The 115,343-nt window shown below is 66.9% G+C and carries 102 protein-coding genes, 4 tRNA genes and 1 pseudogene (2 of these 107 running past the window's edge); 53 read left to right on the top strand and 54 right to left on the bottom strand.

The features are described 5' to 3' along the window. Nucleotides 1-129: the 3' portion of a M18 family aminopeptidase gene (locus ACFC4D_RS06135; protein WP_376061989.1), read on the top strand. It extends 1,179 nt beyond the left edge of the window; the window shows 129 of its 1,308 coding nt (coding positions 1,180-1,308); its start codon lies beyond the left edge, outside the window; the stop codon is at nucleotides 127-129. 10 nt (nucleotides 130-139) lie between these two features. On the opposite strand, the gene ACFC4D_RS06140 is transcribed toward ACFC4D_RS06135, so the two are convergent. Next, nucleotides 140-1,357 carry a glycosyltransferase 87 family protein gene (locus ACFC4D_RS06140; RefSeq protein ID WP_376061990.1) on the bottom strand — a complete coding sequence of 406 codons (1,218 nt, stop codon included), beginning with the start codon at nucleotides 1,355-1,357 and terminating at the stop codon, nucleotides 140-142. 247 nt (nucleotides 1,358-1,604) lie between these two features. Here ACFC4D_RS06140 and purL point away from each other — a divergent pair, with 247 nt between their 5' ends. Then, entirely contained in the window at nucleotides 1,605-3,899 is a 2,295-nt protein-coding gene (gene purL, locus ACFC4D_RS06145) for a phosphoribosylformylglycinamidine synthase subunit PurL (RefSeq protein WP_376061991.1), read from the top strand. A 100-nt stretch (nucleotides 3,900-3,999) separates the two neighbouring features. On the opposite strand, the gene ACFC4D_RS06150 is transcribed toward purL, so the two are convergent. After that, on the bottom strand, nucleotides 4,000-4,290 hold the full coding sequence (locus ACFC4D_RS06150; RefSeq protein ID WP_364641668.1) for a YiaA/YiaB family inner membrane protein: 291 nt from the start codon (nucleotides 4,288-4,290) through the stop codon (nucleotides 4,000-4,002). Nucleotides 4,291-4,434: 144 nt separating this feature from the next. On the opposite strand from ACFC4D_RS06150, the gene ACFC4D_RS06155 reads away from it, so the two are divergent. From ACFC4D_RS06155 to ACFC4D_RS06165, 3 genes are read left to right on the top strand one after another with little or no spacing between them, the layout of a single operon-like run. Next, nucleotides 4,435-6,204 (top strand): alpha/beta hydrolase, encoded by a 1,770-nt coding sequence (locus ACFC4D_RS06155; protein ID WP_376061992.1) that lies wholly within the window; start codon nucleotides 4,435-4,437, stop codon nucleotides 6,202-6,204. Further along, nucleotides 6,201-6,923, top strand: coding sequence for a lysostaphin resistance A-like protein (locus ACFC4D_RS06160; protein ID WP_376061993.1), 723 nt, complete (start codon nucleotides 6,201-6,203; stop codon nucleotides 6,921-6,923). The genes ACFC4D_RS06155 and ACFC4D_RS06160 overlap by 4 nt, the downstream gene beginning before the upstream one ends. 42 nt (nucleotides 6,924-6,965) lie before the next feature. Then, nucleotides 6,966-7,352, top strand: coding sequence for a sterol carrier family protein (locus tag ACFC4D_RS06165; protein WP_376061994.1), 387 nt, complete (start codon nucleotides 6,966-6,968; stop codon nucleotides 7,350-7,352). A 47-nt stretch (nucleotides 7,353-7,399) separates the two neighbouring features. Here the strand turns inward: ACFC4D_RS06165 and ACFC4D_RS06170 are convergent, their stop codons facing one another. Next, entirely contained in the window at nucleotides 7,400-8,728 is a 1,329-nt protein-coding gene (locus tag ACFC4D_RS06170; protein ID WP_376061995.1) for a YhgE/Pip domain-containing protein, read from the bottom strand. Between the two features lie 115 nt (nucleotides 8,729-8,843). On the opposite strand from ACFC4D_RS06170, the gene purF reads away from it, so the two are divergent. From purF to purM, 6 genes are all read left to right on the top strand, one after another. After that, complete coding sequence (purF, locus tag ACFC4D_RS06175; RefSeq protein ID WP_375962647.1) at nucleotides 8,844-10,409, top strand: amidophosphoribosyltransferase; 1,566 nt, start codon at nucleotides 8,844-8,846, stop codon at nucleotides 10,407-10,409. Nucleotides 10,410-10,767: 358 nt separating this feature from the next. Further along, nucleotides 10,768-12,309 (top strand): ABC transporter substrate-binding protein, encoded by a 1,542-nt coding sequence (locus ACFC4D_RS06180; RefSeq protein ID WP_376062251.1) that lies wholly within the window; start codon nucleotides 10,768-10,770, stop codon nucleotides 12,307-12,309. Then, a complete protein-coding gene (locus ACFC4D_RS06185; protein ID WP_364641812.1) occupies nucleotides 12,309-13,331 on the top strand; it encodes an ABC transporter permease in 1,023 nt (340 codons plus the stop codon). Before ACFC4D_RS06180 ends, ACFC4D_RS06185 begins: the two co-directional genes overlap by 1 nt. Continuing rightward, nucleotides 13,331-14,338: an ABC transporter permease gene (locus tag ACFC4D_RS06190; RefSeq protein ID WP_376061996.1), complete on the top strand. Its 1,008-nt coding sequence runs from the start codon at nucleotides 13,331-13,333 to the stop codon at nucleotides 14,336-14,338. The genes ACFC4D_RS06185 and ACFC4D_RS06190 overlap by 1 nt, the downstream gene beginning before the upstream one ends. Next, nucleotides 14,322-16,067: an ABC transporter ATP-binding protein gene (locus ACFC4D_RS06195; RefSeq protein ID WP_376061997.1), complete on the top strand. Its 1,746-nt coding sequence runs from the start codon at nucleotides 14,322-14,324 to the stop codon at nucleotides 16,065-16,067. Before ACFC4D_RS06190 ends, ACFC4D_RS06195 begins: the two co-directional genes overlap by 17 nt. A 126-nt stretch (nucleotides 16,068-16,193) precedes the next feature. Beyond that, a complete protein-coding gene (purM, locus tag ACFC4D_RS06200; protein WP_364641645.1) occupies nucleotides 16,194-17,273 on the top strand; it encodes a phosphoribosylformylglycinamidine cyclo-ligase in 1,080 nt (359 codons plus the stop codon). A gap of 309 nt (nucleotides 17,274-17,582) precedes the next feature. Here purM and ACFC4D_RS06205 read toward each other — a convergent pair whose 3' ends face one another. The 4 genes from ACFC4D_RS06205 to ACFC4D_RS06220 all read right to left on the bottom strand — a co-directional run bounded on the left by ACFC4D_RS06205 (nucleotide 17,583) and on the right by ACFC4D_RS06220 (nucleotide 20,862). Beyond that, a complete protein-coding gene (locus ACFC4D_RS06205) occupies nucleotides 17,583-17,792 on the bottom strand; it encodes a DUF3073 domain-containing protein (protein WP_364641642.1) in 210 nt (69 codons plus the stop codon). Between the two features lie 207 nt (nucleotides 17,793-17,999). Beyond that, nucleotides 18,000-18,962, bottom strand: a complete 963-nt coding sequence (locus tag ACFC4D_RS06210) for an asparaginase (RefSeq protein ID WP_376062252.1) — start codon at nucleotides 18,960-18,962, stop codon at nucleotides 18,000-18,002. A 20-nt stretch (nucleotides 18,963-18,982) separates the two neighbouring features. Further along, nucleotides 18,983-19,750, bottom strand: a complete 768-nt coding sequence (locus ACFC4D_RS06215) for an MOSC domain-containing protein (RefSeq protein WP_376061998.1) — start codon at nucleotides 19,748-19,750, stop codon at nucleotides 18,983-18,985. Next, nucleotides 19,747-20,862: a YgfZ/GcvT domain-containing protein gene (locus ACFC4D_RS06220; RefSeq protein WP_375962658.1), complete on the bottom strand. Its 1,116-nt coding sequence runs from the start codon at nucleotides 20,860-20,862 to the stop codon at nucleotides 19,747-19,749. The genes ACFC4D_RS06215 and ACFC4D_RS06220 overlap by 4 nt, the downstream gene beginning before the upstream one ends. A gap of 133 nt (nucleotides 20,863-20,995) precedes the next feature. Here ACFC4D_RS06220 and ACFC4D_RS06225 point away from each other — a divergent pair, with 133 nt between their 5' ends. From ACFC4D_RS06225 to ACFC4D_RS06245, 5 genes are all read left to right on the top strand, one after another. Next, nucleotides 20,996-21,925, top strand: coding sequence for an aminodeoxychorismate lyase (locus ACFC4D_RS06225; protein ID WP_376061999.1), 930 nt, complete (start codon nucleotides 20,996-20,998; stop codon nucleotides 21,923-21,925). A gap of 184 nt (nucleotides 21,926-22,109) precedes the next feature. Next, nucleotides 22,110-23,585, top strand: coding sequence for a cytochrome ubiquinol oxidase subunit I (locus ACFC4D_RS06230; RefSeq protein WP_376062000.1), 1,476 nt, complete (start codon nucleotides 22,110-22,112; stop codon nucleotides 23,583-23,585). A 9-nt stretch (nucleotides 23,586-23,594) separates the two neighbouring features. After that, nucleotides 23,595-24,647, top strand: coding sequence for a cytochrome d ubiquinol oxidase subunit II (gene cydB / locus ACFC4D_RS06235; protein ID WP_376062001.1), 1,053 nt, complete (start codon nucleotides 23,595-23,597; stop codon nucleotides 24,645-24,647). Nucleotides 24,648-24,678: 31 nt separating this feature from the next. Further along, nucleotides 24,679-26,559, top strand: coding sequence for a thiol reductant ABC exporter subunit CydD (cydD, locus tag ACFC4D_RS06240; protein ID WP_376062002.1), 1,881 nt, complete (start codon nucleotides 24,679-24,681; stop codon nucleotides 26,557-26,559). Next, the gene (locus tag ACFC4D_RS06245; protein WP_376062003.1) at nucleotides 26,556-28,202 is read left to right on the top strand and encodes an ATP-binding cassette domain-containing protein; all 1,647 of its coding nucleotides are present in this window, start codon (nucleotides 26,556-26,558) and stop codon (nucleotides 28,200-28,202) included. Before cydD ends, ACFC4D_RS06245 begins: the two co-directional genes overlap by 4 nt. Before the next feature lie 299 nt (nucleotides 28,203-28,501). Here ACFC4D_RS06245 and ACFC4D_RS06250 read toward each other — a convergent pair whose 3' ends face one another. From ACFC4D_RS06250 to ACFC4D_RS06275, 6 genes are all read right to left on the bottom strand, one after another. Then, nucleotides 28,502-29,185: an FABP family protein gene (locus ACFC4D_RS06250; RefSeq protein ID WP_375962673.1), complete on the bottom strand. Its 684-nt coding sequence runs from the start codon at nucleotides 29,183-29,185 to the stop codon at nucleotides 28,502-28,504. 216 nt (nucleotides 29,186-29,401) lie between these two features. Next, nucleotides 29,402-29,707 carry a DUF1416 domain-containing protein gene (locus ACFC4D_RS06255; protein WP_067568422.1) on the bottom strand — a complete coding sequence of 102 codons (306 nt, stop codon included), beginning with the start codon at nucleotides 29,705-29,707 and terminating at the stop codon, nucleotides 29,402-29,404. A gap of 6 nt (nucleotides 29,708-29,713) precedes the next feature. Then, nucleotides 29,714-30,547, bottom strand: coding sequence for a sulfurtransferase (locus ACFC4D_RS06260; protein ID WP_364641616.1), 834 nt, complete (start codon nucleotides 30,545-30,547; stop codon nucleotides 29,714-29,716). Between the two features lie 27 nt (nucleotides 30,548-30,574). Further along, complete coding sequence (locus ACFC4D_RS06265) at nucleotides 30,575-31,060, bottom strand: DUF4395 domain-containing protein (protein WP_376062004.1); 486 nt, start codon at nucleotides 31,058-31,060, stop codon at nucleotides 30,575-30,577. 257 nt (nucleotides 31,061-31,317) lie between these two features. Continuing rightward, on the bottom strand, nucleotides 31,318-31,764 hold the full coding sequence (locus tag ACFC4D_RS06270) for a thioredoxin family protein (protein WP_376062005.1): 447 nt from the start codon (nucleotides 31,762-31,764) through the stop codon (nucleotides 31,318-31,320). After that, entirely contained in the window at nucleotides 31,761-32,603 is an 843-nt protein-coding gene (locus tag ACFC4D_RS06275; RefSeq protein WP_364641607.1) for an LmeA family phospholipid-binding protein, read from the bottom strand. Before ACFC4D_RS06275 ends, ACFC4D_RS06270 begins: the two co-directional genes overlap by 4 nt. Before the next feature lie 261 nt (nucleotides 32,604-32,864). Here ACFC4D_RS06275 and ACFC4D_RS06280 point away from each other — a divergent pair, with 261 nt between their 5' ends. From ACFC4D_RS06280 to ACFC4D_RS06310, 7 genes are all read left to right on the top strand, one after another. Beyond that, entirely contained in the window at nucleotides 32,865-33,626 is a 762-nt protein-coding gene (locus tag ACFC4D_RS06280) for a response regulator transcription factor (RefSeq protein WP_364641604.1), read from the top strand. Then, nucleotides 33,626-34,522 carry a mycothiol synthase gene (mshD, locus tag ACFC4D_RS06285; protein ID WP_376062006.1) on the top strand — a complete coding sequence of 299 codons (897 nt, stop codon included), beginning with the start codon at nucleotides 33,626-33,628 and terminating at the stop codon, nucleotides 34,520-34,522. The genes ACFC4D_RS06280 and mshD overlap by 1 nt, the downstream gene beginning before the upstream one ends. A 252-nt stretch (nucleotides 34,523-34,774) precedes the next feature. After that, the gene (pstS, locus tag ACFC4D_RS06290; RefSeq protein ID WP_375962685.1) at nucleotides 34,775-35,902 is read left to right on the top strand and encodes a phosphate ABC transporter substrate-binding protein PstS; all 1,128 of its coding nucleotides are present in this window, start codon (nucleotides 34,775-34,777) and stop codon (nucleotides 35,900-35,902) included. Between the two features lie 128 nt (nucleotides 35,903-36,030). After that, nucleotides 36,031-36,999 carry a phosphate ABC transporter permease subunit PstC gene (pstC, locus tag ACFC4D_RS06295; protein WP_375963894.1) on the top strand — a complete coding sequence of 323 codons (969 nt, stop codon included), beginning with the start codon at nucleotides 36,031-36,033 and terminating at the stop codon, nucleotides 36,997-36,999. Further along, a complete protein-coding gene (pstA, locus tag ACFC4D_RS06300) occupies nucleotides 36,996-37,895 on the top strand; it encodes a phosphate ABC transporter permease PstA (protein WP_364641596.1) in 900 nt (299 codons plus the stop codon). Before pstC ends, pstA begins: the two co-directional genes overlap by 4 nt. A 17-nt stretch (nucleotides 37,896-37,912) precedes the next feature. Further along, nucleotides 37,913-38,689, top strand: coding sequence for a phosphate ABC transporter ATP-binding protein PstB (pstB, locus tag ACFC4D_RS06305; RefSeq protein WP_067568414.1), 777 nt, complete (start codon nucleotides 37,913-37,915; stop codon nucleotides 38,687-38,689). A 260-nt stretch (nucleotides 38,690-38,949) separates the two neighbouring features. Further along, the gene (locus ACFC4D_RS06310; protein ID WP_375962688.1) at nucleotides 38,950-40,575 is read left to right on the top strand and encodes an MFS transporter; all 1,626 of its coding nucleotides are present in this window, start codon (nucleotides 38,950-38,952) and stop codon (nucleotides 40,573-40,575) included. Between the two features lie 81 nt (nucleotides 40,576-40,656). Here the strand turns inward: ACFC4D_RS06310 and phoU are convergent, their stop codons facing one another. The 6 genes from phoU to ACFC4D_RS06340 all read right to left on the bottom strand — a co-directional run bounded on the left by phoU (nucleotide 40,657) and on the right by ACFC4D_RS06340 (nucleotide 47,488). Then, nucleotides 40,657-41,328, bottom strand: coding sequence for a phosphate signaling complex protein PhoU (gene phoU, locus ACFC4D_RS06315; protein WP_375962691.1), 672 nt, complete (start codon nucleotides 41,326-41,328; stop codon nucleotides 40,657-40,659). Between the two features lie 109 nt (nucleotides 41,329-41,437). Next, nucleotides 41,438-43,750 carry an LCP family protein gene (locus tag ACFC4D_RS06320; protein WP_376062007.1) on the bottom strand — a complete coding sequence of 771 codons (2,313 nt, stop codon included), beginning with the start codon at nucleotides 43,748-43,750 and terminating at the stop codon, nucleotides 41,438-41,440. Between the two features lie 352 nt (nucleotides 43,751-44,102). Then, the gene (gene dusB, locus ACFC4D_RS06325) at nucleotides 44,103-45,254 is read right to left on the bottom strand and encodes a tRNA dihydrouridine synthase DusB (RefSeq protein WP_376062008.1); all 1,152 of its coding nucleotides are present in this window, start codon (nucleotides 45,252-45,254) and stop codon (nucleotides 44,103-44,105) included. Nucleotides 45,255-45,481: 227 nt separating this feature from the next. Further along, a complete protein-coding gene (locus tag ACFC4D_RS06330) occupies nucleotides 45,482-46,453 on the bottom strand; it encodes an acyl-ACP desaturase (RefSeq protein WP_364641583.1) in 972 nt (323 codons plus the stop codon). Between the two features lie 208 nt (nucleotides 46,454-46,661). Beyond that, nucleotides 46,662-47,261: a DUF937 domain-containing protein gene (locus tag ACFC4D_RS06335; RefSeq protein WP_364641580.1), complete on the bottom strand. Its 600-nt coding sequence runs from the start codon at nucleotides 47,259-47,261 to the stop codon at nucleotides 46,662-46,664. Between the two features lie 154 nt (nucleotides 47,262-47,415). Beyond that, a tRNA-Lys gene (locus ACFC4D_RS06340) sits at nucleotides 47,416-47,488 on the bottom strand. Between the two features lie 1,174 nt (nucleotides 47,489-48,662). Between ACFC4D_RS06340 and ACFC4D_RS06345 the strand changes: the two genes are divergently transcribed. The 7 genes from ACFC4D_RS06345 to ACFC4D_RS06375 all read left to right on the top strand — a co-directional run bounded on the left by ACFC4D_RS06345 (nucleotide 48,663) and on the right by ACFC4D_RS06375 (nucleotide 51,925). After that, complete coding sequence (locus tag ACFC4D_RS06345; RefSeq protein ID WP_375962700.1) at nucleotides 48,663-49,328, top strand: TetR family transcriptional regulator; 666 nt, start codon at nucleotides 48,663-48,665, stop codon at nucleotides 49,326-49,328. A 93-nt stretch (nucleotides 49,329-49,421) separates the two neighbouring features. Beyond that, nucleotides 49,422-49,494: transfer RNA gene (locus ACFC4D_RS06350), tRNA-Glu, on the top strand. A gap of 35 nt (nucleotides 49,495-49,529) precedes the next feature. Then, nucleotides 49,530-49,603 (top strand) — tRNA-Asp (locus ACFC4D_RS06355). A gap of 35 nt (nucleotides 49,604-49,638) precedes the next feature. Continuing rightward, nucleotides 49,639-49,712: transfer RNA gene (locus tag ACFC4D_RS06360), tRNA-Phe, on the top strand. Nucleotides 49,713-49,777: 65 nt separating this feature from the next. Further along, nucleotides 49,778-50,830, top strand: a complete 1,053-nt coding sequence (locus ACFC4D_RS06365) for a pentapeptide repeat-containing protein (protein ID WP_376062009.1) — start codon at nucleotides 49,778-49,780, stop codon at nucleotides 50,828-50,830. 57 nt (nucleotides 50,831-50,887) lie between these two features. After that, nucleotides 50,888-51,061 (top strand): hypothetical protein, encoded by a 174-nt coding sequence (locus ACFC4D_RS06370; protein WP_364641503.1) that lies wholly within the window; start codon nucleotides 50,888-50,890, stop codon nucleotides 51,059-51,061. A gap of 162 nt (nucleotides 51,062-51,223) precedes the next feature. After that, nucleotides 51,224-51,925, top strand: a complete 702-nt coding sequence (locus ACFC4D_RS06375; RefSeq protein ID WP_364641800.1) for a polyprenol monophosphomannose synthase — start codon at nucleotides 51,224-51,226, stop codon at nucleotides 51,923-51,925. 51 nt (nucleotides 51,926-51,976) lie between these two features. Here the strand turns inward: ACFC4D_RS06375 and ACFC4D_RS06380 are convergent, their stop codons facing one another. Continuing rightward, the gene (locus tag ACFC4D_RS06380; RefSeq protein WP_376062010.1) at nucleotides 51,977-53,476 is read right to left on the bottom strand and encodes an HAD-IB family hydrolase; all 1,500 of its coding nucleotides are present in this window, start codon (nucleotides 53,474-53,476) and stop codon (nucleotides 51,977-51,979) included. Continuing rightward, the gene (locus tag ACFC4D_RS06385) at nucleotides 53,473-55,836 is read right to left on the bottom strand and encodes a glycerol-3-phosphate 1-O-acyltransferase (protein ID WP_376062011.1); all 2,364 of its coding nucleotides are present in this window, start codon (nucleotides 55,834-55,836) and stop codon (nucleotides 53,473-53,475) included. The genes ACFC4D_RS06380 and ACFC4D_RS06385 overlap by 4 nt, the downstream gene beginning before the upstream one ends. Before the next feature lie 200 nt (nucleotides 55,837-56,036). Here ACFC4D_RS06385 and ACFC4D_RS06390 point away from each other — a divergent pair, with 200 nt between their 5' ends. Further along, nucleotides 56,037-57,371, top strand: a complete 1,335-nt coding sequence (locus ACFC4D_RS06390) for a salicylate synthase (RefSeq protein WP_375962708.1) — start codon at nucleotides 56,037-56,039, stop codon at nucleotides 57,369-57,371. Between the two features lie 270 nt (nucleotides 57,372-57,641). On the opposite strand, the gene ACFC4D_RS06395 is transcribed toward ACFC4D_RS06390, so the two are convergent. From ACFC4D_RS06395 to ACFC4D_RS06410, 4 genes are all read right to left on the bottom strand, one after another. Further along, on the bottom strand, nucleotides 57,642-58,523 hold the full coding sequence (locus tag ACFC4D_RS06395) for an oxidoreductase (protein WP_376062012.1): 882 nt from the start codon (nucleotides 58,521-58,523) through the stop codon (nucleotides 57,642-57,644). A 126-nt stretch (nucleotides 58,524-58,649) separates the two neighbouring features. Beyond that, entirely contained in the window at nucleotides 58,650-60,278 is a 1,629-nt protein-coding gene (locus tag ACFC4D_RS06400) for a (2,3-dihydroxybenzoyl)adenylate synthase (protein WP_376062013.1), read from the bottom strand. Nucleotides 60,279-60,336: 58 nt separating this feature from the next. Then, entirely contained in the window at nucleotides 60,337-60,999 is a 663-nt protein-coding gene (locus tag ACFC4D_RS06405; protein ID WP_376062014.1) for a disulfide bond formation protein B, read from the bottom strand. Next, on the bottom strand, nucleotides 60,993-61,157 hold the full coding sequence (locus tag ACFC4D_RS06410) for a DUF5993 family protein (RefSeq protein WP_375962719.1): 165 nt from the start codon (nucleotides 61,155-61,157) through the stop codon (nucleotides 60,993-60,995). Before ACFC4D_RS06410 ends, ACFC4D_RS06405 begins: the two co-directional genes overlap by 7 nt. 159 nt (nucleotides 61,158-61,316) lie before the next feature. Here ACFC4D_RS06410 and ACFC4D_RS06415 point away from each other — a divergent pair, with 159 nt between their 5' ends. The 3 genes from ACFC4D_RS06415 (at nucleotide 61,317) to ACFC4D_RS06425 (ending at nucleotide 63,953) form a co-directional block, all read left to right on the top strand. Beyond that, nucleotides 61,317-62,201 carry an oxidoreductase gene (locus tag ACFC4D_RS06415; protein WP_376062015.1) on the top strand — a complete coding sequence of 295 codons (885 nt, stop codon included), beginning with the start codon at nucleotides 61,317-61,319 and terminating at the stop codon, nucleotides 62,199-62,201. Nucleotides 62,202-62,203: 2 nt separating this feature from the next. Beyond that, on the top strand, nucleotides 62,204-62,566 hold the full coding sequence (locus ACFC4D_RS06420) for a PH domain-containing protein (protein ID WP_364641476.1): 363 nt from the start codon (nucleotides 62,204-62,206) through the stop codon (nucleotides 62,564-62,566). A gap of 289 nt (nucleotides 62,567-62,855) precedes the next feature. After that, nucleotides 62,856-63,953: a 3-deoxy-7-phosphoheptulonate synthase gene (locus tag ACFC4D_RS06425; protein ID WP_375962724.1), complete on the top strand. Its 1,098-nt coding sequence runs from the start codon at nucleotides 62,856-62,858 to the stop codon at nucleotides 63,951-63,953. 323 nt (nucleotides 63,954-64,276) lie between these two features. Here ACFC4D_RS06425 and ACFC4D_RS06430 read toward each other — a convergent pair whose 3' ends face one another. Continuing rightward, a complete protein-coding gene (locus ACFC4D_RS06430) occupies nucleotides 64,277-64,858 on the bottom strand; it encodes a GNAT family N-acetyltransferase (RefSeq protein WP_376062016.1) in 582 nt (193 codons plus the stop codon). Nucleotides 64,859-64,980: 122 nt separating this feature from the next. On the opposite strand from ACFC4D_RS06430, the gene sigJ reads away from it, so the two are divergent. Then, nucleotides 64,981-65,907 (top strand): RNA polymerase sigma factor SigJ, encoded by a 927-nt coding sequence (gene sigJ, locus ACFC4D_RS06435; protein ID WP_375962728.1) that lies wholly within the window; start codon nucleotides 64,981-64,983, stop codon nucleotides 65,905-65,907. Nucleotides 65,908-65,970: 63 nt separating this feature from the next. On the opposite strand, the gene ACFC4D_RS06440 is transcribed toward sigJ, so the two are convergent. Continuing rightward, the gene (locus tag ACFC4D_RS06440) at nucleotides 65,971-66,228 is read right to left on the bottom strand and encodes a hypothetical protein (protein WP_375962731.1); all 258 of its coding nucleotides are present in this window, start codon (nucleotides 66,226-66,228) and stop codon (nucleotides 65,971-65,973) included. Nucleotides 66,229-66,401: 173 nt separating this feature from the next. Here ACFC4D_RS06440 and ACFC4D_RS06445 point away from each other — a divergent pair, with 173 nt between their 5' ends. The 3 genes from ACFC4D_RS06445 to ACFC4D_RS06455 all read left to right on the top strand — a co-directional run bounded on the left by ACFC4D_RS06445 (nucleotide 66,402) and on the right by ACFC4D_RS06455 (nucleotide 68,866). Then, complete coding sequence (locus ACFC4D_RS06445; RefSeq protein WP_376062017.1) at nucleotides 66,402-67,583, top strand: pyridoxal phosphate-dependent aminotransferase; 1,182 nt, start codon at nucleotides 66,402-66,404, stop codon at nucleotides 67,581-67,583. 80 nt (nucleotides 67,584-67,663) lie between these two features. Then, the gene (locus ACFC4D_RS06450) at nucleotides 67,664-68,308 is read left to right on the top strand and encodes a LysE family translocator (protein WP_364641458.1); all 645 of its coding nucleotides are present in this window, start codon (nucleotides 67,664-67,666) and stop codon (nucleotides 68,306-68,308) included. Between the two features lie 108 nt (nucleotides 68,309-68,416). Then, complete coding sequence (locus tag ACFC4D_RS06455) at nucleotides 68,417-68,866, top strand: hypothetical protein (protein ID WP_376062018.1); 450 nt, start codon at nucleotides 68,417-68,419, stop codon at nucleotides 68,864-68,866. A 9-nt stretch (nucleotides 68,867-68,875) separates the two neighbouring features. Here the strand turns inward: ACFC4D_RS06455 and ACFC4D_RS06460 are convergent, their stop codons facing one another. The 4 genes from ACFC4D_RS06460 to ACFC4D_RS06475 all read right to left on the bottom strand — a co-directional run bounded on the left by ACFC4D_RS06460 (nucleotide 68,876) and on the right by ACFC4D_RS06475 (nucleotide 73,418). Further along, complete coding sequence (locus ACFC4D_RS06460) at nucleotides 68,876-70,285, bottom strand: M1 family metallopeptidase (RefSeq protein ID WP_376062019.1); 1,410 nt, start codon at nucleotides 70,283-70,285, stop codon at nucleotides 68,876-68,878. Nucleotides 70,286-70,352: 67 nt separating this feature from the next. Continuing rightward, entirely contained in the window at nucleotides 70,353-70,991 is a 639-nt protein-coding gene (locus tag ACFC4D_RS06465) for a LysE family translocator (RefSeq protein WP_375962739.1), read from the bottom strand. A gap of 52 nt (nucleotides 70,992-71,043) precedes the next feature. Beyond that, nucleotides 71,044-71,721, bottom strand: a complete 678-nt coding sequence (locus tag ACFC4D_RS06470) for a DUF3239 domain-containing protein (protein WP_375962741.1) — start codon at nucleotides 71,719-71,721, stop codon at nucleotides 71,044-71,046. 38 nt (nucleotides 71,722-71,759) lie between these two features. Continuing rightward, nucleotides 71,760-73,418 carry a DNA repair helicase XPB gene (locus ACFC4D_RS06475; RefSeq protein WP_364641446.1) on the bottom strand — a complete coding sequence of 553 codons (1,659 nt, stop codon included), beginning with the start codon at nucleotides 73,416-73,418 and terminating at the stop codon, nucleotides 71,760-71,762. Between the two features lie 196 nt (nucleotides 73,419-73,614). Between ACFC4D_RS06475 and ACFC4D_RS06480 the strand changes: the two genes are divergently transcribed. Together ACFC4D_RS06480 and ACFC4D_RS06485 are read left to right on the top strand one after the other, a co-directional pair. After that, the gene (locus ACFC4D_RS06480; RefSeq protein WP_376062020.1) at nucleotides 73,615-75,147 is read left to right on the top strand and encodes a cellulase family glycosylhydrolase; all 1,533 of its coding nucleotides are present in this window, start codon (nucleotides 73,615-73,617) and stop codon (nucleotides 75,145-75,147) included. A gap of 96 nt (nucleotides 75,148-75,243) precedes the next feature. Then, a complete protein-coding gene (locus tag ACFC4D_RS06485) occupies nucleotides 75,244-75,771 on the top strand; it encodes a hypothetical protein (protein ID WP_364641443.1) in 528 nt (175 codons plus the stop codon). A 3-nt stretch (nucleotides 75,772-75,774) separates the two neighbouring features. Here ACFC4D_RS06485 and ACFC4D_RS06490 read toward each other — a convergent pair whose 3' ends face one another. The 4 genes from ACFC4D_RS06490 to ACFC4D_RS06505 form a co-directional block, all read right to left on the bottom strand. Then, on the bottom strand, nucleotides 75,775-78,039 hold the full coding sequence (locus ACFC4D_RS06490; protein WP_376062253.1) for a helicase-associated domain-containing protein: 2,265 nt from the start codon (nucleotides 78,037-78,039) through the stop codon (nucleotides 75,775-75,777). A 343-nt stretch (nucleotides 78,040-78,382) separates the two neighbouring features. Next, entirely contained in the window at nucleotides 78,383-78,571 is a 189-nt protein-coding gene (locus ACFC4D_RS06495; protein WP_067568388.1) for a hypothetical protein, read from the bottom strand. 156 nt (nucleotides 78,572-78,727) lie between these two features. Continuing rightward, nucleotides 78,728-79,354, bottom strand: coding sequence for a resuscitation-promoting factor Rpf1 domain-containing protein (locus tag ACFC4D_RS06500; protein ID WP_364641439.1), 627 nt, complete (start codon nucleotides 79,352-79,354; stop codon nucleotides 78,728-78,730). Between the two features lie 427 nt (nucleotides 79,355-79,781). Next, on the bottom strand, nucleotides 79,782-80,012 hold the full coding sequence (locus ACFC4D_RS06505; protein WP_364641436.1) for a hypothetical protein: 231 nt from the start codon (nucleotides 80,010-80,012) through the stop codon (nucleotides 79,782-79,784). 181 nt (nucleotides 80,013-80,193) lie between these two features. Here ACFC4D_RS06505 and ACFC4D_RS06510 point away from each other — a divergent pair, with 181 nt between their 5' ends. After that, nucleotides 80,194-80,622: a cold-shock protein gene (locus ACFC4D_RS06510; protein ID WP_364641791.1), complete on the top strand. Its 429-nt coding sequence runs from the start codon at nucleotides 80,194-80,196 to the stop codon at nucleotides 80,620-80,622. A gap of 81 nt (nucleotides 80,623-80,703) precedes the next feature. Here ACFC4D_RS06510 and ACFC4D_RS06515 read toward each other — a convergent pair whose 3' ends face one another. The 3 genes from ACFC4D_RS06515 to ACFC4D_RS06525 form a co-directional block, all read right to left on the bottom strand. Further along, nucleotides 80,704-81,288, bottom strand: coding sequence for a DUF2771 domain-containing protein (locus ACFC4D_RS06515; protein ID WP_375962746.1), 585 nt, complete (start codon nucleotides 81,286-81,288; stop codon nucleotides 80,704-80,706). 15 nt (nucleotides 81,289-81,303) lie between these two features. Continuing rightward, nucleotides 81,304-82,914 (bottom strand): MFS transporter, encoded by a 1,611-nt coding sequence (locus ACFC4D_RS06520; RefSeq protein WP_376062254.1) that lies wholly within the window; start codon nucleotides 82,912-82,914, stop codon nucleotides 81,304-81,306. 701 nt (nucleotides 82,915-83,615) lie between these two features. Next, complete coding sequence (locus tag ACFC4D_RS06525) at nucleotides 83,616-84,410, bottom strand: glutaminyl-peptide cyclotransferase (RefSeq protein ID WP_376062021.1); 795 nt, start codon at nucleotides 84,408-84,410, stop codon at nucleotides 83,616-83,618. A gap of 17 nt (nucleotides 84,411-84,427) precedes the next feature. Here ACFC4D_RS06525 and ACFC4D_RS06530 point away from each other — a divergent pair, with 17 nt between their 5' ends. After that, the gene (locus ACFC4D_RS06530; protein ID WP_376062022.1) at nucleotides 84,428-85,870 is read left to right on the top strand and encodes a DUF3027 domain-containing protein; all 1,443 of its coding nucleotides are present in this window, start codon (nucleotides 84,428-84,430) and stop codon (nucleotides 85,868-85,870) included. Nucleotides 85,871-86,556: 686 nt separating this feature from the next. Beyond that, on the top strand, nucleotides 86,557-89,622 hold the full coding sequence (locus ACFC4D_RS06535) for a sacsin N-terminal ATP-binding-like domain-containing protein (RefSeq protein ID WP_376062023.1): 3,066 nt from the start codon (nucleotides 86,557-86,559) through the stop codon (nucleotides 89,620-89,622). Between the two features lie 63 nt (nucleotides 89,623-89,685). Here the strand turns inward: ACFC4D_RS06535 and ACFC4D_RS06540 are convergent, their stop codons facing one another. Further along, nucleotides 89,686-90,300 (bottom strand): TetR/AcrR family transcriptional regulator, encoded by a 615-nt coding sequence (locus ACFC4D_RS06540; RefSeq protein WP_375962755.1) that lies wholly within the window; start codon nucleotides 90,298-90,300, stop codon nucleotides 89,686-89,688. A 127-nt stretch (nucleotides 90,301-90,427) separates the two neighbouring features. Between ACFC4D_RS06540 and ACFC4D_RS06545 the strand changes: the two genes are divergently transcribed. After that, nucleotides 90,428-92,503: a neutral/alkaline ceramidase gene (locus tag ACFC4D_RS06545; protein ID WP_376062024.1), complete on the top strand. Its 2,076-nt coding sequence runs from the start codon at nucleotides 90,428-90,430 to the stop codon at nucleotides 92,501-92,503. Nucleotides 92,504-92,524: 21 nt separating this feature from the next. On the opposite strand, the gene ACFC4D_RS06550 is transcribed toward ACFC4D_RS06545, so the two are convergent. Next, entirely contained in the window at nucleotides 92,525-92,764 is a 240-nt protein-coding gene (locus tag ACFC4D_RS06550; protein ID WP_364641419.1) for a DUF2530 domain-containing protein, read from the bottom strand. A 279-nt stretch (nucleotides 92,765-93,043) separates the two neighbouring features. On the opposite strand from ACFC4D_RS06550, the gene ACFC4D_RS06555 reads away from it, so the two are divergent. After that, nucleotides 93,044-93,481 carry a MarR family winged helix-turn-helix transcriptional regulator gene (locus ACFC4D_RS06555; RefSeq protein ID WP_375962761.1) on the top strand — a complete coding sequence of 146 codons (438 nt, stop codon included), beginning with the start codon at nucleotides 93,044-93,046 and terminating at the stop codon, nucleotides 93,479-93,481. A 55-nt stretch (nucleotides 93,482-93,536) separates the two neighbouring features. Here ACFC4D_RS06555 and ACFC4D_RS06560 read toward each other — a convergent pair whose 3' ends face one another. After that, nucleotides 93,537-95,315, bottom strand: coding sequence for an AMP-binding protein (locus tag ACFC4D_RS06560; protein ID WP_376062025.1), 1,779 nt, complete (start codon nucleotides 95,313-95,315; stop codon nucleotides 93,537-93,539). A gap of 29 nt (nucleotides 95,316-95,344) precedes the next feature. Further along, nucleotides 95,345-95,755, bottom strand: coding sequence for a YccF domain-containing protein (locus tag ACFC4D_RS06565; protein ID WP_375962766.1), 411 nt, complete (start codon nucleotides 95,753-95,755; stop codon nucleotides 95,345-95,347). A gap of 192 nt (nucleotides 95,756-95,947) precedes the next feature. Between ACFC4D_RS06565 and ACFC4D_RS06570 the strand changes: the two genes are divergently transcribed. Continuing rightward, nucleotides 95,948-97,621, top strand: coding sequence for a hypothetical protein (locus ACFC4D_RS06570; RefSeq protein ID WP_376062026.1), 1,674 nt, complete (start codon nucleotides 95,948-95,950; stop codon nucleotides 97,619-97,621). Nucleotides 97,622-97,689: 68 nt separating this feature from the next. Here the strand turns inward: ACFC4D_RS06570 and ACFC4D_RS06575 are convergent, their stop codons facing one another. From ACFC4D_RS06575 to pdxH, 5 genes are all read right to left on the bottom strand, one after another. Continuing rightward, nucleotides 97,690-98,895 (bottom strand): GNAT family N-acetyltransferase, encoded by a 1,206-nt coding sequence (locus ACFC4D_RS06575; protein WP_376062027.1) that lies wholly within the window; start codon nucleotides 98,893-98,895, stop codon nucleotides 97,690-97,692. A 505-nt stretch (nucleotides 98,896-99,400) separates the two neighbouring features. Further along, the gene (locus tag ACFC4D_RS06580; protein WP_364641403.1) at nucleotides 99,401-100,714 is read right to left on the bottom strand and encodes a citrate synthase; all 1,314 of its coding nucleotides are present in this window, start codon (nucleotides 100,712-100,714) and stop codon (nucleotides 99,401-99,403) included. Nucleotides 100,715-100,915: 201 nt separating this feature from the next. Then, nucleotides 100,916-101,290 (bottom strand): DUF4189 domain-containing protein, encoded by a 375-nt coding sequence (locus ACFC4D_RS06585; RefSeq protein WP_364641400.1) that lies wholly within the window; start codon nucleotides 101,288-101,290, stop codon nucleotides 100,916-100,918. A gap of 116 nt (nucleotides 101,291-101,406) precedes the next feature. Then, nucleotides 101,407-102,687, bottom strand: coding sequence for an MFS transporter (locus ACFC4D_RS06590; protein WP_364641397.1), 1,281 nt, complete (start codon nucleotides 102,685-102,687; stop codon nucleotides 101,407-101,409). Between the two features lie 109 nt (nucleotides 102,688-102,796). After that, a complete protein-coding gene (gene pdxH, locus ACFC4D_RS06595; RefSeq protein ID WP_376062028.1) occupies nucleotides 102,797-103,522 on the bottom strand; it encodes a pyridoxamine 5'-phosphate oxidase in 726 nt (241 codons plus the stop codon). Between the two features lie 100 nt (nucleotides 103,523-103,622). Here pdxH and ACFC4D_RS06600 point away from each other — a divergent pair, with 100 nt between their 5' ends. Next, a complete protein-coding gene (locus tag ACFC4D_RS06600) occupies nucleotides 103,623-104,762 on the top strand; it encodes a citrate synthase 2 (RefSeq protein ID WP_364641391.1) in 1,140 nt (379 codons plus the stop codon). Between the two features lie 105 nt (nucleotides 104,763-104,867). Here ACFC4D_RS06600 and ACFC4D_RS06605 read toward each other — a convergent pair whose 3' ends face one another. Next, nucleotides 104,868-105,665 carry an RDD family protein gene (locus tag ACFC4D_RS06605; RefSeq protein WP_375962775.1) on the bottom strand — a complete coding sequence of 266 codons (798 nt, stop codon included), beginning with the start codon at nucleotides 105,663-105,665 and terminating at the stop codon, nucleotides 104,868-104,870. Nucleotides 105,666-105,858: 193 nt separating this feature from the next. Here ACFC4D_RS06605 and ACFC4D_RS06610 point away from each other — a divergent pair. Then, nucleotides 105,859-105,936 (top strand): annotated as a pseudogene (locus ACFC4D_RS06610) (DUF1272 domain-containing protein); the annotation flags it as partial. A gap of 50 nt (nucleotides 105,937-105,986) precedes the next feature. Beyond that, nucleotides 105,987-106,859 carry a polysaccharide deacetylase family protein gene (locus tag ACFC4D_RS06615; protein WP_375962778.1) on the top strand — a complete coding sequence of 291 codons (873 nt, stop codon included), beginning with the start codon at nucleotides 105,987-105,989 and terminating at the stop codon, nucleotides 106,857-106,859. A 20-nt stretch (nucleotides 106,860-106,879) separates the two neighbouring features. Here the strand turns inward: ACFC4D_RS06615 and ACFC4D_RS06620 are convergent, their stop codons facing one another. Further along, complete coding sequence (locus tag ACFC4D_RS06620) at nucleotides 106,880-107,728, bottom strand: hypothetical protein (protein WP_376062029.1); 849 nt, start codon at nucleotides 107,726-107,728, stop codon at nucleotides 106,880-106,882. Between the two features lie 133 nt (nucleotides 107,729-107,861). Between ACFC4D_RS06620 and serC the strand changes: the two genes are divergently transcribed. The 3 genes from serC (at nucleotide 107,862) to ACFC4D_RS06635 (ending at nucleotide 111,494) form a co-directional block, all read left to right on the top strand. After that, nucleotides 107,862-108,986 carry a phosphoserine transaminase gene (gene serC / locus ACFC4D_RS06625; RefSeq protein ID WP_375962782.1) on the top strand — a complete coding sequence of 375 codons (1,125 nt, stop codon included), beginning with the start codon at nucleotides 107,862-107,864 and terminating at the stop codon, nucleotides 108,984-108,986. Nucleotides 108,987-109,161: 175 nt separating this feature from the next. Beyond that, the gene (sepH, locus tag ACFC4D_RS06630; protein WP_376062030.1) at nucleotides 109,162-110,379 is read left to right on the top strand and encodes a septation protein SepH; all 1,218 of its coding nucleotides are present in this window, start codon (nucleotides 109,162-109,164) and stop codon (nucleotides 110,377-110,379) included. A 371-nt stretch (nucleotides 110,380-110,750) separates the two neighbouring features. Then, nucleotides 110,751-111,494, top strand: coding sequence for a DUF6928 family protein (locus ACFC4D_RS06635; protein WP_375962786.1), 744 nt, complete (start codon nucleotides 110,751-110,753; stop codon nucleotides 111,492-111,494). 73 nt (nucleotides 111,495-111,567) lie between these two features. Here the strand turns inward: ACFC4D_RS06635 and ACFC4D_RS06640 are convergent, their stop codons facing one another. Continuing rightward, the gene (locus ACFC4D_RS06640; RefSeq protein ID WP_364641371.1) at nucleotides 111,568-111,861 is read right to left on the bottom strand and encodes a DUF2537 domain-containing protein; all 294 of its coding nucleotides are present in this window, start codon (nucleotides 111,859-111,861) and stop codon (nucleotides 111,568-111,570) included. A gap of 16 nt (nucleotides 111,862-111,877) precedes the next feature. Then, the gene (locus tag ACFC4D_RS06645) at nucleotides 111,878-112,681 is read right to left on the bottom strand and encodes a TrmH family RNA methyltransferase (protein WP_376062031.1); all 804 of its coding nucleotides are present in this window, start codon (nucleotides 112,679-112,681) and stop codon (nucleotides 111,878-111,880) included. A 114-nt stretch (nucleotides 112,682-112,795) separates the two neighbouring features. On the opposite strand from ACFC4D_RS06645, the gene ACFC4D_RS06650 reads away from it, so the two are divergent. Continuing rightward, on the top strand, nucleotides 112,796-113,158 hold the full coding sequence (locus ACFC4D_RS06650) for an FKBP-type peptidyl-prolyl cis-trans isomerase (RefSeq protein ID WP_364641364.1): 363 nt from the start codon (nucleotides 112,796-112,798) through the stop codon (nucleotides 113,156-113,158). A gap of 123 nt (nucleotides 113,159-113,281) precedes the next feature. On the opposite strand, the gene ACFC4D_RS06655 is transcribed toward ACFC4D_RS06650, so the two are convergent. The 3 genes from ACFC4D_RS06655 to ACFC4D_RS06665 all read right to left on the bottom strand — a co-directional run. Beyond that, nucleotides 113,282-113,566 (bottom strand): hypothetical protein, encoded by a 285-nt coding sequence (locus tag ACFC4D_RS06655; RefSeq protein ID WP_330185534.1) that lies wholly within the window; start codon nucleotides 113,564-113,566, stop codon nucleotides 113,282-113,284. Between the two features lie 165 nt (nucleotides 113,567-113,731). Beyond that, nucleotides 113,732-114,892, bottom strand: coding sequence for a hypothetical protein (locus ACFC4D_RS06660; protein WP_376062032.1), 1,161 nt, complete (start codon nucleotides 114,890-114,892; stop codon nucleotides 113,732-113,734). 29 nt (nucleotides 114,893-114,921) lie between these two features. After that, on the bottom strand, nucleotides 114,922-115,343 hold the 3' portion of the coding sequence (locus ACFC4D_RS06665) for a HAMP domain-containing sensor histidine kinase (RefSeq protein WP_364641358.1). The gene runs 955 nt beyond the window's last position; 422 of the gene's 1,377 nt are visible here — the last part of the coding sequence; its start codon lies off the right edge, out of view — the gene reads right to left on this strand; it ends in the stop codon at nucleotides 114,922-114,924.

The raw sequence follows: 115,343 nt of genomic DNA on the forward strand, positions 1-115,343 counted from the left end.
GCCCGCACCGGTATGCCCACCGTCGACGTCGGCGCACCCCAGCTCGCCATGCATTCGGCGCGCGAAATGATGGGCGCGGCAGACGTTCCCGCCTACGCGTCGGCGCTGGCGGCGTTCCTCACTCCCTAGGCGCGGGGGCCTATGCGGCGTCGACCTTCCGGGTGCTCGGCTGCGGGTGGTACATCAGCGCGGCGATGATGAACAGCGCCAGGGTGAACAGCACGTAGCTGCTGCCGATGATCTGCTGCCACCACGCCCAGGTGAGTTCGCGGTCATGATCGTGCGGCAGCAGCCACTGCGGGCCGATCGCGAACAGGATCACGGCGAATCCGGTCGCGCCCAGGAACCATTTATTGCGCTGACCACTCGCGATCGCATCGGCCACCACCAGCAGCACCGGTGCGATCCACACCCAGTGATGCGACCAGGACACCGGCGAAACCAGCAGTACCGCACCGGCGTTCACCATCAGCGCGGCGGCGTTCGCGCCCACCGAGATGAGCCGCTTCATCCAGATCGCCGCCAGCGCGATGGCCAGCACCGAGAGCACAATCCAGATCAGCGTTGCCGCCGAACTCGATACGCCCAACCGGTAGGCGAAGCCCTTCAACGACTGATTGCCCGCGTACCAGGGCGGTCCGATCCGCCCGGTATCGGCGAGCGTATGGAACCAGTACTCCACCGAATCGCTCGGGAACAGCGCGAAACCCACCGCCACCGCGCCGATGGTGGACAGCACCAGCGTGGCCGCGCCCTTCCAATCCTTGCGCAGCAGGAAGTACAGCAGATATCCGCCGGGCGTCAGCTTCACCGAGACCGCGATGCCGATCAGCATGCCGCGCGGCCAGAACGGTTTGCGCGCCAGGCAATCCAGCGTGATCGCGGCCATCAGCACCAGGTTGATCTGCCCGAACCCGTAGGTCTGCCGAATCGGCTCGGACAGCTGCAGGATCGACACCGCGCCGATCACGATGGTCAGCCGCGTAACCCACGCCAGGTTGGGCCGCAACCGATCCAGCACCACCCAGAGCGTGATGCCGAGCGAGAGAATCGAAACGATCAGCACCGCCCACTCGGACAGCAGCAGCGGCATCAACGCCAGCGGCGCGAAGAACAAAGCGGCCAGCGGCGGATAGGTGAACGGCAGCCCGAGCCCATAGACAGGGGGCATGGGTCCGTACAGATCCTTGTCGTCCAACCACGCCCGCGCACCGTTCCGATACACCTGCAAATCGATGTACCCGTGCCAGAAGTGCGCCAGCAGGCTCACCACCGCGGACACCGCGAACAACAAAACCGCGATGGCCAGCAGGCGAACCTGCTGCTGCGTCAATGCCGAATTCTTCGGTGCAGGCACAGGCGTCTCCGCGGGATCCGCAAGCCCGGATCGTTCGTTCACCGGGACAGAGTAGCTGGGAGGTTCGCTTCGACCGCCTCGCCACCCGAAGGCGCGAGCCCTGTGGAAAATGTGCTGCCGAGCACAACTCCAGGTGGTCGAAGGGGCTGATAACCGGGCAACTAGACTCTGACCAGTATCTCGCCGAAATCCAGCCATGCCGGTTCTCAGTTCTGACATGCCCGGCCGAAAGGACTCTGGTTTCCCCGTGACCAGCCACGTCGATACCGTCAGCGCCGCCGCGGCCAGCCCGGATACTGCGCAGCCCTATAAGGAACTCGGCCTCAAGGATGACGAGTACGCGCGTATCAAGGAGATTCTCGGCCGGCGGCCGACGGATGCCGAGCTCGCCATGTACTCGGTGATGTGGTCCGAGCACTGCTCGTACAAGTCCTCCAAGGTGCACCTGCGCTACTTCGGCGAGACCACCACCGAGGAGATGCGTTCCAGCATGCTCGCGGGCATCGGCGAGAACGCCGGTGTGGTGGATATCGGTGACGGCTGGGCGGTCACCTTCAAGGTGGAATCGCATAACCACCCCTCGTATGTGGAGCCCTATCAGGGTGCGGCCACCGGCGTCGGCGGCATCGTCCGCGACATCATGGCCATGGGCGCGCGCCCGATCGCGGTGATGGATCAGCTGCGCTTCGGTGCGGCCGACCACCCGGACACCCGGCGCGTGGTCGACGGTGTGGTGCGCGGCGTCGGCGGTTACGGCAATTCGCTCGGCCTGCCGAATGTCGGCGGCGAGACCGTATTCGATGCCTCCTACCAGGGCAATCCGCTCGTCAACGCGCTGTGCGCGGGCGTCATGCGGGTCGAGGACCTGAAGCTGGCCTTCGCCTCCGGTGAGGGCAACAAGATCATTCTGTTCGGTGCGCGCACCGGCCTCGACGGCATCGGCGGTGTGTCCGTGCTGGCCTCGGACACCTTCTCCGGGGACGAATCCGGTTCCGGCCGTAAGAAACTCCCGAGCGTGCAGGTCGGCGACCCGTTCACCGAGAAGGTGCTCATCGAGTGCTGTCTCGAGCTGTACCACTCCGGTGTCGTCGTCGGCATTCAGGACCTGGGCGGCGCGGGCCTGTCCTGCGCCACCTCCGAACTGGCCGCGGCCGGTTCCGGCGGTATGCACATCGAACTCGATCAGGTCCCGCTGCGCGCGGCGAATATGTCTCCCGCCGAGATCCTTTCGAGCGAATCGCAGGAGCGCATGTGCGCCGTGGTCGCGCCCGAGAATGTGGATCGCTTCATGGAGATCTGCAAGAAGTGGGACACCACCGCCACCGTCATCGGTGAGGTCACCGCTGGTGAGCGCCTCGAAATCACCTGGCACGGCGAGGTTGTCGTGGACGTGCCGCCGCGCACCGTCGCCCACCACGGCCCGGTGTACGAGCGCCCCGTGCAGCGCCCGGCCGATCAGGACGCGCTCATCGCCGATTCCACCAAGGCGCTGAACCGCCCGCAGACCGGTGACGAACTGCGCGCCACCCTGCTGAAGATGATCGCCAGCCCGCAGCTGTGCTCGCGCAAGTGGATCACCGAACAGTACGACCGCTATGTGCGCGGCAATACCGTGCTCGCCGAGCACGCCGACGCCGGTGTCATTCGCATCGACGAGGAGTCCGGCCGCGGTATCGCGCTGGCCACCGACGCCTCGGGCCGCTACACCAAGCTGGACCCGTACACCGGCGCTCAGCTCGCGCTCGCCGAGGCGTTCCGCAATGTGGCGACCACCGGCGCGACCCCCAAGGCCGTCACCAACTGCCTGAACTTCGGTTCCCCCGAGGATCCGGGCGTCATGTGGCAGTTCCAGCAGGCCGTGCGCGGTCTCGCGGACGGCTGTGTGGCCCTTGGCATTCCGGTCACCGGCGGTAACGTCTCGTTCTACAACCAGACCGGCCAGACCGCCATCCTGCCCACCCCCGTGGTCGGCGTGCTCGGCGTCATCGACGATGTGCACCGCCGCATCCCGACCGGCCTGGGCCTGGAGCCCGGCGAGACGCTCATCCTGCTCGGCGAAACCCGTGACGAGCTGGACGGTTCCATCTGGTCGCAGGTCGAGCACGATCACCTCGGCGGCGTGCCGCCCAAGGTCGATTTCGCCCGTGAGCAGCTGCTCGCCGAAATCCTCACCGCCGGTTCGCGCGACGGCATGATCAGCGCCGCGCACGACCTGTCCGAGGGCGGCCTGGCGCAGACCGTCATCGAGGCCGCGCTGGCCGGTGAAACCGGTTGCCGCATCCTGCTTCCCGAGGGCACCGACCCGTTCGTGCAGCTGTTCTCCGAATCCGCCGGGCGCGTGCTGGTCGCCGTCCCGCGCTCGGAGGAAACCCGCTTCACCAAGATGTGCACCGCGCGCGAACTGCCGTGGACCCGCATCGGCGTCGTCGATCAGGGTTCGGACGCGGTCGAGGTGCAGGGCCAGTTCACCATCACCCTGGCCGAACTGCGCACCGCCTTCGAGGGCACGCTGCCCGCACTGTTCGGCCACTTCGAACACTGACCCAGCGCGCGTAACGCGAACACCGAAGCACCCCGCCGGACCCGGACCCCTCGAACAACCGGGTCGGGCGGGGTGCTTTCGTATTCGCCCGGGTCGCGACTCACGACACGACCTTGAACGGATCATGTTCGGCCATCAGCTTTTCCATCCGAGCCTCATCGATGCGCTGATGCACCTTCGACGACTCATGCTGATCGCGAACCACTTTCGCGAGCGTGAAACTGCTGCTCACCAGGAACAGCATGGACATCAGCAGAAAACCGCGCTGCCAGAAGTCCAGGGGAAGATTGGCGATGCCGATACCCATTGCGGTGAAGCTGATTCCGAAGGCGATGACGGCCTGAGCCAGAAAAGCCATGGTGCTCTTGGTCTGTGCGCTGGGGTTGCTCATAGTCGTCGAGTCTGTCGAGACGGCGCCGCCGCGCCACGCGTACAACTACTCGAGTGGCGTGCGTAGTAGCAACACGCCGCCGGAATGGTGGCTCTCACAGCCGTGAATCCACGGATTCCGTACCGCGCCGTCCATAATTGACGGGTGTTCGACCCCGCCGAGACGCTGAGGCGGCTGCGCCTGCGCGCCGCCGTGCTGACTCGGCGTGGCTGGGGGCGGCGGATCGCGCGGGTTGCCAAGCGGGCCGAGGATGTCGTCGATCTGAATCACACCGGGCTGGTGGTGGCGACGCTGTTCTTCGCGTGGTCGCTGACGCCGTCGCTGGTACCGCGCGATTGGCTGTTCCAGGGGTTGATCTCCGGGCTCAACGCGGCCGCCGGGTACGGGCTCGGATGTGTGCTGCAGTGGTTGTTCCGCAAGTGGATTCGGCCGCGAATCAAGGTCGAGACGCCACCCGAGTGGGTGCGGTACGTGGTGAAGGTGGCCGTGGTGCTCACCTGCGTGCTTGTCGCCGCGTACATGCTGGTCATGTCCGCGGACTGGCAGCGGGAGATCACCGGGCTGATGAATATGGAGGGCACCACGCGTGCCGCCTATCTGCGCACCGGCGGCTTGAGCGTCGCGGTCGGCGCACTGGTGGTCGCGGTGTTCCGGACGCTGCGGGAAGCCGTGCGTTTCATCGGGCGGCAATTGAGCCGGTGGGTGCGGATCCCGCCCAGGCTCGCGCCCGCCACCGGGGCGCTGCTGCTGTTCGTACTGATCATCACGCTGTTCAACGGTGTCGCCACGCGGGCGTTCTTCGCAGTCGCCAACTCGGCGTTCAGCGTGCGCAATGACAAGATGACGCCGTATGCCCTGCAGCCGACCCGGCCCGAACGATCCGGCAGCCCACAGTCATTGGCGAAATGGGAGACGCTCGGTTCGGAGGGGCGGTGGTTCGTCTCGCACGGACCCGATCCCATGCTGATCAGCGCCGTCACCGGAAAGCCCGCGCGCCAGCCGATTCGGGCGTACGTGGGATTGCAGTCCGCGAGTTCGGACACCACCGAGGAGGACCTCGCGGTCGCGGAATTGCAGCGCACCGGGGCCTTCGACCGCAAGGTGCTGGTCATCGTCACCACCACCGGCACCGGGTGGGTGAACTCGATGAGCGCGGCCGCGATCGAATACATGTACGGCGGGGACACCGCGATTCTGGCGTCGCAGTACTCGTATCTGCCCAGCGTGCTGTCGTTCCTGGCGGACCGCGAGAAGGTGGCGGTGGCGGGGCGCAAGATGTTCGACGCCGTGTACGCGGCGTGGTCCGCGCGGCCGCCGGAAGCGCGACCCAAACTCCTCGTCTATGGCGAGAGCCTCGGGTCGCAGGGCTCCGAATCGGCCTTCGACGGCTTGGCCGATCTGCGCTCCAAAGTCGACGGTGCGCTCTGGGTCGGGCCGCCCAATTCGAATCGGCTGTGGGAGCAGTTCAATTCGCGCCGCGATCCGGGCACGCGGGAAGTCGACCCCATCTACGCCGACGGCCTCACCGTCCGATTCGCCGCCACCGCGGCCGATCTGGAGAAGCCCTCGCCGGACTGGCGGCACCCCCGTATCGCCTACCTCATGCACCCGTCGGACCCCATCGTCTGGTGGTCCTCGGATCTCATCTTCTCCCAACCGGATTGGCTCTCCGAACCCCGAGGCGCGGACGTCTCCTCCCAAATGCGCTGGTGGCCCTTCGTCACCTTCTGGCAGGTGGCGGCCGACCTCACCAACGCCCAGGGCGTCAGCGACGGCCACGGGCACCGCTACGGCTCCCTCGTCCTGGACGGCTGGGCCGCCATCGCCGCCCCACCCGGCTGGACCCCCGAACTCTCCGAAAAGATCCGCACCCAAATAGAACTCGCCGAGGATTACGAGCGAGCGGTGAAGTGACCGCACCCTCGGCGACCCCGAACCACCTGGCGGCTCCCGCGGCGGAGGTCCGCTCGCGAGTGCGCGTCGCAGCGAAAGCCGCTGCGGCAGTCGCTCTTCCGGTGCTGTGGAGTAATCGGGTGCTGCCCGCGCTGGAGCTGGATGTGCGCGGCCGTACCGCCGCCAATACCGGCTTCGCGCTGGCCTATGCGTTCGCGTTCCGGGGCAGGCCGGGTTGGATATCGGCGAGCGGATTACGCGCCGGTGCGGCAGCGGGCGGGGTGGTGCTCGCCGGTTACGGTGTGGGACTGGCGATTCCGCGCATTCGGCGGGAGCTGGCCGGAGCCGCCCATCGCGGGCCCGCCGTCTCCACCGCCGAATGGGCGGGGCTGCACATCCCCGGTGGCACGGTGTTCGCCGAGGAGCTGGTGTATCGCGCCACCCTGACCCCGCTACTGGAGCGGAGTTTCGGTGCGGGCGGAACATGGCTGGGCGCACTGACTTTCGGGCTGTCGCACATTCGCGCGGCACGCTCCGCCGCCGATCCGATCCTCGGCACGGTGGCCGCCACCGGACTGGCCGGTGCGCTGTTCGATCTCCTCTACCGTCGCACCGGTAGCGCCACGGCCCCGGCGCTGTTGCACCTGGCTATCAACGGCGGCGGTGCGCTCGCACCGTTCGCGGCCCGCCGAGTCATCGCGGCACTGGATTCCGGAGCGGCAACCACTCCGCCCGGATGACGGAGGCGATTCGTGTCGGCGGTCGGCGGTAGCCTTTTTCGCGTGGCTGGACGTGGAGCGGTGAATCCGGGGGAGGTCAGGGCGGCGGTGACCGCCGTGGGGGAGTGGTTGCGCGATGAATCGGTCGCGGCTCCGTCGCGGACCGAGCTGGCGGCCGCCGTCCGGGGGACGGCGCGGTCGCTGGCGGCGGACGCTCCGGGTGGCGCGGTGGAGGTGCGGGTGCCGCCGTTCGTGGCGGTGCAGTGCATCGAGGGGTTGCGACATACCCGGGGGACGCCGCCGAATGTGGTCGAAACCGATGCGCGCACTTGGCTATTGCTGGCTACCGGACTGTTGGGGTTCGAGGAGGCGGTGGAGTCGGGAGTGCTCACGGCGTCCGGATCGCGCGCCGCCGAAGTGGCGCGCTGGCTACCCGTCGTACCGCTCTGAGTCCAGTCGCCGCGTGCCGCTGACCGGATGCGCTGTGCCGCCGCGGATTACGCGGCGGCCGCGACGGCGGGTTTGCGTTCCAGGCCCTTGCGGTCGTAGAAGCGGGTGATGACGAGGCCGAAGACCAGGCCGATGAGCAGGCCCAGGGCGGCCATCCAGCAGCCTCGGGACAGGCCCGCTTCCGCGCTGCCGTCGAAGTAGAGGATGGAGCGGGTGCCCAGGAAGACCTGGTGCATGGGCTCGAAACTCGACAGCCAGCCGAAGTATTTGGGCGTCGCCTCGATCGGCACCGTGCCGCCGGAAGAGGGCAGGCCCAGGATGATGAAGACGATCAGGTTGACGATCAGGCCCGCGGTGCCAACCGCCGCGAGCACCGAGGTGCAGGTGACCCCGACCGCGGTGATGACGAACGCGCCGTAGAGGAACAGCAGGAACGGGCGGTCGATCGGCATGCCCAGCGCCTCGCCGATACCGAGCAGCGCGGCCGAGACCGTCACCGACATGACCACCACCGCAGACCATTTCAACAGCAGCGTGCGCACCCGGGAGATCGGTGTGCGCGGATAGTGCACGTACCACGGACCCCATTCGGTGGGCAGGAATCCGAGTGCCGAGTCCAGCAGCTGGTGGATGATCATCGCCCCGACCATGCCGACCAGCAGGAGCAGCAGGCTGTAGAAGAACGCGGTCAACCCCTCACCCGAGCCGCCGGGCAGCGGATGGAATTGCTGCACCACGATATCCAGCGGAGTGGTCAGCGCGACCAGGGTGGCCGCCGACAATTCCGGTGCGGGCGGACCACCGGGCGCGGGTGCCAAAGTCGTTTTGACCTGCTCGGTCAACTGCTTGCCGACCTGCGCGTTCACCTGGGTGAGTGCCTCCGCGCCGAACTTCTGCACGATGGCCGTGGTGAACGCGCCGGTGCGCGGATTGGTTTGCAGCGTGATCGTCGGCCGGGTGATCTCCCCGGGCACCACGCTGCCGACGCCGAGAATGCCGAGCCGCTTGGAGAAGTCGCTCGGAATGATGATGGTGCCGTATACCTTCGCCGACTGCATCTGCAGCTGTGCCTCGTTGATGCCGAGCACGCGCAGATCGATCTTGTCCCCGGGCACCGCCTGCTGCAGTCCTGCCGCGACCTGATCACCGAAGTTCACGTGTTTGGTCGCACCGCCGGTGTTCAGATCATCGCCGACATCCTGATTCACCAGTGCGATCGGGAAATCGTGCAGATTCTTCTCGGGATCGACGATGTAATCCAGGTACATCACACCGAGCAGCGAGGCCAGCAGCGTGACCACCACGATCGGAAACGCCCACCTGAAAGGGCTCAAACGACGGGTAGGACTCGACTCCGAAACCTCGGTGCTCGCCACGCCCGAACGCTAACAGCAAAGCCGCCGCGATGCGGGTTATCCCAGCGGTGGGTTGCGCGGTGGTTACCAGTACTATGGGTCCTGCCCCCCGCCCGCCGAACAGGGAGCAAACACGGTGACCCTGCCCCCCGCCGACACCACCCTCGATGAGCCCGAAAACGAACCCCGCGAAGAGTGCGGTGTGTTCGGTGTCTGGGCCCCTGGCGAGGATGTGGCCAAGCTCACGTACTACGGACTTTACGCGCTGCAACATCGCGGGCAGGAGGCAGCCGGCATCGCCGTCTCCGACGGTTCGCAGGTGCTGGTCTTCAAGGATCTGGGCTTGGTGAGCCAGGTTTTCGATGAGCAGACGCTCGCCGCCATGCCCGGCCACGTCGCCGTCGGCCACTGCCGCTACTCCACCACCGGGTCCACGACCTGGGAGAACGCACAGCCGATCTTCCGCACCACCGCGGTGGGTTCCGGAATCGCGCTGGGCCACAATGGAAATCTGGTCAATACCGCCGAATTGAGCTCTCGCGCACGGGAACTCGGCCTGATCAATGGCCGGGTCGCGGGCAATATGGCCGCCACCTCCGATTCGGATGTGATGACCGCGCTGCTCGCGCACGCCGCCGCCGACAAGAGCATCGAGCAGGCCGCGCTGGAGCTGCTGCCCACCCTGCGCGGGGCCTTCTGCCTCACCTTCATGGATGAGCACACGCTGTACGCCGCACGCGATCCGCACGGGGTGCGCCCGCTCTGCCTGGGTCGTCTCGATCGTGGCTGGGTGGTCGCCAGCGAGACCGCCGCCCTCGATATCGTCGGCGCGTCCTTCGTGCGCGAGATCGAGCCGGGCGAACTGCTGGCGATCGACGCCGACGGTGTCCGCTCACTCCGTTTCGCCAACCCGACCCCCAAGGGTTGCGTCTTCGAAATGGTGTACCTGGCCCGCCCGGACAGCACCATCTCCGGTCGTTCGGTGCACGCCACCCGCGTGGAGATCGGCCGCCGCCTGGCACTGGAACATCCCGTTGAAGCCGATCTGGTGATCCCGGTGCCGGAGTCCGGCACCCCGGCCGCCGTCGGCTACGCGCAGGGTTCGGGCGTGCCGTACGGGCAGGGCCTGATGAAGAACGCCTATGTGGGCCGCACCTTCATCCAGCCCAGCCAGACCATCCGCCAGCTCGGCATCCGGCTCAAGCTGAATCCGCTGCGCGAGGTCATTCGCGGTAAGCGACTAATCGTCGTGGACGACTCCATCGTGCGCGGCAACACTCAGCGCGCCCTGATTCGAATGCTGCGCGAGGCAGGCGCTTTGGAGATCCACGTGCGGATCGCCTCGCCGCCGGTCAAGTGGCCGTGCTTCTACGGCATCGACTTCGCCTCGCGCGCGGAGCTGATCGCCAATGGAGCCGGGCCCGACGGTATCGAGGGCACCAGCATGGATGACATGGTGGAGGGCGTGCGCCGCTCCATCGGCGCGGACAGCCTCGGGTACATCTCGCTCGACGCCATGGTCGCCGCCACCGAACAGCCGCGTTCGCGCCTGTGTTGCGCCTGCTTCGACGGCGACTACCCGATCGCACTGCCCACCGAGGCGGCCATCGGCAAGAACCTGTTGGAGAGTGTGCTCACCGGTGCCTCCGAGGCGGAGTTGCTGGCCGACAACGCGAATGCGAGCGCGCTCAGCCGCCCGTAGTCGGTACATCGGAAACCCCGTGCCCGTCCGCGATATTCGCGGGCGGGCACGAGTGTTTTTCGCGCCCGGAGCACGGCGATGACGCACCCGGCTCCCCGGCCGCCCCGCGCCCCTGCGCGACATTGCTCGCGAATTGCTCTGTCCCAGTTGAGACATCGGCCTGGTCGGGCATATGAGGCAAAAGTGATTAATTTGTTCGTATTCGCAACATTCCGGTTATAACCGGTCGATACTGTCCGCAGCCAAACGAAGTCCACCGCGGCGCGGCGGGGTCGCGACCCGGCCCACGCGCCGCGTGAGAAAGCAGGGCGGTATGCGCGCGAAAAATATTGCGGCGGTGGGGCTGGCGGGCCTCACCATGCTTGCGGCAGCGGGATGCGGATCCGGGCGAACCGGAGGGGACAGCGGGGATGCGGGACTGGTGGTGGGCACCACCGACAAGATCTTCTCGCTCGACCCGGCCGCGGCCTACGACAACGGATCACTGCTGGTGGAGACCCAGGTCTACCAGTTCCTGCTGAATACCCCACCGGGCGAGGCGGTTCCGAAACCGGACGCCGCGGAGAAGTGCGGATTCAGCACGCCCACGGTGTTCACCTGCACGCTGAAGAAGGATCTGAAGTTCGCCAACGGCAACCCGCTCACGGCGAACAGCGTGAAGTTCTCCTTCGACCGCATGCTCAAGATCAACGACCCCAACGGCCCGGCCTCATTGCTCGGCAATCTGGACCACACCGATGTCGTCGACGCGACCACGGTGAACTTCACCCTCAAGGTCGCCAACGATCAGACCTTCGCCGCCATCCTGCCGACCCAGGCCGGACCCATCGTCGACGAGAAGGTGTTCCCCGCGGACAAACTCCTCGACGACGACGCGGTGTGGAAGGCCAAGCCGTTCTCCGGCCCGTACACCATCACCAGCTACGACAAGAACAAACTCGTTTCCTACCAGGCGAATTCGGACTACAACGGCGTACTGGGCAAGCCGAAGACCGACCGCGTCTCCACCAAGTACTTCGCCGGTTCGGAGAACATGCGCCTGGACGTGCAGAACGGTGATATCGACGTGGCCTGGCGCTCGCTCGCGCCCACCGATATCGAATCACTGCGCAAGAACGACAAGGTGACCGTGAAGGAGGGTCCCGGCGGCGAACTGCGCTACATCATCTTCAATATGAACACCATGCCGGGCGCGACCCCCGCGGCGAAACTCGCGGTGCGCAAGGCACTCGCCTCCTCCATCGACCGTGAGGCGCTCTCCACCGGCGTCTACAAGGGCACCTACGCTCCGGCGTATTCCTCTGTGCCGCAGGGTGTTCCGGGCGCGACCGAACCGTTCAAGGAAATCTACGGCGAGAAGCCGAACAAGACCGCCGCGGCCAAATTCCTCGCCGACGCGGGCCTGCCGACCCCGGTCGACCTGAACATCCAGTACAACACCGACCACTACGGCAGCACCTCCTCCGAGGAGTACGCCGCGCTCAAGAGCCAACTCGAGGCCACCGGGCTGTTCAAGGTGAATCTGCAATCCACCGAATGGGTTTCGTATCAGAAGGAACGCGTCAAGGACACCTACGCGATCTTCCAGTTCGGCTGGTTCCCGGACTACCCGGACGCCGACGACTACCTGACCCCGTTCTTCGGCACCAATAACTTCCTGCAATCGCATTTCGAGGATCCGCGCATCAACGCCGAACTGCTGGCCGAGGTGACCGAACCCGACAATGCCAAGCGCATGGCGGCGCTGGCCACCGTACAGCGTTCGCTCGCAGCGGATTTCATTCCGATCCTGCCGCTGCTGTCCGGTAAGCAGATCGCCGTCTCGGGCAAGAACGTCTCGGGCGTGGAGAACACCCTCGACCCGTCGTTCAAGTTCCGGTTCGGAGTGCTCAGCAAGTGATCTCCGGTCAACTGCTGCGGTACCTCGGGGTACGGCTGCTGCTGATCATCCCCACCACCTGGATCCTGGTGACAGTCGTATTCTTCCTGATGCGGGTGGTGGGCGATCCGATCACGGCGGCGCTCGGCGGGCGCCTGCCCGCCGATCAACTGGCGGCGCGCAAACACGCCGCCGGGCTGGACCGGCCCATCCTCACCCAGTACTGGGAGTACATCAGCAGACTCCTGCACGGGGATTTCGGCCGCTCCCAGGACAATCGGGCCATCACCGAGATCGTCACCCACTACGGTGCGGCCACCCTCGAACTCGTCTTCTGGTCACTGCTGGTGGCATTCGCGGTCGGCGTCCCCCTGGGCCGCTTCGCCGCCACCCGCCGTGACACGGCCGCCGACGCCGGATTGCGACTGTTCGCGATCCTGGCCTACGCGGCCCCGGTGTTCTTCGTCGGCCTGCTGCTGAAACTGATCTTCTCGGTGAAACTGGGCTGGCTGCCCGCCTCCGGGCGCGCCAGCACCAATGTGGAACTGGCACTGCAGCATGTGTCGCCGAAGACGAACATCCTGTTCATCGACGCGATCCTGTACGGCGACACCGGGTATCTGCTCGATGTGCTCAAACACACCGTGCTGCCCGCGATCGCGCTCGGCCTGCTCACCGCGGGCGTATTCCTGCGCCTGGTGCGGATCAACCTGATCCAGACCCTGCGCAGCGATTACGTGGATGCCGCTCGGGCACGCGGACTTTCGTCGCGGGTGGTCACGCGACGGCACGCCTTCCGCAATGCGCTCATCCCCGTCGTGACGGTGATGGGCATGTACATCGCGTCCATGCTCGGCGGCGCGGTGCTCACCGAACGCACCTTCGACTGGAAGGGGCTCGGCTATCAACTCACCGAGTACCTGACCCAGCGCGATTTCGTCGCGGTGCAGGGGATCGTGACATTCCTGGCACTGGTGGTGGCGATCATGAGCTTTCTGGTCGATGTGATCGTCGCGCTGATCGACCCGAGAGTGAGGTTCTGATGACCGCTCCGGAAGTGGTGACCGACCCGGCCGTCGCCCCGCTCACTGTGAGGGGGAGCAGGCGCGGTCTGCCGGGACTGCGCCTGTTCAGCCTGACGCACGGATTCCAGCGCGCCACACTGATATTGGGTATCGCGCTGATCGCGGTATTCCTGTTCGCGGCGGTGTTCGCACCGCTCATCGCACCCTACGGATTGGCCCAGAACGCCTCGGACGGCGTCGATTTCGTACGCCAGCAGGCGCCGTCCGCCGACCATTGGCTCGGCACCTCGATACGCGGTGAGGACGTGTTCTCCCGGGTGCTCTACGGGGCGCGCACCGCGCTGTACGTCATCGGCGTATCGCTGGTGCTGTCGCTGTTCGTCGGCGTCCCACTGGGTTTGATCTCCGGCTATATCGGCCGCTGGGTGGACCGCGTGCTGGTGCTGTTCATGGACGCCATGTACGCGTTCCCCACCCTGCTGCTCGCCATCGTGGTCTCGATCATGGTGGCGGGCGGCAACTCCAGCAAGCTCGGCGGCGTCCTGTCCGCCGCCATCGCCATCACCGTTATCTTTGTGCCGCAATACTTTCGAGTGGTGCGCAATGCCACCGTCGCGGTGAAGACCGAACCGTATGTGGACGCCGCGCGGGTGAGCGGGGCCTCCACCGGGCGCATTCTCTACCGGCACATCTTCGCCAATGTCACCCAGTCGCTGCCGGTGATCATCACGCTCAACGGCGCGGAAGCCATTCTCGCCCTCGCCGGACTCGGCTTCCTCGGCTTCGGCATCGAACCCACCCAGGCCGCCGAATGGGGTTTCGACCTCAACAAGGCACTGCAGGACGTGCCCAACGGCATCTGGTGGACCGGCGTATTCCCCGGCGCCGCAATCGTTCTCGTGGTGCTGGGCATGACACTGGTCGGCGAGAGCCTCAATGAAGTCCTGAACCCACTGCTGCGCACCCGCCGCGGCGTGGACGCCGCCGCACCGGAACCGGAGGTCGACGATGCCCGATCAACCTGACCTCGGCGCAGCCGCGGAACCCGAAAAGCGCAGTCCCGCACTGTCCGTCGACGGACTGTCGGTCACCTTCGCCACCGATGCCGGGGCCGTGCACGCGGTCTCCAATGTGTCCTACCGGGTGTACCCCGGCGAAGTCCTGGCCGTCGTCGGCGAATCCGGCTCCGGGAAATCGGTCAGCTCGCGCACCGCCATCGGGCTGCTGCCGTCCACCGCACGGGTGAGCGGCACCGTCACCCTCGGCACCGCCGAGATCACCAAGATGAGCGAACGACAGCTCACCGCTGTGCGCGGCGGCGATATCGCCATGGTGTTCCAGGAACCCGGCTCCGCACTGGATCCGCTGTTCACCGCCGGGTACCAGATCATGGAAGCGCTGCGCGCACACAGCGATATGAGCCGCGTGGCCGCGCGCACCCGGGCCGTCGATCTACTGCGACTGGTCGGACTGCCGGAACCGGAACGCCGCGTCAACTACTACCCGCACCAGCTCTCCGGCGGGCAGAAACAACGCGTCATGATCGCCATCGCCATCGCCTGCGAACCCAAGGTGATCATCGCGGACGAACCCACCACCGCCCTCGACGTGACGGTGCAGGCCGAAATCCTGGAACTGCTGCGCGATCTCCGCGATCGCATCGGCAGCGCCATCGTATTGATCACGCACAATATGGGCGTCGTCGCCGATATGGCGGACCGCGTAGTCGTCATGCGCGCCGGGCGAGTCGTCGAACAGGCTTCCGTCGACGACCTTTTCGCCAACCCCACCCAGGAGTACACGCGCGCGCTGCTGGCGGCGGTGCCACACCTGGGGGCGTCCACGCGCACGGCTCCGGTCGTGACGGAGGTGAACGAAAACGATTCGGACACCGGGGCGTCCACGGGCGGCACGTCGGCGACCCCGGCGGCCACCGTGCCGGTGCTGGAGGTCGCCGACCTGACCGTCGAGTTCTCCAGCGGTCTGCGCCGGGCCACCTTCAAAGCCGTACAGGGCGTGAGCTTCAGCATCTCGCGCGGCGAAACCCTCGGCCTGGTGGGCGAATCCGGGTCCGGCAAATCGACCATCGGCCGCTGCGCCGCCGGATTGCAGCGCGCCACAGCCGGATCCGTGCGCGTGCTCGGCTCCGAACTGACCGGACTCTCCGAACGGCGGCTGCGACCCATGCGCCGCCGCCTCGGCTTCGTCTTCCAGGACCCGGCCACCTCGCTCAATCCGCGGCTGACCGTCGGCGACTGCGTGGCCGAACCATTGGTCGTGCACCGCACCGCCAAGGGCGCGGCCATGCGCGACCGGGTTCGCCAACTGCTCGATGACGTCCAACTCCCCGAGGGCACCGAAAAGCGCTATCCGCACGAACTTTCCGGTGGTCAGCGCCAGCGCGTGAGCCTGGCCCGCGCCCTCGTCCTCAATCCGGATCTCCTCATAGCGGACGAACCGACAAGTGCCCTGGACGTTTCCGTCCAAGCCAAGGTCCTCGAACTCTTCGCCGACCTGCAACGCGAATGCGGCTGGGCCTGCCTGTTCATCAGCCACGACCTCGCCGTGGTCGACCAGCTCGCCGACAATGTCGCGGTGCTCTGCAACGGCGAAGTGGTCGAACAGGGTCCGCGCGACGACATCCTGCGCAATCCGGCTCAGGACTACACCCGCCGCCTGGTAGCGGCGGTGCCCGTCCCCGATCCCGAAGAGCAGCGCCGTCGCAGAGCCGAAAGACAGCGACTGATTTCGTGAGGTGCGGTTAAGTCTGGAAGCTCGGCGGATTGTCTGCTATGAGGGGAGGTCGGACGTCCTGCGATCGACTCCGGTACCGTGAGCAGGCATCTATCCGTCCGATTCGGCTTGGAGCTTTCCCCGACAATGACTGAACAGACACCCAGTGGCGCCGGTGCTTCCTACGCGGCAGCCGGAGTGGATATCGAAGCCGGCGACCGCGCGGTAGAACTCTTCGCTCCGCTGGCCAAGAAGGCTTCCCGGCCCGAGGTACAGGGTGGAATCGGCGGATTCGCTGGTCTGTTCGCACTCAAGTCCGGGTACAAGGAGCCGCTGCTGGCTTCCTCCACCGACGGCGTCGGCACCAAGATCGCCATCGCGCAGGCCATGGACAAGCACGACACCGTCGGCCTCGACCTGGTCGCCATGGTCGTCGACGATCTGGTCGTCTGCGGTGCCGAACCGCTGTTCCTGCAGGACTACATCGCCGTCGGCAAGGTGGTGCCCGAGCGCGTCGCCCAGATCGTCGGCGGTATCGCCGAGGGCTGCATCCTGGCGGGCTGCGCCCTGCTCGGTGGCGAGACCGCCGAACACCCGGGCCTGATGGGCGCGGACGATTACGACATCTCCGGCACCGGTGTCGGTGTCGTCGAGGCCGACGCCGTGCTCGGCCCCGACCGCGTCCGCCCCGGCGACGTCATCATCGGCATGGGCGCTTCCGGCCTGCACTCCAACGGTTACTCGCTGGCCCGCAAGGTGCTGCTGGACATCGACCGCATGCAGCTGTCCGGGCACGTCGAGGAATTCGGCCGCACCCTCGGCGAGGAACTGCTCGAGCCCACCCGCATCTACGCCAAGGACTGCCTGGCCCTGATCGCCGAAACCGATGTGCGCACCTTCTCGCACGTCACCGGCGGCGGCCTGGCCAACAACCTGGCCCGCGTGCTCCCGGCCGGTCTGGTCGCCGAACTGGACCGCGGCACCTGGAGCCCGGCGCCGGTCTTCAAGCTGATCGCGCAGCGGGGCCGCGTCGAGCGCGCCGAGATGGAGAAGACCTTCAATATGGGCGTCGGCATGGTCGCCGTCGTGGCCCCCGAGGACGCCGACCGCGCCCTCGCGGTGCTCACCGCCCGCCACATCGACTGCTGGACCCTCGGCACGGTCAAGAAGGCCAAGGACGCCGACGCCCCGCGCGCGGTGCTGCTGGGCGACCACCCGCGCTTCTAGCCGCCAACGACACACGGCCCCGGTTACTCGCAGGAGTAACCGGGGCCGTGCTGTATGTCTGGAATGTCGTGCAGTATGTCTGAGAAGCCGGATATCGTTGCGGCCCGCCACCTTCGGAGCACCGAGTAGCCCGGAATACCGCACACTCGAAATCCGGTGTGCTGGTACAGAACACACATCGGCGTCCCGCCCGAACGGACGGGACGCTGCCGTGTCATCACATATTCAATGTCGTCGGTGCCTCGGTGCATATCAACGAGTCAATGGGGAGCCCTCACGGACTCCCCTTGGCTGCGTCGACAATCCGAGTCAGCGGCGCCAGTCGTCGTAGTCGTCTTCGTCCCAGCTCGACTGCGAATCCTTCGCGTCGTGCTCGTCGGAAAGCACACCACTCCGCGGCAAGTCGGAGGGACTCCCTCCCAGCTCCCTTTGCAGGCTCTGGAAGTCGGTCGGCGTCGAGCTGTACTTGAGCTCGCGCGCCACCTTGGTCTGCTTTGCCTTAGCCCGGCCACGGCCCATGGCTGACCCCCTCGCGTCACTGCGGGGCGGCCTGGGGTGGTTTGGCGGCCCCGTTCGAATTAATAATCTTCCTGACAGACACTTTAGCGTGTGTCCGGCGGTCTCGCTTCCAGGAGTGGGTGAGAAACCGTCGAAGTGCCCCCGGAGACCACCGCGGCAGGTCGTCCGGGACCGTCGGAATCGAGCGCGCGCGAGCGGCCGCGGGGGTTAGAGCACCCCCGGAACAGCTCGGATGACACCCACCCGGGCGCCGCCGCCGAACACCGCCGGGGCCGCCAATTCCGAATGCTCGTCGGTCCATTCGATACCCATACGCTGCAACAGCGCGAGCGTGAGCGGCAATCTGGCGCGATCCGCGCCGTCATCGATCTTGTACGCGAAGGCCGAACCGTCCGGCAGCGCGCCCGCGTGCACACCGTCCGCGCCGATCTTGCAGACCAGTCCCGGGGTCGCGGTCATGACGCGAAAATCTGGTCCGTCCGTGCCGGAAATCACTCGCGGATGCGAACGGATCGCATCCGCCACCCGGCGCTCCGGGCTATCTTCCGGCGCGGTCGCCAGCTTCGCGTAGGCGCGGGCCAGATTCACCAGCGACACCGGCACGATCGGCAGGCCGCAACCGTCGATGCCCAGATCCGTCTCCGGCTCACCGGTGACATCGATGATCGTGGCCAGCACCGCCTGCTGCAGCGGATGCGCGATATCGAGATAACCGGTGGTCGGCCAATCATTGATGCGGCAGGTCGCGAGCATGGCGGCATGCTTGCCGGAACAGTTCATGAAGATTCGGCGGGCCGCTTTACCGCGCTCGCTCCCGGCCAGCACCTGTGCGCGAGCCTGCTCCTCGAAGGGCAGATCGGGTGGGCACTCCAGATCGTCCTCGGTGAAACCGAAACGATCCAGCAGCCGCTGCACCAGCTCCACATGATCGGGCTCACCGAAATGCGAGGCCGTCGAAATGGCCAGCTCGGCGGTGTCGGCCGGTTCGAAACCATTGCGCAGCAAGGTGAGTGCCTGCATCGGCTTATTGGTCGACCGCGGGAAGATCGGGCCGTGCACCGCGCCCACCTGCACCAGCGGCTCACCATCGGGGCGCAGCACCACGGCGGAACCGCGATGCACGCACTCGCGGAATCCGGAGCGCACCACCTCGACCAGATCCGCGTTCACGCCCGGCACCCCTGGTGCGCTCATTCCCGAGACCCCTTCTCCGCGAAAGCCGATTCCCGCTGCGCCGATTCGGCCGAGCCGCTCTCCCGCTCCGCGCGCAATTGTGCGGCGCGCTCGGCGTTCTCGTGGCGGCGGCGATGCCGTTCGATCTGCATGCGCACATCGTCGGAGATGGTCGGCTCGGATTCCAGCAGCGACTCCAGGCGGGTCATATCCGCGCCGGTGAACAGATCGCGGACGGTGACGCCGTGCGCGGGGGTGTGCAGCACCCGCACCTCATCGCCCGCACCGATCGCGCCCTCGGTCAGGACGCGGAAGTACGCGCCCGTATTCGATTGCGCGGTGAACCTTTTCACCCACTGCTGCTCACCGGACCAGTGCTGGAAGGTCGCGCACGGAACGCGCGGCGCGGACACCTCCAGCACGGTGTCGCCGATCGCCCAGCGCGCGCCGATCACCGCATCGCTCACCGGCAGACCGGAAATGCGCAGATTTTCGCCGAACCAGCCCGCCGCGAGATCGCGTTCCAATTCGGTGGACCAGCCCCGCGCGTCCTCCTCGGCATAGGCGTACACGGCCTGATGCACGCCGCCGTGGTGATCGACATCGCAGACGTGATCGCCGTCCAGGCCCAGGGCGCGCACCGGAACCCGGTGCGGCACCGGACGTTTGTCGATCGCCGTGCGCCCGACCCGGCCCGGCACCTCGTGCTCCTCGTGCAGCACGCAGACCGCGAGCACACGCCCGGCCGCGGCGGCGTCCACCACGGCGTGCGAATCGACGCTCATCGCCCGCGGAGCTTTTCGACGGCGAGGCGGCCGGCCTGCGGTTCATCATGGGCCGGAACCGAATCCGGGTCGATGGCGGCCGCGGTCGGGCCCGCCGCGAGCGGGGTGTCCGCGGGGACATTGCGTTTCACCAGCGCCAGCGCGATCGGGCCGAGTTCGTAGTGGTCGACCACGGTGCCCAGCACGCCCACCGCGCGACCGGCGGCGGTCACCGCGTCACCGGGGACGGGGCGGTCGTCGGCGGAGCCGTCCAGGTGCAGCAGCAGCAGATTGCGCGGCGGCTTGCCGAGGTTGTGCACCCGGGCCACGGTCTCCTGACCGCGATAGCAGCCCTTGTTCAGGTGCACCGCGCCGTGCTCGGCGATACCGCCGACCCAGTTCGCCTCGTGCGGGATGGTGCGGTCATCGGTGTCGATGCCGATGCGCGGGCGCAGGGCCGCGACGCGCAGGGCCTCGAAGGTCCAGGAACCGGCGGCTTCCGCGCCCGCCTCGCGCAGCCGCGTCCACCAGGAGGCGAGGTCGGCGCGGGGGACGATCAGGTCGAACGAGTCATCGGTGGGCCAGGGCATCCGGCGCAGGAAACCGCCGCCGGGCAGGGCCACGGCCTGGTAGATCTCGGGAAGGCTTGCGATGCCCAGGGTTTCGGTGAGGTCGGCCACGCGCGGGCCGAGCAGGCTCAGCACCGCGTGCTCGGGGGCGGCCTCGGGCTTGGCGTCCGCCCAGAAGACCATCTTCTGCAGGAACGCGAGCAGGTCGGGGCCGCGCGCGGCTTCGGTGTCGATCCACACCGTGCCGTCGAGCTCGGTGAGCACGAAGTGGTGCAGGACGCGACCGTTCAGATCCAGATCCAGATCCTCGGCGGACTGGCCGTCGCGCAGATCCGCCACTGCCTGGCTGGAGATGGTGTTCAGCCAGCTCAACCGCTCTTTACCGGTGATGCTCAGCACGAATCGATGCGATCTATCCACTATCGCGGCGCGCTGCACGGCGGCGCGTTGCTCGCCCAGCGGATCCCCGTAATGCCACGCGACCGCCGCATCCGGTGATTCGGGCGGCCCCGCGACAGCCCCTGGAACCTGAAGAATCGGACTGGGTGCTACCTCGAAGGACACACCCCCACACTAGCGGTGTCGAATTTTCGGCGTCGCCCGCGCTTACGGGACTGTGATCTGTATTGCCGGGTTGGCGAGTTCTGCGGCGTCGTTATCACTCCGTGACGGGGGCCGCTGCCCTAGGCTCGGGCGCATGGTGGAACGGGTTCTGGTGACTCTTGACGGCGCGATCCGGGATCCGGACGCGCCGCTTCTGTATGCGGACGATATCGGCGCACTGCGCGGTGACGGGATATTCGAGACGGTGCTGGTGCGGGGTGGTGTCGCCTGTGCCCTGGAACTGCATCTGGCGCGACTGCGGCGTTCGGCCGAGGCCCTCGAATTGCCCGTCCCGGATCTGGACGCGTGGCGCTTCGCGGTGGAGCTGGCGGCCGAGGAGTGGGGGAGCGCGGAGGAGGGCATGCTGCGCATGGTTCTCACCCGCGGGCGTGACAGCGATCACGGAAGTGCGGCTGGCAAACAGACGGCTACCGCAACCGGGGTGCTTGCCGGATCCGAACCCGCCACCACCGGTTACGTTTTGGTCGTCCCCGTCCAGGAACGCGTGAAAACCGCGCGCGCCGAGGGTGTTTCGGTCATCACCCTGTCCCGGGGCATCTCCATCGATCTCGCCCAGGCCGCGCCCTGGCAGCTGCTCGGGGCCAAAACCCTGTCGTACGCAACGAATATGGCCGCGCTGCGCTTCGCCCGGCGGATGGAGGCCGACGACGTGATCTTCACCAGTACCGAGCATCGCGTGCTGGAGGGTCCGCGCTCGACAGTGGTTGTGGCGCGCGAGAATCAGCTGATCACGCCGCCCGCGCGTAATGGCGTACTGCCCGGCACCACGCAGCGGGCGCTGTTCACCCAGGCCGAGAAGGCCGGGTGGGACTGCCGCTACGAACCGCTGTTCACCGCGGATCTGATCACCGCGGACAGCGTGTGGATGCTGTCCAGCGTGACCCTGGCCGCGCGGGTGAAATCCCTGGACGGGCTGCGCATGTCGGCCCCGGACAATGCCCCGGAGATCGCGGCGCTGGTGGATCGGGGTGTGGCGCTGCCGGGCAGCGTCTCGGACTGGTAGTCCGGTAGGCGACCCCGTTTGCATGATCGGTGCCACGTTTGGGTGGCGCTGATCAGGGCTCCGGTCGGCCTGCGTATCACGTTCCAGCAAATTCCTGGCGACTGTGGCGCGGCGCATGTTGATTCGAACGCTGTAGCGCGTAACCTTCGGTACTACGTCATGTCGTAGATCGGCTGGAGGTCGGATGAGCGTCGTTGATTTAGCGCGCTGGCAGTTCGGAATCACCACCGTCTATCACTTCATCTTCGTGCCCCTGACCATCGGACTCGCGCCGCTGGTGGCGGGCATGCAGACCGCATGGGTGATTACGGGCAAAGAGCACTGGTACCGCCTCACCAAATTCTTCGGGAAGCTCTTCCTGATCAACTTCGCCCTCGGCGTCGCCACCGGCATCGTGCAGGAATTCCAATTCGGCATGGCCTGGAGCGAATACTCCCGCTTCGTCGGCGACGTCTTCGGCGCACCCCTGGCCATGGAGGCGCTGGTCGCCTTCTTCCTGGAATCCACCTTCCTCGGACTGTGGATCTTCGGCTGGACCCGGCTGCCGAAAAAGGTGCACCTGGCCACCATCTGGCTGGTCGCCATCGGCGTGAACGCCTCGGCGTACTTCATCGTCGCCGCCAACTCGTTCATGCAGCACCCGGTCGGCGCGGAATACAACCCGGAGACCAAACGCGCTGAGCTGACCAGCATTTGGGCGCTCATCACCAACAACACCACCCTGGCCGCCTTCCCGCACGTGGTCGCGGGCGCGTTCCTCACCTCCGGCACCTTCGTCGCCGGAATCGCGGGCTGGTGGATGGTGAAGCGGGTTCGGCAGGGCCAGATCGCCAGCGACACAACACCTGTCGAGGAGGCCCGCACCATGTGGCGGCCCGCCGCGCGCATGGGGCTGTACGTGGTGCTGGTCGCCGCGGTCGCGCTCGTGTTCACCGGTGACATCCAGGGCAAGCTCATGTTCAAACAGCAGCCCATGAAGATGGCCTCCGCGGAATCGTTGTGCCACACCGAGACCGATCCGGACTTCTCCGTCCTGACCGTCGGCACGCACAACAACTGCGACAGCGTGGACCACCTCATCGAGGTGCCCGGCGTGCTGCCGTACCTGGCCGAGGGCAAGTTCAGCGGCGTCACCCTCGAAGGCGTCAAGGACCTCCAGATCTCGTACAACGAGAAGTACGGGATCGGCGACTACCGGCCCAACCTGTTCGTCACCTACTGGACCTTCCGCGCCATGATCGGCTTCCTGGCAGGCTCACTGCTGTTGGCGCTGGCCGGATTCTGGGTCACCAGGCGCGGCCGGGTGCCGGACCAGAAGTGGTTCTCCTGGCTGTCGCTGATCGCCATCACCACCCCGTTCCTCGGCAATATCTCCGGCTGGATCTTCACCGAGATGGGCCGCCAGCCCTGGGTCGTCGCACCCAATCCGACCGGGGATCAACACATTCGAATGACGGTGCAGCAGGGCGTCTCCGGCGTCACCGCGGGCACCATCGTCACCTCGCTCGTCGTCTTCACCCTGCTCTACGGTCTGCTCGCGGTCGCCTGGTTCTACCTCATGCGCCGCTACGTGGTCGCGGGACCGGAGGAACCGGCCCCCACGGACACCGGGCCGCGCATGACCGGGGACACCGTCGACAAGCTTTCCTTCGCCTACTAGGAGCCGAGGATGAGTCTCCCTGAATTCTGGTTTCTACTGATCGCGGTGCTCTTCACCGGCTACTTCGTGCTGGAGGGCTTCGACTACGGGGTCGGCATGCTCATGCCGATCCTCGGTAAGGGCTCCGAAGTGCGAAAGCGCGTGGTGCTCAACACCATCGGACCCGTATGGGACGGCAACGAGGTGTGGCTGCTCACCGCCGGCGGTGCGATGTTCGCGGCCTTCCCGGAGTGGTACGCCAGCCTGTTCTCCGGGTTCTACCTGGCGCTGCTGCTCATTCTCGTCGGACTGATCGCGCGGGCCTGCGCCATCGAATGGCGCAGCAAGATCAACGACGACAAATGGCGGGTCTGGTGCGATATCGGCATCGGACTGGGCTCCTGGATTCCCGCTCTCGCATGGGGATTGGCGTTCGCCAATATCGTGCGCGGCGTGAAACTCAACGAGCACAGGCAGATCGGCGGCAACCTGCTCGACCTGCTGAACCCGTACGCACTGCTCGGCGGGCTCACCACGCTGCTGCTGTTCATGCTGCACGGTGCGCTGTTCATCGCGCTCAAGACCGGCAACGAGGTGCGGGACGACGCCCAGGCGCTGATCCGGAAGCTGTTCGTGCCCACCGCCGTCGTGGTCGCCGCCTTCGGCATCTGGACCCAGCTCGCCTACGGCAAGGGCTGGACCTGGATTCCCTTGGTACTGGCCGTGATCGGACTGCTGATCGCGGGCTTCGCCGCCACCCAGGGCCGGGACGGATGGGCCTTCACCGGCACCGCCCTGACCATCGTGGGAGCCACCGCACTGCTGTTCGGATCGCTGTTCCCGAATGTGCTGCCCTCCACCATCGATGCCGCGTTCAGCCTCACCGTGGACGGACGCGACGGGACCGTCTCGGCCTCCTCCACGCACTACACGCTCGTGGTGATGAGCTGGGTCGCGGTCGCCATGGTGCCGGTGGTGCTGATCTACCAGGGCTGGACCTACTGGGTGTTCCGCCAGCGGCTCACCGTGGAACAGATTCCGGCCCCCATCGGCCTGCCCCTGGAATCCGCGCCCAAGGTCTAGCCGAACCGCTCTCGAAAGACGGAATGAACCGATGGCACGACCGGTAGACCCGCGCCTGTGGCGATACGCCCGCTCGGCACGCACATATCTCGCGCTGAGCGTCGGGCTCTCGCTGACGACCACGATCTGCATCGTGATCGCGGCACTCGCCCTGGCGCGGGTCCTCGCCGGAGTCATCACCGAACCGGGACGGCGCGATATCGGTTCCTGGACAGCGGAACTGGTGATCTTCGCCGCCGCCGTGCTGTGCCGGGTCATCGCCACCTGGTGGCAGTCCCGGCTCGCACACCGCGCCGGGGCGCAGGTGGTCGCAGAACTCGAGACCGCCGTGCTCACCGCCGGGGCGCACCTGCCGCCCCGCGAATTGGAGCGCCGCCGAACCGAATTGGCGGTCGTGATCGGCAACGGGCTGAGCGGCCTGCGCGCCTACCTCGCGGGATACCTGCCCGCACTGCTGCTTTCACTGCTCGTCCCGCCGATCGTGCTGACCGTCATCGTCCTGCACGACTGGATCTCCGGCGCGATCATCCTGGTCACCCTGCCGCTGATCCCGATCTTCATGATCCTGATCGGCCTGCTCACCCAGGGCCGCGCCCGGGACACCCTGGTCGCCACCACCCGCCTGTCGGATCAACTCCTCGACCTCTTCGCCGGCATGCCCACCCTGCGCGCCCTGGGCCGCGAAACCGGCCGTACCGCAGCCACTTCCGAAGCGGCCACGGCATCGCCGGACGCCATCGCCGCGCAACCTGATCGCGCCACCATGCAGCACCGGGTTCGCGAACTCGGAGACGCCCTGCACAAGCGCACCATGTCCGCCCTGCGCATGGCCTTCCTGTCGTCCATGGTGCTGGAATCCCTCGCCACCCTCTGCGTGGCGCTGGTGGCCGTCTCCATCGGCCTGCGCCTGGTCTTCGGCGATATGGGCCTCTACGCCGGACTCCTCGCCCTGATCCTGGCCCCCGAGGTCTACCTCCCCATCCGCGCGGTCGGCGAACGCTTCCACGCCGCACAGGACGGAATGGCGGCCGCCGAAAAGGCTTTCGCCATCCTCGAACCCGATGACCGCGAGGCCAGCCCCGCCCCCTCGTCCGGAAGCGGGGACGCGAGCCCGGCCGCCGGAACCGTGACTCCGCGAGAGCTGCACGGCCGCATCGAGATTCGAGAGGTTTCCATTGCCGCCCGGCAGGGCTCGGCCCCGGACGCGCTGTCCGCGATCCTGCTTCCCGGCGAGGTGACGGTACTCACCGGGCCGAACGGCAGCGGCAAATCGACAGCCCTGCAAGCGATTCTGGGCCTCATCGCCCCCGACACCGGTGACGTCCTCATCGACGGCACCCCGATCGCCGCCCTGGACCTCGACCACTGGTGGTCCCACCTGGCCTGGCTGCCCCAGCGCCCCGTCCTGGTCCCCGGCACCCTGCGCGCCAACCTCGAACTCCTCGGCCCGCCCGCCGACCCGGCTCGCCTCGAAGCCGTCTGCCGGGCAACCGGATTCGATACGGTCCTCGCCGACCTCCCCGACGGCTGGAACACCCTGGTCGGCACCGGCGGCACCGGCCTGTCCCTCGGCCAGCGCCAACGCCTCGCCCTGACCCGCACCCTCGCCGCCGACCGCCAGATCCTCCTCCTCGACGAACCCACCGCCCACCTCGACCCGGAAGCCGAAGAGCGCGTACTCGCCGCGCTGACGGCCCGCGCCGAGGCCGGAGCCACCGTCGTGATCGTCGGCCACCGCCCGGCCATCGTCGCCCTCGCCGACCATGTGGTCCCCGTCCACGCCACTGTTCCGGCGGGTTCTGAAGCATCCGTGGTTGATTCGGCAGATAGAGCTCCGAGCTTCGAGTTCGCGTCGGAGGCGGCGTTGATCGTGGACGCGGATCTCGCCGATTCGGAAGTGGGTGTGCGATGAGGGCAGCGTTGGCCGACTTTCGGCGGATACGGGGATTGCTGGAGTTGTCCAAGGGGCGACTGGCGCTGTCCATCGTCTGGGGCGTGGCCGCGCTGGGGAGTGGGCTCGGGCTGGCCGCGCTGGCCGCGTGGTTGATTGCCCGTGCTTGGCAGATGCCGCCGGTGCTGGATTTGAGCATCGCGGTGGTGACGGTTCGGGCGCTGGGGATTTCGCGGGGGGTCGCGCGATACCTGGAGCGGCTGGCCACGCACGATGTGGCGCTGCGGTCCATGAGTCTGGCTCGCACGACCACGTATCGCACGCTCGCGGCCGCCGATATCTGGCGACCACGCCGGACGGGGACCACCGAAACGCAAGGGCGCGATGGGGATCCGACTCAATTGCGGCGGGGGGAGCTGCTGGGGCGGGTCGGGAGCGATATCGATGATCTGGGGGCGGTGGTGGTGCGGGCGTTCGTGCCGATCGCGGTCGCGGTGATTCTGTCCGCGCTCGCGGTGCTGCTGATCGGGTTCGTTTCGGTTCCGGCGGCGGTGATTCTGGCTGTGGCGCTGGGGATTTCCGGGGTTGTCGCGCCGTGGATGTCGGCGCGGGCCGCTCGGGAGGCCGAGGTGGCGGTGCGGGCGGATCGGACCGAGTTCACGGCCGAGGCGCTCACGGTGCTGGATCACGCACCCGAATTGCGGGTCGCGGGACGGCTTTCCGGGGCCGTCGAGAGTGCCGCACGGGCCGGGCAGCGGGCCGTAGCCGCCGAGGATCGGGCCGCGGCGCGCAGTGCCTGGTCGGCGGCGGTGCTGCCGCTGTCGATCGGGGCCAGCGTGCTCGGCGCGCTGCTGATCGGGATCGCGCTGTACGGGACCGGACCGGTGGTGGCCACCAAGGGTTTTCAAGCCATTCCCGGGGGCGGGATCACGCCCATGGCGTTCGCGGTGCTGGTGCTGGTGCCGCTGTCGGCGTTCGAGGCGGTCGCGGTACTGCCCGCGGCGGCGCAGGCGCTGACCAACGGCAGGGCCGCGCTGCATCGGCTGGCTCGCCTGGAGCGGGCCGAATCCAGGCCCGTGGCAATGGATTTGCCGCCGCTGCCGGAGGGGCGCAGGGTCGCCGTCGTCGGGCCGAGCGGGGCGGGTAAGACCACGCTGCTCATGTCGTGGGCCGGACTGTTCGACACCCCGCGCGCCGGGGTGACGTTCTTCGCCGAGGACGCGCACATCTTCGGGACGACGGTGCTGGAGAACCTGCGGGTCGCGCGCGGCGATATCACCGCCGCCGAAGCCGAGCAGGCCCTGCGGGCGGTCGGCGCGGGGGAGTGGCTGGACTCGCTGCCGGACGGTGTGGACACCGATCTCGTCGGCGGTGCGGCCGCCGTATCGGGTGGTCAGCGCCGCCGCATCCTGCTGGCTCGCGCACTGCTCTCCCCGGCCGAGGTACTGCTGCTCGATGAGCCGACCGAACATCTCGAGGCCGAGCCGGGCGCGGAGCTGCTGCGCCGCCTGCTCGACCGGGACAGCGGCCTGGTGGACCCGGATCGCACGGTAGTGGTTGTCACACATCAGCTTCCGGCGGACCAGCGCGCCGACACGATCGTGGAAGTCGGTGCGAATGCAACCGTATCGATCCATCGTTCTATTCCGGCAAACCAGCACTGACCTGCGATTTCGCAGTCCGAGAAAATACGTTGCCGCTTCCCGCTCAGCCGACTACTTTCGTCTGTACACAGGAAGGAGGTGGTTCGAATAATGAGTAATTCGAGGACGCGTGAGGTGGCTGCCAGCTAGGCGCCTCCGCTGCAACGGATTCTCGTAGCGCGAGCGCTGAGCGAATCCCAGGCAGTCACCCGGCCCCTGAGTCCCAGATCTTGTCCGATCTGGATCGCGTGAGTTGCATCCGCGATAAGACTCAGGGGTCGTTCCTGTTTCCAGGGAAGACAATCGAAAAGGGTTGGGAATCAGCCCACGTAGCGCTGTAAACGCGCGGACAGCCGCGGCTCCAGCGCCCCGTCCGGAGCGATGCGCTCCTCGACGTAGCCGAGATCGCCGCCCTCGACAATGCCGTAGAGCCGCTTGGCCCCGCCCACCACGACACCGGACTGGCTGCGGATCACCACATCGGTGGCGAGTTCCCAGGACGATTGGGTCAGCGCCTGGCCGTAGAACAGTTCGACGATGCCGGTGGAATGCGTCAGCAGCAGTTCCAGCACCTCGTCGTCACCGTCGATGCCGACGCGCCAGAAACCGCTCTCGCGCAGATCCGGCCCGGCGTATTCGCCCTCGGTGTTGATGACCCAGGAACGCGCTTCCCAGGTGAGGTAGTCGCCGCCGTCATGCGAGACGATGATCTGCTGACCGAAGCGGTAATCGCCGGTCTCGGGATCATTGCCCTCGCCCTCACCGCGCCACACGCCCACCAGGGGCAGCAGCGCGAGCATGGAGGAGCTCAGATCGGGACCCAGGCGCAGATTGGCGGTGTCGATCGGGAGCGGCAGGCCATCCAGCGACGGGATGTTCGTCACACCGGTCACCTTGGCGCGCTCGGCGGCCTCGGCCACAGCCTGATCGCCGCTGCGGCGTACCGCATCGGAGGGTGTTTCGGCTGTTCCGTTTTCGACGTTCTCGCTCGCCGAATCGGTCACGACTCGGTGAACAGCCGGTAGAGGACGTACAGACCGAACCAGGCGATCAGCACGGAGACGAGAACCAGCAGAATCTCGAAGGTAAGCACCACGCTCCGGAGTCTAATAGCACCGGATCGGCGACGCGAAAACGGCCCTTGCCGAAACGCGGACGCGCGGACGAAAAACGGCCCCGGGAACCGAATCCCGGGGCCGTTTCAGGTTTTTCGAGGCGCCTTACTTGGCGACGGTCACGTCCACATTGTGGATGCCGTTGCCCTCGGGCGCGATCTCGGTGGTGCCGTTGCCGGACGCCGACAGCGCGCGGATGGTCCACGAGCCCGGCGCGGCGAAGAAGCGGAAATCGCCGGTGCCCGACGCCACGACCTCGGCGGTGAAATCGCCGTTGCCGTCCAGCAGGCGCACGAACGCGCCACCGACGGTCTGGCCGTCAGCGGTCAGGACGCGGCCGGTGATGACCGTCTCCTTCTCGACGTCGACGCCGGCCGGAATGGCCTGTCCCTGGGTAGGTGCTGCACACATATTTCTTTACGCTCCCAACTCGATCGGTGCACCGACGAGGGAGCCGTACTCGGTCCAGCTCCCGTCGTAGTTCTTGACGTTCTTGTGGCCCAGCAGCTCCTGCAGCACGAACCAGGTGTGCGAGGAACGCTCGCCGATGCGGCAGTAGGCGATGGTCTCCTTCTCGCCGTCCAGACCGGCCTCCTTGTAGATGGAGGCGAGCTCGTCATCGGACTTGAAGGTGCCGTCCTCGTTCGCGGCCTTGGACCACGGCACGTTGATGGCGCCGGGGATGTGGCCGGGACGCTGCGACTGCTCCTGCGGCAGGTGGGCCGGGGCCAGGATCTTGCCGGAGAACTCGTCGGGCGAGCGCACGTCGACCAGGTTCTTGGTGCCGATGGCCTGGATGGCCTCGTCACGGAAGGCGCGGATGGTCAGATCCTGCTCGGACGCCTTGTAGGCGGTCGCCGGGCGCACCTTGACATCCTTGACCAGCGGGCGGCCGTCGAGCTCCCACTTCTTGCGGCCACCGTCGAGCAGCTTCACGTCCTGGTGGCCGTAGAGCTTGAAGTACCAGTACGCGTACGCCGCGAACCAGTTGTTGTTGCCGCCGTACAGCACCACCGTGTCATCGTTGCCGATGCCGCGCGCCGAGAGCAGATCCGAGAACTGCTCGCGGTTCACGAAATCGCGACGGACCTGATCCTGCAGGTCCTTCTTCCAGTCGAGACGGACAGCGCCCTCGATATGCCCCAGGTCGTACGCCGAGGTGTCCTCGTCGACCTCTACGAGGACGACTCCGGGGGTGTTCAGGTTCTCTTCGACCCAGTCTGCGGAGACCAGGACATCGGAGCGAGCCATGTTGTTCCTTTCGGGGGTGGTGCCGGGTCAGGCGGTGGGAGTAGGGGTGGTCGGCGCGGTCTTGAACCGCGAGACGAGGGGATAGATCTTGCAGCCCAGGCAGATTCCGAAGGCCGCGTTCAGGAAGGCCGCGAACAGCGCGAAACCGGTGAAGATGGTGCCAGCCACGGTGGAGCCGAGCACGAAACCGAGTACGCCGAGCACCGCGAAGATCAGGCCGACGAGTTGTGCGAACCGAAGCGGCGCAACGGGTTCCAGCTCGGCGGGCGGGCCGACGCGGGGTGCGACGACCTTGCCGTAGATCAGACCGTACGGGCTGCGCCGCGGGCCGTTGGCCGCGCCGAGCGCGAAGACCACGGCCTGCACCGCCAGCAGTACCGCGGCGGCGGGCACCGAGAACGCCGAGACGATCAGCACGAGTGCCAGTACGGCGGTGGTGATCCAGGCGGCGAAACGCGGGCCGCGAACATCTACCTGCCCGGCGGGCGGGCTGCTGGGATTGGGGTTCGACATGTGCGTACTCCTGCGCGATGAGGTCTATTGGTCATTTCGCCGGAGGATCGGAGATCACTCATACGGCGGGACACACCCGGTCGGCGCGAGGATAGGAAACGAAAGGCCGACCGGCTAGCGGCACAGGCAGCAACAACCACCGAGCCGGCACAGGTCTACCGTGCGGCGTCGGGTGAGCATCAGCTCGCGGTTGGATTGCACGAGAGGGAGTTTACCCAATTTTCGGGGGAAATTGGACCCCGGGTCCGTAATGCTGGTCACTCGGATGTTCCGGAAACCGACAAAGACCCCAGTGAGCTGCGCAAATCCGCAGATTTAGGAACACCGGCGATCCGGAATTTTTCCTGTCCGGTGGCGTCCAAGATGAAAGTCGTCGGGAGCGAGAGCACGTTCAGCTCGCGGGCAAGATCAGGATTCGCGTCGATATCGAGCTCCAGATCCACCGGCGGCGCGGGAGTGTCAGCCAGCTCCGCGACCACACTCGCCACCACCCGGCGCACCGCCGCGCACGGCCCGCACCAATCGGCGGAGAAATGCAACACCGTGGGACGGCCGTCGAGCACGCCCGCCGCCGTCAGCAGTTCGGCGCGCGCTGACTTCGGCGCGGGCGCGATCTCCCGCACCCGGCCCTCATTGCGGCGCACCAGGATTCCGATGCCCGCGGCGGCGACCAACGCGACTGCCAAGACGCCCAGCGCGATCATGGCTGTTGTAAACGATCCAGATCGACGGTGATATTCCTGCCGCGACCCTCGACCACGATCTGCCCGCCGCTCGCCTCCACCTTGGTCGGGCGAATGCCGAACGGCAGATCCCGGGTATCGATGGTGCGCGTGAACAGGGCCAGCACCCGCGGCTTATCGCTCTCGGGCGTCACCGGCGCGGGCGACGAGGCGACATCGCCCTGATTCGCCGCGCCCACCCCGCGATAGATATCGGTGGCGGTGATGCGCACCTGATCGCCGACCAGGCGCAGATCCGCGAGCACGCTCACCGTCTCACCGCTGGTGCGGGTGCCCGGGACGACCGGAGCGTCGGCATCGGGCAGCGGAATCGTGCCGGTCAGGATGATCGCCCCGGCGGTGGTCATACCCGAACCACCAGAACCGCCGGTGCCATCGGATTTATCGGCGGGCGGGCCGAACACCTGCAGATCCGGAATCTTGAACAGGCGGCCCAGCTCGACCGGTTCGATGCGCATGCGCGCCTCGGCCTGATCCACCGGTACCGAGCGCACCTTGCCGTTGATCAGATCGCGCAGCGACATGTGCACATCGCGCAGATTGGCCTCGACCATGATCTCGCCCGGAATATCGGGCCGCATGGCACGGGCGCGAATGTCGACATTCTTGAAGTCGTCGTTCAATGCCTGTGCCACGAACGGGAATCCGTGGAAGGTGACCTCCGGGTCGGCGCCGAGATTCGATCCGTCCCGCAGCATGCGCGACACCTGGTACTCCGAATACGCGGCCACCCCGAAGTCGAGTACGACGGCCAGCCCTGCCAGACAGAGCAGCCCGATGATCACCCGACGAAAAGCCATAGCTGCACCTTAATAGGGTCCGGCGAACGGGATCGCGCCAGCGCGGTCTATCCCGTGCCCCCGAAGTGCTGCGTTTTATCCCACATTGTGAGGTGATCGGGTGTGAGATTGAGATAGCCGAGGCGGGATACGCTGCCCGGATTGCGTGGCTATCGGTTCGGACACGCTAATGTAGCAACCGACTTACCTGTGATAACCAGCATGAGGTCGTGGCGTACAGAGCGGTTGCCACGCACATGCCAGATGGGATGGAGGGCCCCCATGGAGCTGCTCCTGCTGACCTCCGACCCCAACCCCGAGGCGGTACTGCCGTCCTTGGCGCTGCTGCCGCATCACGTGCGGCCCGCGCCGACCGAGGTGGCGTCCCTGCTCGAGGCCGGTTCCGCCGATGTGGCGCTGGTCGATGCCCGCACCGATCTGGCCGCCGCACGCGGCCTGTGTCGTTTGCTGGGCAGCACCGGTTCGTCGGTGCCGGTGGTGGCCGTACTCACCGAGGGTGGGCTGGTCGCCGTGAACGCGGACTGGGGGCTGGACGACATCCTGCTGCCCGGCACCGGTCCGGCCGAACTGGATGCCCGGCTTCGACTGCTGGTCGCCCGCAACGGCGGGGTGGCGAGCCCGGAGAACACGGGCAAGATCACCCTGGGCGAGCTGGTGATCGACGAGGGCACCTACACCGCGCGGCTGCGCGGTCGCCCGCTCGATCTCACCTACAAGGAATTCGAGCTGCTGAAATACCTTGCGCAGCATGCCGGTCGGGTCTTCACCCGCGCGCAGCTGCTGCAGGAGGTGTGGGGCTACGACTTCTTCGGCGGCACCCGCACCGTGGACGTGCATGTGCGACGCCTGCGCGCCAAGCTGGGCAGCGAATACGAATCGCTGATCGGCACGGTCCGCAATGTCGGTTACAAGGCGGTGCGCCCGGCGCGTTCCTCCGGCGGCAAGGGAGAGACCCCGGTCAACTTCCCCGAATCCGACGGGACCGACGATTCCGAATTGACCTCGGCGAACGGCACTTTCTGATGATCTCCTTCACCGATCGGCTGCCCCTCGAGACCGCCGAGCAGGTGCGAGGAGTGCTGGAACGGGCCACCGCCGCGGACGGGGTGGCCCCGGTGTCCGAGCAGGCGGTGCTCTCGCTGGGCACCGATGGCCCGGCGCGGCATCTGGTCGAGCAGTGGGACGACGCGGTCGGCGGATACGCCAATGTGGTTCCGGCCCACGGTGAACACCCCGCCATGGCCGAGGTCGCGGTCGATCCGCGGTTCCGGCGGCAGGGGCTGGGCGCGAGTCTGGTGGCCGGTGCGCTGGAGTCCGGCGGGCCCGGAGCGCGGGTCTGGGCGCATGGGAATCTGCCCGCCGCACAGGCCGTCGCACAGCGTCTCGGATTGGTTGTGGCGCGGGAACTCTGGCAGATGCGCCGTGATCTGGCTAACTCCGAGCTACCGGAACTGACGGTGCCCGAGGGCCTGGAATTGCGGACCTACGCGGGGCCTTCCGATGATGCGGAGATCCTGCGCGTCAACAATGCCGCCTTCAGCTGGCATCCGGAACAGGGCGGCTGGACCGAGCGCGATATCGCCGCTCGCCGCGCCGAGTCCTGGTTCGATCCCGCGGGACTGTTCCTGGCCTTCGATCCGGCCGAACCGGATCGCATCCTCGGTTTTCATTGGACCAAGGTGCATTTCGACGAGACACCCGCGATCGGTGAGGTCTACGTCGTCGGCGTCGATCCGAAAGCGCAGGGTCGCGGTCTCGGCCGCCTGCTCACCCTGGCCGGGCTGCGTCATCTGCGCGAGCGCGGTCTCGGCGCGGTGCTGCTCTACACCGAGGCCGACAACACCGCCGCGGTCAATACCTATACGAAGCTCGGTTTCACGCCCGCGCATATCGATGTGGCTTACACCACGGCGTCCTGACCGCACTTCGTCCCGCTGAGCGGGGCCTTGGGCAACGATGCGGCAAATGTCACATATCGTGCAGCGGAATCGCGCCGGGTTGTTCATCTGGCGTTCACCTACCCAGGTCCAACTGGCCACCGATGGCACTTACGTTGCTTGTGGGCAGCACTCAGCTGCCCGGTGCGCTAGTTCGCAGCGAACAGCCGCCACATGTGCCCGTCCGACCGTTGAGGGGTTGGGCGTGCAAACCGTGATTCGCGGAGGAACCAAGTGAATCTCAAGCGCAGCAGCGCCTTGATCGGTGTGCTGGCAGCGGCCGGCGCCATGACGCTGACCGCCTGTGGCAGCGACGACAACTCCGCCCAGACGGGCAACGTCGCCAAGATCGACGTCGCCTGCGGCGGCAAGACCGCTCTCAAGGCCAGCGGCTCGTCCGCTCAGAAGAACGCGATGGACCGCTTCGTCGCCGCCTACGAGGGCAACTGCTCCGGCGCCAAGCTGGACTACACCTCGTCGGGCTCCGGCGCGGGTGTGAACGAATTCATCGGCGGCCAGACCGATTTCGCGGGCTCCGACTCGCCGCTGGACGCCAAGAAGGGTGAGACCGACAAGGCCGCCGCCCGCTGTGGCAGCCCGGCCTGGAACCTGCCGACCGTCTTCGGTCCCATCGCCGTCACCTACAACGTGCCCGGCGTGACCGACCTGGTGCTGGACGCCCCGACCCTGGCCAAGATCTTCAACGGCCAGATCACCACCTGGGATGACGCCCACATCAAGGCGCTCAACACCGGTAAGGCCGACAAGCTGACCTCGGACAAGATCGCGGTCCTGTTCCGTTCGGACGAGTCCGGCACCACCGACAACTTCCAGAAGTACCTGGACTCCGCGTCGGACGGCGCCTGGGGCAAGGGTGCGGGCAAGGCGTTCGCCGGCGGCGTCGGCGAGGGTGCGAAGGGCAACGAGGGCACCTCGGCAGCCATCAAGTCCACCCCGTTCTCGATCACCTACAACGAGTGGGCGTTCGCGAAGTCGCAGAGCCTGTCGGTGGCGCGCATCCTGACCACCGCCACCTCGAACGACCCGAAGCCGGTCGAGCTGACCTCCGCGACCGCCGGTAAGGCGATCGACAGCGTCAAGATCTCCGGCCAGGGCAACGACCTGGTGCTGGACAACAGCTCGATCTACAAGCCCACCACCGGTGGCGCCTACCCGATCATGCTGGCCACCTACGAGATCGTCTGCTCGAAGTACAGCGACGCCGACACCGCCAAGGCTGTCAAGGCGTTCCTGACCTCGGCCGTCGGCAACGGTCAGAACGGCCTCGCGGATGCCGGCTACGTGCCGATCCCGGATGCGTTCAAGACCAAGCTGACCACCGCGATCGCCGCCATTTCCTGATCGACTGATCGCCACCGACTGATCGAAGAAGCACCATGACCGTGCACGACGAAACAGCCTCGGCGGGCCTGTCGGTGACGACCGACCCGCGCGAGGACCGTGCCCAGCTGCCGGGGGATACTGCGCTCATGCCGACCGAACCCAGCACCAAGCCGGCCGCGGGGCGTAAAGCGCCCAGTAAGTACGGGGCGGAGTTCATTTTCCGTTCGGCGGCCACCACCGCCGGCGGGGTGATCGTCGCGGCCATCGCGTTGATCGCGCTGTTCCTGCTGATTCGCGCGGTGCCCTCGGTGCTGGCGAACAAGGCGAACTTCTTCACCAGCTCCGAGTTCAACACCTCGAACGCGGACAATCTGCGCTTCGGCATCAAGGACCTGTTCATGGTCACGGTGCTGAGCGCGGTGATGGCGCTGGTGATCGCCGTGCCGATCGGCGTCGGTATCGCGTTGTTCCTGACGCAGTACGCGCCCAAGGCGCTGGCCCGGCCGTTCTCCACGGTCGTCGACCTGCTCGCCGCGGTGCCTTCGATCGTCTTCGGTCTCTGGGGCGTGCTGGTGCTGGCTCCGAAAATCGAGCCGCTCCAGCGCTTCCTGAACGAACATCTCGGCTGGTTCTTCCTGTTCTCGGACGGGAATCTCAGCACGTACGCCGGCACCATCTTCACCGCCGGCGTGGTGCTGGCGGTGATGATCCTGCCGATCATCACCTCGGTGAGTCGTGAGGTGTTCGGCCTGACGCCGCTCTCGCACATCGAGGCGGCGCAGGCGCTCGGGGCCACCAAGTGGGAGGTCGTGCGCATGACGGTGCTGCCGTACGGCCGCTCCGGTGTGATCGCGGGCTCCATGCTCGGCCTGGGCCGTGCGCTCGGTGAGACCATCGCCGTGCTCGTGGTGCTGCGCACCTCGGCCAAGGCGGGCGGCTGGTCGCTGTTCGACGGCGGCTACACCTTCGCCTCCAAGATCGCTTCCGCCGCTTCGGAATTCAGCTCCAAGCTGCCGACCGGCGCCTATATCGCCGCCGGTTTCGTGTTGTTCGCACTGACCTTCGTGGTCAACGCGCTCGCTCGGCTCGTCGCAGGCGGGAAGGTGAACGGATGACCACCACACTCGACAAGCCGATCAAGGCCCCGACCTTCCGGCATGTCAGCACCGGCCGCCGCATCAAGAACGGGCTGGCCACCGGCATCGTCTGGGGTTGCTTCGCCATCGCGCTGGTGCCGCTGCTGTGGGTGCTGTACACCGTCATCGAAAGAGGCTGGGACGCGGTCGCTTCCATCGACTGGTGGACCAAGTCCCAGAAGGGCGTGCTGCCCGAGCAGTACGCGGGCGGTGTCTACCACGCCATCTACGGCACCATCGTGCAGTCGGCCATGGCGGCGATAATCGCTGTGCCGCTGGGCATCATGGCCGCCATCTACCTGGTGGAATACGGTCGCGGCTGGCTGGCCAAGACCACCACCTTCATGGTCGACATCCTCGCGGGTGTGCCCTCGATCGTGGCCGCGCTGTTCATCTTCGCGCTGTGGATCGCCACTTTCGGTGCGCCGCAGAGTGCTTTCGCGGTGGCGCTGGCCCTGGTGCTGCTCATGCTGCCGGTGGTGGTGCGCAGTACCGAGGAGATGCTCAAGCTGGTTCCCGACGAATTGCGGGAAGCCTCATACGCTCTCGGCATTCCGAAGTGGAAAACCATTCTGCGCATTGTGGTTCCGACCGCGGCGCCCGGCATGATCTCCGGCATCCTGCTCTCGATCGCCCGCGTCATGGGTGAGACCGCGCCGGTGCTGGTGCTGGTCGGCTACTCGAAGTCGATCAACCAGAACCTGTTCGACGGCAATATGGCCTCGCTGCCGCTGATGATCTACCAGGAGCTGGCCAACCCGGAACCCGCCGGACGCGCACGGGTGTGGGGCGCCGCCCTGACCCTGATCCTGATCATCGCGCTGCTGTACCTCGCCGCTGCGGCGGTCAACAAGCTGCTGACGCGGAACCGATAGAGGAACGGAAAAGACTGATGGCCAAGCGGATCGACGTCAAAGATCTCAATATCTACTATGGCAAATTCCATGCGGTCTCCGATGTTTCGCTGACCGTGCTGCCGCGCAGCGTGACCGCCTTCATCGGCCCGTCCGGCTGCGGTAAGTCCACCGTGCTGCGTGCGCTGAACCGCATGCACGAGGTGACCCCGAGCGCCCGCGTCGAAGGCGCGGTGCTGCTCGACGGTGAGGACATCTACGGCGCCACCATCGATCCGGTGGGCGTGCGGCGCACCATCGGCATGGTGTTCCAGCGGCCGAACCCGTTCCCCACCATGTCCATTCGCGACAATGTGGTGGCCGGGCTCAAGCTGCAGGGCGTGCGCGGCAAGAAGGAGCTCGAAGAGGTGGCCGAGCGCTCGCTGCGCGGCGCCAACCTCTGGAACGAGGTCAAGGACCGGCTCGACAAGCCCGGCGGCGGCCTCTCCGGTGGTCAGCAGCAGCGTCTGTGCATTGCCCGCGCGATCGCCATCTCGCCCGATGTGCTGCTCATGGACGAGCCCTGCTCGGCCCTGGACCCCATCTCCACGCTCGCGATCGAGGATCTGATCTCCGAGCTGAAGAAGGAGTTCACGATCGTCATCGTCACACACAACATGCAGCAGGCCGCCCGCGTGAGCGACCAGACCGCCTTCTTCAACCTCGAAGCCCAGGGCAAGCCCGGCAAGCTCATCGAGATCGACGAGACGGAGAAGATCTTCTCCAACCCGTCCCAGAAGTCCACCGAGGACTACATCTCGGGCCGCTTCGGCTAAACCCCTCTCTGTAGGTCTCGTGGCCCGTTCCTGTCGGAACGGGGCCACAGGCATGAATGGGGTGGGAAGCCCCCGCTCCGATCGGATGTGTTGCCGCCCCCGTTCCGCAAGGAACGGGGGCGGCTTTTGTTTGTGCGCGCGGTAGCGCGCTTGTGGGCTGCGTCATATGGGGCGTGGAGGATTGTGTGCAACTGTGAGTTACATCTAGTCTGAGGTGGTAAACCGATCGGTCTAGTTGGAGGTGTGGGGTGACTGTTTCAATGGCGAGCCGGGGAACCGCGGCCGGGGAGTTGAGCAGACGGGCGCGCATAGCGGCGCTCGTTGCCATCTGCCTGGCGGAACTGCTTGTGGTGCTGGACAACACGCTGGTGAATGTGGCGCTGCCGTCGATGGCGGTGCAGCTGCAGGCCGATATGAGCGGTCTGCAGTGGATTGTGGACGCGTTCACGCTGGCGTTCTCGGGACTGCTGCTCGCCATGGGTCATCTCGGCGATCGGTACGGGCGGCGCAAGTTCATGATCATCGGCCTGACCGGTGTGGCGGCCATGTCGGCGGCGGGCGCCCTGTCCTCGGGGCTGGGGCAGGTCATCGCCGCCCGCGCGGGGATGGGCGTATTCGCGGCCGTGGTCTTCCCGGCGACGCTGGCCCTGCTGATCAATATCTTCACCAATCCGCGCGAGCGCGCCGCGGCCATCGCGGCCTGGACCGCCATGGCCGGTATCGCCGTCGCCATCGGCCCGACCGTCGGCGGCTGGCTGCTGCAGTACTTCTCCTGGCATTCGGTGTTCTGGATCAATGTGCCGGTGGCGCTGGTCGCCATCGCGGCGGTGTTGATCACGGTGCCGGAATCGCGTGCGGCGCATGTGGATAAGCTCGATCGCATCGGCATCGTGCTGTCCCTCGCGGGTGTAACGGCGCTGGTGTGGTCGATCATCGAGGCGCCCAAGCACGGCTGGCTGTCCGCGCAAAGCCTTGCGGGATACCTGCTTTCGATTATCGCGCTGGCGGTGTTCGTGGGCTGGGAGCTGCGGGTGGCGACGCCGGTGCTGAATATGCGGCTGTTCCGCAATCGCCGTTTCGCGCTGCCGTCGCTGGCGATCACGGTTTCCTATTTCGCCGCGTTCGGCTTCCTGTTCCTGATCACCCAGTACTTCCAGGGTGTGAAGGAGCTGACGCCGCTCGAATTCGGCATCCACTCACTGCCTTTCGCGATCGCCGTCGGTTTCGGCGCGCCGATCGCGACCATGCTGGCGCAGCGTTTCGGCACCACCGCCATGGTGGTGGGCGGCCTGCTGATTCTCGCCGCGGCCATGTACCTGGCGGGCCGCACCACCGTCGACACCGCCTATGTGGGACCGGTTGTGGTGTCCATGATCCTGATGGGCTTGGGGTTCGCGGTGGTTCAGGGTCCGGCGACCGAATCCATCATGGGCTCGGTGCCTTTGGAGGAGGCGGGCGCGGGCTCGGCGGTCAACGACACCACGCGTGAGGTGGGCGGCGCACTGGGCGTGGCCCTGCTCGGTTCGATCATGACCTCGGTGTACACGCACAATGTCGGCGGCAAGATCGCCGCGATTCCCGGCCAGATCATGACTCCGCAGCAGAAGGAACTGGCCAGCAATACGCCCATCAGCGTCCTGGAGATCGTCAAGGCCCCCGTGAATCCGCTACTGGCACAGGCGAAGATGGATCTGGTGCACGCCATGAAGGTGGCGGCCCTGGACGGCGCGACAGCCGCGTCCTATGTCGCCGTGGGCACCTTGGTGGTAGCGGCCCTCATCGTGGCCGTAGCGCTGCCCTGGAAGCCGGAACGCGGCCCCTCGGTCCTGCTCGGCTGGCGCGAAACCGATACCCCCGCAGAGGAATCCGTGGATCAGCGGTCCTGATACAACTCAGCGCCCGCACCGTGTCGTGTGCGGGCGCCGTAGGGGTTCAGGGGTTTATCCCCGAGCGCCTACGAGAGTTGTTCAGATGCTTTCTTTTTCCGAGTCCGGGTCCGGCGGCAGTACGCCGGTCACCAGGAACACCACGCGACGCCCGATCTCGACGGCGTGGTCGGCGAAGCGCTCGTAGTAGCGGCCCAGCAGCGCGACATCGACCGCAGCAGCCACGCCGAACTGCCAGTCGCGGTCCATGATCAGCGTGAAGATGTGCTTGCGCAGATCATCCATCGCCTCATCGTCGTCGGTGAGCTTGGCGGCCCGCTCGGGATCGCGGGTCTCCAGCACCTCCTTGGCGGTGGCGCCCATCTTGACGGCGATTCGCCCCATTTCGGCGAAGTAGCTGTTGACGGCCTCGGGCACGGCGTGATTGGGGAAGCGCCGGCGGGTCATCTTGGCGACGTGCAGGGCGAGCGCGCCCATCCGGTTCACGTCGGCGACGATCTGGATGGCGCTGACGACCTGCCGCAAATCACCCGCAACGGGGGCCTGCAGGGCGAGCAGCGCGAACGCCTTCTCCTCGGCCAGCTGGATCATCTCGGCGATGCGGTCGTATTCGGTGATCACCTGCTCCGCGAGCTCGAGGTCGGCGTTCAGCAGCGAGTTGGTGGCCCGCTCCATCGCCGATCCGGCAAGCCCCGCCATGCCGCCGAGTAGATCGGCGAGCTCGGCCATTTGTTCGTTGTAGATGACACGCATGAGTCAAGACACTAGTGGTACCCGCTGACCAAGTCACCAACGGTGGGTGAATCATCGGTGCCGGTCCGTTCCGGCGCGGTCGCCGCACGTCCGAGCCGTGCCGGCGACGCTACTTGCAGGTGTCGTCGGCGGCGTTGACGTGTTCCAGGTCGGACGGCAGTGTGACCGGAGCCGCACTCGCCCCGCCGGAGTCGGTGGGTGTGTCGGCCAGCGGCTGGCCGAACGCGGTGGGCGCTTTCACGCTACCCGCGTAGTCCGATCCGAGCACGACTTCGACGATGCTGCCGAGTCCGGTCGCGGGCTCGAGACTCGCGCCCGGCAACGAGCTGGCGACGGTGGCGGCGGCCGCCTCGTGTCCGCTGGAGTAGCGCACGATGGTCTTGGCCGCGGTGCCGTCGGCGTAATTGCCGGTGCTGTAGATCTGGAAGCCCTGGTTCGCGAGTTTGGTCGCGGCCGTGGAGGCCACGCCCGAGACGCCGGAACCGTTGGACACCTGCAGCGAGACCGTGGACGGATCGACCGCGGTCAGTTTCGGCTTGGCGGCCGGGGCCTCGCTGGTGGTGGTGGCCGGATCGGTCTTCTTCTCACCGGGCAGCGGCTGATCGTCGATGACCGCGCGGAAGATGGCCTTGATATCGGATTCGCGCGGAATCTCATTGCCGTAGGACGTGGTTCCCGCCGTCGGCGCGGTCAGGAAGGTGATCGCACCGGCCTGCATCTTCTGCATGGACCGCCCGAGCATGAGCAGATCCTTGGTTGTGACGTTGTCCATGAACGAGTGCTGGGCGAACGCGTTGATGAAGCCGTTCAGCTTGCCCGGATCGAAAAGCACCTTGCTGGACAGCGCCCCGCGCAGCAGTGAGGACAGGAAGCGCTGCTGCCGGTTGATGCGGTCGTAGTCGCTGCGTTCCTCGCCGACCACGTGCCGGGCGCGCACGTAATCGAGTGCGGTGGAACCGTTCACGACCTGCTTACCGGGGGTGGTGAGTACGGTGCCGAGGATTTCGTCGACCAGTGGTTTGGTGCTGCAGACCTCGACGCCGCCGATGGTGTCCACCATGGTTTCGAAGCCCGCGAAGTCGATGCCGACGAAGTGGTTGATCTTCAGGCCGGACATTTTCTGGATGACCTTGGTCAGGCATTTCGGCCCGCCGAGCGCGTACACGGCATTGAGCTTGTCGCCGATGGCGGACGGGAAGCTCTCGCCGGTGTAGGCGCCCTTGTCGTTGTTCCAGCCTTCGCAGACCGGTCGGGTGACGTCCAGGTCGCGCGGGAAGGAGACCGCGACCACGCGCTGCCGGTTGGCGGGAATGTTCACCAGCATGACGGTGTCCGAGCGCGCGCCTTCGGCGTCCTCGGTATTGCCCGCGCCCAGTTGGGAATTCGCGCCCGCGCGGGTGTCGGTGCCGACGATGAGGAAGTTCTCGTCACCGTATTGCGCATCGGCGTCGACGACGTCGGGGGAGTCGTTGTCGAGCGCGGAGACCTGGGTGAAGTTGCTGTCCTTGGCTTTGAGGTAGCTCCAGCCGCCGCCGGTAATGAGCATGGCGATGACGGCGAACAGGGCGAGCGCGCTGCGCCCGGCCAGGTGCAGTCGCCGATTGCGGCGACGGCGTCCGGGGGAGAGCGGTTTCGGCCCGACCGCGGTGGGCAGCGCGGTGGTCGGATAGTCGGCGGGCGATTCGACCGGGGCGGGGGCGCGCAGTTTCTTGCTCTTGCGTTCGGCCCGGGGCGGTTCGGTGAGTGCGGGTAGTTCTTCGGTGACGGGATCCGCGGTCGGGTCGATGCGGCCGTTCGCGCCCCGGCGCGCGTTATCGGCGGGGGTGGCGACGCGACGCAGTCCGTCGGCGGCATTGGCGTTCGGCGCTACCGCGCGCTGAGATCCGGTGCCGCCCGGTGTGTTCGAGGGTACGGCGCGCTGTGCGCCGGTGCCGCCGGGTGCGGTGTGCGCGCCGCCCGGCGGATTCGGCCGTACGGTGCGCCCGGAGCCGGTGGCCTCGGTGCCGTGCCGGGAACCGTTGGGGGCGGCCGGATCCGGGGTGACGGGATAGCGGGCGCCGGTATCGCCGTTGGCGCCGCGCTGAGAACCGTTGGGGGCGGGGGGTTCCCGCCGGGTGGCGGCGCTGTCGGGTGCTACCGCGCGGCGGGCTCCGGTGCTGTCGGCGGGCGGGCGGCGAGTGGCCGGATCAGCGGGATGCTGTGCGTCGTCATCGTCCTTGCGGCGGCGACGGCGGGATTTGCGTTCGCTGTCGACGCGTTCGACGAGGTCCTGCACCGAGATGGGCGCGGAGCCGGGGTCCGGATTGTCGTTATGCCTGGACCGCCGGGAGGCGCGTGGTTGGGCGTCGTCGTCCGCGGGATAGCGCTCCCACGGGGCGCGACCTCCGGGCCGTGGCGTACGCCCGTACCGATCGTCACCCACCAACGAACCTCACTTTGCTTTTCGATGCCGACCGCCATGATAACGATTCCGCCACGGTCGACCACTCGAACGCCGATCGACCGTGTGTACCGCATTCCGCCATAAATCCGCCGCGCCCGGTTTCCGCGGCGCGGAGTTCGGCGAGTCGACCGCAGCGGCGGTGCTGCGAGCATTCGCGGAATTCTGCCAGGGACCGGGCGATTCATTCCGAAACGCGGCGTCCGACTCGGCGGGCGTTACGACATCGCAGTCCGGGGCGAGCGCTGCTCGCGCCGGGAGGTGCCGCCGCGTGCCGTGCGCGCCGAGGCCGTTCTCGATGGCCGTCGGCGGGCATTCCGGCCGCTCGGGCGGGTCAGCCGCCGCTGTGCATGACGTCCGCGGCGCAGGGGACGGTCGGATCCTCTGGATCATCGAGCCAGCCGTCGGGCAGCGCCACCTTGCCGGGCGAACCCTGGCGGCCGCGCGGGCCTTCGGCGTCCTTGGGGAATGGCGCATTCACGTCGAGCTGCCCGATCAGGTCGTTCAGCTGATTCATGCTGCCGACCGTGGCGAAGCCGCGGCGCAGATCCCCGCCGATCGGGAAGCCCATCAGGTACCAGGCCATATGCTTGCGGATATCGCGCATGGCCTTGTCCTCGCCGTCGTGTGCGACGAGCAGTTCGGTATGCCTGCGCAGGATTTCCCCGACCCGGCCCAGATTCGGCGGCGCGGGCAGCGGCTCACCGCGCAGCGCGGCCTGCAGTTCCGCGAAAAGCCAAGGGCGGCCGAGGCATCCGCGTCCGACGACGACGCCGTCGCAGCCGGTTTCGGCCATCATGCGCAGGGCGTCGTCGGCGCTGAAGATATCCCCGTTGCCGAGCACCGGGATGGTGGTGACGGCTTCCTTGAGCCGTGCGATCGCGGTCCAGTCGGCCTCACCGGAGTAGCGCTGCGCGGCGGTGCGCGCGTGTAGCGCGACGGCGGCCGCGCCTTCGGCCTCGGCGATCCGCCCGGTATCGAGGAAGGTGTGGTGCTCATCGTCGATCCCGATCCGGAATTTCACCGTGATCGGCACCCCGGCCGGTTCGGCCGCCGACACCATCGCCTTGACGATGTCCTGGAACAGTCGCCGCTTGTACGGCAGCGCCGCCCCACCCCCGAGCCGGGTCACCTTGGGCACCGGGCAGCCGAGGTTCAGATCGATGTGGTCCGCCCACCCCTCGCCGACGATGACCTTCACGGCCTCGCCGACGGTCTTGGGATCGACGGCGTACAGCTGCATCGACCGCGGGCTCTCGTCCGCCCCGAACGACATCATGTGCAGCGTCTTCTCATTACGCTCCACCACCGCGCGGGCGGTGATCATCTCGCACACGTAAATGGAAGTGGCACTGCCGAATTCCCGGCACAGCGTCCGGAAGGCGACATTGGTGATCCCCGCCATCGGCGCCAGCACGACCGCCGGATCGACCGGATACGGTCCGATCCGCAGCGTGGACTTGGAGGCTTCGATCGAGGTCGTCACGCCCACCAGTGTCTCACCCACCCCCGCGTGCCCCGGATCACATCCCCCGCAAGCGGGCTCTGACAGGCAAACGGCCCCTCGCGACTGGACGTCGCGAGAGGCCGGGCGTGAAGAAAAGTGGGCCAATCGCTTTGCGCCGCTGCGGGGGTTTGGGGGCGCAGCCCCCAAGACCTCGCGTCAGCGTTCCCCTTCGGTCGGGGGTGTGGGGGCGGAGCCCCCACTGCGCCTCACAGGCTTGCCATTGCCTTTTCGGCCTTGGCGGCTTCGCGGGCGAGCATGCGGTCGCGCTGTTCCTCGAACTTGAGGACGTCCTTGCCGAGCTTCTCCAGGAAGAGGCCGAGACGTTCGCGGGTCTCCTCGCCGCGGGTGGTGAAGTCGTCGCGCTCGAAGATGCGCCACTTCTTCAGGACCGGGTTCACGACCTCTTCGAGGTGCTGGCGCAGGTCGTAGATGCCGTGCTTGGCCATCAGCACGCCGTTGCGGCGGAAGTTGGGCATGCCCGCGCCCGGCATCTGGAAGTTCTCCAGGATGAGGGTGATGGCCTCGAGGGTCTGGTCCGGCGAAAGGTCAAGCGCCGCACCGCACATGTTGCGGTAGAAGATCATGTGCAGGTTCTCGTCGGCCGCGATGCGCTGCAGCATGCGGTCGGCGATCGGGTCGTCGCAGACGCGCCCGGTGTTGCGGTGCGAGACGCGGGTGGCGAGTTCCTGGAAGGTCACGTACGCGACCGAGTACAGGAATCCGGCGTCGTCCTGGTTGACCTGCGCGGGGGAGGCGAAGCCGTTGGTCATGTGGATCATGCGGGCTTCTTCGAGGGCGACCGGGTCGACGGCGCGCGTGGTGACGAGGTAGTCGCGCATGACGATGCCGTGCCGGTTCTCCTCGGCGGTCCAGCGGCCGACCCAGGTGCCCCAGGCACCGTCCTGGGAGAAGTTCTCTGCGATTTCCCGGTGGTAGGACGGGAGGTTGTCCTCGGTGAGCAGGTTGGTGATCATGGACGCCCTGGCGAGCTCGCTCAGCCTGGACTGCGACGGATCCCAGTCCTGGCCGCCCATGGCGGCGAAGTTGCGGCCCTCGTCCCACGGCACGTAGTCGTGCGGATGCCATTCCTTGGCCAGGGAGAGGTGCCGATCTACGTTCTCCGCGGCAACCGGCTCCAACTCCGTCAGTAGCTCGAGTTGAGTCAGATCCTTTGCCATGTATATGCCCTTCGTATCGCGATCAAGCTGTCTACCCTCGCCGGCCTGCCGCCGCGGCCCATACCTTACGGCACCGTATGGTGATGTGAAACTCATGCGAGTGCCATTGCGGGGTCAGTGAGAGATGTCATATGACAACGGCCCACGGCGCCCTGTCTATCGCCGTGAGCCGCAGTTCGTTAGCCGCACATCGTGTCTCGGTGCGAACTCACTTCTTGCCGAGCAGTCCGCCCAGCACATTGCCGAGCACATTGCCGGCGTTCTGGCCGACGGCCTTGCCGAGGATGTCCCCGAGTCCGCCACCGCCCTTACCGCCGGTGGCGCCGCCGAGCAGGCTGCCGAGGATGTCGCCGATACCGCCGCTACCTGCGGCAGCGGTCTCGCCGCCACCGGTGGCCGCGCCGCCACCGCCCATTGCCTTCTTACCAAGGTAGGCCAAGACGATGGGGGCGAGCAGGGGGAGGAGTTTGGCCATCAGGTCCTGGGCGTTGCCGCCGCCCACGTTTCCGAGGGCGCTGATGACGGTGTTCTTCTCGGCGCCGAAGGTCTGGTCGACGATCTGGCTGCCGTTGTCGACGTCGACCTTGTCGATATCGACGCCGCCGTCGAGTAGTCCGTGCGGCTGGTTGGCGACTTCGCCTTCCAGATTGAGGCCCTCGTCGGGGTTGCCGGCCTGTGCCTGGAATCCGCCGAGGAGGACCGGAATGGCCGCGTTGATCGCTGTGGTGGCGGTCGCCTCGTCGACTCCGAGCTTGTCGGCGATCTGTGCGACGGGCACGTTGGAGAGCAGGTCATCGAAGGAAGTCATGAACTCCGCCTGTGGTGTTGGCATCCCGGAAAAGCCCTACGGGGGTCACGGTAGGCGAAATCCGGACAGATTGCCACGGATTCGCCGAGTGGCGAGGGGCCCGAAAGTAGTATCCCGGACCCCTCGGCAACTGTGTCCCATATGGGACAAACTGTGCCCCCAGCAGGGCTCGAACCTGCGACCTGCGGATTAAAAGTCCGTAGCTCTACCAACTGAGCTATAGGGGCGCGGTCGATCACTTTAGTAGGTTGACCCCGCAAGTGTTAAATGAGTATCCAATTGTGTGCTGCCGGACGGCATTTGCGCTGGTCACGGCAGTTGGCCCCGCGTGTGTCGGTGGTGTCGCCGGGCGCTGCGGCGGGGGTGGTCCGCTCGGGCGGGTGTCCGGAGCGCGGTGCGCGCGTGGCCGGTTCGCCGGAGTGTCGTGTCGTTGCCGGGTTCGCGTGAGTCTCGTGGTCGGGTGACCGGGTGCGCCAAAGGGGTGACTGAATGTGCCGATCCCCCAGTTTCGGGGGCACCGGGGTGGGGTGCGCGGAGCACGATGAGGGGCTGTGAGGGTGCGGACCGGTCGGTGGGGATTGATGGCGGCGCGGGCGGGGGCGGACCGCGCGCCGGGGAGGGGCGCGCGGGCGGCGCGAGGGGTGCGGCCCGGTTGCGTCCCGGTCGTGCGCGCGCACGCCGGAACCGGCGCTGTACTGCCGTTCGGCAATCGCGTTGACACGCAGATTGTTTCGATGCGCCTGATTGTGAATATCATCCAATGGTGATGTGTGGCAAGCATTTTGGAGCGCAGGCCGGGAACCGGCCGGATTCGGCGCGGCCGGCGGCGCTCGGTACCGCGGGTGCTGCCGGGCGTGTGGCGGCGGGGTGTGCCGCTGTGGCCGAATACCGAACGTTCAAGGGATATGGGCGAATTCAGCTTTCCGGACCATTCACCCAGCTGTTAGCTGGGGAATTGCGGTTTTCGATAGGGGGCATGCTGGCTAACTGACTCTCCGGTACACCTCACGCAGGGTGCGCATTCCGGGTACGGTGACCGACTGGTGAATTCCTGAAGAACCGGGATTGCCCCGGTAGCACGGGATTCGGCTTATCGTTGATATGCCCGAATGGGTTGCGAACGGTTCCGATCGATCGCGGCTCCAACAGATCAGGCTGCGGGAGGCGGTTCCAGACGACTAGAACGCCCGGGTGCGCACCCCCTGCGGCGCACCCGGGCGGGAAAAACTATACCAGTTGGTGTGTTTCAAGTTTTTCGCGCTTTTTCGTACCAAAAGTTTGGTAATTCGGGCGAAGCCCGTTTTGAAGTATTTGAAAGACACGTAACTTTGCGTCGAGGGCGCTTTGTGGAACACCACGGGGTAGCCAGCGGCGGTAGCTAGCTTCGGAGGCGTTTCGAGCATGGCACGGCAGCAAGAGCGGGCCCGCCGGACACGCGCGGCGATCATAAGGTCCGCCGCCGTTGAGTTCGGGAAGAGCGGCTATGCCGCTGCATCGCTCAACCGCATATTGGAAGGTTCACGCGCGACCAAGGGCGCCATGTACTTTCACTTCGACTCCAAGGAGGACCTGGCTCGCGCGGTCTTGGAAGCGGCAGTCGACCGCTACCGCGTGTCCACCGAAAGATGGCTCGGCAGAGGGGATCTCGGACCCCTGGATGTCCTGCACGGCATGATCGACGAGATCGCGCTGCGGCTGGAGAACGACATCATCATCCAGGCCGAGTTCCGGCTCATCATCGAACCGGAGTTCTATCGCGATATCCAGGCCGGCGGCGGTCGCATTCTCGGGCGGTCCATCCGGCTGCTCGCGGTGCGCGCCACCGAGCACAAGCAATTGCGCGGTGACGCCGATCCGGACCGCTTCACCCGCACACTGGCGGCGGCCCTGGCGGGTCAGCGCTATATCGCCGATGTGCTGGGCGGTCCGGTCGATCTGCGCTCCCGGTTCACCGAGGCGCTCGAGATGATCGTGGAAGCCACCGCGACTCCCGAGTGGACCGAGGAGTTCCGGCGCGTGGGCTGGCGGGTGTCCGCCCGGCTGGAAGATCTCAATTTGACGGTTTGACCAGCAGATTTGGGAATAGAGCGGATGCTGTCATAAGCTATCTCCGCTCCCAACGGAAGCCGTTGAGTGTAACGGTCCGGAGTGATCCGGCGGGCCCCCTTCGTCTAGCGGCCTAGGACGCCGCCCTTTCAAGGCGGTAGCGCGGGTTCGAATCCCGTAGGGGGTACAACAGTGGCAACACTGTTGTAGTGGAGCAAGCAAGGCCCTGTGGCGCAGTTGGTTAGCGCGCCGCCCTGTCACGGCGGAGGTCGCGGGTTCGAGTCCCGTCAGGGTCGCAAGACTTATCTTGGCATTCGATACCGGGTGCTTCGGCCAGGTAGCTCAGTTGGTACGAGCGTCCGCCTGAAAAGCGGAAGGTCGCCGGTTCGATCCCGGCTCTGGCCACAACGACAAAGGTCGCACCCGCGGGTGCGACCTTTTTTGTCGTACCCCCGAGGGAAAATCAAGGGGTGAGATCAGCAACGGGGGGAACCGGCGCGCGACGCCGTCCGAATCGCATTCACTCTCTGCGCCAACCCGATACGCGCCGCTTCCGCGTCCGCCGCGCGAGCCGAGCGCTGTTCGGCTGGGGCGGTTGGCCGAAGCTGGCGGCCATGGTCACCACCATCGCCGCACTGGCCACGCTGTGGTTCACCAACCAATCACTCAGGGCGACAAGCGAACAGTCCGGTCTGGCACGTCAGACCGCCGTCACCGACCGTTTCGCCAAAGCCGTCGAGCAGCTGGGCAACAGCAGCCTCGACATCCGGCTGGGCGGAATCAACCTGCTACGCAAGCTCTCCGAGGATTCCGAGCCCGATCGCAAGCCGATCATGCAGATGCTCGGAGCCTTCGTGCGCACCCACGCGCCGAATGGGCCCGAATGCGGTGTGGTCAAGAAAGAACCCGATCTCGACGTGCAGACCGCGCTGACCGTGATCGGCGGCCGAGATGACGCTCATGTCGAGATCATCGACCTGTCGAATACCTGCCTGGTGTGGGCCAACCTGAGGAATGCCAACTTTCGGAAGGTGCTTCTGACACAGTCCAACCTGACGCACGCGTTGTTGCTCCAGGCCGACCTACGGGAATCGGTATTCGTGGACTCCGTCCTCGACAGTGCGGTGCTGGATGGCGCTGACCTGCGCGACGCCGGGTTTCAAGGCGGTTCGATGCAGGCTGTGATATTCGGTGACGCGAAGCTGCACAGAGCCGGGTTCGCCTCGGTCGATATGCGTATGGCCGCACTGGGCAGTGCCGATGTGCGGGGCGCGCAGTTCGCCCACACGGATCTCCGTGGTGCGAGCTTGGCCGACGGTTTCTCGATGGCCTTCTCGTCCGGCCCGCTACCGGATCTGATGACCACCGACGAGGAACAGGTGAACGGGGCGAGTGTCATGTTCGTGCGATTCGACCCGGCGACGACCTGGCCCAGGGGCTTCACACCGCGGTCGCAACCGTTCCGGGCCTGGGACGCACAGTATGGGGACTTCTGCCCGACCTACCAGGTGAAGCCCTGCTAGCCCTGATTTTCGCGTGTTCCCGGCCGACCGTCCTGATCTTGGTGCCATGCTGGAGGCATGGCTGATGAAGACAACCAGTGGTACTACTGCATCGATCATCACCGGGCTGAGCAGGGTAAGCAGTGCTGGGTGGGCGGGCGGATGGGGCCGTATCCTGATAAGGCAACTGCCGAAAGGGCTTTGGAGATCGCGAAGGCGCGGAACAAGGCCGCGGACGCCGACGACGACTGAGGACGGCTCGCTGGACTGGCCGCTCGGGCCTATGCGCTCACGTGTACCTCAGGTACATCAACTAAAGTTCCGTGAGCAGAATCGACGTTGTGCCCACCCGTGCCGGGGGCGCGTACGGGCGAGAATCGAGCGGGAGGGCGAGTCTTGAAGGTTACCGTTGTGGTGCCGACCTACAACGAGCGGGAGAATCTTCCGGTGGCGGTGGAGCGACTCACCGCACTACCGGTGGCCGACCTGCACGTGCTGGTGGTGGATGACAATTCACCCGATGGCACCGGTGAGGTGGCCGACAAGCTGGCGGTGGACCTGCCCAATGTGGTGAGCGTGCTGCACCGCACCGAGAAGGACGGTCTGGGCCGCGCCTACATCGCGGGCATCACCCGCGCCCTGGACGAGGGTGCGGACGTGGTGATCCAGATGGACGCCGATCTCTCGCATCCCGCCGAGGTGATTCCGGCCATGCTGGAGAAGTTGGAGACCACGGACGCGGGCGTGGTGCTCGGATCCCGCTATGTGCCCGGCGGTTCCACCGCCGAGGAGTGGAAGTGGCATCGCAAGGCGTTGTCCGCCTGGGCCAACTTCTACGTGAATCTGATTCTGCGCCTGGGCGTCAAGGACGCGACCGCCGGTTTCAAGGCGTGGAAGGCCGATACGCTGCGCGCCATCGATGTGTCCTCGATCAAGAGCAACGGTTACTCGTTCCAGGTCGAGATGAACTATCGGACGGTCAAGAAGGGCATCACCATCGCCGAGGTGCCGATCCGCTTCGAGGAGCGCACCAAGGGCGCGTCCAAGATGACGTTGAAGGTGCAGCTGGAATCGGCGTTGATGCCGTGGAAGCTGCTGTTCGGCAAGGCCGTCTGACGCGCGATCGCACGCCGTGACTTCGATCCCGCACCACGAGGTGGTGCGGGATCACTCGTTTTCGGGCCAGTGCAGCAGGGTGTCCACGAACTGCTGACGGACCGCCGCCACCTCGTCGTCCATCTGCGCGGGATCCCAGCCGCTGACGTCGATGGGCGGCAGTACGGCCACATCCACCACGCCCTTGCGCACGACGGCCGAATTGCGCCAGGCGATTTCGCCCGCATTGCGGATCACCACGGGGATGATCGGCACCCCGGCCTGGATGGCGATGTGGAACGCGCCCTTCTTGAAGGCCCCTACGCGCGGCGTGAGCGAGCGCGTGCCCTCCGGGGCGATGACGACCGACAGTCCGCCCCTGAGGGTTTCGACGACGGGTTCCAGGGCGGCTCTGGCGGCGGCGCTGTCGCCGCGGTTGATGAAGGTGACTTCCACGAACCGCATGAGGGGCCCGAACAGCGGATTGTTGGCGACTTCCTTCTTCGCGATACCGGTGAAACCGTCGCCGAGCACCTCGGCGATCACCACGATGTCGAATTGGCTCTGATGATTGAAGATGAACACGGCGGGCCGTGGCGCACGGGCGTTTTCGGCCCCGGCCACGCGCACCCGCACGCCGGTGCCGCGCAGTGTGGAGTCGGCGGCGACGGTCAGCATGGAATCGGCCATCTGCCTGCGCTGTTTGGTGTGCGCCTTGGCGGCGATGCCGAACAGCGCGCCGCCGACCAGTGCCCCGAATCCGGAGAGGGTGCGCGCGTAGTCGGTGGGTGTCGGTGCCTGCCGGGGCCGGAAATGCAGTACCGGCCAACTCTTCTCGGCGGCCTCCAGCACCACTCGCGGGTCCGGGTTGACCGCGACCGGATGTCCGGCCAGCTGGAGTAGTGGCAGGTCGGCGGCGCTGTCGGCGTACACCCGGCTCTGTGCGAGGTCGATGAAGCGGGTCGCGGCGAACCTGCGCACAGCGTCGGCTTTGCCATTGCGCCACAGTGGTTTTCCGTCGACGTGTCCGGTGAGCACGCCGTCCTGTACCGCCATGGTGGTGCACAGCACGTTGGGTATGCCGAGTTCCTCGGCGACCGGTTGCACCTGATACCTGGTCAGCGAGCTGACGAGCAGCAGTGTGTGCCCGGCGGTTTCGTGCTCGCGCACCAGTCGCCAGGCTTCGGGGTAGAGGTGTCCGTGCACGGTCTTGTGGAACAGTCGCGCACCGAGTTCCTCGAGTTCGGTTTCGGGCACGCCCGCCCAGGTGTGCATGGCCTGTTGCAGGAAGCGTTCGTATTCGCCTTCGCTGCGCGCACCGCGGATGCTGCCGAGCAGGACGGCGCTGACGGCATTGTCGCCGCCGCGGCGGATGAGGCGTTTCACGATGGCGGGCGGATTGAATCCGCTGATCACGGTCCCGCCGAAGTCGAAGATCGCGGCCACGCCCGGCCCCTGCGGCCCGGAGCGGATGGCGGCCACCGCCTCGTCGAGATCCATTGCGCCGATGGGTTGTTCGATGATGCCGACGCCCGGGGCCAGCAGTTCGCCGCCGGAGGCCCGGTGTGTCATAGCGCGTCCAGCCGGTTGGACGGGTCGAGGGTGGCGGCGCGGGAGATGCGGGCGCTGATATCGCGCAGTTCGGCGGCGAATCGGGTGCGCCGGTCGACGAGTTCGGCGGGATCGTCACCTTCGAGCAGGCCGTGATTGTCGGCGAGTTTGAGTGCGCTGCCGAATAATTCGGAGGACACCGATTCGGGGCTGTGCAATCGCTGTTGCAGCAGCATCTGTTTGCCCACCTGCAAACATTCGTCGGTGAACGTCTTCTTGTCGATGGTGACGGCGGGATCGCGCGCGGCCAGTCGTTCGGCGACCACGAGTTGTGCGTCGAAGAAGGATCGCAGTACCCGGTGGGCCATCATGAAACCCGATTCTGCCAGGTGCGCAAGGATTTCCGAGCCCACCGTGCCCGCGGCGGTGCGGCGATGCCACTCCGGATCCACTCGCAGCATTTCTGCGGTGAGCTGACTGGTGAACTCGGCGCGTTCGGGGAAGAAGAATTCGAATTTGAGCAGGTCCCGCAGCCGGTATGCGGCTTCCCAGCCGACCCGCAACTGATCGCCCTCGGGTGCTTCGACGGCGGTGAGAATGGCCAGTTCCAGGATGGCGCGGTTGGCGAACCAGTGCACGGCGCTGTTGCGGTAGAAGGCGGCTTCCAGATGCGCGCCCGCGCCGATCGAGTACACCGGTTCCAGGCCACCGCGATACACGGTGACGACCTTGGCGACGGCGAGCTGTTCCAGCACCACGGCCAGGCCGTGATCATCGCGCAGGGTTTCCAGTTCACCGCGCGGCAGTGCCCGGTTCTCGATGTAGGTCAGCACCGGCGAGATGGCTTTGCCCAGTTCATCGCGGGTGAGCGCGCGCTCGTGCACGCCGAGCAGCACCAGTGTGGTGAGGGCGTTGACGGTGATCGGGGTGACCTCGTTGATGCCGACGGCGACCTCGAAGGCAAGCCGCTGCACCGCCTTGTGTTCCAGGTCCTCGAGTTCCGGCTCGGACTGCGCCGCATGGATTTTCAGCGGATCGCCGTGCGCCGCCAGTCGATCGCGGGCGGACAGCGGACTGCCGAAGCGAATGTAGACGTGTCCGGCGGAATGCTGTTGATTGCGAACATAGCGGGCCAGCCAGGCGAGCCCTTCGGCCTGTTTTATACCGCCGGTTTGTTCATCGGCGATGGCCCCGATTTCATTGAGCCGCTCATAGGTGATCGATACCGGAATGAGCATCACATCGTCGATGCGCGCGGAACGCAATGCCGACGCAAGGTAATTCAGCAATCCGTAGCGGGGCGGCCGGAGTTTGCCGGTGCGGGTGCGCCCGCCTTCGAAATACCATTCGAGATTGAATCGTTTGGCGAGCAGATACGCGAAGTATTCCTCGACGACCGCTTTGTATACCTCGTCATCGCCGAAACTGCGCCGAATGAATACGGTTCCGGTGCGCCGGGCGATGGGCCCGATCGGCCAGAATTTCAGGTTTGCCCCGCCGACCACATGATTGGGCGGAAAGTCATTGCGCGCCAGAATATCCCCGAGCACGAAGGCGTCCACATAGGAGCGGTGCGAGGGCAGGAATACCAGCGGATACCGGCGATTGAGTGCGCGCAGCCGGTCCAATCCGATCGGATCGTCGTCGACCTTCCAGGTGGAGGCGTGCACCGGCCGCATGGCCTGGGTGAAGAGATCGGAGACCAGACGGCTCTGCGCGGCGACGAGTTCGCGCAGACCCTTCTCCGCGCGCCGGTAGACCTCGCGCGGCGCGGTGCCCGCCTGTTCGGCGATGACGTCGAGGCGGCGCAGGAATTCGGGGGAGTCCAGGATCTCCTCGACCACCAGGCGCGGCACCTTGTACCGGTCGCCGATGACGGCGCGCTCGGCGCGTTCGAGGGCGACGGTGCCCGCGCGCACGATGGCGCGCGCGAAGGATTCCGGTGCGCCGATCGAGCCGGGATTGTTGGCGCGCAGCTCACTGAGCCGGGCGGGCGCGCCGGTGAGTACCAGATGCCGGTCGGGGGCCTTGGTGACCAGTCGCCGCTGCATGAAGCGGTTGGGTTTGCGCGGATTGGTGAGGGTGATGAGATCGCCGAAGCTGGTGCGCCGCACACCATCTCGTTCGGGTGGCAGCCACAGCACGCGCACCGGCACCACCAAGGGATCGTCATGCCGCCCGACCAGCCGGGTGGTGACGGCGTCGGCGTCCAGATCCAATTGCGTGACGGGGGCGGCGGTCCCGTATTCCTGGGCGATACCGCCCTCGGCGAGCCAATTGCCGATGAGTTCGCGTTCGACCCGGCCGGCGGCGTCGACGAGCGCCACCACCGACCCGGGGGTGATGGCGGCCTCCGGGAGCCGACTGTCGTGATCGAGCATCTGTAGTTACCTCCGCACGTGTGCCGCCGCAATCCATTGAAGCCGAAAGCGGGGCCGCGGGGTTGCGGACCGACCAATTCCCCGATCGTGCTGCGGGTTTCGGTGAGTGTGACGGAGGTCGTCCGCCGGGGTTGACCATTTGAAGGAAGGTAATGCTAACCTCCCTCAATAAGTTAGGTAAGCATAACCTTGGAGGACTGGTGGCGGCCACGGACGAACGGGTACGGCTCGACGAAGAGCAGCGATGGGGCGAGCACGTCACCGATCCGGTGGCAGCGGTCGCCGCACTGGCCGCGGCGGATCGCTTCGGCGAATACGTGGTGTACGAGCGCCCCGGTGTATGGGTGTTCGCGGCCGACCCGATCGGTGGCGTCGAACTCGACGCGGACGAGCTGCGGGTGAGCTGGGACGGACAGACGACTTCCGGTGCGTGGGAAGGCAGTCCGGCCCAGGCCGTCGATCGCGCCCTGGCCGGAATTCCGCTGGGACGGCGAAACGCGTACGGCTGGATCGGATTCGAATTCTGCGCCTGGTCGCTCGGCGCGACCGCGCATGTGCATCCGCGGGCCACGCTGGCGCACCTGATGATTCCGCGCATCGAGGTGCGCATCGACGCCTCCGGCGTGCGGGTCGCCGGCGCGACACCCGCCGAGACGGCCGATATCCACGAACTCATCGCCGCGGCCCAGGGCAGTGCGCTGCCGGTCGCGCATCCGGTCGACGTGACCGTGGATCCGACCGGGTACGCCGATCGGGTGGCGGCCGGTGTCGCCGAGATCCACGACGGCAAGTATCAGAAGGTGATCCTGTCGCGGAAGGTGGATCTGCCCTTCGCGGTGAACATTCCGGACTCCTACCGGCTGGGCCGCATGAACAACACGCCCGCGCGCTCGTTCCTGCTGCGCCTGGGCGGTCTGGAAGCGGCGGGCTTCAGCCCGGAACTGGTGGCCTCTGTCGACGGTGAACGCATTGTCACCACCGAGCCGCTGGCGGGCACCCGCGCCTTCGGCCGCGGTGACGCGGTGGATTCCGCGGCGCGCGCCGACCTGATCAGCGATCCGAAAGAGATTGTCGAGCACGCGATCTCGGTGCAGACCTCGTTCGCCGAGATCGCCGCGGTCGCCGAACCCGACACCACCGCGGTCTCGGATTTCATGGCCGTGCGCGAACGCGGCAGCGTGCAGCACCTGGCCTCCACGGTCAAGGGCCGCCTCGCCGCGGACCGCAGTCCGTGGGACGCGCTGGAAACCCTGTTCCCCTCGGTGACCGCGTCGGGCATTCCGAAGGCGGCCGGAGTCGACGCGGTCTTCCGCCTCGACCATGACGCCCGCGGCCTGTATTCCGGTGCCGTGGTGACGATTTCCCCCGATGGCGCGCTGGAGGCCACCCTGGTGCTGCGCGCGGTCTACCAGACCGGCTCCGGTGCGTGGCTGCGCGCGGGCGCGGGCGTGGTCGGCCAGTCGCGGCCCGAACGCGAATTCGAGGAGACCTGCGAAAAGCTCGGCAGTGTCGCGCCCTACGTGGTGCGCGCCTGACCGGACGGACCCGGGGCCGCATCGCCGGCCTTCCGAAACGTGGTGTGTGCGAAAGCCTGGGATGACATGACGCACGCGTACTCCGCGTAACGCGGTGGCGTGCATGCTCATCAGGTGATGCGCGACATCGTGGAACGTGGTGTGCGCGTGGCTCATCCGAGGCGCGGCGGGGTCGCTGCGCACACCACTCATCGAGCGGGAGCTCACGGCAAGTGACGGTGCCGTGGGTTCCCGCTCGAAGTGTGTTCAGTCCGGGTGCCGCTTTTGGGTTCAGTCCGGGTGCACCGTGAAGTCGACGCCGGTGAATCGTTCCGCGAGCTCCCAGAGCTGGGCGGCGACCTTCTCATCGTGCGAGGCGGCATTGGAACTGACCCGGACCGGATGACCGCTCCAATTGAAGTGAGCCGGCCCGTAGTAGCCAGCGGGCTCCGCCTCGGGCGCGGTGGCGGCGAAAAGCGTTGGCAGCGCGCCCATATCGGCGTTCTGCGCGATCAGCCGATTGCCCAGATCGATGATCTGCTCCAGCAGGTTCTGGGTTTTCGAGTTGATCTCGGTAGCGGCGTAGCCGGGATGCGCCGCCAGCGCGAGTTTGGCCGATCCGGCCGCCAGCAGTCGCCGCTGGAGTTCATAGGTGAACATCAGCACCGCGAGCTTGGTTTGCGCGTAGGCCCCGAAGCGGGAGTACGCGCGGCGCTCCCAGTTCAGGTCTTCCAGATCGATGCGGCCGATGTAGTGCGTGATGCTGGAGACGTTCACCACGCGTTCGGAAATGCGGTCCAGCAGTAGGCCGGTGAGCGCGAAGTGGCCGAGAAAGTTTGTGCCGATCTGCGTTTCGAAGCCGTCGGCGGTGTGGCCGTACGGCACGGCCATCACACCCGCGTTGTTGATCAGTCCGTGCGCGTGGTCGACGGTGTCGGCGAAGGCGCGCACCGAGGCCAGATCGGCGAGGTCCAGCACCCGGATCTGCGTTTTGCCCCGGATGGTCTTGGCGACCTCGTGCGCCTTGATCTCATTGCGGCAGGCCATGATCACCATCGCGCCCGCCTCGGCGAGACCGCGTGCGGTGGACGCGCCCAGCCCGCTGGTCGCACCGGTCACGATGTAGGTCTTACCGGTCAGGTCCGGGATATTCGACGTATTCCACCCACCCATAGATGAACCCTATGATGCCCGCGTCCGCGTGTCCTGCGGAAACGCGGTGACGAAGTGCACATGCCCAATGCGCCCGATCTCCGGTACCCCGGGTGCGGCCACCGCGAATCCGTGCTCCCGCGCGCCTCAGTGGGCGGCACGCAGCGCCTTCTTGTCGATCTTGCCGACGGCGGTGATGGGCAGGATATCGGTCTGCCGCAATACATCCGGCAGCTTGTAGGTGGCCAGGCCGCGTTCGGTCAGGAAGGTCTTGATCTCGGCCAGGGTCGGCATATCCGCCTCGACAACCAGTACGGCGCAGACTCTTTCGCCGAGTACGTCATCGGGCAGCCCGACGGCGGCCGCGTGCCGGACGCCCGGATAGGCGAGCAGATGCTCTTCGAGCTCATCACAGGAGATGTTCTCGCCGCCGCGGTTGATGACGTCCTTGATACGGCCCGAGACCATGAGGTGCCCGCTGGGCAGACGCCGCACCAGATCACCGCTGCGATAGAAGCCGTCGGGGGTGAAGGCGCGCGAATTGTGTTCCGGCGCACGGTAGTAGCCGCGCAGCGTGTACGGGCCGCGGGTGAGCAGCTCACCCTCCTCGCCGTCGGCGACGTCATTGCCCTCGGCATCCACCACGCGCACCTCGTCGGCGGGGGAGAGCGGTCGGCCCTGGGTGGTGCAGACGATCTCGTCGGAGTCCTCGAAGCGGGTGTAGTTGAGCAGCCCCTCCGCCATGCCGAACACCTGCTGGAGCCGAACATTCAAGGCGGGCCGCACTTCTCGCGCGTTGACCTCCGCCAGGCGCGCGCCGCCGACCTGGAGCAGGCGCAGGCTGGCGAGATCGGCCTCCTCCCATTCCACTGCCGCGGTCCACAATTGGGCCAGCGGCGGCACCACGGCGGTGACCGTCACGCCGTGCCGTTCGATGGCGGCGAAGGCGTGCTCCGGGCTCGGATCGGTGACGAACACCATGCCGCCGCCGGTGGCGATGGTGCCCAGAATGCCGGGGCAGCTCAGCGGAAAGTTGTGCGCCACGGGCAATGTCGCGAGGTAGACGTCCTCGGGGCGCAGTTCGCACACCGCGGCGCTGGCGGTGGCGTTGTAGTAGTAGTCGTCGTGGGTGCGCGCGATCAGCTTGGGCAGGCCGGTGGTGCCGCCCGAGACCAGCATCAGTGCGATATCGGTGGCATCGACCTCGGGCAGCGCACCGCCCGGGGTGGGCACCGAATGCAGATCGGTGAACGCGCCGGGATCGCCCAGCACCAGCACATGCCGCAGCGTGGGCACGGCGGCGCACACCTGATGGGCGAGCGCGCGATAGTCGAAATCGCCTGCCCTGTCGGCGATCACGTACGCGACCGCACCCGAGAGCCGGGTGAGATGCTCTATCTCGGCGCGCCGATGCGCGGGCAGGGTGAGCACCGGGATGATGCCCGCGCGCAGCAGACCGAACAGCACCGGCACGAATTCGAGCACATTGGGCAGCTGCACCACGACCCGATCACCGGGCGCCAGACCGAGTTTCAGCAGTCCGTGCGCCATCCGATCGGCGGCGGTGTCCAGATCGGCGTAGGTCGCGCCCGCCCCGGGCGTGCCCGGATCGCCGAGCAGGGCGATGCGGTCGGGCCACTGCCGCGCCGCGTCGCGGAGTAGTTCGCCGAGTGGGCGACCGGCCCAATATCCGGCCTGCCGGTAGCTTTCGGCGAGTTCGGCGGGGAAGGGGACGAAGCCGTCGCGGTGGTCGCGTGCGGTCGATAGCGATGTCACGATGCTGAGCCTCTGGGAGTAAGGGTTGCGTAATGAAGGTTAGGCAACCCTATCTCAATCAGTGAGTGGCGGGCAGCTCGCATCCGCCGTCGAGGATGCCGAGATCGTGCGGCAGCTGATAACAGGCCGGATCATCGGGCAGCTTCCAGTGGAAGCCCTCCAGGAAGAACGTCGCCACCAGATTCACGATGATCACCAGCGCGAGGAAGCCGAAGGCCAGCTGCCCGGCCATCCGATGCGGCCGAGCCGGAATCGTCGTGGTCGACGTCCCGTACGAAAACGTCAGCACCACACCGATTGTCGTGATGGCGGCGACGAACAGAATCCACGCCCACACGTACAGGTGCAGGCCGAACACCGCGCCCATGTATCCGGGATCGCCCGGCAGGATGTGCAGCATGGTCTGCCGCCACGCGGTGAAACCGCCGCCGAAACAGGCCACGATCGCCATACCCCAGCCGACCGCGTAATCACGCGGCGCGATGGTGCCGGTCATGCCCTTGCGCACGATGTACGCCCCGCCGAGCGCGGCCAGCATCATGAAGTAGCGCTGCAGCATGCACAGCGGGCACGGGTACTCCCAGTTCACGAATTGGAAGCCGAGCCCGCCGCAGATCACTCCCGCCCAACCGACCATGAAGATCAGCGCCAGCCAGAATTGCAGCTGATTCAGCACTCCGCCACGGCTTTCCACGGTTCCGGGCGCGGTATCGGTCACCATGTCAGCCCCAATCCGAGGCTGCTGGTGATGTGCAGCTTCAGCAGTACGCCGCAGGCGATCGCCGCGATCCACCAGCCGGTCAGAATCGCGCGCCGCGAACTCTGTTTGAGAATCAAGTACAGCACGCATAGCAAACCCGCGAGTATGAGCGTGTCCATAGCCGCGGACGCTACCGCTTTGCCTGGTCAGGGCCTATCAAACGGACTCGGACACGCCGCCGTTCCGAATTGCTCCGCGAACGTACGGCGAATTTCGGGCACGGGCCGGTTGGTGGCGAGATCCGGCGGGCGGGCGCGCACGCCCCTAGACTCGACCTCGTGAGTGGTTGGGGCATAGCCGACATCCCGGATCAGGCCGGCCGCACGATCATCGTGACCGGCGCCAACAGCGGGCTGGGCGCGGTCACCGCGCGAGCCCTCGCCGAGGCCGGGGCGCAGGTGATCATGGCCTGCCGCAATGAGGTCAAGGCGCGCTCGGTGGCCGACAGCATCGGTAAGAACGTGCAGGTGCGGCGACTCGACCTGGCCGATCTGGCCTCGGTGCGCGAATTCGCCGATTCCGTCGAGACCGCCGATGTGCTCATCAACAACGCGGGCCTGATGGCGGTACCGCTCAAGCGCACCGCCGACGGCTTCGAAATGCAGATCGGCACAAACCATCTCGGCCATTTCGCGCTCACCGGGCTGCTGCTGGACAAGGTGAGCGATCGCATCGTCACTCTCTCCAGCGGGATGCACGCCATGGGCAAGATCGATCTCGCGGATCTGAACTGGGAGCATCGCCGCTATCAGCGCTGGCTCGCGTACGGGCAGTCCAAACTGGCGAATCTCATGTTCGCCTACGAATTACAGCGCAGGCTGACCGCGGCGGGCTCATCGAAGCTGTCGCTGGCCGCGCATCCGGGCTACGCCGCGACCGAATTGCAGGGCAAGACCGAATCGTTCCAGGATTACTTCCTGGCGGCCGGTAACCGGCTCTTCGCGCAGAGCGCCGAAATGGGCGCGCTGCCAAGCCTTTTCGCCGCCACCGCCGCCGAGGTGCGGCCGGGCGGATTCTACGGCCCGACCGGATTGCGCGGTCTGCGCGGTAATCCCGGGCCCAGCGGCTCCACCGCAGCTTCCCGCGATGAGGTCACCGCGCGGCGGCTGTGGGAACTGTCCGAACAGCTGACCAAGGTCAGCTACGCGTTCCCGCGGCGGTAGCGGTGAGCATTCCCTTCGACCGGCGCGATCAGCTGGAGAAGATTCAGCAGGGGCTGTTGCAGGGTGAGACGATCCTGGCGGTGTACGACGCCATCGGGGTCGGCACCGGATTCCTGGGGCTCACCGATCGGCGCGTGATCATTCAGGACAACTCGTTCGTGGGGAAGAAGATCGCCATCACGAGCATTCCGTACGCGCGGATCAGCAGCGTCAGCGTGATCACCAATAAATCGTTCGCCGGACAGTTCTTCTCCTCCGGCCACATCGTGATCAGCACCGGGCACAACAACTACGAGGTCGAGTTCCGCGGCGATGAGAAGACGCGGCATGTGCACGATGTGATCCTGCACTACATCGCGCGCTAGCTACGGCTCGGCAATCAGGTTCCGAGCGGGCGATTTTCCCGAATGCCGTCCCAGTCGATGGGACGGCATCCCACTGTGTGTCGGCTGCCACACGCAATTTCCGTCATCTCTGATACTGTGCCGGGCATGCAGCGCGTGTATTTCTGGTTTAGCCAGCCGGCCCCGGGTGGGCTCGGCGGCGCGAACCTGCGCTGACCTTCTCCACCCCGAGCCGGATGAACAGACCGGCTCCGAGGGGTTCACAGTCAGAAATCCCCGTGGGTCGGCCTGAGAAAAGGAACCCACGAACATGACTACCGCTGCCGATCTCGATCCCCGGCATGCCGATCTCGATGACCAGCGCACTCTCAGCGTGAGCCCCTTGCGCTCGCCGGCCGAGGTGCGCGGCGACTACCCGCTCGATGACGCGCTCGCCGATACCGTGCGCGCGGGCCGCAAGGCCACCGTCGAGGTGCTCAACGGCGAGGACGACCGCCTGATGGTGATCGTCGGACCGTGTTCGGTGCACGACACCGCCGCCGCCATGGAGTACGCCCGCAAGCTCGCCGCCAAGGCCGCCGAGCTCGGCGACCGGCTGCACGTGGTGATGCGCGTCTACTTCGAGAAGCCGCGCACCACGCTCGGGTGGAAGGGCCTGATCAACGATCCGCACCTGGACGGCAGCTTCGACATCAACACCGGGCTGAACGTCGGCCGCGAACTGCTGCTCGACATCACCGGGCTGGGCCTGCCGGTGGCGGTCGAATTCCTCGATCCGATTACCCCGCAGTACATCGCGGACCTGGTGTCCTACGGCGCCATCGGCGCGCGCACCGCCGCCAGCCAGGTGCACCGGCAGCTGTCGAGTGCGCTGTCCATGCCGGTCGGCATCAAGAACGGCACCGACGGCGATGTGCAGGTCGCGGTCGACGGCGTGCGCGCCGCGGCGGCCAGCCATGTCTTCCCCGGCACCGATCTGGACGGGCGTTCCGCGCTCATCCGCACCGCGGGCAACCCGGACTGCCACGTCATCCTGCGCGGCGGCAGCAACGGCACCAACTTCGACGCCGATTCCTGCGCGGAAGCCCTTATCCGCCTGGAGAAGTCGTCGCTGGCGCAGCGCCTGGTGGTCGACGCCTCGCACGGCAACAGCAATAAGGACCACAACAAGCAGGTCGACGTGGTCACCGATATCGCGGGCCGCATCGCCGCCGGTGAGGACACCGTCGTCGGCCTGATGATGGAGAGCTTCCTGGTCGCGGGCCGCCAGGACCTCACCCTCGGCCACCCGGAAACCCTCACCTACGGCCAGTCCATCACCGACGCCTGCCTGGACTGGGATGTCACCGCCACCCAGCTCGATGTGCTGGCCGATGCGGTAGCGGCCCGTCGCGCGGCACGCGGCTGAAATAGGCTGCGGGAGAGCGGGTTCCGGTGTCGGGCCGGAACCCTCCCGGTGCGGCCGCCTGCCCGGATCGACCCTTCCCGCGCGGACGCGCGACCGGATCGAACCGCTCGGGCACGTCCCGAACCCGAATGTGACCCCCTGTCTTCCCGGCGCGTTTTTGGCCGGGATCCACTGAAACCTGTTGTCCGGCAGCAGGTGTGGATCCCGGCCAAAAGCATGCCGGGATGACGGAAGTAGTGCTGCTTGGGATGACGGAAGTAGTGCTGCTTGGGATGACGGGGGTGGTGCTGTTTGGGGTGGGGTGGTGTTGCTTGGGATGGGGGTCAGATTCCGTCGGGCCAGGTGGGGGCGGGGGCGGGGGGATCGGTGCGGAGGCGGGCGGCTATCCAGCTGTCGAGGCGGGTGCCGCGTTGGACGCAGCCGCTGCGGAGTAGGCCCTCGTAGTGGAAGCCGGCGCGGCGGGCTACGGCGGCGGAGGCGTGGTTGCCGACTATGGCGCGCCATTCGATGCGGTCCAGGGTGAGCCAGCCGGGGGCGAAGGCGGCCTCGCAGGCGAGGTGCACGGCCTGGGTCATGAGGCCGCGGCCGCGGACTTCGGCGGAGAGCCAGAAACCTATTTCGGCCGAATTGTGGTCGCGGCGTGAATCAATCGGGCCCAGGCCGATCATGCCGACGACCGGAGCGTGTTCGCCCAGGCGCAGTGCCCAGGTGGGGCTGCGGTCGGCCCAGCCGGGGGTGACCATGTCGTAGATGAACTTCTCGGCGTCGGCGCGGATGTAGGGGACCGGCATGGTGGTCCAGCGGCCGACCGAGGGTTGTTGGCAGCACGCGGTGATGTCGTCGATATCCAGGGCGGTCGGCGGGGACAGCCACACCGTGCCGTTAGTGAGCGTCCGCGCGTCCATTCCGCCATGCTGTCACGGAACCTCGCACGGGCGCATCGGGTTTGCGGTGGTCGGCCGCGGTGGTGCGGACGCCGTCCGGGGCGGTGCCCGATTGGTCCGACCGCGACCGTAGGATCGGGTCGATGGTCGCCGCTCTGCTCACCGATTTGTTCGAAACCCATCGGCCACACCTGCTCTCGGTGGCCTATCGGTTGACGGGCAGCGTCGTCGATGCCGAGGACGCGGTGCAGGAGAGCTGGTTGCGGCTCGCGGTGGCCCGGCAGCACGAGATCGAGGATCTGCGCGCCTGGCTCACCACCGTCGTCTCGCGAATCTGCCTGGACCGGTTGCGCAGTGCCGCCGCGCGACGCGAGCAGTACGTGGGTCAGTGGTTGCCCGAACCCATTGTGACCAGCGCGCAACCCTCCAGCGCACCCGATCCGCTGGCCGCGGTGGTGCGCAAACAGGATGCGCGGTTCGCCGCCCTGGTGGTCATGGACACCCTCACCCCGCCGCAGCGGGTGGCTTTCGTACTGCACGACGGCTTCGCGGTGCCGTTCGACGAGATCGCGGACATCCTGGGCGTTTCCGTCGAGGCGGCGCGGGCGCTGGCCTCGCGGGCGCGAAAAGCCTTGGCGCACAGCCCGGAACCGGTCACCGATGCCGAGCACAATGCCGCTGTGCAGCAACTGCTGGAGGCGCTGTACCGGGGTGATGTGAATGCCGTTGTGGCGGCGCTGCATCCGGATGTGCGCACCATCGGCGATGCGGGCGGCACCACCGCGACGGCGATCAATGTGGTTGCGGGCGTGGACAAGAACGCCCGGCTCTGGCTCGGGCTGCGTACCCGGCACGGTTTCGACGATCCGGCGGTCTACGAATCGGGCGCGTTCGAATTCGTGCTCGTCAACGGCCAATTGGGGATTCTGGTGCACGAGCGTGCCTCGGAACAGGGGCGTCCCGGGACCCCTCCGCGCGTCTACGGGTTCACCGTGCGGGACGGAAAGGTCTGGGGCGTCTACGATCTCGTCAATCCGGCCAAGCTCGAGGGCCTGCGGCTACCGCACTGACGTACGGTCCCGAGACCCGATGGGCGGCACACCCCCGACCGACATGCCGCACATCGGCGCTCATTACTTCGGGGGGTAGGTGAACCCGGAGCCGGAGCTGCAATCCATACCGCCGGACAGGCTGACCGAACCGGTGGGCATGCAGTTTCCGATACCCGAACCGGTACCGGAGCCGGACCCGCCCGAGCCGGAGGGCGGGAAGCTGGAGCCGAGGTTGAAGTCCCCGGTCGACCAGTTGCCCGCAATAAGCTGATGCGCAATCTGATGTACGAAATCGACCGCCGCCGCCGGGTGCAAGAGAAGTTCTAAGTACGAGGGCATATTTCGCCCCTTTCGAGAAACCGCTGATAGGCGGTTGTGAGATAAAACACGGGCAGGCTAGCCGCCTTTAGGGCATTGCACAACGAGCCAGGTAGGGAGTTCGATCCAAAAGTGAAACATAGCCTTTCGCTATCGTTTCGCAACCATTGCGGCGGGTGGACTATCCTCCGGACATGCGCCCGATTCCGACCGTCGCCCGGCTGCGCCCGTACGCCTCGACGATCTTTGCTGAGATGACCGAACTCGCCGTCCGGCACGGTGCCGTCAATCTGGGGCAGGGTTTTCCGGACTCCGACGGCCCCGTCGGCATGCTCGATGTGGCCCGGCAGGCCATCGCCGACGGTTTCAACCAGTACCCGCCCGGTCGCGGCGTACCCGTACTGCGCCAAGCGATTGCGACCGATCGCGCCCGCCGCTACGGCACCCACTACGACCCGGACAGTCAGGTGCTGGTGACCGTCGGCGCCACCGAGGCCATCGCCGCCACCATCCTCGGACTGGTCGAACCCGGTGACGAAGTGGTGCTCATCGAGCCCTACTACGACTCCTACGCCGCCGCCATCGCACTGGCCGGGGCGCAGCGCCGCACCGCGCGCCTGGTCCCGGACGGTGACGGCTTCGCCCTGGACCTGGACAGCCTGCGCGCCGCCATCACGCCCAGAACCCGCATGCTGCTGGTGAATTCACCGCACAATCCGACCGGCGCGGTGCTCTCCCGCGCGGATCTGACCGCGATCGCGCAGCTCGCCATAGAACACGACCTCTACGTCATGTCGGACGAGGCGTACGAGCATCTGACCTTCGACGGGCATCAGCACATCAGCATCGCCACCCTGCCCGGCATGTTCGAGCGCACCGTCGTGATCTCCAGCGCCGCCAAGACTTTCAGCGTCACCGGCTGGAAGATCGGCTGGGCCTGCGCCCCCGCTCCGCTCATCGACGCCGTGCTGGCCGCCAAACAGTTCCTCACCTTCGTCGGCGGCGGCCCCTTCCAGCCCGCTGTGGCGCACGCCCTGGAACATTCACAGGGCTGGGTGGCCGCACTGCGGGATACGCTCTCGGAGAAGCGCCTTCGCCTTTCCGCGGCCCTGTCGGAGGCGGGCTTCGGTGTAAAGCGCAGCGACGGCACCTATTTCGTCTGCGCCGACATCACCCCGCTCGGCGCGACCGACGCCTACGACTTCTGCCGCGAACTCCCCGAACGCCTCGGCGTGGCCGCGGTCCCGGTCAGCGTCTTCGCCGATGACAAAGCCTCCTGGAACCACCTGGTCCGCTTCACCTTCTGCAAGAAAGAGGAGACCATCGCCGAGGGCGTCCGCCGCCTCCGCGCGGGCCGCACCGCCTCCGCTCGCTGACCGCCCGGGAGACAAGGGGGAGTCCACTCGGTTGCGACTGGCCCGCGACAGGGCGGGCCAGTTCGCGCAGGATCTAGGTCATGATCCAGATGGCCGCGGTTCTCGGTGTCGCGTCGATAGCGCTGGGCATGGTGCTCACGCCCGGCCCGAACATGATGTACCTGGTCTCACGGACCGTGTCGCAGGGCCGCCGCGCCGGATTCATCTCCCTGACGGGTGTGGCGGCCGGATTCGCGGTCTACCTGGCCGCCGCCACCGCCGGTATCACCGCGGTGTTCGCCATGGTGCCCGCGCTGTATCTGGCCCTGAAACTGGCCGGTGCCGCCTACCTGCTCTACCTGGCCTGGAAAACCCTGCGCCCCGGCGGCCTTTCGGCCTTCGCCCCCGAAGCCATGCCCGCCGACCCCACCCGCCGCCTGTTCGCCATGGGTTTCCTCACCAACCTGCTGAACCCCAAGATCGCCATCATGTACATGGCGCTCATCCCGCAATTCGTGGTCCCCGCCCGCGGTTCGGTCTGGTTGCAGAGCCTGAGCCTGGGCGCGGTGCAGATCGCCATCGCCATCACGGTCAACGGCCTGATCGTGCTCAGCGCGGGCGCTCTCGCGACCTTCCTCGCCGCCCGCCCGCTCTGGCTGCGCGCCCAGCGCCTGGTCACCGGCTCGGTCCTGGGCGTGATGGCCGCCCTGGTCGCCACCGACCGCGCCCGCCCGCTACCCGCCTGACCACCCGACCGGATCATGCCCGGAGCGAATGATCATGCAGCGGCACAGCTTTCGATTACTGTATTGCTCGTTCCGCATGTTTGATTCTCTGGAGGGGGATTTCTCCGCATGTCCGCGCCCGATCCGTATGGGGGCTACGAACCCCAAGCGCCCGGCCAGTTCGGCGGCCAGCCGATGCCCAATCAATATCAGCAGCCGGGCCAGCAGCTTCAGCCCGCGCCCGGCTACCAGCCGCAGGGATATCCCCCGCAGCCCGGGTACGCGCCCCAGGGGTACGCGCCGCAGCCCGGATATCAGACCCAGCCCGGGTACCAAACTCAGCCGGGTTATCAACCCCAGCCGGGCTACAGCTACCCGCCCCAGCAGCCGCAGATCATCATCAACAATGTCGCCGCAGCATCGGCGTCGTCGTCGCGCGGCGGCGGGGTGACCTTCCGGATTGCCCCCAAGCGGCAGTCGCTAGGGGTGCATCTAGTGCTGTTCCTGTTCACCGCCGGCATCGGCAATGTCGTCTACGCCTGGTACGTCATGGATTGGAACAAGAAGCGCGGCTTGTAGTTCCGCCGCTCAGGAGCGCAGCGAGCCCGGGTAGAGGTATTCGTCGGCCGGGGGTTCGGAGCGGTCCAGCCAAGCCGCCAGGAAGCCGGTGAGGTCCACCGGGGTGCGGGACTGCATGAAACGGCGGAACTCCGGCATGGAGGCGTTGCCGTAGCGGTGACCGTCGACGAAATCGTGGACCGCGCCGAAGAACGCGGCATCGCCCATGGTGCGGCGCAGGGCGTGCAGGAAGAGCGGGCCGCGGTAGTAGACCGCGGTGAATTCGTTTCCGACACCGGGGTTTTGCAGCATGATGCGCCAGAACTTGTCCTCGCCACGGTATTTGGCGACGGTCTCGCGATACATTGCGTCGACGTCCTTGCCCTCCATGCGTTCGGGCCACAGGTAGTCGGCGGTGTAGCTGGCGAAGCATTCGTTCAGGCAGATATCGGACCAATGCTCGACCGACATGGAATCGCCCCACCACTGGTGGGTCAGCTCGTGCACCACCGTGTCCAGATCGGTCCAGGGCGCGTAGATGGGCCGGGACTGCGTCTCGAGTGAGAACTGGAGGTCGGTGTCGACGTAGATGCCGCCCGCGGTGTCGAACGGGTACGGGCCGTACAGCTGCTCCAGGAAGTCCAGGAACTCCGGCAGCCGCGCCTCGGTATCGCGGGTGGACTGTTTGACGTCCGGGGCGAATGCGCTCAAAAGCGGTGTGCCATTGGCGCGCTGCTGCGCCAGGAAGTCGAATTTGTCGATGGCGATGGTGGTCAGATAGCCGACCACGGGCTGGCGCATCTCCCAATCCACCGTGCGATTGGCCCCGTGCACCTCATCGCGGATCTTCAGACCGTTGGACATGACCTCCCATTCGGCGGGCACGGTGGCGTGCAGCGCGAAAGTGGCCTTGTCCAAAGGGGTGTCGTTGAGCGGATACCAGGCCGAGGCCGAATGCGGTTCGCCCGCAACGAAAGCCCCGCCGCTGGGCGAGAGCACCCAGCCCTCGCCGTCGGTGCCGGTGATATCGCCGCCGTACTCCACCTGCACCGTGAACGGCAGGCCGGGCAGCAGCGGCAGCATCGGTGTGATCACCAGCTCGTGCTCCTGGGTGCGATCGAACCAGGCGGGCAGATTGTTGACCGTCACCTTGGAGATCGCCGGGCCGCTGTAGTCCAGGTTGAACGTGCGCAGCGCCTGGGTGGCGACCGCGTCCACCCGGGTTGAACCGGTCATGGCGTGCGAGGCCGGATCGTAGCCGAGGGTGATGTCGTAGTTCTTGGCGTCGTACCCGCCATTGCCGTCCAGCGGGTAGTACGGATCGCCGAGTCCCGGCGCACCGGCGAACGGATCGCCCGGATCACCCTGTGCGGGAACGGCGTTCGCGCCCGCCAGCAGTATCGCGCCGACCACCGTGTACCGCCACCAGCTGTGCCTCATACGTCGAACCGCCCCTTTCCGGCGCGAAATGAAAGAACCCCCCGGGCGATGCTAGTCGCCGCCGCACTCAATGACTGGTGCCCGACACGGCCACGCTGGCGCCGAGTCCGATGATCATCACCCCGCCCGCGCCGCCGACCGTCTCCAGCCGCTTGGGCGAGCGCGCGAACCAATCCCGCGCCAATCCCGCCACCAGCGCCCAGGCGCTGTCCGAGACCACCGCGATGGCCAGGAAGATGAGGCCGAGGATGAGCATCTGCACGGGGACCGGACCACTGTCCGGATCGACGAACTGCGGCAGCACCGCGGAGAAGAAGATAATGGCCTTGGGATTGCTGATCCCCACCAGGAACGCCTGCCGCAACAGCTTGCCGCCCTCGGCGACCTCGCGCCGCGATTCCCACGCCTCGCGCAGTGATTTGCGTTCGCGAATGGCCTGTACGCCCAGGTAGATCAGGTACGCGGCGCCGGCCAGCTTCACGGTGTTGAGCGCGATGGCCGAAGCCGCCACGATCGCGCCGAGCCCGATCGCGACCAGGGTGAGCACCAGGAGCACGCCCACGGCGTGACCGAGTACCGATAGCAGGGCGGCCTTGCGCCCGGAGGTGAGCGCGCGGCCGATGACGAAGAGCACTCCCGGTCCGGGAATGACGATGAGGACGGTGGCCGCGACGAAGAAGGCGGCAAGATTCGCGCCGGGGATCATCGGATCATTCTACGTTCCGGGGCAAGGGATTTCGGGTCGCTTACCCCGGCGCCTACCCGGTTACCCGGCGGAGCTCCTCGGGGAGCTGTTGCGGATCCAGCAGCAGCCGTTTGGCATCCACGTGCCGCACCTTGTCCGCCAGATCCAGATTGTCGGTGAGCAGCTGCCATTCGACATCGCGGATCGTGGTGCGAGCCCGTTCGATGACATTGAGATCCCGGGTGCCCCAGGCGATCGGCATGGCGCTCACCGACTGCCACAGCTCGCCGACCGAACCGGGCGCGCGATCGATCCGCACCGTCACCGACGGCACCTGTTCGCCGACCCGCGTCCGATGCCCGGGCAGGGCGCGCACCGTGCGGGTCACCAGGGCGTACCGCGGGCCGTCGGTATTCGGCTTGGCCAGATCCACCAGCGCCAGCAGCGTCGCCCCCGAACCGCTGGTCTCCGACACCACCGCGGGCACCAGTTCGCCTGCGGCATAGAGCTTGTCGACCCGGCCCCGATGCGGTGTCCACAGGCCGATGAACAGCGAGGTGATGGCCCCCAGCAGGAAGGCCACCGCCAGCAGCCACGACCACGGGTGATTCACCCACACCAGGAAAGCGGTGCCCAGCCCCAGCACTACTGCCGCGCCCACCCCGAGCACCCGCAACCGCCGCAGATCGGCGACGACTTCGTTGACCGCCCGGGCATGCTCACGGTCGACCGCGAATTCGAAGCGTCGCACGTGCCTTCCCTCCCGCCTTCCGGAGGCTAGTCCTCCAGTTATCCTAACGTCGGCCCCAGCAGGTCGTCCGCATCGGTGATGCGATAGGCATACCCCTGCTCGGCAAGGAAACGCTGCCGGTGCGCGGCGTATTCGGCGTCCAGCGTGTCACGTGCGACAACGGAATAGAAGTGAGCCTGGCCGCCATCCTGTTTCGGCCGCAGCAGCCGCCCCAACCGCTGCGCCTCCTCCTGCCGAGACCCGAAAGTGCCCGAAACCTGCACCGCCACAGAGGCTTCCGGCAGATCGATGGAGAAATTCGCGACCTTGCTGACCACCAGCACCGGAATCTCCCCGAGCCGGAAGGATTCGAACAGCTTCTCGCGCTCCTTGGTGCTGGTGGAACCCTGGATGACCGGCGCATTCAGGTGTTCGCCCAGCTCATCCAGCTGATCCAGGTACGCGCCGATGACCAGGCTCGGCGAGCCCTTGTGCTGGGCCAGAATCGATTCCACCACCGGCAGTTTGGTGCGCGCGGTGGAGCACAGCTTGTAGCGCTCCTCGGGTTCGGCTGTGGCGTATGCCATACGTTCGGCATCGGTGAGCGTCACCCGCACCTCGACGCAATCGGCCGGGGCGATCCAGCCCTGCGCCTCGATATCCTTCCAGGGCGCGTCATAGCGCTTGGGCCCGATGAGCGAGAAGACATCGCCCTCGCGGCCGTCCTCGCGCACCAGGGTCGCGGTCAGGCCGAGCCGGCGGCGGGACTGCAGATCCGCGGTCATGCGGAAGACCGGCGCGGGCAGCAGATGCACCTCGTCGTAGATGACCAGACCCCAGTCGCGGCTGTCGAACAGCTCCAGATGCCGGTACTCGCCCTTGGTCTTGCGCGTGATCACCTGATAGGTGGCGATGGTGACCGGGCGAATCTCCTTGCGCTCACCGGAGTATTCGCCGATCTCCTCCTCGGTGAGCGAGGTGCGGGCCAGCAACTCGCGCCGCCACTGCCGCCCGGCCACGGTATTGGTGACCAGGATCAGCGTGGTCGCCTTGGCCTTGGCCATGGCCGCCGCGCCCACCATGGTCTTGCCCGCGCCACAGGGCAATACGACCACGCCGGAGCCGCCCGCCCAGAACGAGTCGGCCGCCATCTGCTGATAGTCGCGCAGCTCCCAGTGCCCGCCCTCGTAATCGAGGTCGATGGCGTGCGCCTCGCCGTCCACGTAACCCGCGAGGTCCTCGGCGGGCCAGCCGATCTTCAACAGCATCTGTTTGATGCGCCCGCGCTCGGACGGATGCACCACCACGGTGTCGTCGTCCACGCGCGCGCCGAGCATGGGGGCGATCTTCTTATGCCGGAGCACCTCCTCCAGCACCGCGCGATCCAGGCTGACCAGGGTCAGCCCGTGCGCCGGATTCTTCACCAGCTGTAGCCGGCCGTACCGGGCCATGGTGTCGACGATGTCCACCAGCAGCGGCTGCGGGACGGCGTACCGGGAGAACTTCACCAGCGCGTCGACCACCTGCTCGGCATCGTGACCGGCGGCGCGGGCATTCCACAGCGCCAGCGGGGTGATGCGGTAGGTGTGCACGTGCTCGGGCGCCCGCTCCAGTTCCGCGAACGGCGCGATGGACTGCCGGGCGGCGTTAGCGGCCTCGTGATCCACCTCGAGCAGCAGTGTCTTATCGCTTTGGACGATGAGCGGTCCGTCGGTCACGGCACCTCCTGGCTTGTCGGCCCCGAACAGGGCCGTTGTCCATTGTTCCTGATGGCACCGACAGCGCGGCGGGGGGTAATTCGGCGAAAACGGTCAAGCCCCGAGTTTCGGTGGCTACGATCCCTTCCAACTTGGGCGGTTGTCCAGATAGTCCGTGTTGTGTCGAAGTTATGTCGAAAGCTGAATAGAGGTGCCGATGCGCAGGGTATTACGGGGCAGACGGTGGCAGGTGGGCCTGGTCGTCGCGGCACTCGGGGGAGCGGTGCTGGTCACACCACCTACCGCGCAGGCCGCGCCGACCGGCACCGCGGCCGTTCACGCGGACGGGAACAGCTTCGTCGACGAGTTCGGGCGGGTCGTGCTGCTGCACGGGGTCAACAACGTCGACAAGGACGCGCCGTACATCGAACCGGGGGACGGATTCACCCTCACCGCCGAGGACGCGGCGCTACTGGCCGGGCACGGCTTCAACACCGTGCGACTCGGGGTGTCCTTCGACGGTTTGATGCCGACCAAGGGGGTGGTCGACACCGCGTACCTGGATCACGTCGCCACCGTGGTGGATACGCTGGCGCAGAGCGGGATTCACACCCTCCTGGACAATCATCAGGACGGACTCTCGAAAGTGTGGGGCGGCAACGGCTTTCCGGAATGGTCGCTGAAATCCCGTCCGGGAGCACTGGAACCGAACCTCGGCTTCCCGCTCTACTACCTCATGCCCAGCATGAATCAGGGCTGGGATGAGGTGTGGAGCAACAGCAATGGGGTCCTCGACTATCTCGGCCAGGCGCTCGGCGCGCTCGCCGGGCGGCTCGACGGGCATGCCGGGGTGCTCGGCTTCGAGCTCATGAACGAGCCGTGGCCGGGCAGCGCGTTCCTGTCCTGCTACCCCAACGGCTGCCCCGGCTTCGACGTGAAATACCAAGCGGCCATGCAGAAGCTGACCGATGCGGTGCGGGCGCGCAATGCGAACACCATGGTGTTCTGGGAGCCCAATGTCACCTGGAACGAGACCATGCCGTCGAACCTCGGCAGGAATCCGCCCATCACCGCGCCCGATATCGCGTTCGCCCCGCACGACTACTGCATTCCCAGCCAGCTCGCCATCTACCTGGGCCTGCCCGCCTTCCTGCGCGGACTGTGCCCGATGCAGCAGGACAAGACCTGGGGCAATATCGACTCCTTCACCAATCGCACGCATCTGCCCACCCTGGTCACCGAATTCGGCGACGGTGATCCGACCGTGCTGCGCAACACCGTGATTCGCGCCGACGAGCGGTTCATCAGCTGGCAGTACTGGCATTACGCCTCGCGGTTCGGAGCGCCCGAACCGCGACCCGATCCCTTCCTCGGCGATATCGGCAGGCAACTGGTGCGGACCTATCCGCAGGCCACCGCGGGCACGCCGGGTCGAATGATCTTCGACGCGGACACCGGCGACTTCGCCTACCGCTACACCCCGCACGCCGGGCCGCGGCCGACCGAGATCTACGTTTCCGATCTGCACTATCCGAACGGCTACGAGGTCCGGGTGGACGGCGGGACCGTCACCTCGCCCGCGGGAGCCCGCGTGGTGACCGTGCAACCGGCCTCCGGGTCATCGGTCACCGTCTACATCAACCGCCCGGGCTCCAAGGGGGCTACTGTGCCGACAGGTCCGATCGGGACCGGATCGGCCGGCTCGTCGGGTTCGGCGGGTTCGTCGTCCGGTTCCGCCTCGGGTTCGTAAATCCCCAATTTCGGTGATGCGGTCGGCGATAGCGCAAAGGTATCCTCACCGCGTTCACGGCAGCCGTGAATCGTACGGTGAGAAAGGTTTTCGCAGGTGAAGTTCACAGGAACGAGGCCGCTACTGCGTCTCGTGCTGGCCCTGGTGGCCGTGGCGGTGGCCGCGCTGGCAGTGACCGGTTGTTCGATGATCAAGGACGCCAGCAAGTCCGATACCGCCAAGGCGAAGGTCGGCGACTGCATCAACGTGATCGAGGGGTCGATGGTCGACTCCAAGACCGAGCCGGTCGACTGCTCGTCGGAGAAGGCGGTCTACAAGGTCGCGCAGATCTTCGACAAGAAGACCGACTGCAAGGAAGAGCAGACCTCCTACGAGGAAACGCTCAATGGCGGGACCACCGCGTTCCTGTGCCTGACGCCCAACTTCAAAGAGGGCGCCTGCTACAACGAGAGCCAGACCACCGGCTACAAGAACGTCGAGTGCACCGCGCCCGAGGCGTCGTTCAAGGTGACCAAGCGCATCGACGGCCAGGCCGACGAATTCCTGTGCGATGCCAACACCGCGATCGGCTTCCGGACGGTCTCGGACCCGAAAACCACGTTCTGCCTCGGGAATCCGAAGTAGGACCTATTCGATCAGCGCTACCGACGCGATGCGGTGCAGGGTGAAGTGCCGGATCGCGCCGGTCACCGGGTCCAGCGCATCCAGTTGGCCGCCACCGACTTTCAGCGGTTCGACCACGCGCTGGGTGGCGACGCCGGAGGCGTCCACATAGCCGATGTGCACCGGACGCCTGGTGCGGGAAGCCAATTGGAGCAGGTTGAGGGTGGCGGCGGTGGTGGTGCGGGTGCCGTCCGAGCGGACGGTCTGACCCGCCCGCGATTGCGCCGCCCGCTCACCCGCGCGCAATTCCGCCACCAGCGCCTGAAGTTGTTCGGTGCTGGGCGGATTCGGCCGCCAATTCGGTTTCTGCCCGGAGCGGGCCGGTATGCGGGCACCGCGCGGGCGCAGATCCACGATCGCGCCGGAGGAGTCCTCACCCGCCGGGCTGAAGCCCGCGGCGCGCAGATGTTCGAGCACCTCGCCCAGGGCGGCCTGCGAAATGGCGACCGTCGGAGCCACCGCGCGCAGGGCCAGCTGACTCGCCACGGGGGCGGCCAGCACTTCCGCCAGCAGCGCGGGATCCTCACTGCGGACGAAGGATTGGGCCATCCCCGCGCGTAGTCGCCCGTGCCGCCGCGCCACATCGTCGATGAGATAGGTGAGCGCCTGCGGTACCGGGGTGCGCGAATGCGCGGTGAACAGGTTATGCAGTTCCGCCGCTGTCGCACCCGCGTCCAGCGCGCGCCGCACCGAATTCTCACTCAGCCGGTAAACCGTTGCCGCACCGGCCGATTCGACATCGGCGACCAGGGAGATTCGATCCAGCAGCTCGGGCACCAGCGGCCCGGGCGCGATCACCGTCAAATCCGCCTGTACGAGAACGTGATCCACGGGTTCGGGCAGGGCGGCCGCCATCTCCGATTCCGCGTCCTCCGCGCTGCCGTGCAGCAGTGCCCGGCCCGCCGAGGTGACCGCGCCGCGCGCCACCAGGCCCAGCGTCTCGGCCTCGGCGAGCGTGCGCTCCACCGCGTCCAGCCGGTAGTGCCGTCGCCAGCGCGGTTGCCGCCAGGCCAGCGCCCGGCCCAGATCGGCGGCGGAAACCGCGTTGCCGGAAGGGTATTCGGCCAGCAGGCGCAGGATCGCGCGGCGATCACGCACCGCGTGCACATTGCGCAGTTCGGCCGAGAGCGCGGCGAGGGGTTTGTCATTGGCGTCCCGCGCGCCGATCATCCACGGGAAGCGATCCAGCTCCAGCCAGGCTTGCGCGAGCACCACCCAGCGGCGGGCGGGGACCACGGCCAGCCAGGCGTCGGAGGTGGTGGTCGGGGCCCAGAAGTCCTCGGTGCCGTCATCGGGCAGCGGTTCGGGCGAGCCCTTGTCCAGCAGCCGGGCCGCGGCCAGCACCTCGGCGATCAGGCCGATCCGGGTCTCATCGACCCCGGTCTGCTTCACCACCCGCCGGATCTCCCGCACACCCAGTCCGCCCGAGCGCAGTGCGGGCGCGGGGGCCTGGGCGAGCACATCCAGGATGGCGGCGCTGTGCCGCAACAGTTCTCCGACCTCACCGGCGGCCGCCGCGTTCACATCCGCGCTGCCCTGCTTGCGCAATTCGGGCTGCGGCGGGGTGAGCGCGTGCGGATCGGTGACCGGTTCATCGCGCAGCACCTGACCGACCGAGATCGGCAGTTCCACCGTCTCGTCATCGATCCAGCGCAGTAGTCGGCGCGCCAGCAGCCGTTGCACCGGCCGATCCTCCGGCGTACCCGGTGCGGCATCGCGGGTGCGCCCGCGCGGCCCGGTGGTCGCCAGCTTGTCCAGCAGGCCGCGTTCGGGCGGAAGCAGTTCCGCCAGTGCGGCATTGATCTCGGGCTCGGTGAGCGAATCCGGCAGTTCGGTGGTGCTGCCCAGCGGCCACGGCAGCGCCTCCTGTGCGGAGGGGGTCAGATGCAGTGCCTTGTCCGATCCCCACACCAGCGCCCGCGCCCGCAGCTTCGCCACCGACGCGTCGATGGCGGCCTTACCGACCCGATCCCCGAGGATCTTGGTCAGCACGGTGCGCGGCGCGGGCTGCGGATCGCGCAGATCTCCCGCCCGTTGCACCACAAGGGTTTCGATGACCGCGAAGTCGAGCGTGTCCAATTCATCGGTGGCCCGCAGTACCGAAGCGCGCTGTTCGGTCCGAGCCGCCAGCACCGCCATGGACGCGGGCAGCGGCACCGCCAGATCCGGCCGCACCTGCAAAAGCTGCACGAGCGCGTCATCCCCGAGCGCCGCCAGCCATTCGGTCAGCGTCGCCGCCTCGGCGGCTTTCGCCGACTTGCGAGGTTTGGCGGTCTTGACCGCCTTGGCGGGCTTATCCGACGCGGCATCGGGCGCGGCGGAGGATGCGCCGTCAGCGTCGGCGGGGGGAACGGTATCGGTCACTTCACCCGATCCAGGCGGACGAATGCGGTTGCCTCGAAAGCACGGCGAGACAGGTGGAATGGGGGCCGTGCGCAGGGGCCGGAGGTGATCCGGCCGGGAGCACGGCACAGACGCGGTGTGACGCACGGCTGCGCGGCCGCCGCGGGTGCGGCGGCCGCGCGAATGCGAGCCGTGCCGTTAACCGCATGGTTATCGGTGTAGCGGCTGATCAGCGGTTGATGATCGTGTGCGGGTGCACGTAGGGCAGCTGATCCACGGGAAGCGGGAACTCGGTGTCCTCACCGTACGGGGAGAGGCCGCCCGAGCGGGTCGACGAGAGCTCGGTGACGGCGTGATCGCCATTGGCCGTCTCCGGCCAGCCATTGTCGACGTAGGGTTTCTTCGATTTGTTCACCACGCGCTCATTCTGACATGAGCGTTACCGACGCGCCCCCTCCGGCACCCGGATGTTTGCCCGGCGCACGGCGTTCCGGCAGCAACACCGGTCCCCGGAAAACACAAACGCCCCGCATCGTCATTGATGCGGGGCGTCTGTATACGCGAACGAGGTGTCTCAGTGGGGGAGCAGACCCTTGTTCGCCTGGAAGAAGTTGACGATCGTGGGATCGAGCTGAGTGTTGTTGGCCTTGCTGACATTCAGGAAGTCCAGCACCGGCTGCGGGATGTTGATGCCCTGCGACTGCGCGATCTCCATGGCCTTGTCGACGGCCTGGAAGACCTGCTGGCTGCCGTCGGCGGCCTGGACATTGCCCGGGCTCGGCGGATTCCACTTGGTGGGCGCTTCCGTCTGCGGAGCGGTGCGCTGCGACGGTGCGCTGTGCAGGCCGAGGCTCGAGGAGCAGGAGGGCCAGGCACCCCAGCCCTGCGAGGCGAGCACCTTCTCGGCGACCGTGATCTGCTGTTCGCGGCTGGCCTGGTTGGCGGTGGGGGCGTATTCGCCGCCGCCGTGGGCGGTCCAGGTGCTGGGCGAGAACTGCAGCCCACCCTGGAAACCGTTGCCGGTGTTGATGCCCCAGTTGCCTCCGGCCTCGCACTGCGCGAGGCGATCCCAGTCGGAGTCGGGTGCCGCGCTGGCGTTACCGGCCAGGGCCACTCCGGCTCCACCGAGGGCGATGCCCGTCAGGGCTACCTTGGCGACCGTGCGACCGGTGTTACTCGGCTTGCGATGGCGTCCACTCATTTTCGGGTTTTCCTCTCGTACGCGCCTCGAGGGTTGACTACCGGGGGCGAACTGAGAGGTCGTCCGCTCCGGCGCGCTGGTGCGCGCTGTTCCTCGTCCTCACCCCTGGGTTCCAGTTGGGGTCCGTACCCGCGGGGTGAGGTTCGGTGCGGCGGGCCGGTGGCGCCGGGCTGACCCGGCTGAAAAATGACCATACGGCGGTCCCCGCGAAAAATCACCATTTGGTAACCGTCGTGTCTGTCCGGGCCAGTAACCGGCGCAAGGGGTTCCGCTTACCGTCTGTGCAGGTGGTCACGGCGAGTCTGCGCCGATAGGGGTCTGTCACTCCGCCGTGACCGTTCTGTAATGTGACGAAGGTCACATGTGTGGTCCGGTAACGAAGTGGGCAATCGGACGTGTCACAGACGGAGTTGACCGGAATGCCGGTTCAACGTGCGCGGCGACCCGACCACAGCGCGAATACCAGCGCCAAGAGGAACCCCAGCGGCGCCGCCATGGCGAGCAGATACAGCCACACCCCGGGTTTCGAATCGGTCAACAGCCCTACGCCGAAGATTGCGACAATGGCCAGCAATCCCACCGCGAACAATGTCATGGCGAGATAGAGGAGCCAGCTTCCGGACCTGCGCGGAGCCTGCTCGGGAGAAGTATCGGACACCCCAGAACCGTAAAACTCACGTGCTGGGGCCTTTCGCACCGGGGTAGACTCGAATCCAATCGCGTCCTGCCATAGCTGTGGGGCGCGTTCTTTTCGCAAACGCAAGGTCTCGGACGATCGGTCCGCCGACCACAACTGTGCCCGGCGAGCCCGGGCATCGAATGACGAACGGGTGAGCGCAGTGCCGACCGGCAAGGTGAAGTGGTACGACGTCGAAAAGGGCTTCGGCTTCCTTTCCCAGGACGAGGGTGAGGATGTTTATGTTCGTTCGTCGGCGCTGCCCGAAGGTGTCGAAGCGCTCAAGCCCGGACAGCGGGTCGAATTCGGGATGGCGGCGGGTCGCCGCGGTCCGCAGGCGCTGAGCCTCAAACTGCTCGAAACCCCCACTGTGCGTGGCAATGAGCGCGAATCCCGGGAACGCCGTCCGCGCAGTGACGCCCCCATCAATCGCAAGTCCACCGATGAGCTGCACGGCCTCATCGAGGACATGATCACCATCCTGGAGACCAAGGTGCAGCCCGATCTGCGCCGCGGTAAGTACCCGGATCGCAAGACCGCCCAGCGCATCGCGGAAGTCGTGCGCGGCGTGGCGCGCGAGCTCGACCACTAGGTCGTAGCCGAAAAGCCAACGGGCCCCGGTGAGTTCAACTCACCGGGGCCCGTTTTCATGCGAATGGGCTTGCGCCGCAGGTCATTCGATATTGAGGCCCTGATACGCCGGGGTGTGGATGGACCAGATAGCGCTCGGCACCCAGCCCACATTGCCCTGCGCGTCCATCGCGGGCACCGGCAGGTACAGCTCGGCAACCGCGAGCTTGATCTGCGGATCGTTCGGGGTCGGCACGGTGATCGCGGCCGGGGTGCCCGAGGTCTCGACCTCGGTGTTGACCAGGCCCTTCTTGTAATCCTCGTAGGTGAACGCGCCGACGGCCACATTGTCGCCGGGCAGGCGGTAGAACAGCTTCATCCGCCAGGGGGCCTTGGCGATCTCCTTGGGCAGCGAGATCTGCAGTGGGGAACCGGCGGGGACATCCAGATTCGAGACGGCTTCGGCATTGCTGCAGTCGCTCAGATCGATCTGGCCGTTCGCCACCTTCGGATCGCAGAACATGAAGGGCGACACCGTCACCGACTTACCGTGCGCGTACGCGGTGAGCTCGGGCTCCGGCTTGGTCGCGCGATTGGCGACGACCACGATGACGGCGACATAGGCAACGGCCACCACGAGCAGGGCCGCCAAGAGCGCGACGATCGTGCGGGCATTGGGTTTGCTCACCGTGGATTCCTGTCCTTATGTGGTGGGCTCCTCGGCGCCGTGGGCGCCGGGGATCTCCTGTTGCGCGTGTTGCGGGCGGTTACCGCCCAAACCGGGCAGCAGCGAATGACCACGGTAGCTGACCACCGTTTGCACCAATCCCAGCGCCATCACCCCCGTGACCGCAGCGAAACCTTTCCACCACTCGGTGGGCAGCAGTACGCCCATCGAGCCGCCGATCACCCAGGACAGCTGCAATACCGTTTCCGACCTGCCGAAACCCGAGGCGATCGATTCGGCGGGGAGATCGTCCTGAATGGACGCGTCCAGCGAGACCTTGGCCAAGGCGCTCGCGCCCGCCGCGACCAGCGTGGCCGCGGCTGCGCCCAGCAGATTGCCCAGTACGGCCGCCGCCACCGCCACGCCCACACAGGACAGCGTGCACAGCAGCACGATCAGGGTCGGGCGGCCCAATTTCATGCGCGCGCCGGTGGCATTGCCCGCGAAATTGCCGACCGCGGCGCAGACGCCGACCACGCCGAGCATGGCGGCCTGCTGCACCGGGCGATGTTCGGTGGCCTTGGCGACGAACGCCACGTAGAAGGTGAGGAATCCGGTCAGGATGCGGACCGTGCCGTTGCCCCACAACCCCGTGACCACGGCGCGGCCGAGCGGCTGGCGGCGCTTGCTCGGCTGAATCTGCTCCGCCCGTTGGGCATCGAGGACCTCGGTGTGCGAATCATCGCCGTGATAGGTCAGCGTCGCGGGCACCTCGCCCTCGGTGACCTCCACCCAGGACGGGATCTTCAAACTGAGATAGCAACCCGCACCGGCCAATACGGCCGCGAACAGCAGTGCGCCCGCCGAATGCGCCACCGAGGCGATCAGTCCCGCCACACCGCCCGCGCCCAGCGTGCCGCCCACCAGGCCGAATACCGTGAGCCGGGAATTGGTGCGCACCAGGTCGATTCCCGGCGGCAATACGCGCGGCGTGACTGCGGATTTCAACACCGAGAACGATTTACTGAGAATCATCATGCACAACGCGAGCGGATACAGCGCCCAGTTATCCACATTGAAGATCAGCAGCACCGCCACCAGCACACGCACGGCGAACGATCCCGCCAGCGCGAGTCTGCGACCCCGCTGCAACCGGTCCAGCATGGGCCCGATCAGCGGCGCGATCACCGCGAACGGGGCAATCGTGATCAGCAGGTACAGCGCGACCTTGGTCTTGGATTCGGCTGTCGCACTGGCGAAGAACAACGTGTTCGCCAACGCCACGGCAACCGCGGCATCGGTCGCGAAATTCGCCATCGTCGCGTAGACCAGCGCGGTGAGACCCGACTCCTCGGCCCCGTCGGCCTTCGCCGCTCGCTGAAAAGTAGCGAATCCGCGCTCGGTCAATTCGATGCTTCGCCGCGCCGCCACCCGCGTCACCGTCAGCTTGCGCGGCGGCTTGTGCAATCCGGCATCCCCGACCTGCTCCGTCACACCCTCCTCCGCCTGCGGCAGTGGCCGAGTCGCCTCCGGCCGCGTTCGATGCGGGTCTACCCGATCCGAGCGGTCGGAATCATGTCCGGGCTGTGCGGGGGCACCGGCGGGTAACTCCGGCCGCGGGCCGCTCCGGGAATTCGGGGAGCTCACGGCCCGGGCTTCCGGGACCGCGCCGCGTGAATCCGCGGGCTGGGCCCCGCGCAGGCGTTTGGTCTCCGCTTCGGAAGGGGTCGGCGGGCGTTGCGCCCCAGCGGAATCCGGCGCTTGCCGGGCATCCGCGGGATAGTCGCCGCGCGCGCCGAAATACCTGGTGGTCGTGGCTTCCGGCGTGGGCGTTCCGGACCGTCGGCGGGACCATCGCGAAACCCGCCGCCGCTCTTGCTCTTCGGCCGCCTGCACACCCGATCCCGAAGGATGTCCGGGTCGTGCGGCGGCGCGGTGCGTCAGGAACTCCGGCACTTCCTCGTCGCCGCGCGATCGCCTGGACGGGGTATTGGCCGGGGGATAGCGGTCGAAGCCGGGGTGCCGTTCGATGAGCGGAGACTCCTCGTCGCCCCACCGGCCGGGGTCGGCGTCAGGTTCGCGGGGAGTCGTCACGCACCCAATTCTTGCAGTGCCGGACGACAGGGGTGCGACTACGGCGGGTGTGCGGGGACACAAAGCCCGCTTGACGGTCGGGAATTCGCGGTGCCGTGCCTAGTCGGCCGGGACATTCGCGCTTCGGAGCGGGTGTTGATTCTCACCGGCGGGAGTGGGCGTGGTGCCCCCACCCGCGAGGATCGCGGCGAGCTGGGCGGGCGGGCCCGGCCTCGGTGCCGGTGGGCGGCCGCGATCGGAGCGGGTAATTCCGGTCAGTCGGGGAGGAAGCGGACCTCGTAGGTGGTGGGCCAGTTCTTGCCGGTGAGGAGGAAATGATCGGTGCCGGGGATATGGGTGATGCCGTTGAGGACATCTGTCGCGGGGGTGCGGGCGGGGCGGGGGAGCAGGTCCGAGGCGTCGATGGCGTGCAGGACGGTGCCGGTTTCGGGGTCTATGTGCAGGATCGTGTCGGTCGGCCAGACATTGGCGTACACCGAACCGTCCGGGGCGCAGTCGAGTTCGTTGAGTTTGGCGTCCTTATGGCTGGTGAGGGCGATTGTGCCGGTGGGAGTGAAGGTTTCCGGATCGCGGAAGGTGAGGGTGGCCGAGCCGTTGGACATGAGCACGCGGCCGGCGCGGGTGCACAGGCCCCAGCCCTCACCGTCGAAGGTGGTGCGGCGCAGTTCGGTCAGGGTTTTCGGATCGCGGGCGAAGGCGATGCCGTCGCGATAGGTGAGCTGCCAGAGCAGGTTTCCGGCCACGGTCACGCCCTCGCCGAACAGGGGTGCGGGCAGGTCGGCGCGCGCGAGCTCGGTACCGCCGTCGAGGGTGGTGGCGCGGATGTACGACTGTCCGGAAAGTCCGGTGCTCTCGTAGAGCGTGTCGCCGTCCACTTCCAGTCCTTCGGTGAATGCCCGCGTGTCGTGCGGGCGAGTCGCGATGACTTCGACACGCAGGCGCGGCGTGTCGTCGGCTCTGTCACAACCGGTGATTGCGGCGGCCAGGCACATGGCCGAGCACAGCATGATCTTCGCGGCCGCTACCGGTGCACGACGTTTGCGCTCCATACGGCAAAATGTAGGGCGTGAGCGCGGTTGGAGTTTCGGAGTCCGGTGTTCGGCCGATCCTGGCGGAGGCGGTCGACCTGGCTCGCCGTGCGCTCCTGGAGTTGGAGCCACTCGGCGTCGGCAGGCATATAGGTGTTACGGCCGAGGATGATTCGGCCGCGACACATCATTTCGAGGCCACGCTGCCGGGCTATCGCGGCTGGCAGTGGGCGGTCGTGGTGGCAGCCCCGCCCGAGGCGACCAGGGTCACGGTGAGTGAATCGGCGCTGCTACCCGGCCCGGACGCGCTCGTCGCCCCCGACTTCCTGCCCTGGGATCAGCGCATCCGCCCCGGCGACCTCGCCCCCGGCGATCTGCTGGCCCCGCCCCTGCACGACCCCCGCCTCGTCCCCGGTTACATCGCCTCCGGCGACCCGGTCGTCGACGAGGTCGCCCTCGAACTCGGTCTCGGCCGCCCCCGCGTGCTGAGCCGCGAAGGCCGCGAAGAAGCGGCCGACCGCTGGTTCTCCGAATTCGGCCCCGATACCGATATGGCCCGCGCCGCCCCCGCCACCTGCGGCACCTGCGGCTTCTTCGTCCCCCTGGCGGGCGGCCTGCGCGCCGCCTTCGGCGTCTGCGCCAACGCCATGGGCGCCGACGGCCGCGTCGTCAGCCTCGAATACGGCTGCGGCGCCCACTCCGACACCGAACTCCCCACCGGCGCGGGCTCCCCGGCCTACGAGGCATTCGACGACGCCGCGGTGGAAATCATCCCCGCCGAAGAACTCCGCAAGCCGGAAGCTGTTGCCGCCGAGGATGATTCCGCCCCGGCGGGCGAGGCGACCGCCAAGGACATCACCGCCGCCGCGGCCCACGCCGAGGACATCACCGCCGCCGCGGCCCATGCCGAATCCACCCCCGTGGATACGACGCCCGCCGAAGCCGCTTCGCCGGACTCGGCGTCCGCCGAAACCGCCACGGCGACTACCGAAGTCGTGACAGCCGCCGATGCGACCTCCGACGCCGTGGCAGCCGAACCCGCCGATACGGGATCGACGCCGACCGCCGCCGTTTCGGCCCCCGCCGACCCGTCGCCGGTGAGCGAGCCGACCGAGGTCGCAACGAATTCCCCCGCGCCCGAAGCGAATTCGTCGACGACGTCGTCCCTTTCGGTCGCATCCGACGCGGTCGCATCCGAGGGGGCTTCGTCCACCTCGGCCGGAACCGCTCCCGTCGTGGCGGAAGCCATCGCCGAAAGCGCCACCGCCGAGGCCATCACCGCCGTGGCGGAGGTCGCAGCCGTGACGCCGATCGAATCCGAGATCCCCCAGGTCCCCGCCGACAACGGAATTCCCACGCTATTCGACCTCGCAGACCCCGACATGGTGGTCGACGACGCCTGGGGCGTGAGCGCGGTCCGCGTCGAAGCGGAAACCGCCACACCGCAGATCGGCGACCCAGGAGCCTCGGAGTCGCACTGACCCCCGGGAGCCGCAGAGTCGCACCAACTCCCGAAGCTCGCTCTGGCGCTGCGCCGGTTAGGAAATCCGGTCGCAGCCCAGCGGGCCGATCCCGCCGTGCGGATCGTCATCCGGTGGGAACGACCGCCCGCGATCTGGGTGGACGCGAAGCCGTACAGGCTGCTGTCCTGGCGCTAGGCGGTGCGCGTGATCACCTGGAGTCCGTGCACCAGTTCCAAGCGGTTCGTGGCCACCCGCGCCCGGTGATCGGTGTGCCCCATCACGGCCGAGTAGTGAAGCCACCGGTGGCGTGACTGTGAAGGTCGCACCACCGTCCAGGGAGCGTCTGAGCCTTCGGGTGACTGGGTCGGCAGGCCAACGTCATTCGCGATGGGCGATGTTCACTGTCGCGTGTGATCGCGGAGCTGGACCAGCGGCGCACCGCCATTTCCGCGTTCAACCGGGCGGGATGTGTGACCACTGTTTGCCGGTGGCCTCTATTCAGATGCGCGACTGGTAGGGAGAGGCTGTGCGGGCGGCTCAGGTGGGGGTCCGGGTGCTGGTTCGCGGGGTGGGTGGGGGCTATGGGTGAGTGGGTGGGGGGAAAGGCGCTTAAGGTGTGCTGTCGCGTCCGGGTCGGCCGGGCGGGTGGGCGCTGCTGGCGTTCATGAGCGGAAGGGGTGCGTGGGTTGGACGGCGGTAGGGCTGTGGGGGATCCGTTCGATACCGCGGGGTTGCGGGCCGGGGTGATCGCGGCGTGGCGGGGGTCGCCCACGCGGTTGCGGGAGGATGCGGCCACCGAGGCCGATTTGGTGCGGGCCGGGTATCGGGATCGGGTGCTGACCGAACTGGCGCAGAACGCCGCCGACGCCGCGGCCAAGGCCGGGGTCGCGGGGCGGCTGGCGGTGTGGCTGGACGGGCGCGTGCTGCATGTCGCCAATACGGGTGTGGCGTTGGATATTTCGGGGGTGCACGCGCTGACGGCGTTGCGCGCGTCGGCGAAGACCGCCGGACCGGCCGCGAGCGAGGCGGCGGTGGGGCAGTTCGGTGTCGGATTCACCGCGGTGCTCAGTGTGGCGGAGGAGGTCGAGTTCCGGTCCACGGGTGGGTCGGTGCGCTTCTCGCGGGCCGAGACGGCGGCGCTGCTGGCGGCCGAAGACGTCAAGATTCCCGAGGTGGAGGGCGAATTCGTACCGCCCGCACTGCGGCTGGCGTGGCCGAGTGATGCGAAGCCCGCCGCCGGGTTCGACAGTGAGATCGTGCTCGAACTGCGGCCGGAGGTGGATGCCGACGCGCTGCTCGCGGGGATGCGGGCGGAAGCGGTGGATCTGCTGCTGGAATTGCCCGCGCTCCACAGTGTTTCGATCGCGGATGACGAAATCTGCTGTGCTGTCACCGATCTCGATAACGGACTGCAGGAAGTCCGGGTCACCGGGGAGTGGGAGGACCGGCGCTGGTGGCAGTACCGCACCCCGCACGCGCGCTGGCTGCTGCCGCTGCGCGAAGGCCGTCCGGTGGCGGTGCGCCCGGATGTGCTGCGCGCCCCGACCCGCTCGGATGAGGAACTCTCGCTCCCCGCGCTGCTGATCGCCGATATCCCCATGCAGCCCGATCGCCGCCGCCTGCTCCCGGGCGCCCGGATCGCCGAATTGGCCACGGGCTACGCCGATTTCGCCCTGGCACTGCCGCCCGCCGACCGCCTGGTGCTGGTGCCCGCCCCCGGCTTCGCACGCAGTGAGCCCGACACCGTCCTGCGCGAGGCCCTGATCGCCGAACTGCGCGAACACCCCTGGCTCCCGGTCCTGCGCGGCCCCGTCTTCGGTTCGGGCGGCGAAGCACTCGGCGACCCCCGCCTCATCGGCAGCGATCACGCGCTCGGCGGCAATCCCGAACTCGGTGCGGACCCCCTGCTCGAATTCGACGCGGCCCTCGAGGCGCGAGCAGGCAGCGGCTATGACGTCCCGGCCGGAGTCGGTAGCCCCGATGAGGATGCCGCACATCAGCTGGAGCTGACGTTCGGCGATTCCGGTACGAATGGCGTGCTGAACCGGGTTCCCTCGGCGGATCCCGCTTCATTGTCAGAGGTTGCCGTTGTGTCCACGGCAGATTCGACGGCCGAGGAGCTCGGTGAGCGGCCGCGGCGGGCGAGCGTATTCCCGGGTGCGACGCCGGAATTGGCTCGATTGCTGGCGGAGATTGTTGGGCCGCTTGTTATTCCGGAGCTTTCCGGGCGTGCGGGTTCGGATGCGCTGGCCGCCTTGGATGTGCATCGGATCGGGTTGGCGCGGATCGCGGAATTGTCGAGCAGTCTGGAACGTCCCGCGCAGTGGTGGTATTCGCTGTACGACGCCCTGGAACCGTTCGTGCTGGATCCGCTGTCGGTGGAGGAATTGGGGGCGCTGTCGGTGCCACTGGCGGACGGGCGGTTGGTGACCGGGCCGCGCACCGTGGTGCTGGATCTCCAGCTGGAGAACGCCATTCCCGTGCACTGGGCGCGCCTGGTGCATCCGGAGGCCGCGCACGAGTTGCTGGGCCGCTTGGGCGCGCGCGCCGCGACGCCCGAGGATTTGCTGAATGATCCCGCGCTGCAGGCGATCCTGGAGGACGATCCGAGCGATCCCGATACCGTGGAAGCGGTGTTGAGCCTGGCGGGCACCGCCATGCCGGGCACCCTGCCGACCTGGCTCGGCCTGCTCGAATTGCCGGACGACTCAGGCGAATTGCTGCCCGCCGACGAACTGCTGCTGCCCGAGGCCCCGCTGGACGGTGTGCTGGTGGCGGATTCGCCGTTCGAGATCATCGCCGAGGAGACGCTGGAGAAGTACGGCCGCGACGCCCTGCGCGCCATCGGCGTCGGCTGGAGCTTCACCCTCGCCGTCGAGGAGGACCCGACCGGCCCGGATCATCACCTCGATGACGAGGACGCCTGGTGGGAGGGCCTGCAGGAGGATCCGCCGGAGCTGCGCGCGGTCCGCGACCTCGATCTGGTCGATGACGCGAAATGGCCGGAAGCCCTGCGCCTGTTGCTCTCCGATGAGAGCACCCGCCCGCTGCTGTCGGACCGCGACGGTTACACCGCCTGGTGGTTGCGCAAGAACGCGCATATCGACGATATCCCGCTGGGCCTCATGCGCCATCCCGAGGACGAGAGCCTCGCGGGCCTGCTCCCGCAACTTCTCGGCTTCTCCGAGCAGGATTTGCTGGTATTGCGCGGGGTGCTCGCCGCCCCGGAGATCATGACGGCGCAATTGGCGGAGGAACTGCTGGACGCCCTCGCCGATCCGACGAGATCGCCCACCCCCGAGGCGATTTCACAAACGCATCGCCGCCTGGGGGTGGCGATGTCCGAGGGCCTGCTCGATGTCGAGGATCTGGATTTCCCGGATCATGTGCGCGCCCTCTCCGGCGCGGTCATCGATCCCGCGGACGCCTTGATCCTGGACAAGTCCTGGTTCGGTCCGGCGCTGCCCGCGGATCGTCTCATCGTCGGCGATATCGCTTCGGCCCCATCCCTTTCCGCACTGCTGGACATTCCGCTGGCCTCGGAGGTGGTGACCGCCGAAGTCCTCGGCGAGGGCCGTCGCACCACCTGGAATACCGATCCGCTCGGCGTGCTGTTGCGCCTGCAATTCGGTTCCGCCTCCACCGCAGGCGATCTCGTCGTTCACGATGAGCTCCGAGTGCGTCTGACCGGTGCGGTGGAGACCGTCGTCTCGGTGCCGTGGTGGCAGGATGGCGATACCGTTCACGTACGGGCGCAACCGTTTAGCTAATCATCCGCACGAAAAAGACTCCGGCGCGCGTGAATACGCGCGCCGGAGTGGTGGACGGGGTGGTCAGGCGGTGTACGAGCAGACCATCTTGGCTAGCAGGTCCAGCTGTTCGCGCACGGCCGCGCTGTCGTTGTCGACCAGCCAGCGCAGCACGATGCCGTCGATGGCGGCGAGGGTGAAGCGGCTCAGGGTGGTGACCGGAACGGTCCACTGGGTGCCGGTGGCCTCGCGGGCGTGTTCGACGATGTCGGCGAGCGTGGAGTCGTTGAATGTGTACTGCTCGCGGGCGATTGCCAGTTTCGCCGGAGTTTGTTCGCCTTCGCGAAGTGCGTAGGTGGTGGTTTCGTAGGTGAGTAGTTGACGTTCGGGTGTGGCTTCGACGTTGAGCCACATGAGTTCCAAGGCAGCGCGCACCAATTTTTGAAGCGCTTCTTTTCCAGTTCCGACGTCTTGCCATACCGTTTCGTTGGCATCGACGGAATCGCGCAATTCCATCGAAAGCGCCTTGACCAGCTCGGTCATCAGCTGATCTTTGTTTTCGAAACAGTAATGCACCACACCGAGCGAAACACCGGCTGCCTGTGCAACATCGCGCGTGGTAACTCCTGCCACGCCCTTTTTTTCGGCAAGGCCGATGGCCGCCTCGATAAGGTGGGCCCGTCGTTCTTCGACGCTCAATCGGGAGGACACTCCAGGGAGTTAAGCGTCCGGGAAGCGCACAGTCAATTCGCAGGGTCGGAAAATCTGGCCTGGACGAACGTCCAGTTGTGTGGTTCGCTGCCTTCCAGAACGGAAGGAGACGCGAATGGCGCTGTCGGACAAGGAAACGGCCGATGCGGGCGAGGTCACGACCGTCTCCCGCCGAACGGTGCTGGCCGGAGCCGCGATCGGCGCCGCCGCGCTCGGAGTGACGGCAACATTCGCGCTACCCGACTCGCGCGCATACGCGGATTCCGGTGAATACCTCGTCGGAGTGGGCATTTCCGACATCACCGGTCCCGCCGCCGAATGCGGGATGATGGGCTACTCGCAATTCGGACAGGACACCGCGGGCATCCACCTGCGCCCCCGCGCCCGCGCCTTCATCTTCGGCAGCGCGGACCAGCGCGTGGTCTACGTCGTCGCCGACAACGGCATGATCTTCCAATCCGTGCACCGCGGCGTGATGGCCGCGCTCGCAACACGATTCGGTGATCGCTACACCGAGCAGAACGTCCTGCTCACCTCCACGCATTCACACGCCACCTGTGGCGGATCCAGCAATGACTACGCGTACAACCTGTCCATTCTCGGATTCCAGCAGCAGGTGTACGACGCCGAAGTGAACGGCATAGTCGAGGCCATTGCCGCCGCGGACGCCGACCTTTCCCCGGGCAGCCTCGCACTCGGGCGCGGAGAACTGCACGACGCCAGCGTGAATCGATCCAAGATCGCCTGGGATCGAAATCCCGACGCCGACAAACAGGTTTTCCCCGACGCCATCGATCCGGCGGTCACCGTGCTGTCGCTGCGCAAGGGCGGGCGCGAGGTCGGTGTCATCACCTGGTTCGCCACCCACAACACCTCGATGAGCAATACCAACCGGCTCATCAGCGCCGATAACAAGGGGTACGCCTCCTACTCGTTCGAACACGAGGAACACGGCGTCCGCTACCTGGACGGCTGCGATTTCGTCGCCGCCTTCCCGCAGACCAACTCCGGCGATATGTCGCCCAACCTGAATCTGCACCCGACCGATGGTCCGACGCAGAACGAATTCGACAACACCCGCATCATCGGGGACCGCCAATACCGTGCCGGGAAAACAGCTCTCGCGGCCGCGAGCCCGCTCAGCGGTCCGGTCGCCAGCCTGCTCTGCTACATCGATATCGCGGATATCGAGGTCGAGGGCCGCTGGACCCCGAACGGTCAACCCCGGCACACCGCACCCGCGTGCGCGGGCGTCTCGCTCATCGCGGGCAGTGTCGAAGACGGTCCGGGCCTGCCCGGCGTGCCGATTCCCGAGGGTGTGCGAAACCCGTTCGTGGACGCGCTCGGTGGCGTCAACCAGCCGATTCCCGATTGGCTCGCCGACGCCCAGGCCCCCAAGGCCATCGTCGCGCCGCTCGGCATCATGCCGCCGGTGCCGTGGGTGCCGAGCGTGGTGCCGATCCAGCTGGTGCGCATCGGCGACCTCTACCTCGCCTGCGGCGGAGCAGAATTCACCATCACCTCGGGCCTGCGCATTCGCCGCGTGGTCGCGGACGCCCTCGGCGTATCGCTGGATCAGGTGCTCATGCAGGGTTACGCCAACTGCTATCACGAATACGTCGCCACCCCCGAGGAATACGACGCCCAGCAGTACGAGGGCGGCTCAACCCTCTACGGCCGCTACACTCTCCCGGCCTATCAGCAGGAATTCCACCGTCTCGCAACGGCTTTCGCGGCGCGGCAGGCGGTCCCGCGCGGCCCCGCCCCGCGCGACGTGTCCAACCTCCAGCCCAATTTCGTCGCCGCCCCCGGCCCGGACGCCACCCTGCCCGGCACGAACTTCGGCGATGTCCTCACTCAACCGGCCCCCGCCTACGCCCCCGGTGACCAGGCCGCGGCCGAATTCGTCTCGGCCCATCCGAAACACAACACCCGCCGCAACGGCACCTTCCTGGAAATCCAGCGCGCCACCGACTCCGGCTGGACCCGCATCGCCAACGAAGGCGAATGGCCGGTCAAATACTTCTGGTCCAAACGCGGCGCGGACGTCTCAATAGCCCGCTTCACCTGGGACATCCCCGCCGGCACCCCGCCGGGCCGCTACCGCCTCCAGCACTACGCCGACCAACTCGCCGCCGACGGCACCCTGCACCCCTTCACCGGTACAACCACCGAGTTCGACATCCGCTGACCGGTATCGACGGCAAGGAGCTCAGTCCAGGCCGAGCTGTGCGCCCTTGTCGCCGCGGCGCGCGCCGCGGCGCTGAATCGCGAAGATGGTGTAGCCGAGCAGGCCGACACCCAGGCCCATCAGACAGATCGGGCGGGCGGTCGCCCAGTCGTCGTTGAGCCAGACCACGATCGTGGCGATCAGGAAGCCGAGGCTGCCGACGGCCAGGACCGGTCGCGGGTCGGTGAAGCGCTGCGGGATTTCCGGTACGGGCTGGGTCACGAGATCCAGGGTAGAAGGTGGAGCGGTCGGCGGGGGATCGGCTGGGCCGCCCATGCGGAGTTCCCGTGGTCGCGGGCCGGAATGCGGCGCTGCTCGAGCCGTGGGGCGATACCGGACGGATGCGGATTTTCGACATTGGGGAAATGTCTGGTTTGGGCGGGGATGGTGCGGGGGTACTAGGGGGTGGGGGCGCGTACCGGTCGGGTTCGCCGCCCGGTGGCGGGGGTGTGCGCCGGAACAGGCGTCGTGTGCGTGAACGGTCACGTATCGTTTCGCTCTGTGACAACGCCTTCCGATATTCGAGCGCTCGCCGGTGAACTGTCGCTGGCGGTGGTGCGCTTGACGCGACATCTGCGCGGGCGGCGTGCCGATGCCCAGATTTCGCTGACTCAGCTCTCCGCGCTCGCCACCCTGAACCGGGACGGCGCCATGACGCCGGGCGCGCTGGCCGCCAAGGAGCGGGTACAGCCGCCGTCCATGACGCGGGTCATCGCGTCACTGTCGGAAATGTCGCTGGTGCAACGCGATCCGCATCCCACCGACGGTCGGCAGATCATCGTGTCGCTGTCCGAGAGCGGGCGCGCCCTCATCGCCGATGAGACCCACGCCCGCGAGGCCTGGATGACCGATCAGCTCTCCAATCTCAGCCCCGACCAGCTGGCCGTGCTGGAGCAGGCCGTCGGAATCATGAAACAGATCGTGGACGAATCCGAGTAAAGATATCTCGCGCGGCTCCGCTTCCCAGTGCTGGAAATCCGGGTGCCGCGACCGGCTAGACCGGGGTTCGGCCGTAGTGCTCGTATTCGCGGGACAGCTCGTCCCGCAGGCTCTCGGTCAGCGGTTGGTAGCGCAGGGATTTCGTATCACCCAGGTACACGGGATCTTTCGTGAGCCAGGAATCGCGGCGCAGTGCCGGTTTGTCGATCTTGCGGGTCGCGGTGACCGGAATGGATTCGGTGACGCGCACGAAGCGCGGCGCCCATTTGGTGCCGAGATCGGGTTGCGCGGCGAGGAATTCACCGAATAGTTCCGGATCGAATCGCACACCCGCATCCAATTCGAGGGTCGCCATCACCTGATCGCCGGTGCGCGGATCCGGAATCGGGTAGACCGCCGCCAATTTCACGCCCGGAAACCGGGCGAGAATGCGTTCCACCGGTGCGGTGGCGAAGTTCTCGCTGTCCACGCGCAGGCGATCACCCGACCGTCCAGCGAAGTAGAAGAATCCCGCCTCGTCCTGATATCCGAGATCCCCGGTGCGGAAGGTCGCGCCGTCCACGCGTTCGGCACTGGCTTCGGGATTGCGGTAGTAGCCCTCGAACATGGCCGCACCGGCGATATTCACGATCTCACCGATCGCCTCGGATGCGTTGAGCAGCGTGCCATCGGCGGCGAAAAGTGCACGCGGGCACTGTTTTCCCTGCTCGTCATGAATCTCCACCGGCATGAACTCGGGTGCGCGGCCGAGCGCGCCCGACGGTGAATCGTCGGTGAGCCGAATGACCACCCCGCCCTCGCTGGATCCGTAACTCTCCACCGGCGTCACCCCGAACCGGCGCGCGAATTCGGCCCGGTCGCGCGGCGCGGCCTCGGTCCCGAAAGCGGTGCGCAACTTGGTATCCCGCTCCAGCGGAGACTCCGGAGCGGACAGCAGATAGGCCAGCGACCGCCCGACATAGTTGAAATAGGTCACCCCGAACCGCCGGATATCGGGCAGGAACCCGCTGACCGAGAAACGGCGGCGCATGGTGAAGGTCGCACCCGTGAAAACCGAAGGCGCCCAACAGGCCATGATGGCGTTCCCGTGGAACAGCGGCATGGCGTTGTAGGTGACATCGGCGCGGGTCAGCGAACAGTGATTCATCGCCCCCAGCGCCGCCAGCCGCCCGGTCGTGCAGATCACCGCCTTGGGCGCACCGGTGGAACCGGAGGTGAACGTGAGCAGCAACCGCGTCGACCGATCCCGGGCCTCGGGCGCGACCCACGCGTCCACCGCGCCGCCGCGTACGGCCTGGCCCGCATGCGCATCCGTGGTGAACGGGCCGCGCGCGGCCGTCGCGAACTCGGCGGAAACCCGTTCCCGCCAACGGGATTCATCGATATCCAGCACGCGATCGTCGTCCACGCCGGTGTCCAGCCCGGCGAGCACCATGCGCTGTTCCCCGTCGGTGATGATCAGATCGCAGTCCACGCCGCGAATATCGCCCGCCAGTTCCGCCCCGCGCCGCGTCGGGTTGATGCCGATGAGCGTCGCCCCGGCGAAGGCCGCGGCCCCGAGCAGGAAGATGTACTCGGGCACATTCTCCAGCAGCACCCCGATGTGGAACGGCCGTCCGGGTCGGCGGAATTCGCGGAGAACCGCTGCGCGAGCGGCGCATTCGCGTACCACCTCGCCCCAGCTCCAGGTCGATTCCTCGAACCGGAGCCCCGGATGGTCGTCAGCTGCGCGGAGCAGCAGCAGATCGGTGAAGGTCAGCCCCTGCTCGGCGGCCTCGGCGGGTGTGAGGCGCGGTATCTCGGGGCCGGTCGCCCACAGCGGATTGTCGTGCATACCACCACTGTGCCGCGTGAGCGCGGGGCTTATGCCCCGAATGCCCGGTCGCTGGGAACGATTTCGCGGCCGAGTGGGAACAGCGACACCGGGATCAATTTCAGGTTCGCCCAGGCGAACGGAATACCGATGATGGTGATGGCCAGGGCGATGCTGGTGAACAGATGCCCGAGCGCCAGCCACCAGCCGGCCACGATGATCCAGATGATGTTGCCGAGCATCGACGCCACGCCCGCGCCCGGCTTCTCGACGGCTTCGCGCCCGAACGGCCACAGTACGAACGAGGCGATGCGGAAGGACGCGATGCCCCACGGGATGGTGATGATCAGGACGCAGCAGATGAGCCCGGCGACCACATAGCCCAGCGCCATCCAGAATCCCACCAGGACGAACCACAGGATGTTCAAGAGCAACTGGATCGGTTTCACATCTTCCAGCATGCCAGCGCCGCGCGGTCGCCGACACCGGGAAAACCCTGACTTCCAGGTGTGAACACTGCCCAGGGTTGGCTGAATCCGTGGTTTGACCTCGAAAAGGCGTTGCCGCCCCCGACGTGATTGCTAATCTCTGGCAAGTGAAATATGTGCAGATCTAACCCGTTTCTCCCGTCAAATAATGGACAGGGGCAAATTTTGAGCAACAGACTCAGGTTCGGTGCGGGCGCGGTCGTGCTGACATTCGCGGCCGCGAGCGCGCTCACCGGCTGCGGCAGCGACGATTCCTCCGACTCCAGCTCCAGCTCCAGTGCCACCTCGACCTCGGCCGCCGCGAGCGCCGCGGGTTCGGGCCCGGCCCGCAACCCCTACCTGGCCGCCGATAAATTCGCGGTCACGCACCTGGACCCCGCGCAGTCCGACAGCTTCCCGGACGAGGTGCCACGCGGCACCTTCCATATCGACCCCGCCCAGATGCAGCGCGTGCCCACCGGCCCGGTCAGCATCATGACCCTGGCCTCGCCGTCACCGGACTACATGTGGATCTCCTCCACCTCCGGCCCGCGCTACGTGGACGTCTCCAACGGCGGCTTCAAGGAAGTCGCGGCCATGGATGCCCCGGGCGTACAACCGATTTCGCCGCAGCAGCTGGATCAGGTGCTGAACCAGCAGTTCACCGATACCGGCCAGATCGAGGCCGCCATCGCCCAGGACTGGGGCGGCGCGAACTGGCAGCGCATCGCCAACGGCGTCTACGCCATGGTGGACAAGGACAACCGCTTCTATTTCCTGAACCAGAACGCGGAGCTGTTCGTCTTCGGCCTGAAGAACAAGGACAAGCCCGCCGACGGTATCGAGATCGTCGCGCAGAAGGATTTCAAACCGCTGCTGTCGACCTCGATGACCACGCTCGGCATTCCGGAGACCATCGTCGGTGCGGATATGACCTACGACGGGCACCTGGTGGTGCTGGCCTCGCGCGCGCTGTACGTGCTCAACCGCGATCTCACCGGTGAACCGCAGCAGATCCGCATAGGCGATGACGAAACCGTCTCCAATTCCATGGCCGTGGATCAGGACGGCGGCATCTACTTCGCCTCCGACAAGGTCATGCGCAAAGCGGTCTGGAAGGACGGCAAACTCTCCACCGATGAGGCGGACGGCGGCTGGGCCTCACCGTACGACTTCGGCCGCCAGCCCCCGGCGGTGAAATTCGGTATCGGCACCGGCTCCACGCCGACCCTGATGGGCTACGGCAAGGACACCGACGAGCTGGTGGTGATCACCGACGGCTCCGACCATATGAAGCTGGTCGCGTTCTGGCGCAATAAGATTCCGGACGGCTTCCAGCAGAAGCCGGACACCAAGTCGAACCGCATCGCCGATCAGATCCAGGTGACCGCCGGACTCGACAATCCGCCGGAGTTCATCCAGTCCGAACAGTCGGTGGTGGTGAACGGGTACGGCGCGTTCGTCGTGCAGAACATCGGCGCGGGCGGCTCCCCGGACCGCCTGGTGGACGTGCTCGCCAACGGCCCGGTCGCCGAACCGCCGCACGGTATGCAGCGCTTCGAATGGGATCCCAAGGAGCACCGGTGGAATTCGGCGTGGACGCGCGGTGATGTGGTGTCCACCTCGATGGTGCCCGCGGTATCCACCGGATCCGGCATCGTCTTCGTGAACGGCTACTCCAAGGCCGACGGCTGGGAGGTCACAGGCCTGGACTGGAAGACCGGGGAAACGGTGCACCGCACCATCTTCGGGCAGACCAACCTCGGCAACGGGGCGTACGCGATCGTCGAGGCGTTCCCGAACGGGGACCTGCTGTTCAACAGCATCGGCGGACCGTTCCGCGCCAAGATCGGCAAGTAGCACGGCAGCTACGGGAAAAGGGTTGGGCGGCACCAATGGTGCCGCCCAACCCTTTTCACTTCACGAACTCAGAAGAACCAGCCCAACTCCGGATCTCGATCGCCCGTGAAAGCCGTATCGAAGGAGCGTAGCAGTGCCGCGTCCTTCACTTGAATTCGGTTGGCGGCGGCGAACACTCGCGCCCGGTGCGCGCCGAAGTACAGGCTGCTCAGCACATCGATGCCGAGTTCGATCTCCGCCGCGCGGTCGGTGCGCTCGCATTCGGCCACCCCGTCCCGCACCCGCAGCGCGAAAGTGCCGCCCGCCTCGCGGAACGGATCATTCACCGCCAGTACGGTATCCAGGTCCTCGCGGTAGGTGCGAGCCGAGAGTGCCGCTGGCACATCCATCACGCGCGCCCAGAGTCCGTCGTAGCGGCTCTTGGTGCGCACCAGTCGCGGATCGGTCACCAGGAAGGGGAGTGGATCGTCGTCGACGAGGTCGGCCTCGATCTTGTCCAGCAGATCCAGGCTCAACAGCACCCGCCACAGCGCGATATGGGCCTCGGGGGTGACGGCCTTGAACTCGGATACCAACGCGACCGACTCATGATCGCGCCACTGCCGCCGATACAGCACGTAGCCGTCCGGATGGGTGAGCACGAACAGCGTGGACGCGCCGTCGCGGTAGCGGTCCGGATCGCCGAACCAGATGTTCCAATTCGCGTCCGGCCGGTCCTGCCCGGCGGGCACCAGCCGCCGCCAGCGGTCGTACACCTCGCGAATGTGATCCTGCGAATCCGCCAGGGTGGCCGTTCGCACGCCACCGGGATCCGGTGTGCCGGGCCGGAATTCGGCCTTGCGGCGATCGATGGTGATCTCGCTCGCCACCGTTGCGGGACCATAGCCGAAGCGGCCGTAGATGGTGCCCTCGCTCGCGGTGAACATGGTGAGCGGAATGCCCTCGGCCTCGGTGCGGGCGTGCTGTTCGGTGTACAGCGCGCGCAGGATGCCGCGGCGGCGATGGGTGGGCGCGACCGTCACCGCGGAGACGCCGCAGGCTCGAATCGTGTTCTCACCGGGAACGGTGACCGTCATGGTGCGGTCGACGGTATGGCCGACGATACGGTCGCCGTCGACGGCGACGATCGCGCGCTCGATCGGGAACAGGCCCGGGATATTGTCCTTCTCCACCTGGTCGTAGCGCATGCCGAAGCAGACTTCGGCCAGCTCCAGGATGGCGGGGAAGTCGCTCTCGGTGGCCGAACGCAGGGTGATGCCATTCGTGAGTGCCATAGTCCGACCATCCCATGAATCGGGCATTCCGCGCATCGGGTTTTCCCCCGCGCGTGGCGCCACCCACCCCCCGACAGCTCCGGGTGGCGCCACTCGCCCCTGATCCCCCGGCTCGGCGCCTCCCCGCGCCTCACCGTCCCCCAGGGTGGTTCCGCGCCTCCCAACGCGTCACCGTCCCCCCGAATGGCTCCGCGCCTCCCAACGCGTCGCCAGTCCCCCCGTGTGGCCGAACGCCTCCCCGCGTCCAGCCGGTTCCCCGTATGGCTCCGCGCCTCCCCGCGCTTCGCCCGGTTCCCCATGTGGCTGAGCGCCTCTCCGCGCCCTGCCGGTTCCCCCCGCCGAGATCGTCTCGATCTCGTGAGAACTACTTTGCCGGGCGGCGCTGATGATCTCCTTAAAAAGACCTTGCAGTGTTAACGGCTGTGCGGGAACGGCTTCCGGAATGACGAAACCCGCCTGCCAAGTGCGGCAGGCGGGTTCGATGTCGGGTGCGACGGGGGAGCGATCAGCGCTCGGTGATGCCCCGGTAGTCGCGCGCCTCGTAACCGGTGTAGATCTGGCGCGGGCGGCCGATCTTCAAAGGCTCGCCGTGCATTTCACGCCAGTGCGCGATCCAGCCCGGCAGCCGGCCCATGGCGAACAGCACGGTGAACATGCGGGTCGGGAAGCCCATGGCGCGGTAGATGACGCCGGTGTAGAAGTCGACGTTCGGGTACAGGCGACGCTCGATGAAGTACTCATCGGTGAGCGCGGCCTCTTCCAGCGCCTTGGCGATATCGAGCAGCTGATCGTCGCCGCCGATCTTGCGCAGGATGGTGTCCGCGGCCTGCTTGACCAGGGTCGCGCGCGGGTCGAAGTTGCGGTAGACGCGGTGCCCGAAGCCCATGAGCTTCACGCCGTCTTCCTTGTTCTTGACCTTGCGGATGAATTCCTTGACGTCGCCGCCGCCGGCCTTGATGTCGTCCAGCATCTCCAGCACGGCCTGGTTGGCGCCGCCGTGCAGCGGACCCCAGAGCGCGTTGATACCGCCGGAGACGGAGGTGAACAGGTTGGCGTCGGACGAACCGACAAGGCGCACAGTCGAAGTCGAGCAGTTCTGCTCGTGATCGGCGTGCAGGATGAGCAGCATGTCCAGCGCCGCGGCGACCTCGGGGTCGACCTCGTACGGCTCGGCCGGGAAGCCGAAGGTCATGCGCAGGAAGTTCTCCACCAGCGACAGCGAGTTGTCCGGGTACAGGAACGGCTGACCGACCGACTTCTTGTAGGCGTACGCCGCGATGGTCGGCAGCTTGGCCAGTAGTCGGATGGTGGACAGCTCGACCTGCTCGGGATCGCGCGGGTCCAGCGAATCCTGGTAGTACGCGGACAGCGCGTTCACTGCGGACGACAGCACCGGCATCGGGTGCGCGTTGCGCGGGAAGCCGTCGAAGAAGCGCTTCAGATCCTCGTGCAGCAGGGTGTGCCGGCGGATCCGGTCGGTGAAGTCATCCAGCTGGGCCTGGGTCGGCAGCTCACCGTAGATGAGCAGGTAGCTGACCTCGATGAAGGTCGACTTACCGGCCAGCTGCTCGATCGGGTAGCCGCGGTAACGCAGGATGCCGGCTTCACCGTCGATGTAGGTGATCGCGGACTTGGTCGACGCGGTGTTCATGAAGCCGGGGTCGTAGGTCACGTACCCGGTGCTGGCCAGCAGCTTGCCCAGGTCGATCCCGTCGTTGCCCTCGACGGCCTTGGCGACCGTCATCGGGTACTCACCACCGGGGTAGGACAGCACCGGCTTGGCGTCTTCGTCGACGTTGATGATGTTCTCAGCGGGCACGGAAGGATCCCTCTCAGGCTTGAAACCATAGGCATCGGCGCGGTGGCGCACGACGCGCTTGGCTCAACGCTAGTCGCTGTCCGGTAAGCCCGACTAACGAGGGTGGTCCTTAACTACCTCACAGTCACATGGTCGCGATGTGAGGATCGGTGCGGTTATGCGCTATAGGCATGGGCCGCACCGCCCGTCCCGGCGTGTCGGCTAGTCGTTGCATACGGTCTTGATGATGCGCGAGTCGTACGCCACGCGGGCGCGATCCTCGGCCTCGTCGCGGGTGGAGCCGTAGCGGCCCACGTACTGGCGCAGGCTGTCGGAATGGCTGATCGAACCGCATTCGGTGAAGGCCACCAGCACCTCGCAATTGCGGCCGTTGCAGCGATTGAGCGCCTCGGCCTTGGCCGCGTCCTTGGTGGAGTAATTCCACGACGCGTGCCAATTGCCCTCGTCGGAGACGGCGATGGCACCCCAGTAGGTGCCTGTGGCGCCGGCCTGCGCGGGTACCAGGAGTCCCGCGCCGCCGATGGCGGCCATGGCGATAGCGGTGGTGATGGCCTTGGTGGTGAACGACTTTCGCATGATGTTTCCCCGTGCATCCGGTGGTGCTGTGCTCTGGACGCTTATGAAATTAGGGGCCGGACTTTGCGAAGTCCTTGGAGAATTCTTATCGGACGCTCAGGCAACGACCGGGGGTTTCAGGCCGGAACCTCCGCGTGCGCCCGCGCCACCCGGTACCGCACGAAGGCCGGGAAGATCAGCGCGGCGATCACCATGCCGATCACCACGAGCACACCACCGCCCGCCGCGGCAGCCGCGGTACCCACCGCCGCGGCCGCGAAACCGTGTGCAACATCACCGATTCTGGGTCCGCCCGCGACCACCACGATGAACACGCCCTGCAACCGTCCGCGCATCTCATCGGTGGCCACCGACTGCAACATGGTGGTGCGCAACGCCGCCGAGAACATATCCACCGCACCGCCGAAAGCCAAGGACCCGAACGCGATCCAGAGCGCCACCGTGGTGCTCAGACTGTGCCCGGCCGCCCCGACCGCCAGGCCGAAGCCCACCATGCCCAGACCCCACAGCACGATCAACACCACGACGGCCAAGCCCTGCCTGCGAATTCGCGACAGCCAGCCGGAGAACACCCCGCCGAGCACCGCGCCCACCGACATGGCCGCGAACAGCAGACCCAGCGCGTGACCGCTGCTCGCGGTATCACCGAAACTGTCCTGCGCGATCTGCGGGAACAGCGCGCGCGGCATGCCGAACACCATGGCCACCACGTCGACGGCGAAGGACGCCAACAGGATTCGCTGCGTGGCCAGATAGACGAACCCGTCCGCGACCTCGCGCAATCCGGCGCGCCGGGACTCACCCGTCGGCGGGATCGGCGGCAGTTTCCAGGTTGCCCACAGCGTGGCCAGCAGCGCGATGGAATCCAGTAGATACAGCGTCGAGAGCCCCGACACCGGAATCAGCATGCCCGCCACCACCGGCCCGGCGATCGCGCCGAACTGCATGACGGTCATGGACAGCGAATTCGCCGCCGGGAGTTGATCTTCCGGCAGCAACCGCGGGTAGATGGCGCTGCGCGCGGGCTGATTCACCGCGAAGAACGCCTGCTGCACCGCGAACAGCACCAGGATCAACCAGGGGTTGTTCAGTCCGGCCGCGGCCTGTCCCCAGAACGCGAGCGCCGTCAGGCCGGTGCCGGTGCTGGTGATGAGCAGCAGTTTGCGGCGGTCCATCACATCGGCGAGCGCACCGCCCCACAGGCCGAACACGATGAGCGGGATCAGGCCGAAGAGTCCGGCCAGTCCGACATAGGAGGAGCTGTGCGTGATGTCGTACAGCTGCTTGGGCACCGCTACCACCGAGAGCTGCGCGCCGATCACGGTCACGACACCGGTGGTCCACAACCTCCGGTAGTCGGGGTTGCGTAAGGGGGTTATATCGGCGAGCAGCTTCACCGCGGTGACAGTAATGGGATGAATTGCGGTGCGACTAGCCTTTTCCGGGGGTCGTCCCATGATTCGGACGTGAGAAACCCCACGCGCCGAACCATTGCGATCATGCTGGTCAGGGCTGCAATCGTTCGATCTTCATGGCGGCGATATCGGGATTGCCCGGTTCCACCAGGACACGAATGCGATTGTGCATCCGGCTGCGGCGACCCTGCCAGAACTCCAGCGATTCGGGCCGCAACAGGAAACCGCCCCACTGCGGCGGCACCGGAATCGGATCGACGTCCGCGAAACGCGCGGTCAGCTCGGTCAACTGCCGATCCAATTCCTCGCGCGAGGCGATCGGCCGCGATTGCAGCGACGCCCACGCCCCCAATTGCGAACCGCGCGGCCGGGACTGCCAATAGACCGCCGTGGTCTCGGGCGCGACCTTGTGCACCGGACCGCGCACCGTCACCTGCCTGCCCAATGCGGGCCAGACGAAAGTGGCCGAGGCATAGGGCGTCGCGATCAACTGCCGCCCCTTGAACGATTCGTAATTCGTGTAAAAAGTCACACCCTCGGGCGAGAGTCCTTTGCACAGCACCGTCCGCGAGGAAGGCCGCGGCCCCGAATCGGTGAGTTCCACCGTGGCCAGCACCATGGCATTGGAATCGGTCACCCCGGCCGCGGTGGCGTGCTCGATCCAGTTGCGCAACAACGGTTCCCAGCCGTCCGCCAACCAGCTCTCGTCGAGGTCGGTTTCCAGGCCCGGATGATTGTCGCCGGCGTCCACTCCGTACTCCACGCGCAGTGCCGCGATATCGAGGTCGGGAGTGGCGTAATTCTCCTGGTCGCGCATGGGCCAGACGTTACTCCGGAGTAATGCGCGCGTTAAGGTCTAGGGGATCGGCGTGGCTGCCCATGGATCGGGCAGCCCGATTTGCAAGGAGAGTCACAACATGACTGCCAGCGCTGCGGCCAGCCCTGTCATCCCAGCTGATTTCGTCAGCGGCCTCGAAGGCGTGGTGGCTTTCACCACCGATATCGCCGAACCGGATAAGGATGGTGGCGCGCTCCGGTACCGCGGCGTCGACATCGACGACCTGGTCGCCAACCGGGTCACCTTCGGTGACGTGTGGTCCCTGCTCGTCGACGGCGAATTCGGCCACGGCCTGCCGCCCGCCGAACCCTTCCCGCTGCCCATCCACACCGGCGACGTCCGCGTCGACGTACAGGCCGGGCTCGCCATGCTCGCCCCGATCTGGGGCTACCAGCCGCTGCTGGACATCGACGACGACACCGCCCGCGACAACCTGGCCCGCGCCTCGGTGATGGCGCTGTCCTACGTCGCGCAGTCCGCGCGCGGCATCTACCAGCCCGCGGTCCCGCAGAAGAAGATCGACGAGTGCACCACCATTACCGAGCGGTTCATGACCCGCTGGAAGGGTGACCCGGACCCCAAGCACACCGAGGCCATCGACGCCTACTGGGTGTCCGCCGCCGAACACGGTATGAACGCCTCCACCTTCACCGCCCGCGTCATCGCCTCCACCGGCGCCGATGTGGCCGCGTCGCTGTCCGGCGCCATCGGCGCCATGTCCGGCCCGCTGCACGGCGGCGCGCCCGCCCGCGTGCTCCCGATGATCGAGGAAGTCGAGAAGACCGGCGACGCACGGGCACTGGTCAAGGGCATCCTGGATCGCAAGGAAAAGCTCATGGGCTTCGGGCACCGGGTCTACCGGGCCGAGGACCCGCGCGCCCGTGTGCTGCGCGCCACCGCCCAGCGCCTGGACGCCCCGCGCTACGAGGTCGCCGCCGCCCTGGAGCAGGCCGCGCTGGCCGAACTGCGCGAGCGTCGCCCGGATCGCGCCATCGAGACCAATGTCGAATTCTGGGCCGCGGTCATCCTCGACTTCGCCGAGGTCCCGGCGCATATGATGCCCGCCATGTTCACCTGTGGCCGCACCGCCGGCTGGTGTGCGCACATCCTGGAGCAGAAGAAGCTCGGCAAGCTGGTTCGCCCGGCCGCCATCTACACCGGCCCGGCCCCGCGCCTGCCCGAGACCGTGGCCGGCTGGGAGACCGTCGTCCGCAAGTGATCTCGCCCGCGAGTGATCAGGTGCTTGCCCGGTAGGCAACGCCCGCAAGACAATTCGAGGCCCGCAGCGGAATCCGCTGCGGGCCTCGACTTTTCGGGCCGGACGCTACTGCACCTTCACCACGACGGTGTTGACGATCTTGTCCGCCAGGGTCTGCCGCTTGGTATCCCACAGCGGCATCAGCCAGCCGATGTAGCAGGCGAAACTGTCCACCACATGCAGCAGTTTGCGGCCGAGCGCCAGGCCGAAACCGACCGGCTGACCGGTGGCCTCGCGCACCAGGCGGATGCCGACGATCTTCTTACCCGGCGTCTGCCCGGTGCTGCCCTCGCGGTAGACCAGGAACAATCCCGCGCCGATGTAGAGCGCCAGCGCCAGCAGAATGCAGATCAGGCCGATCGCGTTCATACCGCCGGCGGTGCACGCGGAGGAGTAGCTGCGCGATGAGCTGTAGGTGTTGTTGTTCAGATACGACGAGCAATCCGGCGCGTCCGTGCCCACCGTGCCCGCCAGGATCTGCAGGATCACCGCGGGCAGGAAGAACATCAGCCCGTCGAGCAGATACGCGCCCGCCCGCGCGCCCCAACTCGCGTACTCACCGAGCGGTGCGACCGGCGCGCCGTAGGGGGAGTAGCCGCCGTAGGGCTGTTGCTGCTGGTTGTAGTCGTACGCGGGCTGCTGTGCGTAACCCGGCTGTGCATAACCCGGCTGCTGTGGATAACCGGGCTGCGAAACCGGCTGCTGCTGTTGATAACCCGGCTGTGACACGGGCTGCTGTGGATAACCGTAGCCCGGCTGCGCGTCCTGCGGCGGGTAGCCGTAACCCGGCTGCGCCGGGGGCTGCTGGGGTGGATAACCGTATCCGGGCTGCTGCGGCGGATACGGGTTGTTCGGGTAGGTCATGTACTTCCTCATCGCGCGTCGAAACGGCCGGTACCGGAAAGGGGATCGGTACCGGGCACCCCCCGATTGCCGCCGAGTGGCTGTCGGCGGCAAGGTGACTGGGCCGATACAGTCTGGAGCACCCGGGCGACAACGGCGCGCCGGGGCTCTCCACGGTTGAAAGCGCGAGGCGGAACATGACACGTTCTGCGAGTCCTGCGGCCGAACAATGAATTACGTGTGCCCGAATTGTGGTGGTGAATTGGTTGCGCGACCGCGAAGGTCGAAATAACGGTGATCGGAATCCTGGGCTTCGGGTCGTAAGTGGCATAACCTGCGCAAGTGCTCGATGCAGGACTCTCGCGGAGAACTTTGTTCACGGTCGGTGCGGCCCTGGCCGCCGGCGTGGTATCCGCAGGCTGCGGTAAGGCCAGCGGAAATGCCGCGGACCGCGTGCTGGAAGCGCCGCGGCTGCGGCCGGATAGGGGGCTGACGGCGAATCTGCCGCTGGCCAAGGGCGGTTTGAGCCCCGACGCGGTGGCGGCCAAATACGCCGGGAAGAAACCGAACCAGTGGGGAACGGATATCTCCGGCATTCTCACCAATTTCGATACCTCAGGTAAGCAATTCGCGCTCACCTTCGATGCCTGCGGTGGTCCCGGCAATAACGACATCGACGAAAATCTGCTGAGTCTGCTCATCGCACAGCAGATTCCGGCCACCCTGTTCCTCAACAAGCGCTGGATCGACGCGAACCAATTGCGCGCCGCCCAGCTCGCGGGCAATCCGCTCTTCGAACTCGCCAACCACGGCACCGCGCACCGCCCGCTCTCGGTCAACGGTCACGCCGCCTACGAGATCAAGGGCACCGGCTCACCGCAGGAGGCCGTCGACGAGGTGTGGGGCAATCACGAACGCCTCACCCAGCTCACCGGCCACGCGCCGCGCTTCTTCCGCACCGGCACCGCGCATTACGACGACCTGGCCGTGAATATCGTCCAGGACCTCGGCGAAGTGCCGGTCGGCTACTCGCTCAACGCCGATTACGGCGCGACCTCCAATGCCGCTCAGGTGCAGGCGAACATGATGAAGGCCGCGCCCGGCGGCATCTCGCTGGCGCATATGCACCGCCCCAAATCCGGCACCGGCCCCGGCATGTACGCGGCGCTGACGGCCTTGAAGGGCAACGGTTTCCAGTTCGTCCGCCTGCCCTAGCGAATCGAAGTTCGCGCGTATCAGTCGAGTTCGCGGGAAGCCTTCCAGTCGACCGTCACCGATTCACCGCGATCGACTGTGAAGAACGCCACTTCCAGGTGGCGGCCCAGGTCCACCAGTTCCAGCGCGGCCAGCGGAACCGGCTGAATGATGCGAATTCGCCAGGGCGCGGGCTCATCCCAGGCGTGCAGTTCCAGATCCAGGCGCAGCACCGGATCATCGCGGCCGGTGTAGTCGGCGGCCACCGGGGTGGCCGCGAGCACGGTGGCGCGGGCGCGGCGGCCGTCGGCGAGGATTTTGGCGATATTGGTGCGGCTCGCCTCCTCGACGGCCGGGACGTACAGCACCACACGATCGTGATCGCCCGGATCGACGCGGCAGGAGATCACATCGCCGGGCTGCATCCATTCCTGGTCAGGGGTATTGACGCGCTGCCGCACCCGGGTCTCGTACGCGTGCCGGTCCTCGAGCTGGACGCGCACCCAGAATTCCTGGCTTGGCCCCGGGAAATCCCGGGTCCGGGGATCGCCGTCCGGACGCTGATCGGCAGGCCGCGGGGCGCTGTCGGCCGCGCCGGGCTTGACCTCGGAACGGACGCTGAGAATTGTCGCGGTGCCCTCGGTGCCGTGCATGAGCAGTTCCCGGCGGGCGGCATCGTCCAGGGCCGGACCGCGCCGGGTGAGCCCGTGCGAGCCGAATTGGGTGGACAGCCGCAGTCCGGTCAACCGGCGCAACAGGCCCGGGCGCGGCTCCGATTCCGGATCGGCAACCGCTCGACCTGCGATAACACCTTGTGCGACGGTCGAATTCGGGGGCTCGGCGGTATCGCCGGCGGGAGATCCAGGTCGCTCGTGCGCGGCCATGTTCATGCTGCTGAACGGTAGTGCGTCTGTGGTCCTCACCACAGCGATACCCGCCGTTTGCCGAAGCCCGAGGTCCGAACGTGTTGCAGGGCCGACCCACTCGTTTCGCGACGGATGCGCAGCCTCTACCCTTGTCGCCATGACCTCTGCGTTCCCGACCATCCCCGACGATCTCAAGCCCGCCGACGGACGGTTCGGCTGCGGACCCTCCAAGGTGCGTCCCGAACAGCTGCAGTCCCTGGTGGATACCGGCGCCTCCGTGTTCGGTACCTCCCACCGGCAGAAGCCGGTCAAGGACGTGGTGGCCCGGGTGCGTTCCGGCCTGCGCGAATTGTTCGCCCTGCCCGACGGTTACGAGGTCGTGCTCGGCAACGGCGGCACCACCGCGTTCTGGGACGCGGCCGCCTTCGGCCTGATCCGCGAGAAGTCGCTGCACCTGACCAACGGCGAGTTCTCCTCCAAGTTCGCCTCGGTGGCCAAGGCCAACCCGTTCATCGGCGACCCCATCGTGGTCAAGGCGGAGCCGGGCAGCGCGCCCGAGCCCACTTCGGACCCCTCGGTCGACCTCATCGGCTGGGCACACAACGAGACCTCCACCGGTGTGGCCATCCCGGTGTCGCGTCCCGCGGGTTCGGAGAACGCGCTCATCGCCATCGACGCCACCTCCGGCGCGGGCGGTCTGCCGGTGAACATCGCCGATTCCGATGTGTACTACTTCGCGCCGCAGAAGTGCTTCGCCTCCGACGGCGGCCTGTGGATCGCGCTGATGAGCCCCGCCGCGCTGGCTCGCGTCGAGGAGATCAAGGAATCGGGTCGCTTCACCCCCGAATTCCTGTCGCTGCCCATCGCGGTCGACAACTCCACCAAGGATCAGACCTACAACACCCCGGCGCTCGCCACGCTGTTGCTGTTCGCCAATCAGATCGAATGGATGAATGGCAACGGCGGTCTGGACTGGGCCGTGAAGCGCACCGCGGATTCCTCGTCGCGCCTGTACAACTGGGCCGAGACCAGCGAATTCGCCACCCCGTTCGTCGCGGATCCGGCGCACCGCTCGCAGGTGGTCGGCACCATCGACTTCAACGATTCGGTGGATGCGGCACAGGTTGCGAAGGTATTGCGCGCCAACGGAATCGTCGATACCGAGCCGTACCGTAAGCTGGGTCGTAACCAGCTGCGCGTCGGTATGTTCCCGGCCATCGATCCCGAAGATGTTTCCCAGCTGACCCGCAGCATCGATTGGGTTGTGCAGCAGATCGGCTGAACCGCAAACTAAGACACAGTAGGCGGCGCGAGAGTCTGGCGACAGATTTTCGCGCCGCGTGTCTTGCCCCACGAATCACAGAAGTGCACTACTGTTCCAGAACGTGGGCGGAGAAGCGAGCCTGACAGCTGTGTAGACGCAGCACTGTGTTCGATGCAGTGACAAGGAGGTAACGGTGCGTGAACTTCGAGTAATCGGATTGACGCCCGATTCCACGCACATCGTGTGCATCGATACCGAGAGCGGTCAGAAGTACCGGCTCCCCGCCGATGACAAACTGCGTGCCGCTGCCCGCGGAGATCTTGCCCGGTTCGGACAAATCGAGATCGAAACGGAAGCCACGATGCGCCCTCGCGATATCCAGGCTCGAATCCGTGCCGGTGCTTCGGTGGAGCAGGTCACCGAAGAGTCCGGAATGCCCGCCAGCCGGGTGGAGCGTTTCGCGTATCCCGTTCTGCTGGAACGCGCCCGGGCCGCCGAGCTCGCGCAGAAGGCGCATCCGGTCCGCAACGATGGTCCCGCCGTCGAAACCCTCATCGAGATCGTCTCCGCCGCCTTCGCCGAGCGCGGCCACAATATCGACGTCGCCGAATGGGACGCCTGGAAAGACGAAAAGGCGTACTGGGTCGCGCAATTGCAGTGGCAGGCCGGACGTTCGGTGATCGCCGCGCACTGGCGCTATCAGCCCGACGCGCACGGCGGTTCCGTTGTGCCGCTCGATGATCCGGCCTCGGACCTGATCGACCCCGACTTCGGCCGCGCCCTGCGCGGTCTCGCCACCATCCTGCCGGATCAGAACGAACCGGTCATGGTGGAGGCCCCGGCGTCCACGCCGCGCACCACCGCGCCCGTCCCGCGCGAGGAGCGCGCCGACTACGAGTCCGCGCCCGCCCGGGTCGCCAGCCAGCAGTCCATGGACGGCTACTACGAGCAGCGCGCCGCCGTCGGTGACGGCACCGTGCCCGCACCGTCCGCCGCCGCGTCGGCTCCGGCCCCGGTGGCCACCCCGACGCCCCCGGTGACGACTCCGCCTGCCGCCCCGGCACATTCGACGCCGGAGCGCACGCCCGAACGCACCGCGCCCGAACGCACTGCGGCGACCGCGCCCGATCGAACCGCACCCGCCGCTCCCGAGCGGACCGCGCCCGAGAAGGCCGAGCCCGCTCCGGCGCAGTCGGCGCCCGCCGCGACTCCGGCCGCGTCGGCTCCGGTGGCGGAACCCGCTGTCGCGGAACCGGCCACGGCGGCCCCGGCCGCCGCGGCGACCACCGCGCCCGCGACGCCGCCCGCCGCCAAGCCCGCGGCGAAGCAGAATCGGGCCAAGCGTGGCGGTAAAGCCCCCATGCCGTCCTGGGAAGACGTACTCCTGGGCGTGCGCAGCTCCGGTCACTGACGCGCGTCCCGCGGTTTTTCGGCCGTGGGTCCGAATTCGAAGCTGAAAGTTTGCTACGGCGCTGAAATTGTTGCGCCCCGATTGCCGTGGGCGCTTTTCCGCGTTTCCGGTTGCCGAATCGGTGCCGATAGCGGCGGGAATGCGTCGTTGCATTGGCAAACTGCCTGAATTGTCCGAAGGTTCCCAGGCGGCGGCAAGTTCGCCGCGCCGGGGGAGACCTTGCACAACAGCGACATTTCGACGGTCGGGCAGGTAGATTTTATAGTGGTGGCGGTGATGGCCGGGGCCGTCCGCGCCGACGCCGAGAGCGGCCACCGAATGTTGCGGATAGTTTGCCAATAGTGGTTCGCAAGGAATTCGGGAGGTGCGAAATGCCATCCACTGTCTCGTCCCTCTGGTACGTCGACGCCTCCGATCCGGTCGGCGTACTGCGCGCGCATCCGGGACCCGATCCCGACGCCGCCTTCGCGCTGGCCCGCCAGCTCAATCCGGATCGCGATGTGGTGCCCGCCGCCTCCGGCACCATGAAGGTGTGGGCCGGGCCGGATCCCGAATCCATCTATATCGGCTGCTATCCCGGCGTCACCGTGGTCTGTTCCACCCAGGCGGCACTGCCCAGACCGACGAGACTCCCCGAACTGCTGGTCCGTCCGCTCGCCTCCGAGCACACCTATCTGGTGTCCTATGACCTGTCGCTGGGCTGGGGCGCTTTCGCGGAATGGGAGCGCGGGGAATTCCGGCGGTCGTTCAGCGCCAGCCGGGTGAACATCCTCGAGGATGAGGGCATGCCTCGGGTATGGGAGCGGCCGTATTGGGCGGGCGAACACCCCATCGAATTGGAACCCGGCGAAATGGCCGATCCACAGCTATTGCCGTTCGACCCACCGGATTTCGCCGATGCCGCCAATCAGGAATGGCTCGGCTTCCGCTATCGCGGCAAATTCTCCGAGGACGCGCTCACCCCGGATCTGATCGAGGTCTGCGGATTCTCGCTCTTCCCCAAGGGTCAGGCCCCCGCTGTGGATGAACCCGCCGCACCGGTCGCCGTCGAACGCAATGGCAAGCGCGGGCTGTTCGGCTGGCTGCGCGGCAAGGACCGGGACCGCGTGTCCTGAGCGCCGCGGGCACCGCACGGCTCGACGCGCGAAACCGGCTGGGACGCACGCCGAGTCGGCCGGATCAGTGAGTTCAGCTCGCCAGCAGGGCGATCCAGGCCAGCAACACGCCCACACCCAGACCCGCGATCACCCAGCGTGTCACCGGCTGGAAGCGCCAGCGCCAGGCCGTCGGGGTGACACCGCCCACCGCGACCACATTCACCAGCGCCGAGAGCAGCGGATGAATCTGCGCCAGTGCGGATCCGAAGGAGTAGACCCCCGCCGCGGTCAGCAGCGCCACGAAGGCGATGACGGCGATACCGCTGGCCCACGGGGTCGGCTCGGAATAGCCGTAGCCGTACGGGCCGTCGGGCGGATAGCTCACTGGGCCGGTCCTGAACTCACTGGGCACGCACTCTTTCGTAGAAGGCCATGGCGGCGGCGGTCGCCACATTAAGGGAATCGGTGCCCGGTGTCATGGGGATGCGGGCGCGAATATCGCTGGCGCGCATGGTGTCCTCGGTCAGGCCGGGGCCCTCCGCGCCGAGCAGCAGGGCCACCCGGTCGCCGGTCATGGCGTGCGCGAGGGTGTCCGCCTTGGGATCCGGGGTGAGCGCGATGATCTGGAAACCCTTGTCGCGCAGGATATTCAGGCCATCGGGGAATTCGGGCAGCGGTGCGAAGGGGATGCGCAGCACATGCCCCATGGAGACCCGCACCGACCGCCGGTACAGCGGATCGGAGCAGCGATCGCCGAACAGCACCGCGTCCGCGCCCAGGCCCGCCGCGTTCCGGAAGATCGAGCCGATGTTCTCGTGATCGTTCACGCCCTCCAGCACCGCGACCGTACGCGCCCGCGCCAGCACCGCTTCCGCGGTGAGTTCGGGCGGCCGTCGCGCCGCGGCGAGCACGCCGCGATTGAGATGGAATCCGACGATCTCCGCCATCACCTCGGCGGTGGCCCGGTAGTACGGCACGTCGATACCGGTCAGCTGTTCGGCCAGCACCTCGTATTTGCGCGCCACCCCCAGCAATCCGGAGGGTGTGAACCGCGAGGCCAGCATGCGTTCCACCACCACGGTGCCCTCGGCGATGACCAGCCCTTTACCGCCGGGCAGGTCCGGTCGCCGATCGGCATTGCTGAGGTCGCGGAAGTCGGCGACGCGCGGGTCGGCGGGGTCGTCGATATCGATCACTTCGGCCACGGGGTTATTCTCGCGCGACGTCGTTCCGGGCTCTTGCGGGGCACAGCTCGAGGTCGATCCGGGGCACAGCATAAGGTGATTGACGATCCCGATCCCCTATCGAAGAGGACAACCATGACCAAGCCGGAAATCGAGTTCCAGGACGGGCCCGCCCCCGCGACGCTGGTGATCAAGGACCTCGTCGAGGGCACGGGCGCACTGGCAGAGCCCGGCTCCACCGTCGACGTGCACTACGTGGGCGTCGAGTTCGACAACGGCGAAGAGTTCGATTCCTCCTGGAACCGCGGCGAGTCCATCAAGTTCCCGCTGCGCAACCTGATCCAGGGCTGGCAGGAAGGCATCCCGGGTATGAAGGTCGGCGGCCGCCGCCAGCTCACCATCCCGCCGGAGCTGGCCTACGGCCCCGCCGGAGCCGGACACCGTCTCTCGGGCAAGACCCTGGTCTTCATCATCGATCTGCTGGACGTGCTGAACTAAGCGCTTCGCGGTCGAAAGCGAACGCCCGCCTCGTGGAAGCGAGGCGGGCGTTCGTTGTGTGTGGGCATCTTCGCACTTCGGGGTTCCGGGGTGTGCCCCCGAAATCTCTCCTCGGTGTGGCTGTCAGGAGCCGACGATGGTGTTCATGATGGTGCCGGCGCTGGTGGCCGTCGCACCGCCGAGCATGGCGTTGGCGACCATTTTGGGGGAGCCCGCTCCGCCGCCCCACTTCTCCCAGGCGAACTTTCCGCCGCCGTAGGTGATGGCGGCGATGCCGGACATCTGGGTGAACCAGGTGAAGTAGCGGAACATCTTCATCATCTTGTCGGCCATGGGCGGGGTCTCGGCCGTGGGATTGCCCATTTGTGCGAGGACTGTGCCGTACATGTCGTGCGCGGCCAGCAGCATGCTCACGATCGTTTCCTCTCCGGTACCGGGGCGCTGGGGGTGGAGCCGTGGCGCGGGTGGGGCAGGAGCGTCAAAAACTGATCGATTAGAACAATTCGGTCATGAGTGTAACCGGAAGAACCGCCGATTGTTGCTGATTGTTTGCCAACGCTTTATTGGCGCAGATTATTTGCGGACGATCTCCACCGGATCGGTGAGCGCCGACGCGATCGCCGACTGCTGCGGCACCCCGCGCTGCGGCAGCGCGTTCAACGCCTGCGTGGCCTGATTGCCCAGCGTGGTCGTGACCGCCTGCAATTGCGACACCCCCGAGGTCAGCGCGTTCAACGCCGCCACCAGCTGCGTCTTGCCCTGATCCGCCAGCGCCGGAATGCTCGCGGCCAGCTGCCCGCCCTGATTCAACTGCGCACTCGCGTCACCCAGGCGGGTCGCGCCATCGTGCAGCAGCTGCCCGATCCGCGTTTCGGGGGTGACGGTGGTGCCGACCAGATCGCCCACCCCGTTGAGCTGGCCTCCGGCCTGGTTCGCCACGACCTGCAAACCCTGTAGCTGGGTGATGATGCTCGCCAGCTGCGGATCGCCCGCGAACGGCAGCCCCTGCAGCAGCGGCACGATGGCGTTGATGCCCGAACTCAGCTGATCGGCCGCCTGTGACACCTGCCCGACGGTGACCCCGGTCGAATCCAGCGCCGTGCCGAGATCGTTCGCCTGTTTGGTGGCCGCGCCGACCGTGGTGTTCAACTCGGTGATGGCCGAAGTGATCTGTCCCGCACCGGCTTTCGCCTGATCCAGGAAGGCCAGCATCTCATCGGCCCCGGAGCCGAACTGCTGTGCGCCGTCGGCGGCGGCCTGTACGCCCGCGCTCAGCAGCGTGCTGGTCATGGAGACCTGCTGCAATTTCCCGCGCGCGCTGTTCATCGAGGCGAAAAGGGTGTCGAGTCCGGACGCGCTGATTTTCTTTGTCACGTCATTCACCGCATCGTTCACGATATTCGCGTCGGCGCGATCATTGGTCGTCACCGTCACCTGCGCCCGCTGCGGTTTATCGGTGCCGAGCGAGGCGATATCGGCGGACAGTTCGGTGGGCAGTGTGATGATCACCGCGTAATCGTCGGTGCTGGCCGAATCGACCACATCCCACTCGCGAGTTCCGCTGTCCTGCAACGCCCTTGCGATTTTGGCCCCGGTGGGCCCGGTATCGCCGTTGATGAGCGCCACCCCGGTGGGCGCGGGCGATATCCGCAGATACGCGATCACACCGGTGGTGACCGCGGCTACCAGTAGGAGAGCGAACAGGGCCAGCCGAGTGCGATTTTTTCCCAACACTATTAAGACCGTAGAGGTACCTATTGCCGTCAGCTCTGGCGTTTCTCTGAGAATTCGGTAAACACTGGGGTATCCGGCAATTCCAGTACCAGTCGCACGCCGCCGAGCAGTCCGTCGTCGAAATAGGCTCGCCCGCCGTGCAATTGCGCCTGCTGTGCCACCAGCGCCAGCCCAAGCCCGGATCCGCCCTTGGCGGCCTGACTGCCGCGCGCGAAGCGTTCGAAGACGGTGGCGCGTTCGGCGGCGGGAATGCCGTGACCATTGTCGTCGACGCTGATCACTATGTGCCCGAACGGATCTCGATGCGCCGAGACCAGCGCCTCGGTCGCGCCGCCGTGCCGCGCGGAATTGGCCAGGGCATTGTCGATGGCCAGGCGCAGCCCGGTGGGCAGGCCGCGGGTGACGAGTTCGGCATCGGTGTCGATGCGCACCTTCAGATTCGGGAAGTGCC

Origin of the sequence: Nocardia sp. NPDC056000 (assembly GCF_042269265.1) — a bacterium.
In the GTDB taxonomy this organism is placed as follows: domain Bacteria; phylum Actinomycetota; class Actinomycetes; order Mycobacteriales; family Mycobacteriaceae; genus Nocardia.

Coding starts and splice junctions, on each gene's coding strand:
- ACFC4D_RS06150 (WP_364641668.1), bottom strand. CDS start 4,290: ATGAGCAACCCCAGCGCACAGACCAAGAGCACCATGGCTTTTCTGGCT.
- ACFC4D_RS06180 (WP_376062251.1), top strand. CDS start 10,768: ATGCTTGCGGCAGCGGGATGCGGATCCGGGCGAACCGGAGGGGACAGC.
- ACFC4D_RS06190 (WP_376061996.1), top strand. CDS start 13,331: ATGACCGCTCCGGAAGTGGTGACCGACCCGGCCGTCGCCCCGCTCACT.
- ACFC4D_RS06195 (WP_376061997.1), top strand. CDS start 14,322: ATGCCCGATCAACCTGACCTCGGCGCAGCCGCGGAACCCGAAAAGCGC.
- purM (WP_364641645.1), top strand. CDS start 16,194: ATGACTGAACAGACACCCAGTGGCGCCGGTGCTTCCTACGCGGCAGCC.
- ACFC4D_RS06205 (WP_364641642.1), bottom strand. CDS start 17,792: ATGGGCCGTGGCCGGGCTAAGGCAAAGCAGACCAAGGTGGCGCGCGAG.
- ACFC4D_RS06215 (WP_376061998.1), bottom strand. CDS start 19,750: ATGAGCGTCGATTCGCACGCCGTGGTGGACGCCGCCGCGGCCGGGCGT.
- ACFC4D_RS06225 (WP_376061999.1), top strand. CDS start 20,996: ATGGTGGAACGGGTTCTGGTGACTCTTGACGGCGCGATCCGGGATCCG.
- ACFC4D_RS06230 (WP_376062000.1), top strand. CDS start 22,110: ATGAGCGTCGTTGATTTAGCGCGCTGGCAGTTCGGAATCACCACCGTC.
- cydB (WP_376062001.1), top strand. CDS start 23,595: ATGAGTCTCCCTGAATTCTGGTTTCTACTGATCGCGGTGCTCTTCACC.
- cydD (WP_376062002.1), top strand. CDS start 24,679: ATGGCACGACCGGTAGACCCGCGCCTGTGGCGATACGCCCGCTCGGCA.
- ACFC4D_RS06245 (WP_376062003.1), top strand. CDS start 26,556: ATGAGGGCAGCGTTGGCCGACTTTCGGCGGATACGGGGATTGCTGGAG.
- ACFC4D_RS06255 (WP_067568422.1), bottom strand. CDS start 29,707: ATGTGTGCAGCACCTACCCAGGGACAGGCCATTCCGGCCGGCGTCGAC.
- ACFC4D_RS06260 (WP_364641616.1), bottom strand. CDS start 30,547: ATGGCTCGCTCCGATGTCCTGGTCTCCGCAGACTGGGTCGAAGAGAAC.
- ACFC4D_RS06265 (WP_376062004.1), bottom strand. CDS start 31,060: ATGTCGAACCCCAATCCCAGCAGCCCGCCCGCCGGGCAGGTAGATGTT.
- ACFC4D_RS06270 (WP_376062005.1), bottom strand. CDS start 31,764: ATGATCGCGCTGGGCGTCTTGGCAGTCGCGTTGGTCGCCGCCGCGGGC.
- ACFC4D_RS06275 (WP_364641607.1), bottom strand. CDS start 32,603: ATGGCTTTTCGTCGGGTGATCATCGGGCTGCTCTGTCTGGCAGGGCTG.
- ACFC4D_RS06280 (WP_364641604.1), top strand. CDS start 32,865: ATGGAGCTGCTCCTGCTGACCTCCGACCCCAACCCCGAGGCGGTACTG.
- mshD (WP_376062006.1), top strand. CDS start 33,626: ATGATCTCCTTCACCGATCGGCTGCCCCTCGAGACCGCCGAGCAGGTG.
- pstC (WP_375963894.1), top strand. CDS start 36,031: ATGCCGACCGAACCCAGCACCAAGCCGGCCGCGGGGCGTAAAGCGCCC.
- pstA (WP_364641596.1), top strand. CDS start 36,996: ATGACCACCACACTCGACAAGCCGATCAAGGCCCCGACCTTCCGGCAT.
- pstB (WP_067568414.1), top strand. CDS start 37,913: ATGGCCAAGCGGATCGACGTCAAAGATCTCAATATCTACTATGGCAAA.
- ACFC4D_RS06310 (WP_375962688.1), top strand. CDS start 38,950: ATGGCGAGCCGGGGAACCGCGGCCGGGGAGTTGAGCAGACGGGCGCGC.
- phoU (WP_375962691.1), bottom strand. CDS start 41,328: ATGCGTGTCATCTACAACGAACAAATGGCCGAGCTCGCCGATCTACTC.
- ACFC4D_RS06330 (WP_364641583.1), bottom strand. CDS start 46,453: ATGGCAAAGGATCTGACTCAACTCGAGCTACTGACGGAGTTGGAGCCG.
- ACFC4D_RS06335 (WP_364641580.1), bottom strand. CDS start 47,261: ATGACTTCCTTCGATGACCTGCTCTCCAACGTGCCCGTCGCACAGATC.
- ACFC4D_RS06345 (WP_375962700.1), top strand. CDS start 48,663: ATGGCACGGCAGCAAGAGCGGGCCCGCCGGACACGCGCGGCGATCATA.
- ACFC4D_RS06370 (WP_364641503.1), top strand. CDS start 50,888: ATGGCTGATGAAGACAACCAGTGGTACTACTGCATCGATCATCACCGG.
- ACFC4D_RS06380 (WP_376062010.1), bottom strand. CDS start 53,476: ATGACACACCGGGCCTCCGGCGGCGAACTGCTGGCCCCGGGCGTCGGC.
- ACFC4D_RS06385 (WP_376062011.1), bottom strand. CDS start 55,836: ATGCTCGATCACGACAGTCGGCTCCCGGAGGCCGCCATCACCCCCGGG.
- ACFC4D_RS06395 (WP_376062012.1), bottom strand. CDS start 58,523: ATGGGTGGGTGGAATACGTCGAATATCCCGGACCTGACCGGTAAGACC.
- ACFC4D_RS06405 (WP_376062014.1), bottom strand. CDS start 60,999: ATGGTGACCGATACCGCGCCCGGAACCGTGGAAAGCCGTGGCGGAGTG.
- ACFC4D_RS06410 (WP_375962719.1), bottom strand. CDS start 61,157: ATGGACACGCTCATACTCGCGGGTTTGCTATGCGTGCTGTACTTGATT.
- ACFC4D_RS06425 (WP_375962724.1), top strand. CDS start 62,856: ATGACTACCGCTGCCGATCTCGATCCCCGGCATGCCGATCTCGATGAC.
- ACFC4D_RS06430 (WP_376062016.1), bottom strand. CDS start 64,858: ATGGACGCGCGGACGCTCACTAACGGCACGGTGTGGCTGTCCCCGCCG.
- sigJ (WP_375962728.1), top strand. CDS start 64,981: ATGGTCGCCGCTCTGCTCACCGATTTGTTCGAAACCCATCGGCCACAC.
- ACFC4D_RS06440 (WP_375962731.1), bottom strand. CDS start 66,228: ATGCCCTCGTACTTAGAACTTCTCTTGCACCCGGCGGCGGCGGTCGAT.
- ACFC4D_RS06445 (WP_376062017.1), top strand. CDS start 66,402: ATGCGCCCGATTCCGACCGTCGCCCGGCTGCGCCCGTACGCCTCGACG.
- ACFC4D_RS06450 (WP_364641458.1), top strand. CDS start 67,664: ATGATCCAGATGGCCGCGGTTCTCGGTGTCGCGTCGATAGCGCTGGGC.
- ACFC4D_RS06455 (WP_376062018.1), top strand. CDS start 68,417: ATGTCCGCGCCCGATCCGTATGGGGGCTACGAACCCCAAGCGCCCGGC.
- ACFC4D_RS06460 (WP_376062019.1), bottom strand. CDS start 70,285: ATGAGGCACAGCTGGTGGCGGTACACGGTGGTCGGCGCGATACTGCTG.
- ACFC4D_RS06465 (WP_375962739.1), bottom strand. CDS start 70,991: ATGATCCCCGGCGCGAATCTTGCCGCCTTCTTCGTCGCGGCCACCGTC.
- ACFC4D_RS06480 (WP_376062020.1), top strand. CDS start 73,615: ATGCGCAGGGTATTACGGGGCAGACGGTGGCAGGTGGGCCTGGTCGTC.
- ACFC4D_RS06500 (WP_364641439.1), bottom strand. CDS start 79,354: ATGAGTGGACGCCATCGCAAGCCGAGTAACACCGGTCGCACGGTCGCC.
- ACFC4D_RS06525 (WP_376062021.1), bottom strand. CDS start 84,410: ATGGAGCGCAAACGTCGTGCACCGGTAGCGGCCGCGAAGATCATGCTG.
- ACFC4D_RS06545 (WP_376062024.1), top strand. CDS start 90,428: ATGGCGCTGTCGGACAAGGAAACGGCCGATGCGGGCGAGGTCACGACC.
- ACFC4D_RS06560 (WP_376062025.1), bottom strand. CDS start 95,315: ATGCACGACAATCCGCTGTGGGCGACCGGCCCCGAGATACCGCGCCTC.
- ACFC4D_RS06565 (WP_375962766.1), bottom strand. CDS start 95,755: ATGCTGGAAGATGTGAAACCGATCCAGTTGCTCTTGAACATCCTGTGG.
- ACFC4D_RS06575 (WP_376062027.1), bottom strand. CDS start 98,895: ATGGCACTCACGAATGGCATCACCCTGCGTTCGGCCACCGAGAGCGAC.
- ACFC4D_RS06585 (WP_364641400.1), bottom strand. CDS start 101,290: ATGCGAAAGTCGTTCACCACCAAGGCCATCACCACCGCTATCGCCATG.
- pdxH (WP_376062028.1), bottom strand. CDS start 103,522: ATGCGCGACCAGGAGAATTACGCCACTCCCGACCTCGATATCGCGGCA.
- ACFC4D_RS06600 (WP_364641391.1), top strand. CDS start 103,623: ATGACTGCCAGCGCTGCGGCCAGCCCTGTCATCCCAGCTGATTTCGTC.
- ACFC4D_RS06605 (WP_375962775.1), bottom strand. CDS start 105,665: ATGACCTACCCGAACAACCCGTATCCGCCGCAGCAGCCCGGATACGGT.
- ACFC4D_RS06620 (WP_376062029.1), bottom strand. CDS start 107,728: ATGAACATGGCCGCGCACGAGCGACCTGGATCTCCCGCCGGCGATACC.
- serC (WP_375962782.1), top strand. CDS start 107,862: ATGACCTCTGCGTTCCCGACCATCCCCGACGATCTCAAGCCCGCCGAC.
- ACFC4D_RS06635 (WP_375962786.1), top strand. CDS start 110,751: ATGCCATCCACTGTCTCGTCCCTCTGGTACGTCGACGCCTCCGATCCG.
- ACFC4D_RS06650 (WP_364641364.1), top strand. CDS start 112,796: ATGACCAAGCCGGAAATCGAGTTCCAGGACGGGCCCGCCCCCGCGACG.
- ACFC4D_RS06655 (WP_330185534.1), bottom strand. CDS start 113,566: ATGCTGCTGGCCGCGCACGACATGTACGGCACAGTCCTCGCACAAATG.